The organism is Sodalis sp. dw_96 (assembly GCF_018449575.1).
GTDB lineage: Bacteria > Pseudomonadota > Gammaproteobacteria > Enterobacterales > Enterobacteriaceae > Acerihabitans.
On record NZ_JAAVUT010000001.1, the window covers coordinates 461,373 to 576,715 of the forward strand.

The window sequence follows — 115,343 nt, forward strand, 5'->3', positions numbered from 1 at the left end:
AAGAATTCACTGCTTGAATATTCGCCGGCAGAGCGCCGGGGCATGATAGAAGGGGCATTTCGCATTGAGGACACGGAGGGTTCGGGGTACGGTGTTAGCGGGCCTACCGTGCCATGAGGCGCTCGGTCGGGCGGAAAAACCACGCCCGATTCGACCTCATTGTCACGGTCTCCTTTTAACACGCGTTCACGTTGACATGCTCCGTCCCGGCCGGGCATTTTGTCAACAGGTGAAGGCCCATTCATTGAATGGGCCTTCACCTTGCTGAATAACCGGCTTATATCAAGATTGAACCTTACACCTCATTTTTTTGCTGTTCCTCATGCTCTTCCCATGAACGGGCGCGCGCCACCGCCTTTTGCCAGCCGCGGTAGCGGACATTGCGTTCCACGGTTTCGATGCTGGGATGGAACTCCCGTTCAATCACCGATTTGCTGCGCACTTCCTCCAGGTCGTTCCAGAAACCCACCGCCAGCCCGGCCAGGTAGGCCGCGCCCAGCGCGGTCACTTCCCGCACTTGCGGCCGTTCCACCTTGGTACCGAGGATATCCGACTGGAATTGCATCAGGAAGTTATTGGCCACCGCGCCGCCGTCCACCCGCAATGACTTCAGCCGGGCGCCGGAATCTCCCTGCATGGCATCCAGCAAATCACGGGTCTGGAAAGCGATGGATTCCAGGGTGGCGCGGATTATATGGTTGGCGTTAACCCCGCGGGTCAGGCCGAAAATGGCCCCGCGCGCATAGGGGTCCCAGTAGGGGGCGCCCAGGCCGGTAAAGGCCGGCACCACGTAGACGCCGTTGGTGTCTTTTACCTTGCCGGCGAAATATTCGCTGTCATCGGCGTCGCTGATTAGCTTCATTTCATCACGCAGCCACTGGATAGCCGCGCCGGCGACGAACACCGCCCCTTCCAGCGCATAGTTCACCTCGCCGCGCGGGCCGCAGGCGATGGTGGTCAGCAGGCCGTGTTTCGACCGTACCGCTTCGGTGCCGGTATTCATCAGCAGGAAGCAGCCGGTGCCGTAGGTATTTTTGGCCATGCCCTTCTCGACGCACAGCTGGCCGTACAGGGCGGCCTGCTGGTCGCCGGCGATGCCGGCGATGGGAATACGGGTCCCGCCTTTACCGCCGATATTGGTCTGGCCGTAGACTTCCGAAGAGGAGCGCACCGTCGGCAGCATGGAGCGCGGGATATCCAGCGCGTCCAGCATTTTTTCATCCCAGTCCAGGGCATGGATATTGAACAGCATGGTGCGGGAAGCGTTGGTATAGTCGGTTACATGCACCCGGCCCTGGGTCATGCGCCAGATAAGCCAGGTATCGATGGTGCCGAACAGCAGCTCGCCGCGTTTGGCCCGTTCCCTGGCGCCTTCCACGTTATCCAGGATCCATTTGACCTTGGTGCCGGAGAAATAGGGGTCGATGACCAGCCCGGTGGTTTCGCGCACATACTCTTCCAGCCCGTCTTTTTTCAATTTTTCGCAAATATCGGCGGTACGGCGGCATTGCCAGACAATGGCATTATACACGGGTTTACCGGTTTCCTTATCCCACACCACCGTGGTTTCGCGCTGGTTGGTGATGCCGATGCCGGCAATCTGGTCGGAGCTGATATCAGCCTTGGCCAGGACTTCCACCAGGGTTGAACTTTGCGACGCCCAGATTTCCATCGGGTCATGCTCCACCCAGCCGGGTTTGGGATAGATCTGGGCAAATTCACGCTGTGAAACGCTGACGATATTGGCCTCGTGGTCGAGGATAATGGCCCGGGAACTGGTGGTTCCCTGGTCGAGGGCAACAATGTATTTTTTTTCAGATGGCATGATGTTTTCCTGCAAAAGTTATCGTTCTTATAATGGATACCATTTTTCTAGAGGATACTAGGCTTTATGCTCGCTGCCGCTGGGGCGCGTCTCTTCCAGTCCGTCTTCGATCACCGCGGAAGGCAAATGAGGACCGATAAGCGCACGGTAGCCGAACGCTCCCAGGCACCCACCCACCACCGGCGCAATCAGCGGCACCAGGAAGTAGGGGATATCGCGTCCGCCGGTGAAGGCCACTTTGCCCCAGCCGGCCAGATAGGCGAATACCTTGGGTCCGAAATCACGGGCCGGGTTAAGGGCGAAGCCGGTCAGCGGTCCCATGGAGGCGCCAATCACCGCAATGAGCAGGCCGATGAGCAGCGGCGCCAGCGGTCCGCGGGGAATGCCGTTGCCGTCGTCGGTCAGCGCCAGGATCAGGCACAGCAGAATAGCGGCGATAACCGTTTCCACAAAGAACGCCTGCACCACGGTGATATGCGCATTGGGATAGGTGGAAAAAATGCTGGCGAGCTGCAGACTTTCCACGCTTCCCCGCACCATATGGTTCGCCTGTTCGAAATCAAAAAACAGGCTGTAGTAAAGGAAATAAACCACCGCCGCGCCGACAAAGGCGCCAAGCATTTGTGAGACGATATAGGGCAGCAATTTACGGCCTTCAAAATTGCCGAATAAACACAGGGCGATGGAAACCGCCGGACTGAGGTGGGCGCCGGACACCGCGGCGGTGAGATAAACCGCCATGGCGACGCCCATACCCCAGATAATGCTGATTTCCCATTGTCCGAAGCTGGCTCCCGCCAGTTTCAGTGCGGCGACGCAGCCGACTCCGAAGAATATTAACAGCGCTGTTCCAAGGAATTCCGCGATGCATTGGCCTTTTAGCGTAGGCGTTTTTTGTTGGGTCATAGACTTTTCCTGCTGGCATTTAGTGGGTCAAGGCAGAGTAGGTTCTGCATACCAATACAGTTTTACCTAAAAGCATAAGTAGGTATGTGGTGAGTTTATCGTTAATGAGCGAAAGCGAGAAATAGCGAAATTGAAATGTGTGGAATACATCATGAAATGATTGAAAACGATTATAATTAATGATTAATCGCTCACATAAGCAAATATCCCTTTCGGATAAGGTCTTTTGTTGCAACGCGCCTATTGGTTTAGGGTGATGAGGATCGCTGCATGACCGCCGCTTAAAGGGTTGACGATAGCCGATAGATTTAAGGGCGGTGGCGCGGCATTTGGATTATGTCAATCCGGATATCTCTCCTCTGATCAGAACACTACTCATCGCACCATTTATTACACCAGGCGCTAGACCAACGCCTGCGCCAGCAGGGATATGGGATGCTCGCAGCGCTTGCTGGTGGACATCTCTATCTGCCACTTGCAGGTTTCGCAGTCCGTTACCACGAGGTCGGCGCCGCTGTCTTCAATCTGGCGAAACAGCGGGGCGCCGATTGCCTGTGACGTGGCGTAATTTTCCGACTTGAAGCCGTATGTCCCTGCAATGCCGCAGCATTGAGAGTCCAGCACCGTAAGCTCCAGGCCGGGGATGCGGCGCAACAGTTCCAGCGTGTAGGCGCTCCAGCCCATTTTTTCCATATGGCAGGGGGTGTGGTACGCTACCCGTAAAGGGGTATGTTTCAGCGGCAGCGATTTACCCCCGTCAAGCAGGCGATACAAATAACGGGTAGCCAGTTCCACCCGTTCCCGTACCTCCGAGGTATCCACATCCAGCAGGTGGGGGTATTCGTCGCGCAGGGCATAAATGCAGCTCGATGAGGTGCCCACCACAGGAATGCCTCGGGTCAGCACCGACTCCCGCAGGGATTCGTTGTTCACCTTGGCCTGCTTTTGCGCCTGTTCGATAAAGCCGTTGGCTATCAGCGGCACACCGCAGCATTTTTCGCGCTTTAACAACTGCACGCCGGTGCCCACGGCATTAAAGACGCGAATCAGATCCTTGCCCAACTGCGGATGGTTATAATTAACGAAGCAGCCGTGAAAAAACGCCACCTGATCCTGATATTGCCGCTGGCTTTCGGCCTGCTGACGGTACCAGCGGCGGAAGGTGCCGAAGGAGTATTTCGGCAACGTACGGCGATGATCGATCTTTAGGGTACTGTCCAGCAGGCGGCGTACCGGTCCCAGGCCGGTGGCGATATTCACCAGGGGGGCAAACGGCGTCGACAGCCGGCCCATGGTATCGGTATGGCTGAGCAAAGTATCCCGCAGGGTCGGCTGGTGTTGTGAATAGAGGGCCTTCGCCCGTTGGATAATATCGCCGATGCGCACCTCGGACGGACAGGCCACCTCGCAACGTTTGCAGTTGGTGCAGTAAATGAGCGCCTCGTCGAACAACGCCGGATCCTTTAACCGCAGGCGTTCTCCGTCCGGCCCGGCCTGCTTGGGGCCGGGATACAGTGGATTGACCTTGGACACTGGGCAATAGGTGGTACAAACCGTACATTTGATACAGCTTTCAAAGCTTAAGTCTTTAGGCAGGTTCATGCTGTTTCCTTAAGCGACAGGGCGATACGCTGCGCGGCGTGCAGGGCGCTGATAAGGGAGACCCCCGCGCCGCAGCCTTGCTGCAGAGGGTCGTAGCCCCCCAGCACCGCCCCGACGGCATAAAGATTCTCCACCGGTTCGTTATCCAGCAGCACGCGCAGGTCATTGTCGGTTTTCACGCCGAACTGCAGATAGGGCTGCGGAGCGAAAAAGTCCGCCCGGCTCCACTCTCCGCGGTCGGCGTGGCTCCAGACGTCGGCGCCGAACACAGGTTCGTAGATTCGGTCGCGGTCGGCCACCAGTCCGTTGCTGAAAAAACTGCCGCCGGCCAGCACCACCTGCTGCGCCCGCAGCATGATATCCGCATGACTGCGGGTATAAACCCCGGCGATGCGCCGGCCGTCGAATTTAGCCTTCAGCACGCGGTCTCCCGGCATAAAAACGCCGCCGAGACGAGTGAGGCGCTGACGCAGCGCCTGGAATATACGCAGCCCCAGCAGCGAAGGCGGCAAGGTCGGCAATAAACGCACCGGCCGGCTCACCGCGGCGCGCAGCTGCTCAAGGGGGCGGGGACCGTCCAGACCGATACAGGCCGGCAGAATAATGCATTCGGCATCCCCCGCCAGACGGTTAAGCTCCTCCGCCAGCGCCCGGGTATTTTCCGGTATATCCAGCACCCTGGCGATATTCACCGCCCGGAACTCGCTGGGATTATTGCGCAACGGATCCAGCGCCGGCAGATGAACATAGGCCGTGGCGGCGTCTATCTCCTGTTCCGTCGCCAATGAACCGGCGATCAGGTGCGGTTCAAAATCCAGAAATCCTTCAATGCCCGCCACCAGCACCTTGCTCCAGGGCAATACCTGCCCCAGCTCGGTTACCGGGATATCCGCCGGGCTGAGCCAGGTTGCCCGCCGGGTACCCAGGGGCGTAACGCGCCAATGGTTCTGCGCGCTACGGCCGAACAGGGAGAGATCGCAGCGGGCGAGCAGCGTCTGGGCTTCTCGGGCCAGAGCGGTTACGGCCTGTGCGCCGAGGAGGCTGTAGGGATGGCGGGGCGCCTGTCGCGACAGTTCTCCCAGCGCCTCCAGGGGGGATGTCACCGGGCTCCCGTCCGGCAGGCGGGACAATAAATCCAGCGAACCGGAAGAAAAGAACAGCGCACCTTGACCGGCGCTCACCACTCCGCAGCGTTTACCCTGTTCCGCCAGACGGATAGCGCAGCTTAAGCCGGCCAGGCCGCCGCCAATCACCACCACATCAAATTCCATTATCCGCCTCCGGTTTTTCTCTCTGCTCACGGCCGTCAAGACCGCACAGCCCTTGGTAAACCCAACTGGTGAATTCGCTTTCACGCAGTGCGTCTCCCCAGGCAATGGGCCGCACGCCTTTCCACCGCTCGTTAAGAAACCGCGAGAGTTGCCGGATGGACTGCTGCGGCGTGGCGACATTAAAGCGCGTCAACAGCCCGGCGGCGCGACAGGCGCAGAGCTCCCCCTGGCAGGTGCCCATGCCCACCCGCGTCCGCCGCCTGAGATCGGTGAGATTATTGACCGTCAGGGAATCCACCGCATAGCGGACTTCGCCGGCGGTGACCGCCTCACATTCACATACCAGGCTGTTGTCCAGCCGATTGCCCCAGGGCACCTGGCTGACGCGGTCGCCGTGACGATAGCGTGCTGAACCGGCGATGCTGGCGGGCAGCGGCAGCATGTCGCCGGCGATCTCTTTCGCCGGCGCATGGGAACCGGGCAAAACTTCCCCGGCGGTGGTGCAGGGCTGGTTGACGCCCAGTTTTTCACAGACTTTGTCGGTGGCCCATTCAGCCATCAGGCGATAGGTCATCAGCTTGCCGCCGGTGATGGTAATGAAACCCTCCATACCGTCCCGGCTGGCGTGGTCAAGCAATACGATGCCGCGGCTGACGTTGCGTCCGGAAGGATCGTCGTCGCTGGCCACCAGGGGCCGCACGCCGGCGTAGGCGCGCAGCAGGCGGGTTGTGGCCAGGGACGGGGCCAGCAGCGCGCCTTCGCGAATCAGCAGATCCACTTCCTGCGCCGTGACCTGCATCCGGTCGATGTCGGCATAATCCACATGGGTGGAGGTGGTGCCGATAAGGGAGATGGTGTCTCCCGGCACAAGGATATCGGCATCCGCCGGGGCGCGGCAGCGGTTAATCACCATATTGTTGATACGATGGCCCAATATCAGCAGCGCGCCTTTGGCCGGAAACATACGAATACGCAGATCGGCATATTCGGCGATCTTCTGTCCCCAGATCCCCGCAGCGTTCACCACCACCTCGGCACGGATCTCGTGACGCAGCCCGGTTTGATGGTCGATTACGCGCACACCGCCGACGCGGTCGTTTTGGCGGATAAGTCCCGTCACTTCATGATAGGTCAGAAAGTCCGCGCCGTGCTCGCGGGCGTCGAGCATATTGGCGACGGTCAGCCGAAACGGGTCGACGGTGCCGTCCGGTACGCGGACGGCGCCGATAAGGGCAGGGTTTACCGCGCCTTCCAGGCGCAAGGCCTCGGCGGGATCGATGGCCTGCGCGTTTATGCCGGCATCAGTGCAGGACTGGATAAAACGCTGCTGATAGTCCAGCGAATCCTGCGGCAAGGTAATAAACAAACCGTCGGTGGGCTCGATGCAATGGCGGGCGATATGCTTGAGAATGCGATTTTCCGCAATACATTCCCGGGCGGACTCGCCGTCGGTCACCGCATAGCGCGCGCCGCTGTGCAGCAGGCCATGATTATGCCCGGTGGCGCCGCTGGCGATATCGAAACGTTCCAGCAGCAGGCAGCGCAGTCCTCGGCGGGCGCAATCCCTTGCAATTCCCGCACCGGTGGCGCCGCCGCCGATAATAATGACATCTGTATCCGCATAGGGAGAACGGTCTTTTATCGCTACAACCATAACCTGACCCTGCCCATTACCTGACTGTATCTGGCGAAACCATGGGATCATTAGGGCACAGATAAAGGCATAAAGGTTTGACTGAGAGCAATAACGAACATGAAACGAAACTAAAATGCGCGTTAAAATCCATTTATGTGATTGCCGTCATACCCGCGGTCAGAAATGACTGAACAGCCAATACAGCACCGCCGACAGCAAGATCGAGGCCGGCAGCGTCAGGACCCAGGCCATCAGCAGATTGCGCAGCGTGGACATTTGCAGACCGGATTTGTTGGCCGCCATGGTGCCGGCGACGCCGGAAGAGAGCACATGGGTGGTGGAAACCGGCAGGCCAAAAGAGTCCGCCGCGCCGATGGTAATCATCGCCACCACTTCGGCGCTGGCGCCCTGGGCGTAGGTAAGATGGGTTTTACCGATCTTCTCCCCCACGGTGACCACAATGCGCCGCCAGCCCACCATGGTGCCCAGGCCCAGGGCGATGGCCACCACCACCTTGACCCACAGCGGTATAAAGCGGGTCGCGCTGTCAAGGCCGCTTTTCAGCGCAGTCAGGTTCTTCAAGGTGCCGGCCGGCAGCGTAAGGGATTTCTCCGCCTTCAGGCGCTTGATGGTTTCAGAAGCCAGGTACATATCGTTGCGGGTATTGGAAACCGCGCGCGCCGGGATCTTGTCCATCGAACCGTAGCGGCTGAGCTCATTGCCGATGGTGCTGATGAGCTGCGCCAGGGCGGGTATCACCTCCGGCGTCAGCGTGCTTGCGCTGACATAACCCGTCAGCACCGTGCGGGCGGGCGCATTGCCGACGGCGGGGAACTGCTGCAATAAATCGTTTTTGACGGTGGTTGACAGGGCGGCCACCTGCGGGGCTTGCTCCGGCGGCAGGGCGCGGTTCAGGGCATAGGCGATGGGCATGGTGCCCACCAGGATCAGCATAATCAGCCCCATGCCTTTCTGCCCGTCATTAGAGCCATGGGCAAAAGACACGCCGGTGCAGGTCAGGACCAGCAGGCCGCGGATCCACATCGGCGGCGGGGTATCGCCTTTGGGCGCGTCATAGATCCGGCGGTTTTTGACGAACACCTTCATCACCAGCAACAGCAGCCCCGAGAACACAAAACCCACAATCGGCGAAAGCAGCAGTGAATAGCCGATGCTGATAGCCTGGTCCCAATCGACGCCGCTGGCGCCGGTGCGGCCGTGGATCAGCGCATTGGCGACGCCGACGCCGATAATGGAGCCAATCAGCGTATGGGATGAGGATGACGGCAAACCAAGCCACCATGTGCCCAGATTCCAGATGATGGCGGAAAACAGCAGGGCGTAGACCATGGCGAAGCCATTGCCGGTGCCCGCCTGCAGAATAAGCTCCACCGGCAACAGGGAGATGATGCCGAAAGCCACAATACCGCTGGAGAGCACCACCCCGAGGAAGTTAAAAAAGCCTGACCAGACCACCGCCACCATCGGCGACAAGGAGTGGGTATAGATAACGGTCGCCACCGCGTTGGCGGTGTCATGAAAACCGTTGACGAATTCGAAGCCAAGGGCAATCAGCAGGGCCAGTCCCAATAACAGGAAGGGGACGTAGCTGGTATATTCCTCACCGGCGTTGGTGACGTCACGAAATAAATTCACCCCGGCGAAAGCGATGCCGAGTACCAAGAGGAGGATAAAAAAAAGAACAGAGGTACGGCTGTTCTTTTTATATATTTTCGGCATCCCGGGGGCGGCTTGCGCACCCTGCCGAATGGCGCTGTTATCGCTCATAAGTGACCCTTATCCTGATATACCCGTCATACTTCACGTTGCCGCCTTGCCGCAACTCGAATTATTCAGGATATAGATGCCATAAAAAGATGCCTTGGAAAAATCGTCATTGACCTTTTCGCGTGCGTTTAAAGTATTGGCAATAAATGTGACTTTTATATGACAAAAAAGTTAATCGTTAGGTATATGGCGTGGAACCGAGAGCTTATTCACAAAGGGGAGGAACAATGCGGGCCACAGGCTCATCCCGTGGTGCGGCGGTAGAGCTGGACGAGCCGGGGAAAGGAAAGAAACCGGAGAAGGGAAGAGGTAAAATGTGATCTGTATTGTAGTACAATATAAATTTATGATGCTACAATAATCCTGAGTTTGCGGCCGACCTGCTTAAAATTGTGCGGCGGTTCAGCGTCATAAAGCCATAAAATGATAAAGTGACGTTATTTTTCACCTCTTGGAATTTTTATGGACCGTCAGACGTTAAGCAAAACCGATCGCATTATTCACGAAATGGGCCAGCAGATTGTCAGCGGCAAATATATCCCCGGCACCGGACTGCCGTCGGAAGCGGAGCTTTGCGAGGAGTTTGAAACCTCCCGCAACATTATCCGCGAAGTGCTGCGCGCGCTGATGGCCAAGAGTCTGATAGAAATCATCCGCTACCGCGGGGCTTTTGTCTGCATGCGCAACAAATGGAACTACCTGGATACCGATGTCCTGCAATGGGTTCTGGCGATGGATTACGACCCGCGCCTGATTGCCTCGCTAACGGAAGTCCGTCATCTGGTGGAACCCACCATCGCCCGATGGGCGGCCGAACGGGCAACGTCCAGCGAGCTGGCGGTTATCGAGACGGCGCTAAACGACATGATTGCCAACAGCCACGATCGTGACGCCTTTAACGAAGCGGATATCCGCTATCACCAGGCGGTACTGAGCGCGGTGCATAACCCGGTATTGCAACAGTTGGGCGTTGCCATCAGTTCCTTACAGCGCGCGGTGTTTGAACGCACCTACATGGCGGATGAAAGCAATATGCCGCGGACGCTGAAAGAGCATCAGAATCTCTACGACGCCATCCGACATCAAGACAGCGTGGCGGCGGAACAAGCGGCGGTCACCATGATCGCCAGCTCGACCCAGAGGTTGAAGGACATTACATGAGCAGTTGAAGGATATTACATGAGCAAGAGTTATATCGCTATTGATTGGGGATCGACGAATCTACGGGCCTGGCTCTATCTTGACGGCGTACTGGCGGATACCCGGCAGTCGGAAGCCGGCGTCACCCGGCTGAACGGCCGTACGCCGGAGCAGGTCTTTCACGAAGTGACAGGACCCTGGCGGCGTCACGGGGCGCCGGTGATCATGGCCGGCATGGTGGGCAGCAACGCCGGCTGGATATCGGTTCCCTATTTACCCTGTCCCACGAGCCTCTCTTCCCTGGCGGGCCGCCTTACCCGCGTTGAACAAGCAGCCCCGCTGGCGGCCTGGATTATTCCCGGCATCAGTATCATCAGCGATAACAACTGCAATGTGATGCGCGGGGAAGAGACCCAGTTGCTGGGAGCCTACCGCACCCAGCCCTCATCCCTATATCTGATGCCCGGCACGCACTCCAAGTGGGTACGCGTGGACGACGGCGTTATTAATGATTTCCGCACCGTGATGACCGGCGAATTGCACCATCTTCTCATCAAGCAGTCGCTGATCGGCGTCGGATTGACCGAACAGCGGCCGAATCCGGCGGTATTCCGCCAAGGGATGGAACAGGGTTTTGCCCAGAGCAATATTTTGCGCTGCCTATTTGAAATCCGCGCCGCCCATGTGTTGGGTCAGCTGGATAAAAGCGCGGTGAGCGAATGGCTCTCCGGACTGCTAATCGGTAATGAAGTGGCGCAAATGCGGCGCGACTGGAACATCGCCAAAGGCGAAACGGTGACGGTTATCGGCAATCCGCAGCTTGCCGCCCGCTATCAGCAGGCATTGGAATATGCCGATCTTCACCACAGGCTGCTGGATGGCGACGAGACCTTTCAGGCTGGAATAAGGAGCATAATAAATGAGCTGGAATAATAGACTACCCTTGATTGCCATTTTGCGCGGCATTACCCCCGGCGAGGTGTCGGAACAAATTGAGGTATTACTGGAGGCGGGTTTTGAAGCGGTGGAAATCCCGCTGAACTCGCCGGACTGGCAAGAGAGCATCGGTACGGCGGTAAAAACCTACGGCCATCGGGCGTTAATCGGCGCCGGCACGGTGCTCAAACCGGGACAGGTGGATATTCTGGCGGCCCTGGGCTGCAAGCTGCTGGTGACGCCGAATATCAATGCGGAAGTCATTCACCGCGCCGTAAGTTACGGCATGGAAGTCTGTCCCGGCTGCGCCACCGCCACGGAAGCCTTTACCGCATTAGACGCCGGCGCTCAGGCGTTGAAAATTTTTCCGTCGGTGTCTTTCGGGCCGGATTATATCAAGGCCCTCAAGGCAGTATTGCCGCCGGACGTTCCGGTGTTTGCCGTCGGCGGCGTTTCGCCGGAAAATCTTCACCAGTATATCAAAGCGGGCTGCATCGGCGCGGGATTGGGCAGCGATTTGTATCGCGCCGGGCAGCCGTTAAGCCGAACCAGGCAGCAGGCGGAAGCCTTTGTTCGCGCCTATAAAGAGGCGATGGCGCAACGCTGAGCGAGCGCCACATGGCGCGCTAGGCCCGCCATCACCCTACCTTGAACCGGGCATGTTAAAGCGAGCGCGTGTTAAAGAGAGCGCGTGTTAAAGGGAGAGCGCGTGTTAAAGGGAGAGCGTGCCAATGAGGTCGAATCGGGCGTGGTTTTTTCGCCCGACCGAGTGCCTCATGGCGCGCTAGGCCCGCCATCACCCTACCTTGAACCGGGCATGTTAAAGTGAGTGCGTGTTAAAGGGAGACCGTGTTTGCTGAGGCCGGGTCGAAGCGGGCGTGGTTTTCCCCCCCCGCCGGAGTAGCCGTCTTTCAAGTCAACAACTTTGACAAGCTTTCACCCGATATTTTTATCCTATGGCGGCCGTTTATGCAGCACTTCAAGCCCAAACGCTGCCCGGTCAGGACAGGATGCTAGATCGTAAACACGCCGTGAATACGTCCATGTAGGCTCGATCCGCGCCATCCCTGGCGCGGACGGTTTACTCTTCCAGCACCCTGTCCCTCCCCATTAACTTCATGCACATTGGCCAAATCGAACCCGTGCCCGCCATCACCGGACATACAACGAGCAGGTCCAGCCTTTTCCATAACGCTGATTTTTTAACTAGCTGCGCTGACCTCCCAGCGGATTTATCAAAGTGTGATCCGCATTGTAGTACAATATTAAATCATGGTGCTACAATCGAAGCCATAATAGAACCAACAGCTAACGCATGCCGTTATTGGCTTAGAAGGAAAAGAAAATGAAAGTAACAAAGCTGACCACCTACCGCCTGCCGCCGCGCTGGATGTTTCTCAAGGTGGAAACCGACGAAGGCATTACCGGGTGGGGCGAACCGGTGATTGAAGGACGTGCGCGCACGGTGGAAGCGGCGGTGCATGAACTTTCCGAATACGTTATCGGCAAGGATCCGGCACGCATCAACGACATCTGGTCAACGCTTTATCGCGGCGGTTTTTATCGCGGCGGCCCCATCCTGATGAGCGCCATCGCCGGTATCGACCAGGCGCTATGGGATATCAAAGGCAAGGCGCTGGGGGTGCCGGTGTATCAACTGCTGGGAGGGTTGGTGCGTGACAAGATCAAAGCCTACAGCTGGGTAGGGGGGGATCGTCCCTCCGACGTTATCGCCGGCATGAAAAAACTCACCGAAATCGGTTTTGATACCTTTAAGCTTAACGGCTGCGAGGAAATGGGCCTCATTGATAATTCGCGCAAAATCGACGCCGCGGTGGCGGTGGCGGCCCAGGTGCGTGAAGCCATGGGGAACAGCGTGGAATTTGGACTGGATTTTCACGGCCGCGTAAATGCGCCCATGGCGAAGCTTCTGATCAAAGAGCTGGAACAGTACCGGCCGCTGTTTATCGAAGAGCCGGTATTGGCGGAGCAGGCGGAATACTACCCGCGCCTGGCGGCGCAAACCGCCATTCCCATTGCCGCCGGCGAACGCATGTTCTCCCGTTATGAATTCAAACGCGTTCTGGCCAACGGCGGTCTGGCCATTGCCCAACCGGATCTTTCCCACGCCGGCGGCATTACCGAATGCCTGAAAATCGCCTCGATGGCCGAAGCCTATGACGTGGCGCTGGCGCCGCACTGCCCGCTGGGTCCCATTGCGCTGGCGTCCTGTTTGCACGTTGACTTTGTTTCCTATAACGCGGTATTGCAGGAGCAAAGTATGGGTATTCATTATAACCAGGGCGCTGAACTGCTGGATTACGTTATTAATAAAGACGACTTCAAAATGACGGACGGTTATTTTTATCCGTTAACCAAACCCGGACTGGGCGTGGAAATCAATGAACAGCTGGTTATTGAGCGCAGCAAAAACGCCGGCGACTGGCGTAACCCGGTATGGCGTTACCCTGACGGCGCGGTGGCGGAATGGTAACCAACGCCGGGCGGCATTAATGTATTGATACGGGATGGAATCCCACTACCTATGGGAAGCGGCCATACTGCTTATAGAGAATACCCACGGTTGGCCGCGGCATTAAAAAAATAGACCCTACTATAATTCGCCATGACCGATATAAGGCGTCCTATGCCTGCAATTCGGCCATAGCTAAAAGGTGATGATATGACTATCGATCTCGGCGCCTCGACTATCAGCAAGCTCAATTTAAAAATTATCCCATTTATTATTATCTGCTATTTTATTTCCAATCTCGACAAGACCAATATTTCGGTAGCCGCATTACAGATGAATGCCGATCTGGGTTTGACCACCAGTATGTATGGGTTAGGGGTAGGGATGTTTTATATTTCCTACATTCTATTTGAAGTGCCGAGCAATATCATCATGACCCGGGTCGGCGCCAAACTCTGGATCGCCCGCATCATGATCACCTGGGGCCTGGTGAGTACCGGTATGGGGTTTGTCCATACCCCGACCCAGCTCTATATCATGCGATTTCTACTGGGTATGGCGGAAGCGGGCTTTGCTCCCGGTATTATTTATTATATTTCCTGCTGGTTCCCGAAAAGCAACCGGGCCAGGGCCATGTCATTCTTCTATATGGGTTCGGTACTGGCTTCCATTATCGGCCTGCCCATTTCCGGCAGCATACTGGGAATGCACGGCCTGGCCGATATCGCAGGCTGGCGCTGGCTGTTCTTTATCGAGGGCACGCCGGCAGTGGTCATGGGCATTCTGGTGCTGTTCTACCTGTCGGATACTCCCGAAAAAGCCCAATGGCTGAGCGCTGAACAAAAAGGCTGGCTAAAGAACAAGCTGGAGCAAGATAACGCCGGCGCGGTGGTGGATAAAACCCATTCCTGGGGCAGCGCCTTCAAGAATAAAGTGGTGTGGCTGCTGAGCCTGGTGTGGTTCCTGCAGGCATTTTGCTCTATAGGGATCACGCTGTTTTTACCGCTGATACTCAAAAGCATGGCGGCGGACAAAAGCAACTTTGTTATTAGCCTGCTGGCGGCGGTGCCCTTTGTTTTTGCCTGCCTGTTTATGTACCTTAACGGCCGCCATTCCGATACCACTAAAGAGCGCGCCCTGCATCTGGGTGTCCCCCTGATTATCTCTGGCGTGTTATTGGCTGTTTCGATTTACTGCGCCAATGTATGGCTGGCCTATCTATTGCTGGTATTAACCGTCGGCTTTAATTTTGCCTTAACGCCGATATTCTGGGCGGTCACCACCGAAAAACTCACCGGTGTGGCGGCAGCGGCCTCCATTGCCTTTATCAACGCCATCGCCAACTTCGCCGGACTGGGCTTGCCCCCTCTGCTGGGAAAAATCAAAGACGTGACCAACAGCTACCATTACGGGCTGCTGATTATCGCCGTCGCGCTGATTATCGGCGGCATCGTCGGTATATTTGTCGCCAGAACCCGGGCGCCGTCGGCGGAATACCCGCTTATCCAGGCTGCCGACAAACGCGCCCGCAGTCAATAAGGCGGGGCGGGATGATAAAGGAATATACCGTGCCGGCACTTTGTCGACAAACTCATCATCAATTCTCTATAACATTTATTTTCAGGTAAATATTATGACCTATTCCGTAATGAAAGCCGCAATGCTGCCCGACGCGCTGACTCGCCGCCTGGGGGAAAATTTCCAGATGGCGGACTATGCGCTGCTGACCGGACAGGACCGGCAGGTTTTATCCCAACAGGCGCGCGTGCTGGTGGTCAACGGCGAATCGACGGTTACCGAGGACTTTATCGCCCGGTTTCCCGCCCTGGAGCTGATTGCGGTATTTGGCGTCGGTTATGACGGCGTGGATGTGGCGGCGGCCCAACGCCGCGGCATCCGGGTTTCCAATACCCCTGATGTGTTAACGGACGATGTGGCGGATATGGCGATGGGATTGATGCTGGCGGCTTCCCGGCAAATAGTCGGCGCCCAGCGGTTTATCGAGCAGGGCGGCTGGGACGATGGCGGTTATCCCTGGACCAAAAAGGTCTCAGGCGGGCGGCTCGGCATTGTCGGTATGGGACGTATCGGCCATGCCATCGCAAAACGCGCCGCCGCCTTTGATATGGTTATCGCCTATCACGATTACCGCCGGCAGCCGGACAGCCGGTGGCAATATTTTGACGCTATTGCTGAACTGGCCGCCGCAAGCGACTATTTGATGGTTTGCGTGAACGGCGGCGAGAAAACCCGCTCGCTTATTAACGCGCCCATCATGGCCGCGCTGGGGTCGGAGGGGATCCTGATCAATATCGCCCGGGGTACGGTGGTGGACGAAGCGGACCTGATTCAGGCGCTGGACAGCGGTGCTATCGGCGGGGCGGGGCTTGACGTGTTTTCCAATGAGCCCCATGTTCCGGCGGCGTTGTTCAATCGCCCCAATGTGGTGATAACGCCCCATATGTCCAGCGCGACCCATGCCACCCGCAAAGCAATGTCGGATTTGGTGTTTGATAATGTCGCCGCTTATTTAGCTGGCCGGCCGCTGCTATCGCCGGTGGCGCCTTATTAATCCGGGAGCCGCATAGCGAAAATGTGATCCGCATTGTAGTACAATAATAATAAATAGCGCTACAATAACGACAATATAATGTCTCTTTTCCCGGCTATAAGTATCGATAATGTCGGTACGGATTAGCAATAGAGACTTCAGGATAACGGTGAAATAACGATGCGTAAATAAACGCAGAGGATACTTTTGCTCTAAGAAAATTGGCGGTTTATTTTCCGCCGTTCCCTACCTATTTCCTTTGCATCAACAGGATGAACGAGATGGATATTTCTATTACCGCGGCACCGACCAAAAGGCGTTATTTGACGCTGCTGATGATCTTTATTACGGTGGTGATCTGTTACGTTGACCGCGCCAACCTGGCTGTGGCATCGGCGCATATTCAGCAGGAATTCGGCATTGATAAGGCCCGAATGGGATATATATTTTCGGCCTTTGCCTGGACCTATACGATTTGCCAGATACCCGGCGGCTGGTTTCTTGATCGCGTAGGATCGAAGATGACCTATTTTATCGCCATCTTCGGCTGGTCGTTAGCCACCCTAGGGCAGGGATTCACCCATGGTTTAACCGCCTTGCTCGGTCTGCGGGCCATTACCGGCATGTTTGAAGCCCCGGCTTTCCCCACCAATAACCGCATGGTTACCAGCTGGTTTCCGGAACAGGAGCGTGCTTCCGCCGTCGGCTTTTTTACCTCAGGCCAGTTTGTCGGCCTGGCTTTTCTGACCCCGTTGCTGATTTGGATCCAGGAAATGCTCAGCTGGCATTGGGTCTTTATCATCACCGGCGCCATCGGGCTTATCTGGTCGATTATCTGGCACTTTGTTTACCAGTCCCCCAGAAAGAGCAAAGGCATTAACGCCGCGGAGCTGAACTATATCGCCGCCGGCGGCGGCATGATTGACGGCGACGCGCCGAGCGAAAAGAAAATGCGCACCCCCATGTCCGCCGCCGATTGGAAGCTGGTTTTCAACCGTAAGCTGGTGGGGGTGTATCTCGGCCAATTTGCCGTGACGTCCACGTTGTGGTTCTTTTTAACCTGGTTCCCCAATTATTTGACGCAGGAAAAGCATATCGGCGCGCTCACCGCCGGTTTCATGACCACGGTACCTTTCCTGGCCGCTTTCTTTGGCGTGCTGCTGTCGGGTATTTTCGCCGATCGCATGGTAAAAAGCGGGAAATCCATCGGTTTTGCCCGTAAAACGCCGATTATCTGCGGCTTGCTGCTCTCCACCTGCATTATGGGCGCCAACTATACCAATGATCCGGTCTGGATTATGGTGCTGATGGCGCTGGCCTTCTTCGGCAACGGCTTCGCGTCCATTACCTGGTCGCTGGTCTCGTCGCTGGCGCCGCTGCGGCTTATCGGCCTCACCGGCGGCGTATTCAACTTTGTCGGCGGACTGGGCGGCATCACCGTACCACTGGTGGTGGGCTATCTGGCGCAGGATTATGGATTTTCGCCGGCGCTGATTTATATCGCCGTGGTAGCCCTGCTGGGGGCGCTGTCGTATATTTGCCTGGTGGGTGAGGTTAAACGCGTCGGCTGATGACTGTTTCGGAGTCTACGCCATGGACGGCGCGGATCGAGCCTCCCTGGACGGATTTACGGCGTGTTTACGATCTGGCATCCTGTCCAGACCGGGCACTTTGTCAGCAAATTCATACGCCATTGAATGGTGAATGCGGGCCAGCGATGCGATCGGGCGGTAAATCAGCCCGATCGTTTCAATTACTCCAGTGAGACGATTTCAAAATGATGTTTGCGATCGACGATATAGCCTTTCACTTCCTTGCGTATCGGTTCATAAACGGTGGAATGCGCAATAAGCAGCGCCGGGGCCTGATCGTGCATAATGACCTGGGCCTGTTGGTAGAGCGCGGCGCGTTTCTGTTGGTCTGACTCGACGCGCGCGCTCTGGATAACGTCTTCAAACGGCTTATAGCACCATTTGGAATAGTTGGAGCCGTTTTGCGCGGCATCACAGCCGAATAACGTGGCGAAGAAGTTATCCGGATCGCCGTTATCGCCGGTCCAGCCCGCCATCATGGTCTGATGTTCGCCGTTTTTGGCCCGCTTCAAATATTCACCCCATTCGTAGGTCACTATCTGGGCCTTAACGCCGATTTTTGCCCAGTCAGACTGGATCAGTTCCGCCATCCGGCGCGCGTTGGGATTATAAGGACGCTGTACCGGCATGGCCCAGAGGTCGATGGCGAACCCCTGCGGCAGACCCGCTTCTTTCAATAATTTCCGGGCTTTAGCCGGATCGTAAGGAAAATCCTGCACTCGGTCGTTATAACCCCACATGATTGGAGGGATCAAATTTTTCGCCGCCTGTCCGCCGCCCAGATACACGGCGTTAATAATGGCTTTCTTGTCCACCGCCAAAATCAACGCTTGCCTTACTTTCAGCTGATCCAGCGGTTTTTTCTGCACGTTAAATGATAAATAGCCGACGTTCAGGCCCGGTTGTTCTTTTACGACGATATTTTTATCCGCCCGCATTTTGGCGATATCCGCCGGATTGGGGAAGGACATCACCTGGCATTCATTCTTTTGCAGCTTGGCGTAGCGTATGGAGGCATCCGGCGTAATGGAAAATACCAGATGGTCAATTTTAGGCTTATCGCCCCAGTAACCATCAAACGCTTTGTACAGAATCTTAGAGTCTTTTTGGTATTGCACCAATTGGAAGGGGCCGGTACCGATGGGCTGCAAATCCACTTTCTCCGGCGTCCCCGCCCTAAGCATAGCATCGGCATAGTCGGCGGAGATAATGGAGGCAAAATCCATCGCCAGGTCAGCCAGAAATGGCGACTCTGGTCGGGTTAAAACAAAACGGACGGTATAATCATCGATTTTTTCTATTTTACTGATTAATTTGTCCAACCCCATGCCCTGAAAATAGGGGTAACTTCCCCCGGAAACCTTGTGGTAAGGGTTATCACTGTCTTTTTGGCGGTTGAAGGTAAACACAATATCATCGGCGTTAAAATCACGTTTAGGGGTAAAATCCGCGTTACTCTGCCATTTTACGCCATGGCGTAAATGAAAGGTGTAGGTTTTATTATCGTTGCTGATATCCCATTTTTCCGCCAATCCCGGCTGAATGTCGGTGGTGCCTACTTTGAATTGCACAATACGATTATAAATCGGTATGGAGCTGGCATCATAGGTCGTGCCCGAGGTAAATAATTGCGGATTAAATCCCTCGGGAGAGCCTTCCGAACAATAAACCAACGTTTTTGCGGCAAGACTTGATGAAAAAAGTATCAATCCCAATTTAATAGCGGTATTTATCAAGCTGAATTTCACTGAGCACCTCGGTGGTTTCGGATACGTTTTTGAACATGTCCAAGGCAGGGGGTAAAAAACTAACAATAACGCCAGAACGGGTCAAAGAACTATTCCTGCTGCGTTAATACATAAAGTGGGATAAGAATTTTCATCAAATAAAAATAGAACCGGGATCAAATCATGTTAAGTCAGTGTGTTAATATGCTGTTTATAAGTAAGGCGCGGTTTGTTAACCTCTTTAAGGTTGAATAAATTCTCACTAAATTTCAAATAGAAAATCAATAAAATTATCAGATTAGGATTCGCAATGGCAATATTGATGGGTTTGCTTTCAGCGCTTTGCTGGGGTGGGACGGATTTTTTGGCGGGTTCCGCCGCCCGAAAGATCGGTGTTTACAAATCGCTGTTTTTCAGCCAAATTTTCGGTCTTCTGCTGCTTTCCGTCATAGTGCTGTACTCTTATGACCCCGTAAAACCGAGCGTCGGGAGTTTGTCGATATGTATCGCGGCCTCTGCTTGTAATCTTCTTGCCATGGTCTTTTTATTGAAGGCTCTGGCTATTGGCAAAGCAGCCATTGTTGCTCCTATAGCCTCTCTTTACGGCGCCATAACGACGCTGCTTTCTCTCCTGTCCGGTAATCCGCTCACCCCATTGATCCTGTTCAGCTTGGTTTTATGCGTGCTGGGCGCCTGCCTGACAAGTATTCCCAAATCAAGGGATGGTAAACGAGAATCTCCGGCATCCATTATATATGCATTCCTTTCTTCAATCATGTTTGGCGTGGGATTTTGGCTACAGGGTGAGTTTGCGGTGCATGCTTTTGGCGTTATCAATGCCCTATGGATTTATTATTGTACCGCAGTGGTAATCCTATTCATTTTTTTATGCGTAAAAAGAGATTTCGCCACTCCGCCCGCGTCTTTATTATCATTAATTTTCTCAATCAGCTTTTTTAGCCTGGTGGGTTTTTTCTCATTGGCCTACGGGGCAAAGTTAGGGCATGTGGCCATAGTGACCGTTTTAAGTTCATTGGCCAGCGGGGTCACCGCGCTTTTGGGCTTTATCATACGAGGAGAGCGTCTCAGTAAATTGCAGGGGATAGGATTGATGGTAATCATTACCGGTGTCATGCTGCTCAAAGTGTAGACTCGCCAACCCTCTTTTAGCTTTTCCCCCCGCGCATCCGTTATTTATAACCGGCCGCCGATAGACTATCATGCTGCGAATTCCTGGCCCGGCTCATGTTGGCTGAGGGCGTTTGCGTCGACGTATTGGTTTGATCGGAAATAATGGTAAATAAAAGAATAATGATTGTTTTGACATGTTGCTGCGCTTTAACGCTTTCAGCCTGCGGAACGCTATCGCGAATGCCGGTGGATACATCAAGCGTCGCCAGCCGGGATTTCGCCGCCAGCGGGAACCTTCGGGCACAGGTAGATAGCCTGGCCTTGCCTTTATTGGCCGCCAGGCAAATGCCGGGACTGGTGGTGGGTGTTCTGCAAGGCGATGGCAAAAAAACCATTTTCAGTTACGGCGTCACAGATGAACGGCACGGTTATAAAATCAACGGCGACACGCTGTTTGCCGTCGGTTCGGTCAGTAAGGGGTTTATGGCCGAAGTGACGGTGATATTAGTGCATAAGGGGGTGTTCCGCTGGGACGAAACATTGGAAACGCTGCTGCCTTCCACCGTGGCGTTAAGCAAGGATGCGCGCAAGATTACGCTGCTGCAGCTGGTAACCCATACCTCCGGCTTGCCGAGGCAGATGCAGTCGGTGGAAATGCTAACTTCATTTATTAATTATTTATTTACCGGGGAAAATTTTTATCATTCATTGGATAACGACCACATGCTGAATTATTTGGCCGATTTCCACAAGCCGGATAAAGTCGAGCCCCGATATTCCAATCTGGGTTATGCCTTGCTGGATTATATCCTGCGCAAACGCACCGGTAAAAATGTCAATCAACTGCTGGCGGAAAATATTACCCGCCCGCTGGGTCTTACCCATACCGGTTACGATCCCCGGCTTCTGCCGGGCTATGCTCAACGCGCCATCGGCCATGCCGGAGACCAGCCCAAATTCATCCGTCGCGGTCAACCGGTGCCCGATTGGTATTTCTCCTCCTCTATGTTGGGTGCCGCCGGTCTGTATACCAACGCCGACGATCTGCTGACCTATGCCCAGGCCCATATGCGGCCCACCGGTTATCCGGCGCTGGATGCGGCGTTGCAGGATTCGCTGAACGTACGTTTTGACCGTACCAGGGAAGCGGCGGCCATTGCCTGGGTCGTCGATGACGTCGGAAAGCAGCGCATCACTTACCAGGTGGGGTTTATCGGCGGTTACTCCAGCTATATCGGCCTGGACACCCGGCACAAAACCGCGGTAGTGGTGCTGCAAAACAGTTTTAACTGGACCAATAATATTGGCCATCGTTTATTGCAGCGGATGGGGGAGGCCGCGGATGAAAAAGCGGACGCATCGGGCAAATGACAATAATTTATTGTTGATATAGTCCATTTGGCCGGGCCGGTAAGAACGCGCGCGTCCAATGCCGTCCAGGCAATATTACTGTACCAGCTTGTGGGTTATGGCGTATTTAACAATATCGGCGTTACTGGAAAATTTCATTTTTCCCATCATACGCGATTTATAGGTGCTCACCGTTTTATTGCTGATGGCCAGCGCTTCGGCGATGGCATTGATCGTCTCCCCATGGGCCAGCATGATCATGATTTGCCGTTCTCGCATGGTCAGGTTTTCATGGGGGGCGCCGTCCCCGTGATGGTGATCATAAAAAACAATCTGTTCGGCGAGATCGTGGTCGATATAGGGCGAACCGGCGGCCACCCGCCGTATGGCCGCCAGCAGGGTTTCGGGATTTTTGTCTTTGGTGATATAACCCAGTGCGCCGGTATTCAATACCCGGCGCACGATTTGCGGTTCGTTATACATGCTCAGCACCAGTATGGGCAGAGACTTATATTGAGAAATAATGCGGCGGATTAAATCTTCGCCGCTGATGCCGGGCATGGAAATATCCAGCAGCAGCAGGTCCACTTCGCCATAGCGCAGCCGTTCCAATACCTGCCCGCCGTCGGCGGCTTCAGCCACCACTTCGATAGATTTATCCAGCGAAAAAATCTGTTTAAGGCCTTCGCGCATAATGGCATGGTCATCGGCGATAATCAGGCGTATCGGTTTACACATGATCCGCTCCTCCCGCCGTGGGCTGATTTTTCTCGCGCAGCGCTGTTTTGGCGGTTTGCAGAGGGAAGGTCAACCGGACCAGCGTGCCTTCGCCTGGCTTGCTCTCAATTTCGGCTTCGCCCCCCAGCATCAACCCGCGTTCTTTGATGCCTAATAGCCCGAAGGCGTTTTTCCGGACGCGCCCGGTCTGAAAACCAACGCCGTTGTCTTTTACCTGGATGATGATCGTTTTCTGCAGCCGTTTCACAATAATATACACTTTGCTGGCCGACGCATGGCGGGTGATATTGGTCAATGACTCCTGTACGACACGGAAGGCCGCGGTAACGGAGGCGTCATCAAGCTGGAGATTTTTTTCTGCCGGCGCTATCAGCACGCAGTCGACGGCGTTCCTTTTGACAAACTCATCTCGTAGCCACTCCAACGCCGGGATCAGTCCCATATTCAGCATATTGGGCCGTAAACGGGTTGAGACATCCCGCACAACCTGAATAGTGCTGTTCATGAGATTCATCAGATCTTCCACCTGTAATTGCAGCGCCGCCGGTTTGGCCGGTGGCTGCATGCGGATAAGCGACAATCCCACCCGCAGCGAGCTTAAATGTTGCCCCAGTTCATCATGTATTTCCCGGGCCAGATGCTTGCGTTCCACTTCCCTGACGGTTTCCTGATTACGCGCCAGTAAACGCAATTGCTGATGTGCTTCCCGCAGTTCATTTTCAGCCTGGCGGATATTCGTAATATCGCGCCCTACCGCCAGGATGGAATCCATCTCACCGCGCAGGTTGTATTCCGGCACGCAGCGCACATGCAATATCATGACGTTGCCGTGCAGGTTCAGGGCCAGCTCGTCTTCGGCGCATTCCGCGCCCGCCAGCGTGCGCGCCATGAGCTGGAACAGTCGCATACCCGGCTCGTCCAGCGGCACGCTCTCGGTCGGTCGCCAGCCCCGTACCTGCGCCGCGCCGCAGCCAAGATAATGCAAAATGGAGGGGCTGGCGTAGCGGCACGCCATCTTTAAATCGAAGCGGGCTATCATATCGGGGGAATTTTCCACCAACGTGCGAAATTGCTTTTCACGGATATTATGCAATCGTTCCTGGCGTTTTAGTTCCCGCATATCCCTCACCACGCATATGATGTGCACCATCCCGTTATGACTGAAATGGCTGGAACTGACTTCCACCGGGATCAATTCTCCGCAGCGGTGCGTATGTTGCGAGGTAAAAATAATGCCTTCCGGCCTGGTGCTCATGTTCCACCACAAGTCGGCGACATCAGGATCTTTCAGTTCATGCTCAATTTCGGTGAATGCCAGGTTGAGAAGTTCCTGGCGAGAATAACCCAACATTGAACAGGCGCGATCGTTGATATATTTGAAATTAAAATCCAGGTCAATTATATAAATCGCATCGTAAATACGATTCAAGGCGATATCGGGCAGATTCTCCCAGTGGTTTTCATCTTTCCCATCGCGTGAATAGGGAGGAGGTGGTAATGACATGCTTTTTCCTCTTTTCTTCAGTAGTTATCAGATCTGAATCATGATTCTCCGCTAAAAAGATCAAAGAGGAGTCCATTAGTCTTTATCGACATGAAAAGAAAAATAGTGAAAAATCCGCAAGTCAGCGTGGCTCCTTATGTTATTGGTAACCGGTCTATTTAAGAATAAACCCGCGCTTTCAGCACTTCACGGGCGCGGGACAAACGAGAACGAACGGTGCCCACCGGGATATGCAAACTGACCGCCACATCCTGATAACTGCCATCCTGATCAATCAGGATGGCCAACATTTGCCTGATGTCGATGGGCAGTACCGCAATGGAATTCAAGGTGAGATTCAACAGTCTATAGCTCTCAACAATATCGCTCGGGTCGCTATAGGCCTGGGGTGCCGGCATAATGTCATCATCCAGCGCATCAAATAGATAACGCCCGCGCTGGTTTCTGTAATAGCTGCGGATTAAATTCACCGCAATACCGAATACCCAGGTTTCAGGACGGGATGCTCCGGTAAATTTGTGGCAGTTACGCAGAACTTCCAGGTAGGTCATTTGCGCGAGATCTTCCACATCTTCTTTATTTCCCACCCGATGACGAATGAAATTAAGTAATTTTTTACCGTGCTGGCGAAAAATATTTTCCCAGTCAATACCTAACGGAAGTGGTGGCGCCTGGAACTGTTTAGCCTGCATTGAATTGATCATACTCTACTCCAAAAGAAGTTGATGATGATAGTGGCAGGGCTATCGCAAGGTTTATGCCAGAACCAATGGCGAGGTTAACTGGTTGTTTTATTTATTATCCGTTTTGTTTCCCGGAATATTCTGAGAAAAAAGCCGGTAAAAAGGGAAATAACGCCATGCCAGTTATGACACTAATAACCTGGCAAAATAATCACGCTAAAAACGATATTTTTATTACGGCGGGGGGAACCCGCACCGTCTTTATCTCCACAGAAGGGGAGTGTTCAATCCGTGGGGGCAAGACGACAATGATAAAAATACCCGCTTCTTTAGCTCCGATGCAGCCTGCCTTGAGTTCTTTGCTCAAAGATAAGGATATCTCCCTGCCGAAGGAGGATGAGACGGAGGTGGGTCAGGGCGTGGCGGAAGCGGATTCGTTGAGTGATTCCCTGGAAGAAATTGGCGCGATGTTCAGTGAAAAAGTGGAGGGCCACGCCAAATCACTGGGCCGCAGCCAGTTGCAAAGAGGCTCGTGGCGCGGCAGGGGCGCGGTGGAAAAGATTGAACACCTCAGCGAGCTTTACCAACTGCTGGAAAGTCAACAACAGGCGCGTCTGGAGGCGCAGCTCAGCGCCATCCGGAGTGCGCTGCAACGCTCGTCCTCAGACCCGACGGATCCGATAACGGTGGAAAGGCTGATCGAGGCGGCCGATCACGACGCGGCGCGCTGCAATTTATTATTGCGCATGACCCTGCACAAGGCGGAAAACAGCGGCGATGAGCTGACCGCGGCGGCGGCAAGCCACGGGCTGGATGTGCTGCTGCATGAGCGCGGCGAGGAGGTGCGCGCCGGCATGAATACCGCCGGCGCCATCGCCGGATTTACCGGCGATCCGCAGGAAAAGCAGGCGCTGCGCAACCTGTACTATCAGACCATCCATGACTATCAGCCCCAGCCTCAGCCCCACACCTCCGCCTATGGGATATTCGATATGCTGCTGGCCTATATAAAAGATCGGGGCCAGCACTATTTCACTACCGTGTTGCGAACCTTTCAGCGTGCGCTGGCGGACGATATCGCCGCCCTGGCGCCATCCATTACCCTGGGGGCGCTGCGTCTGATTCAGGCAGGGTTGAACAAAGCCGGCCAGCTCAGCCATACGCTGGCCGCCAGTGCGCAGCTGCTTGAACGCCTGGACGGCAAGCTGCCTTTGCAGCCGGTCAGCGGCGTCGATCTGACGCGCCGTCTGATTCACATCAGCCACAACGGGGTGTATAGCCGCGACCTGTTCGATCTGGGCAAGGATACCGTCGGGGACAATCCCCGTCACCTTGCCCTGTTTTTCAGCGGATTGCATCCGGTGGTTTATCAAATGCCCGCCGCGCTCTGGCAGGATGCCAAAAACCGTACCACCGCGCTGACTTTACTGCGCGCCATGATAACCCATTTGGCGGCGCGGGAAAAACGAGGGTGAGCCGCAGGTCTTGTCAAGCGATGAAAGGTAAGAGGTACCTATCATGAATGGTCTGTTTTTAGTGCTGAACAGAATTGCCCTCAGCGCTATGCAACGTTCAGAAGTTGTTGGCGCCGCCTTTGCGATGGCGCTGGTATTCATGCTGATTATTCCGTTGCCGCTGGGATTAATCGATGTATTGATCGCGCTGAATATCTGTATCTCTTCCCTGCTGGTGGTATTGGCGATGTATTTGCCCAAGCCGCTGGCGTTTTCCACCTTTCCCGCCGTGCTACTGCTGACCACCATGTTCCGGCTGTCACTGTCCATTACCACCACGCGACAAATCCTGATTCAGCAGAATGCCGGCCATATCGTCGACGCGTTCGGCAACTTTGTGGTGGGCGGCAATCTGGCTGTGGGAATGGTGATGTTCCTGATTCTGACGGTGGTGAATTTTCTGGTGATAACCAAAGGGTCGGAGCGGGTGGCCGAGGTGGCGGCGCGCTTTACCCTGGATGCGATGCCCGGTAAGCAGATGTCCATCGACAGCGACCTGCGCGCGGGCATGATCGATGTGCAGCAGGCCAAGATGCGGCGCAGCAATCTGGCCAAGGAAAGCCAATTGTTCGGCGCGATGGACGGCGCGATGAAATTCGTCAAGGGCGATGCCATTGCCGGTTTGGTGATCTTATTTATCAACCTTATCGGCGGGCTCAGTATCGGAATGCTGCAGCTGGATATGAGCGCCGGCGACGCCATGCATACCTATTCGATACTGACCATCGGCGACGGGTTGATCGCGCAGATCCCCGCGCTGCTGATCTCCCTCACCGCAGGCATGATCATCACCCGCGTTTCCTCCGATGACGACAAGATGGCCGACAACAATTTGGGCCATGAAATCGCCGAGCAGATCACCAGCCAGCCGAAAGCCTGGATTTTATCCTCCATCGGCATGGCGGGTTTTGCGCTGCTGCCCGGCATGCCCACCGGCGTATTTTTGGTGTTGGCAAGCCTGACCCTCGGCAGCGGCGGCTTCCAGGTGTGGCGGGCGCGCTATGAAGCGCGTTTGGCGCAGCCGCAAATGGAGAACGAGATTATTCCGCCTGAGCTGAACGGCAAAGAAGACCTGCGCCAGTTCAACCCGACCCGTCCGTACCTGCTGCAATTTCCGGAAGCCAGCCGCGGTACCCCTGCAATGCTTGAGCTGGTTCAGGAGATTCGCAGGCTGCGCAATCGCATCGTGTACAACTTCGGTTTTACCCTGCCGGCATTTGATATCGAATTTATGGCACGGCAGGCGCCCGATGAGTTCCGCTTCTCGGTATATGAAATTCCCAAAGTGATCGGGACCTTCGCCATCGCCGGGGCGGCCGTGGAGGCCAAGTGGCTGGAGACCCGGGGGGAGCCGGCGGACGAAGGCGTCGTTATGGGCCTGGAAGCGCGCCACGAAAAGAACCTGGTTTGGCTGCCGGCGAATCATCCGTTGCTGCAAAACGAAGAGATTGAGCATTGGACGGTCGCTCAACTGCTGCTCAAGCGGATGGAAAACGCCATTCATGCCAGCAGCTCGCTTTTTATCGGCCTGCAGGAAACGCGGGCGTTAATCGGCTGGCTTGAAACCGAGCAGCCGGAGCTGGCCCAGGAGCTGCAGCGCGTGATGCCGATTTCGCGCTTCTCCAGCGTGCTGCAAAATCTGGTGTCGGAGCGCATTCCGCTGCGTTCGGTACGGGCGATTGCCGAGGCGCTTATCGAACACGGCCAGCAAGAGCGTGATGTCAATTTACTCACCGATCTGGTGCGCATCACCCTGAAAGCCCATCTTTGCCACCAATATTCCCAACCGGACGGTCTGCATGTGTGGCTGCTGACGCCGGAAACCGAAGAGCAGCTTCGCGATGCGCTGCGTCAGACGCAAAACGAAATTTTTTTCTCTCTGGTGCAGGATCAACTGGCTTCGCTGCTCGCCGAAATGCGCCAGGCCTTTTCCGCGTCGAATGACGACCGTGCGGTGATGCTGGTGGCGCAGGATTTGCGGATTCCGTTTCGCGCCCTGATTCAGGAGGAATTTCACAATGTGCCGGTGCTCTCTTTCGCCGAGCTGCAGTCCAACCTGTCGATAAATGTCCTGGGCCGTCTCGATCTCGACCTGACCACCCCATCTGTAGAAGCCTGGAGGGCTTAATCATGTATGAATTACGCGTTCTGTCCGGGCTTCATCGCGGCGCCGCCTTACCTCTCAGCGGCGGAGAATGGCTGATAGGCCGTAGCGACGAGGCCGATTTGCAGCTAACTGACGAGGGAATTGAGGAGTGCCATTGCCGGCTGTCTAAAGAGGGCGAGCGCTGGCATTTGCAGTCCGGGCAGGGTGGGGCTCGCGACAGCCGGGGGGCGGTGGTTGGCGGCATCGACGATATCCGGCCGGAGCAGCCTTTTGCCGTCGGCGACGTTTGGCTCGGCATCGCCGGCGCCGAAACCCCCTGGCGGGAGATGAACCCGCCGCCGCATGCCAGAGCGGCGGTGGCCGTTCCGGAAAAAAATAATCCCCCAGTGTCGTCCGGTTTGCCGCGCTGGATGCGGGTATTGATGGTGAGTCTGCTGCTGCTGTTCTCCTTTACCGTGGTGAGCTGGATTTTGCAGCCCGGCATGGCGCAAACCACCACCGCCGATACGGATATACAGCGCGGACGCCTGGCCACGGCCGATGCAGTGTGCGCGGCGCTGCTGTCTATGCTGCGCGAACGGGACCTGGTGGACAGCGTCAGGGTGGTCAATGCCGAGGGCGCGGTGATCTTGAGCGGTGAACTAAGCGCCACGCAGCTGGCGGTGCTAAAACGCATGATGACGCGTTTTTATGCGCTCTACGATGTGATTCCGCCGCTACGGGATCGCACCACGACGCTTAGCGTGAAATTACCGTTTCGCATCGTGCAAATCACCATGGGCGCTCACGCCAACGTGGTCACCGATCGTGGTCAGCGGCTATTCATCGGCGATGAGGTGGACGATCTCCGGCTGGTGGCCATCACCTCGACCCAGGTTGAGTTCAACGGCCGCGAACATATTATGGCGAACTGGTGATGAGCGGGACGGAAGCGGTATTAACCCATTGGTATCAGCAGCAGCAGAGGCGATTGTCGGGATTCTCGCCGGTGACCGTAACGGGCCGCATCACCGGTATTACCGGCATACTGCTGGAAAGCAGTATGCCCCATGCGCGCATCGGCGACCTGTGCCGTGTCGAACGCAACGACAGCAGCAGCGTGCTGGCCGAAATAGTGGGGTTCACCCCGAGTCATACCCTGCTGTCGGCCCTTGGGCAGTTGGACGGCATCCCTCGGGGCGCGCGGGTTACCCCGCTTTTCCTGCCGCACAGCATCAGGGTTTCGCCGCAATTGCTCGGCAGCGTGCTGGACGGATTCGGCCGGCCTATTGAAGCGGGCGGCGTGAGCGCTTTTGCCCTGCCGGACGAGCGGCAGGATGCCGTCAGCGTGCTGGGGGATGCGCCGCTGGCCACCGAACGCCCGCCTATCGATCGGCTGTTGCCCACCGGGCTGCGCGCCATCGACGGTTTGCTGACCCTCGGAGAGGGCCAGCGCGTGGGCGTATTTGCCGGCGCGGGCTGCGGCAAGACAACCCTGTTGGCCGAGCTGGCGCGCAATACGCCCTGCGATGTCATTGTCTTCGGCCTGATCGGCGAACGGGGACGCGAGTTGCGTGAATTCCTCGATCATGAGCTGGACGACGCCCTGCGCCGCCGCACGGTGCTGATTTGCGCCACGTCGGATCGCAGCAGCATGGAGCGCGCCCGCGCGGCCTTTACCGCCACCGCCATTGCCGAAGCCTTCCGCGGCCGGGGCGACAGCGTATTGCTGATCCTGGACTCGTTAACGCGCTTTGCCCGCGCCCAGCGCGAAATCGGCCTGGCGCTGGGGGAGCCACCCGGTCGCGGCGGCTTGCCCCCCTCGGTCTATACCCTATTGCCCACGCTGCTGGAACGGGCGGGGCGGACCGCCCTGGGGTCGATTACCGCCCTGTATTCCGTGCTGATAGAGCAGGATTCCATGAACGATCCGGTGGCGGACGAGGTGCGCTCCCTCATCGACGGACATATCGTATTGACGCGGCGCCTGGCGGAACGCGGCCATTATCCCGCCATCGATGTGCTGGCCAGCCTGAGCCGGACCATGGGTCACGTGGCGGACCCTGAACAGATCAATCAGGCCACGGCGGTCCGGCGGCTGATGGCCGCTTGGCAACAGGTGGAAATACTGATCCGGCTGGGGGAGTATCAGCCGGGCAATGACAGCCTGACCGATGCCGCGGTGGGCGCTCAGGATGCGATCAATGCCTATTTGCGCCAGGAGACCCGCCAGCCTTCAACGCTGGAAGATACCCTTAATCAGCTTGCGGAGGTAAGCCGCCATGCGCCGTTATAGCCTTGTTGAACCTGATCTCGTTGCGGACCCGGCCACGGCCGAACTGGAGCGGGCGGTTAATATACTGCTGCCCATCCGCCGTCTGCGCTTGAACCGAACCGAACGCCTGCAGAGGGAACAGGAGCGCGAGCTGCAAAGCGCCGACGCCCGCTCGGCCAAAGCGTCACGGGCGCTGCAGGCGCAACAGGCGCGCTATCAAGGACTCAAGGAGCGGTTTGACGCGGAAAATCAGGGACGACGCCAGTGTCAGGAATCACTGATGAAAACGCTGGCGAAGGAGCGGCATGAAAGTGACAATGTCACATATATTCGCACGCAGCTTGACCAACTGCAGCAGTATCGGCAGCAGCAGCAAACCCGCGTTGAGCAGGCGCAGCGGGAAGCCGGGCTGCGCCGGCACCAGGTGGAAAAACTCGACTATCTGTCAGGCGAAAGCAAGGTGTCGCAATGAACGAAATGCCGCCCACATCAAAATCGGCGTCCTCCCCGGCAGCCACGGGACGGGACGGCACGGACAGCCGGGGAGGCGAGGGGGATCAGCGTACCAGGGAAAAGGGTGCCCCGGATAGTCGTGCCAGTCATGCTGGTGCCCGGGATAATGCCGCCGCGCCGCATGGGTCGCCGGTGCAAAAAACCTCAGATTCTTCGCACCGGACGGCGGGGAAGGAAAAACCGCCGCGCCCGGGTGCCTGGTCGTTATCGTCACGCCCGATCAACCTACGCGCCGACAGCGGCGTTTCTTCGGCCGTTGACGCGATGCCGCACCGGGATAATGCCCGGTCCGCCGGTGAAGATGATGAGTTGTTCAGTCAATTATTGACGCTTGATCCTCCACGGGAGCCGGCTGCACCTTTTAACCCCGGCTTCTTCAATTCGCCGGCGGCCAGCGGCGCGCCGGATGACACCGGCGCAGGTCAGGGAATATCGCCGACGGCGTTGTGGCAGGCGCTGGAGCCTGAGCTGGCGGCAACGTTGGCGGGGCAGCCGGCGGGTTTGGTGTTAATAACGCTGTTGTTACCCAAGCTGGGTGAAGTGGATGCGCGGATGTCGCCGCTGCCGCCCGCCGGATGGGATATTGCCTTACGCCTTGAACCGTCGGCCTGGACGGCGCTGGAGCCCTATCACGAACATTGCCGCCGGTCGCTGAAACGGCGATTGGCCGGTCGCGTTAAACTGCGTTTCGAACAGCGGGAGCGGCGAAAATGAAAGCCATTTCATTGCAGCGGCGATCGCGCCTTGAGGCCAGGCTGCGCGCCCGTATCGGCTGCGGTTACCGGTTTGGCTATTCGTTAAGCGGCGGGCGGGGCATGCTGGACCTGACGCTGGCTGACGACGCGGCCGTAGTACCCATGATGGAAGTGCCGATGACGATGCCCATAAGCGGCTGGCGCTGCGATCTCGGTCCTCTGTGGCTATCCGCTCCTGAAGCGCTGAGCCTGCTGTCCGACTGCCCGCTGCCGGCACTGCCGGTGGCGGAAGACGGTGATGAAGCCTGGTACTGGCCTCTTTATAATCAGTATCTTAGCGCTGAATTACAGCGGCTTTTCGGCAGTCTCAACACGGACGGGTCATCGTCGCCTCCCGACGATGCATTGATGCTCGATCTGCTGATTACCCTGGGAGAAGAGCGTGCCCGCTGCCGCCTCTCCCTTGGCGCCGATACGTTGGAGCGGATGTTGGATAAGCCCGGCTGGTCACTTGTGCCGCCACCCCCGCTGGAACACCTGCCCCTGACGTTGCCGATAACCTGGGGAGAGCTGACGCTCTCCCTGGAACAGCTCCGCTCTCTGCGGCCTGACGATATTCTGCTGCCGTCCGCCGCCAACCTTTCCCCTGCGGGAAGCGGTGTTCTTCGCTATGCCCGGCTCGGCCTGCACGGCGAGTTGCTGAACGAGCCGGGGCGAGGGGCGCATTTTTACATTAATGATTTGGAGATCAATGACATGGTTTATGAGCCAGAGGATCATGAAACGGACGGCATGTCCCCGCCGCCGCCCGAAGAACAAGAACGGGACGCACCGGCAGCCGACGCTTCGGCGTTCGATCCGCTGCCGCTATTGCTCACGGTGCGCTGCGGACAATTAAAACTTACCCTGGGTGAGGTGCAAAGACTGAGCGTCGGCTCGCTGGTGGTGATCGATCATGTCCAGCCCGGCGAAGCCCTGTTGTGCCACGGCGATTTTCCCCTGGCGAAAGGGGAATTGGTGGATGTGGAAGGCACGCTGGGCCTGCAAATTACCCACCTATTGCCGGACAGCCGTAATCCCTCCGCCGGGAGCGCCTAGCCGCCTATGGAACCGCTGAACCCGCTGATGCTGGCGCTGTTTCTCGGCGCGCTGTCGCTGGTGCCGATCCTGATGATCGTCTGTACCAGCTTCCTGAAAATTTCCATGGTGCTCATGCTGACGCGTAATGCCATGGGCGTGCAGCAAGTGCCGCCGAACATGGCGCTTTACGGCATCGCCCTGGCGGCCACGCTGTTTGTGATGGCGCCGGTCTTCAGCGACATGAGCCAGCGCGTTAAACAGCAGCCACTGGATCTCACGTCCATGGACCGGTTGAGCTATACCCTGAATAACGGCGTCGAGCCGTTGAAAAAGTTTATGTCGCACAACACCGATCCCGACATTCTGGTCCATCTGGAGGAAAACGGCGCGCGTATGTGGCCGAAGGATATGGCCGCCAACCTGAACGCCGACAGCCCCCTGCTGATCATTCCGGCCTTTGTGCTCTCCGAGCTGCAGAGCGGTTTCGAAATGGGGTTCTTGATCTACATTCCTTTTATCGTGGTGGACCTGATCGTCTCCAACGTGCTGCTGGCGCTGGGGATGCAGATGGTCTCGCCAATGACGATATCGCTGCCGCTGAAGATCCTGCTGTTTGTGCTGGTGAGCGGTTGGACGCGCCTGCTGGACGGTCTTTTCTACAGTTATTTATGAGGACGACGATGGACATTTTGACGCTGTTCAGACAGGCGATGTTACTGGTGGTGATGCTGTCGGCGGCGCCGCTGATTGTCGCGGTCATCGTTGGGATAGCGATCTCGCTGTTGCAAGCGGTGATGCAGCTCCAGGATCAAACCTTGCCGTTCAGCCTTAAGCTGGTGGCGGTGGGCATTACGCTGGCATTGACCGGCCGTTGGATAGGCAACGAACTGATCCAGCTAACGCAAACCGCCTTCTCCATGATGGAAACGGTGAGACCGTAATGCTGTGGGGACCGGTGATGCATCAGGCCTATTTTTTTATCCTGGCCCTGTCCCTCGGCATGGCACGGCTGTTTCCCTGCCTGCTGCTGACGCCCATCTTCTCTTTTACGGCGGTGAAAGGCCTGCTGCGCACCGCCATCGTTATCGCATTGGCGCTGTTCCCGGCCCCGCTTATCCAGCGGGAGCTGGCGGCGCAGCCGCCGGACTTCATTCCGCTGGCCGGCCTGGCGCTGAAAGAGCTGTTGATCGGCACGTTGATCGGCCTGCTGCTGTCCATGCCGTTTTGGCTCTATGAGTCCGTCGGCGCCCTGTTTGATAACCAGCGCGGCGCGCTGATGGGCGGACAGCTTAATCCCCAGTTGGGTCTCGACGTGACCCCCCTCGGCCACCTGCTGCAGCAGACCATCATCTTGCTGCTGGTGCTGGGTCCCGGTCTCTCCACCGTTACCCAGGTTATATGGGACAGCTATGAGCTATGGCCGGTGACGGCCTGGTGGCCGTTTCCCAGCGAGGCGGGATTCAAGGTCTATCAGCATCTGCTGGCGGAACTGTTTTTTAACATGGTGCTGTATGCCGGTCCGTTGGTGGTCCTGCTGCTGTTGATGGATTTTGCCGTAGGGATCTTGAGTCTTTACAGTCCGCAGCTCCAGGCCACTACTCTGGCGGTTCCCATCAAGTGTCTGCTGGGTCTGCTGTTCTTCGTGGTCTATCTGCCGATCCTCGGTTATCTGGCCAATCAGCGCCTGTACGATTTACGCGATTTGATTCATATCCTGCCGACCCTGGTGGGCAAACCCGGATAAGCCGATGAGTGAAAAAACCGAAGACGCCACGCCGCAAAAGCTGAAAGAGTCACGTAAAAAAGGGCAGGTCAGCCAAAGCCAGGACATTCCCCGCCTGCTGATCTGCATCGGCATCTTCGAGTCCATTTTTGCCATGGTGGACACCGGCATGCAGCGGCTTGAATCGATGATCATCCTGCCCCTCGATCGACTGCACGATCCCTTCGCCCATGCGATGGATGAGGTGGTCACGGATTCGCTGCTGGTCATGCTGATGTTTTGCGGCAGCGTGTGCGGCATTGCATTACTGCTGCGCATCGTCGGCGGCTGGGTACAGTTCGGTCCGCTGTTCGCCCCCGAAGCCCTGGCGCCCAAATTTGATATGTTTAATCCGGCGCATCAGTTCAAAAATATGTTTTCCACCAAGCAATTTGTCCAACTGCTCGCCAGTCTGCTGAAAGCGGCGGCCATCAGCACCGTCTTCTATTTGGCGATCAAACCCGAACTGGGCAACCTGGCGCAGCTGGCGTACGGCGATCTGAACGGTTTTTGGCAATCGGTGATGCGTCTATTCGTCAAGATTACCCGTCAGACGCTGATGGTGCTGCTGGTGATAAGCCTGCTGGATTTCGCCATCCAAAAATTCTTCTTCCGTAAGCAGCAGCGCATGAGCCATGAAGATATCCGTAACGAATTCAAGCAAAGCGAGGGGGATCCCCATATGAAAGGCCACCGGCGGCAGGTGGCGAAGGAGATTCTCAACAAAGCCGCCCCCGCGCCGCGCAAAATTGTGATTAAAGATGTCGATATGCTGCTGGTCAATCCGACGCACTATGCCGTCGGGCTGTTCTACCGGCCGGATGTCACTCCGTTGCCGCGCCTGATGTTCAAAGCCGCCGACCGCGAAGCGTCCGAATTGATCGAGCGGGCCCAGCAGGCGCGGGTGCCGGTCATCCGCTTTGTCTGGCTTACCCGGACCCTGTACCGCACCACAAGGGAGGGCGCCTATATTCCGAGGGAAACGCTGACGGCGGTGGCGCAGGTATATCGTTTATTGCGCGAGCTGGAAGACCAGCAGCTTGATGAAGTAATTGAAATAAATGAATAAGACCGGGGGGATTAAACGCTGGATTTGTGATCAATGTCGCTCATCATAGCGAACCTGACCCAGCTTTCCACCCACTCATTGGGAGTGGACTGAGTAATAACCAGCTGTTTCATCGCGCTAATCCGTCGATTTTTCCAGCCCGCACAGAAGATCCTTTTATCAGCCTATATGAATGAGGTAATACCATGCCATCACCCATCAATACCCCTAATCCGGTGAGTTTGTCAGGCGATATCGCGTCCACGTCGGCTCAAGGGGCTCAGCAAACCGATCAGGCACAGCTTGGCGGCGGCGTAAGCGGCGTCAATTCCGCTTACGCCGGCAGGGGATATAGCCCCGCGCAGTTGGCCAATCATTCTGATATCAGAGAGATGCTAAAGGGGGATTATGACACCTATCGCAACGGCGCCAATGCCGGCGCCATCGATAACGTCGTGACGACCCGCGCCGAAAGTTTGGCTTTTGAGTTCGGCCATTCCCGCGCGGATGTGGAAAATAATTTGGCCAAAGCGCAGAAGCTGGATTGGATCTCCGCCACCGCCGCGGGTACGCTCACGGCCACGCCTTTTGTTGTTTCAGGTTTTTTGGCGAAAGTGCTCAACGATAAGATGTTGTCGGGGCTGCCTGCGGGAGGCTATTCGCAAGAGGCGTTAGCGGCGCTTATCGGCAACGCGACCGCCATGGAATTGAAGGCTATCGGCGATAAAATATTCGAGCCGGCCACCACCGATGCACTCTGGCTGGCCCCGGATGAGTCGAAGATGGACCCGGCGTTGAAAAATGCCTTTAATACCAAACAATCCATTCACCAGGAAGCATGGAAAAGCGCCCTGGGCGGGCTGGGTTACACCCTGCGCAACGCTATCGTCGGTTTGCTCGCCGCGGCGAAAAACCCGCAGCTTAGCCAGGCGGCTAATCTTATTTTAACCGCGACGGCGGGCAGTTTGGGCGGGGCGATAACCCATTCCTACGACGTCAAGCATCAGCCCCAGGGATTGCAATGCCTGCTGGCCCGGGATGATTGGAAAGAGAGGTACCGGCAATTGAACGACACGCCGGTGTATAATCAATTGATTGGTGGGACGGTTCGCCGAAGCGGCGAGGTGGTCAGCGGTTTGCTGACCATGGGTCTGGAAGGCGGAAGAAATGCCTTAACGGCTAAGGCGTTGGCCGATGCTTCCATCCTGGGGGCCGGCGGCAGCATTTCGACGGTGATCGTCAAAGCGTTGATGAGCATTAAAGACGCCAGCGTCGATTCACGCGGTATGGCGGTTGTCGCCGGTTTGCTCAGCGCGCTGTTTAATGCGCCGGTCTATGCGATCCAAGGGGCCGGGGGCGTTTATCTCGGGCATCTTGCCGATAAAAGCACATCCGCAGTCAGGAAAGCCATTACCTCGGGCTCATCATCCCTGGGTGATGGAGCGGTGGCTACGGCGGACAGAGCGGGCCGGCTGCCCCATGCGACGGGCGCGGCGGTGGGGAATATGACTGCTCGCGCCGGCGAAATTTATCACACCGGGCATGAAGCGGTCAGCAATTTCAGCCATCATCTGCCTACTGTGGGTCAGCTAATCCAAATAGGGACGGGAGACGACAATGTTATTATCGATAATCCCGATGTGGCCAACGCATTCACCTCCGCCTATCGCAGTATGGCCAGCCATTTACCGGCGGAACTGCGGTCGAGAGTTATTCCGATGCGTGATGTGCCACACGACGAGATGATTCCCCTGACGGCGATATCCCGATCCAATACCGATGATACGGCACATGACGCCGGAGACATGGTATAAACGCTTGATGAGGGGGCGACGTCAATGTCGCCCCGGTTCATCGGGCCCTGTCTGTCGGGTGGCGCCTCGGCGGCTTTCGCCGCTAGTGCCCTTCCGGTACGCTTTTTCGATGTTCAGCCGTTTAGGCCCGGTTCATCGGGCTCACCCGAGCAAGGCTTCGGGAATCGGTGGGTGTTGTTTTCTCCGCGACCTGTTCCATGACGAAATGGCGAACTTCCTTGACCTGCTGAATGAATCCTGTCAGCAGATGCGTAAAGCCGGTTTCATCCAAGGCGGCAAGTTTTTGTTGGGTGCAGAGCCGCACGCCGTTTTCCTGGTCCAGCGCGATCCAGCCGCCGCGCATGGCGTTCATTTCAAAATTGAGCGCCAACAGGCCGCGGCAAATACCGTCCGACTGAGGGGGGGCAAGCCTGAACAACAGGCAATGCATAATGAAACTGTCGCTTTGCGGCGGCAGTTCGATGACCGCCGCCTCCTGGCCCCGCTGGTCATAGAGCCCGCAAACGCCGTGTTCCAGTTTCAGGGCCGTATGGAGGCTGCGGCCAAAGTGAGCCAGCAGCCGATCAAGGTATGCGGTTTCCACCGTCATAACATTCTCCTGTCAGTTATTGGGTCTCGCGGACCTAAGGATGTAATACCGTTCCGCCTTCCTGGGCGCGGGCCAGCGTCTCGGCGTCCTGGGATGACGCCTTGGCGATATCCCCGGAAAGTACGCATGCCATTGGGGTGTCTTGATCTTCCCCATAGCCGAAGGTAAAGGTTCCCAGATTCTTGTTCATGGAAACCGACGCGCCGTTTGAGGCGCCGATGATAAACGTCGGCGAGGCGATACCGTCGCGTTTGATTTCGTTACGGGTAAACGCGATAGACTTTACCCGCATGTTGGCGCGGGTTTTCAAGCGTGTGATCACCTCCCGCGTATCGATTTCATTGTTCAGCCACTGTTGAGCAATTTGCTCTTTCATTGAGTCCTTGAGTTCCAGCGTCACCACCGCCTGGGTATCCTGGGCATGTTGGAACCCGCGAATATCCTCCTTCAATCGCGGATTGTCCGCCATCAACCCGCCGATCAATTCAGCGTTGCTTGCCGGTAAGTCTTGGCTTCCCAGCTTATGCAGCAGGTGCATCAGGTTATTGCTGTCGATTTTCGATAAATTGTTGTACGTGGTCTTGTATTCAATATTGTCCAATAACTGCATATGTTGATTGATGGCCGTCTGCTGGTTTAGGTTTCGCTTGAGATCGCGAAGGGCGGCATATTGGGGGATATCGAGCCCGCCTGCTTCCCCCATCGGGAGGAAGCGGGTTGCCAGGCGCTGGAGTTTTTGCTCCGGCGTCAGCGCGTCATCCGCCTGTTCCGGTGCGCCAACCGAAGCACCCGCGTTGCGTGCCGGCTGTTTACCTTGGGCGACCGGGGAAAGCGCCGGCGGGTTTTTGCCGTTAAGGGACGCCAGGAATTGCTGGGAATCTTGATCCTTGAACGCCTCGCCCAGAGACTGGGTCAATTTATCCAGCTGTACGTCCTCCGCCGGCGTCGGGGTGGTGAAATCCATGCTGACGTTTTGCCGGGTCCGGTTGTCCACGCTGGCTTGAATACCGATGTTAAAAGCGGCAACCACCGGGATACGCAGATTTTCGGCGGGTTGCGTTACCGACCCGAACGCGCCCGCCGCATTGGCTTTCAAACTGACGATATTCATCATTCGGGCACGGTTTACGGTGCGGCTGATTTGCAACGTAGAGTCGCCTTGGGTGCTGTCTTGCGCACGGGTGGCGGAAAACAGATTGGCGCTTGCGGTGAGAGCGACCAAGGCGCGTATGGTGGGCGCATCTTTATGTTGCGGCCCGGTAACCGCGAAACCGCCTATCAAGCTGAAGTTGGCGTCCACGTCAAAAGACATCGTGGTACCGTTTTTGACCCGGTGGTCGATGCCTTTGTCCAACAGTTCCAACGGGTTCAGGGAACCGGAGGCTAACGCGTCAATAAAGCCGGGCAGTTCGGCTTCGGAGAGATTGAACGTCACGTTGTTTTGCATCTGGTTTTGCAGCGTCAGGGAGAGTATGCCGTTGGCGCGAAAGGTGGGGGACAACTGCCAGCCGCTGTCGAAATCATGCCCGTCGTCGGACAGATCCAGCGGATTGAACCCGGCGACGCCAAACAGTGTGCCGCTAACCCCGCCGTTGCGATCGAAGCTGACGTTGATGCCGTAATCGGCACGAGAAAAGCTCAGGCCATACTCCCGGTCGATATTGGCCCGTCCGCCCACCATGCCCAATGCCGCCTGCCCGGGGATAAACAGCGAATTACTCGAGGCGCCGTAAGTGCGGCGAAAGCTGATATTTTCATTACTGTCCAGCGATAACGCCGTATCTTTGAGTTTCACCACCAAATCTTCCTGGCTGTTGGCCTTCATCACGCTGCGGGCGGTGACATTAACGCCGTGATCCTCTTTCTTGAACGCATGGGTCATACTCTTGATGGCATCGTAGCTTTTCTCCAGGGCGTTATCGTTGATGAAACCCTGGCTGGAGGCTTTTTTCACCGGATTGAGCCCGTATGTCTGGTCACGCAGCGCGCGGAAAGCCTGTTCCAGGGGGATAAGCGTTTGCGGGGTTTGGGCTTTATCCGTCCATTCTTCCCTGTCGATCACCTCATGCAGCTCCGACAGCATCAGATTTTGATAGAGGGTGTCCGGGCAAAACGCCTTGATCGCCGCCAGCGACTGTTGCATTTTCAACCGCGCCCGATCGGTGCTCAACAGGTGCGCCAATGCGGATAAATCATCGGGGGGCAGGCTTTGAGCCACAATCTGCGGAAGGTTATGCTGAATATCCTGCTCGCCGGCCTGTCGCCCGGCGCCGGGTTTTTTCTCCTGGCTTGCCAGATTGGCCGCCAGTAGTCCCATATCCGCCAAGGTCAGGCATTCTTTCGCCATGTCCGGTAAGCCCCGTTCAAGATCGGACAGCAGCCGGTGGGCCCGTTGACGACCTTCTTCGGTGGACAGTTGACTCATCAGCGGTGTCATCTCGCCTACCGCCAGTTTTTGCACGTCGGCGCTCGGGTAGCCGCTTTTTATGGCCGCGCACATATTCGCGGTGCGATAAGGTTCCGTATGGCCCTGCAGCCGATCCACAAATTCATGCAGCGCCTTCAGCAGTAATCCGTCGAGAATGGCGCGGGATTTCGCTAAATTCATATCATCGGAGGGATCGCGGTTACGCCCCATCGGGATATGCTCCTTCTGGTGACTCATCGCCGTTTCGCGCTTTGTCATGCTGTCCAGTACCTGCTTGGCATGATTGGTCTCATTGGCCGGGAAATGCGTGAAAATATTCTTCAAGCCGGCGGTGAGATCGACGCCGGAACTGCTGGGGTTAAATCTGCCGCTGTGTTTATTTTTCGGCGTGAAATGCCCGTCGTCAATCTCTTGGCGATGGCTATCAATGACGCCGTGATGCTGTCCCAGCAGGGCGATATGATGAAACGCACTCTCGTCGATTTCGTCGCTGAACCCTTTGATCTTTGCCAGGAACGGCGGCCAGCTCTTATCTTCAATCGCCAGGGCGCCAAGCCGGCCGGCAAGATCTTGACGGGGCGGCTGTCGGGCAATGTCCGTGTTTAATTGCTTTAATTCGCTAAACAGTCTGCCTTGCTCCTGATAGATAGCGTCGAGTCCATGACGGCCCACCGCCTGATGCTGAATAGCGCCGCCGGCGGCTTTAAACGGTCTCGGCACTTCCAGGGTGGGCTTGAATAAAAACGCACGAATTCTGGTCTTAAAAGGGGTGATGGCTTTGGTGCCCGGCTGGCCGGTACTGCCCAGAATATCCCTTTCAAGTTTAAGGGTTATCCCGGTGCCTTTCATCACATGGCCCCCGCTTTCAAGCAGACGTCCGAAACGCCGTTCTTTGCCTTCCATATCGAATACCGCGCGATCGGCATGGGGGTCGGTAATCGCCGCCCAGTTCCCCTGGCGCAACCGTGCCATTTTCCCGTCTTTGTCGGTGACCATGACATGGTTGCTTTTATCTATTCGCACCGTGACCAAATCCGCGAGTTCAATCTCTGTATTCAGCGGCACATGCTGCCAATCTCCCTCGGGGGATTGCGCTCCGCGCGTATACAGCTCGCCGCGCCCGTTTAACAAATAGCTATTTTGCTCATCATCCTGCGTCAGATAGGCGGTATTTTGCTCTTCGTCGGAGATCTTCAATTGATGGTTTTCATCGGCAAGCAGTGCTGAACTCTTGCCAAGTCCCGCTGCCGCCGGCAGTGATACCGGATGCCATGCGCTTGCCGGATTAGGGTTCTGCCACTCATCCGCCGCCATGGTGAACAGCTCGCCCTGTTCATTAAGGGCGAAGAGATTTTTCTGGTGATTGATTTCCAGGTCGGCCAGCCGGCTGTGCCCGTTCGCGGCGGGCAACATGTTTAATCCCTGGTTGGGAAGCATATGCATAAGTTTGGCTTCATTACGCGCGCCGGGATTGACGTGATGCACCTGGAGTTCGCCTTTTTCCGTCTGCGCCACATAGCAGGTGTTATCCATGACCGCCAGCGTCGTGGCGTTATCCTCTTTGCGCAAGCCGGGGCTGGCCAGAGCGGCGGAAACGGTATTTCTTGCCTGCCTGATGTTGAAAACATTGCTTGCATGGCTGATATCGCCGCTGGTGTCGTTCAGGTTAAGCTTTTTGATTTGGCCGTCCTTCAGGATCCAGGGATTGCTATCGAGCCCGCTTTTTAACCGATCCGCCTTTTCGTCGCTGGCTTCCCAGCGCTGGGTTATTTTATCGAAAAAATGGACCTTGCCGTCGTGCAGGGTCAATCTGCCCAGACGCCCCAGTTCAACAATTTCCGCGTCCTTCGGATCCCATTGTCTCAGACCGGACTGCCGGTCGATCACCAGGCTGTCGCTCAGGTTCCAGCCGGGTTTAAACGTTTGGCTGTGATCAAGTCGGCAGGCATGTTCCTGATTTCTGGTGTCTTTAACCAGGGCGTGCAGGGTGCCGTCGCCATTGGTGATAAATCCTGACACCCGGTGCTGCTCGCCGAGAGGTTCGCTCAATGCCCGGGTCAGCGCCGGAAGAGGACTGAGCAAGAGTTCCGGCTCTCCCGGTCGGGGCCTATCGGCACCGTAGACTTTACCGTCACTGTTGCAGGCGTAAAGCGTATCGCCGTGAAGGGCGACCGCAAGGGCATGAAAAGGCGAGCTTCCGTTGCCGTCCCCGGCTTTAAGCGTCAGGTTAGTCCGCTCTTGCGTGGTGGAATCCAGTGCGGCGATTAATTTTACCGATTGCGCCTTGGTTTTTTCATTGGTTAACAATATCAGCGTCTGACCGTCGGCATGGGTAGTGAAGCCGGTAACGTTATCCTTGAACACGGCGGAGTTTTTACCGCTGGTCAGATCGGCTAGCCGGTGCTTATCGCTCACCGCGTAAAGATGGCCGTCTCCCTGCCGGGACAACAGTGAGAGGGCTTCATCATGCTCCGGATCCGATTGCCAACTTTTATCGGCCGTGTCGTAGCGGTAAAGTTTGTCATTGTGCAGCCGTAACTGCTCAGGTTCCCCCTCTGCGTTGGTGTGGGAGAAAATGCCGGTCAGCTTCTCTCGGATAGCGCTGTCGGGCAGCGCCACCTGTGTTGTTTGCCGCGGTGCGGCGCCGGGCCTGACCGGGCCGGCCTGTCCGACACTTACCTGGCCGGCCCGGTCATCCAGTGCGAGCTGGTATTGAGGATTGCCGCTGCTAAGCATTTTTTTTGTCTTCCCGCTCAAACTCAAGTCGATGCGATGCCGCCAGGCATCGTTGGCCTTGCTGCTCCCCACGCCGATCAGGGCCAGTTCCGAACTTTGCAGGCTGAACAGCCGGCCTTTGGCATCGAGTAAGACATCGGTGGTCTGATCCTTGTTCGCGGCCAGGCTCTGATAGAGATATTGGGACCTGCCCAACGTCGCTTTTATCATATTGGCATAAGGGTGGTGGGTAGAATCCGCACTGACATCGAGCCGACCCTTATCCTTGAGCTGCAATCCCAAGGGTTGCGACAGCGCGTTATTAGCCGGATGTTCACCGGAATGGCCCTGTGGGGCCCGGGGCTGTTGCGATAACGGCGAGGAAGCGTCCGGCGGCGGCAGCTGTGCGCCGTCCTGTTGCATCGAGCCGGCGCCGCTCTGGGTCGGCCGTGACTTCATCTGGCGTAATGGGATGTCTCCTGCAGGGGGTGATCCCGCGGGAGTCAGGTTTTCATTGGCGGAGGCATTGTGGACCTCCGGGGAAGGTATATTCAGGTTCATGTTTTCTATCCTTACCGATGGAAGGGGAAAGACACTGCGATAGCCGGAGCCTATGAGCTGAGTGCCCATTGCCGCCGGCGGGTTCCCATCGGCAGGGAAATTTCCGACGATTTATCCGCTGACGGGCGCGGAGGTTAACCCCGTCAATCATTTATCTGGACCTGGGTGTAATCGTAGGGACCGTTGCGCAGGTCCTGCTGCCACCAGATGGTTAACCGATGCGGATCGGAGCCGGGGCGGCAACTGACCGCTTCGCACCCGGCGGTTTTCGGCTGGGCGCAGGCGCTCAGCAGGGGGCTGAGGACGATGACTATCAGCAGCTTGCGTGTAATCACGGTTTCTCTCCTTATCGCGTCACAATGAGCGGGGGTGTGCGAAATGAAGGATTTGGCGCCGCGCCGCCCGCTGAGGACAGCAGCGAAACGCGCGAGGGCCGGCCCGGACCGTTCGGTTCAAATGCCACAAAGACTTCAGCGGACTGGCCGGGCTGGAGCACTGATTGCGGCCAACTGGCCACCGCCAGCGTGCGATCGCTGCGACAGGATGCCTCGTCGAAGCGCTGCGGGGTGGAGAGGCTGTTGGTTATCACGCCGACGGAGATTTGCACGGATTCCGAGCTGTACCACTGATGGCGCTGTCCGTTGCTGTTAAACGTCAAGGGGATATTACATAACGAGTTAAGCGTCAACCCGGAGCCGCCGACGGTAAAACCACTGGGCACCCGGTTTTCCGCCAGATCGCGCATGGCATTTTCTATCAGACCCTGGAGATCGGTAAATTTATGGCGCCGGCTGACGTCATTCATGGCATCATCAAGCTGCGCGCGATTCTCCTGCGCAATGTAGCGCGACGGATCGACCTGATCCCCCACCAGATGCGGTGTAATGATAAACAGCCGTTCGCGCTGCGACGTTTCATGGGCGGTGGAGCTGAATAACCTGCCGATAAGCGGGATACTGCCGAGGATGGGAATCCGGTGCTCATGATCGCCGCTTTGCCGGGTGTGGAAGCCGCCCATCACCAGCGAACGTTTCGCTTCCACCAGCGCCTGGGTACTGATAATGCCGTCGCTGGTGCCCTCGGCATTGCCGTCATCGTCTTTGTTCAGTTTGCCGTCTTCCACATCGATAAGCAGCTGGATGGCCGAATTTTTGCTGCCGCTGATGGCGCGCGGCGTCACCCGCAGGCTGGTGCCCGCCGTCACCGTTTTGATATCCGCCACCCGTTCTCCCACCGCCTTGATAAACGCGGTGTCGCTGAAATCAATGATCGCCGGCTGGTTTTCCAGCGTCAGTATCGAGGGATTGGCGATAATGGAGGCGGTACCTTCGCCTTCCAACGCCTGGATATCGGCAAAGAAGCGCCGGAAATCGGTGACAAACAGCGTGCTGTTGCCGGCGAGCATCGATGTGCCGCCGGTGACGCCGCCGAATTGCCCGGCCCAACTGCTGGACAGCCGCGCCAGCTGTTCGCGATCGATATCGACGATCACCGCATCGATCTCGATCAGCTTTTGCGGAACATCCAGCTGATTGATCAATGACTGATACTCGGCGCGGTGCTTGGGATCATCCCGCACCAGCAGAATATTGTCGCGGACATCCGCCGATACCCGGCCGTCCACCGGAGCGGCTTTGTTGTCATTGTCCCGGTCGCGCCCCGACCGGGTGCCGCGACTCACCAATTCGTTCAGAATGCTTTGCGACTGTTGCTGCATTTCATCCGTACCGTTGCCGCCGTCCTGATTGCTGGTTATGCCGCCGGCGCTGACGGGGTTACTTTGCGCCAGCAGTTCGTTTAGCATTGTCGCCACCCCCGGCACCATCAAGGTCTGATCGCGATATTTAATCGTGCGATCGGCCACGGCGGCGTATTTAAGCGGAAACGCCATCATCTGTTTGTCTTCTTCCGGTTTTGGTGCGGTTTTTTTGGTGAAATTTTCAATCAATGCAACGTATTCCGGCGGCCCGGTGACCAGCACCACGCCGTCATCGGGCAGTTCTCCCCAGCCGAAGCGCGGCTCCAGCAGACCGATACCCTGGAGCGCCTGTTTGATATCGGGGGCCGCATCCGGTGAAATTTCCAGTCGCCTGGAGGTTTGCGCCTCCTGCGGGCTGATATACAGCGTATTGTTGTAAACGAACCACTGGAAGCGGTACTGCAGCGCCATGCGATCCAGGAAGCCCTCCGGACTATCGGCGCGCAGATTGCCGCTGACCGCGCTGTCCCCCAGCGTGCCCAGATTGATATCGACGCCGTGGCTGGTGGCGAAATCTTTCAGGACGATATTGAGGGGGGTGTTATCCGCCGAGTAGGCATAAGCGCCGCTTTTCCATTCGTCCGGCGTCGTGGCTGACGCGCCGCCCGCGACGCTGACACCGAAAATCAGCGCGATCAAAAAACGCCGAAAACATGCATACGGCTCAAACATGCCTTTCTCCCGGTAGCTCAGTTGATTGCATCGATAATGGCCTTGCGGATACCGAACTTAAATTGGGTATATTGCGAGTTGGCCCAATTGGCGTTGGACATATCCAGCATCTGGTTTTGAAAGGCATACATATCGCCGAGGCTGAATGGCTCCCCGGACATCTGTTTGGCGAACTCATAGGTATCGTCATGGGTCCGGCTGGCTTGGGTGCTTAATCGACGTTGCAACAAATCGTTTGAGTACATGATGCGGCTCCTCACAGGGTTGACCTGCTTTAAGTGGCGGGAGAAGGGCGCCGGTTCCGTCGGGTGAGACTTTTTATGGTTTTTCTTCGGTGTGTTGCGGGGTTTGCGGGGCGGGCGATAGACGTTGAACCAGGGTATGCCAATTGATGTTCAGTTCGCCGTGTTCGGTGGTTAATGTCAGGCTCTCGGCTTCTTGCCTGTCGTCGGTTTTCAACTGCCAGACAAGATGCGGATGGTGCGCCAGCCAGACTTCGATTTCCCCTCGCAGGGTCTCAGGGCAATACAGTGTCGCCTGTTCGTCCCGGCTTTGTTCGCGCAATAACTGCTGGAGCAGCGCGCTCAGTCGCTGTTCGGGCGTAAATCCGGCCAGGACCAGGTTCAAGGCCTGTGATAAGAGCCGCTCCGCCAGCGTGACTAACTGCGCTTCGTCCCGCTGCTGCTGCTGTAGCCAATCGTCAAACAGTGTGTCGGCCTGTTGCCAGAATGTGTGTTCACAGCTCCGCGTCTGTTCGGATATCTGTCGTTGCGCCTGTTCGCGGGCCTCCGCCAGTATCGTTTCTGCTTGCCGTCGCGCCTGTGCCAACGTCCCCTCCCCACGCCGTTCGGCGCGCTGTGCCAGCGTCAATGCCTGCTGCTGCCGCGCCACCGTCTCGGCGCGCAGCAGCGCCCCGGCGGCGGCGGGGTCGAACAGCGCTATCTTTTTAACCTGCCACATCGGTGTCGGACTCCTGGCGCTGGCACTGCCACAGCACCGCATCCCAGAGCGGCCGCAGCCTGCTGGGGGAAAAGGGCACCGGTGGATCTCTCTGCTCGCATTCGGTGACGGTGTCACTATTGAACTGCAGTTTCAGACGCGGCCACACGGCGGGCAGCAGCGTTTTCAGCAACAGCAGGCTGTCGGCGCGGGGACTGTCGATGAATAACGGCGCAGGCAGCCAGTGGCCGGGGCGCAGTCCTTTGGCTAACCGGCGGCACCAGATTTTCAACACCGGCGGCAGGGGACTTGCCCGCTCCCCGGCGGCGCAAATGTCCGCCACCAGGTCCAGCATCAATCGGCGTGCGTCGAAGGAGAGTGCGCTAATGGAGAGAACCAGGGCCTCGGGAGCCGTAAGCGGCGCCGGGGAAATACCCAGGCTCATACCGAGCTCCGCCGGATAACGGCGGGCGAAACGCCGTTGCAATGCCGGAGAGAGGGAAAAGAACCGGCTTTGCCGCCAACTGGTATCCGCGGATTGCCAGAAGCCTTGCGTCCACCAGCATAGCCAGTCCAACTCTTTATTTTCCATAAGATTGACCTCCGCGGCCTGGGTTATTTACCGCCATGGGGCGCCGGTGCGGGCTTCCCCGGTTTTCTGCCGATTCTTATCATCAGGATCGCCGCTATCAACAGCAGCGTGATACCGGCAACGGTTAACGCGCCCTTGATCAGGGAAAACTGCTCCGGCGAAAGCTGGAACGGGCCCAGTTTGACGACCTCCACATGATCCTGATAGCTTTTGGCCGGCACAAACACAATGGCTAAATCGTTGTTATCCCGCCCGGCCAGGCCCGGAATACTGGTGGAAACCAGGCGGCGAATCCGCGGTTCGATGCTGTCGGGGTCAAGTTTTTCCTGGTATTTGATAAACACCGACGCCGATGCGGGCTGGATAGGCTCGCCGGGGGCGATGCGTTCCGGCAGCACCACATGAACCCGCGCCACCACCACGCCGTCGATTTGCGCCAGGGTTGATTCCACCTCCTGGGAAAGGGCGTAGATATAGCGCGCGCGCTCCTCCAGAGGACTGGAAATAACGCCGTTTTTCTGGAAAACCTCGCCCAGATTGGTACGGGCTTTGCGGGGAAGTCCCGCCGCGTCCAGGATGTTAACCGAACGTTCGATATCGTCCTTGTCCACCAATACCGCAATACCCGACTTATCAATACGTTTTACCGCGTCAATATGGTACTGGCTCAGTTCGGCCACGATATCGTTGGCATCGTTTTCCGCCAGGCCGCTGTTCAGTACGGTCTGATCGTCGCATGCCGACAGACCGAGGGTCAGCAACAGAATCAGTAGATATTTCAGCACGGAAATTCCCATAGTCGGATTACTGTAAGTTGGTTAATTTATCCAGACTTTGAATACCCTTGGAGACGATTTTGGCATTCATCAGATTTTCAATATAGAAATTGGATAGCGTTGCGCTGGCCTGGTTGAAATCCAGCTCGTTGGAGGATCTCGAGGCGGTCTCCAGATCTTTGAATGCCCGCTTTTGCGCACTCTGCGTGTCGCTGACGGTATTGACGATGCCGGAAAGAAAATCCGACGATGCCGATGCCGATGCCGATGCCGATGAAGCGGCTGCGGGGGCGTTCAATTGCGCGGAGAAGTAGTGGACATCATCCGTTTCAGGGGACTGGCCTGCGGTGGCGGCGAGGTTGGCGGTCGATAGCGCCAAATCGGGTTGGTGCGCGGTGATTTTCATATTGACTTGCCCGGGGTGAGAGAGTGGGAAATAGGCGGGAAGGAGGCGAAAACCGGTCCCTTCCCGCCGCCAACAGGCCGGGATGTCAGTACTGAATCTTGACCTGCGACGCCGCGGAACCCGCCTGGGCGGCGCTGTCGGCAATACCGTTGATCCGTTGGTTTTCCGCATCCCGTTTGGCTTTATCAACCTGGTTTTGCTGCATTTGCGCCTGAATGGCATCCATTTGACCCATATAGCTGGAGCTGCTCAACGCGCTGCTGATGTCGTCCACCGAACTTGCCGCACCTGTAATGGCGCCGGCTCCGGTCACTGAAGCTGCAGAATCTGCCATGATAATTTCCTCATTAATGGTTTGGATGAAACATCGAATTGTTCGACCCTTAAGTGGCATGGAGACGCGGTTGGGTTCCAAAAGAGAAATGATTTATTTATCCAGCGGGTCTTCGGGACGGGGAACGGGAATGCCGATAATAACCCGCCGTGGGGAACGCGGCGGGCTGCTAAGGTGCAATGATGTTTTTAGGCATGGATATTTAACGCTTTAAGACGGTGATAGAGGGTGCGGCGGGGGATGCCCAGCTCATGGACCACCTCGTCAATTTTATGCCCGTGCCGGTGAAGACAGTCTGTTATCAGGCAACATTCTATCAGGCGCAGGCGATCTTTAAGCAGTGTAGCCCCTGCTTCGTGTCTGATTTTAACCTCCAGAGGAGGCAGGCCCAAAACAAAGCGGTCGGCTGCGGCTTTCAGTTCGCGGATATTTCCCGGCCAGCTATGCAGAAGCAGCGCCTCATCCAGTTCCAGGGAACGTACGGGCATCGTTTGCTGCAAGCGCAGGGCCGCCTCCTGGGTAAACCGGCGGAACAACGGGATGATCAGTTCCGGGCGCGAACGCAGCGTGGGTGTCTGGATCTTGATGGTCTCCAGGCGAAAATAGAGATCACGGCGAAAGCGCCCGAGTTCAACCAACTGGTCCAACGGGGTTTGCGAGGCGGCGATGATCCGCAGATCGAGATCGATATGCTTGGTGCTGCCGAGACGGGCGACGGAGCGCGATTCCAGCACACGCAGCAGCTTGGCCTGCAGGCTCAGCGGCATACTGTCGATCTCATCGAGAAACAGTACGCCGTTGTTGGCCACTTCGATATAACCCGCCCGTGACATATTGGCGCCGGTATAAGCGCCGGAAATCACGCCGAACAGCTCGCTTTCCGCCAACGTTTCGGGTATGGCGGCACAATTGACCGGGACCATCGGTCCCCGGCAGCCCGAAAATTGATAGATGCGCCGGGCCAGGGTATCTTTGCCGGTCCCGGTTTCACCTTGCAAGAGCAAATCGATTTTCAGGGGCGCGACCACCATGACGAGATCATTGATATTGGCGTGGATATCGACCTGTTTGATTAGTTTCCTCTCTGATAACGGTACACTCCTTTCGTGATGCCCAGCGGCGGGGGGGACGACCTTGACTTCTTCGCCGCCGCTAAACCTTTTTCGAGATATCAAATCACCATGTGGGATCATACCTTCTCCTGTCGCGTGCCATGAGTTCACCGGACGCAGGTGTCGTACACCGGTTTGCTTTATGGCAGTAGCGCATAAGCTTACGTTTGGATGCGATTTTTAAACTTTCTTGTTGTTATAAAATCTTACAAATAGCGACGTTTTCTTTACTCTCTACCATGTTAATCAAATTCCGCTATCAGTCAGTGCTGAATGTTTTGTAGGGATTAGCGTTGCCGAAGTAGGGAAATCCCTACATTTGCCGCCTGTCCCCCTCCCTGGACTGGAGCCGCCGCGGCCTGCCGCCAAAGCGGCTCCAGGCTAGGAATGGGATGAATTTTCCGTGACGACCGCCATCACCGGCGGCATGCCGGCAAGAAAGGGAACTTTCACCTCGCTGTAACCACATAAGACGAAACGTAACCAAGGCCCGCTCGGCTATTGTCAGGATTTTGTAAAGACGAGCGACGCCGGCACGTTAAATTGATGGACATTCCTAACGTATTATCGGAGGTTATGATGAGTTTACGAATCGGTGGATCAGCGTTGTCTGATGTGAGCGGTTTAGCTTCATCGGAATCGGATTTGAACAAAACGACGGCTTTAGGAGGGCGTAATGAAACCTATGGCACGGTAAGCCATGGCGGGAGCAACGGCGGCAGTAGCAATAGCCTCCTTGGCCTGGGTGACAGCGGAGGCGATCTCTCCTCCGCCTCTTCGGCATTAACCAGTGGGCAGAGTAGCAAGTCCATACTCAAGCAGTTCTTTGAGATGTTGAAAGAGTTAACCAGCGGGAAGCAGAGTAACAGCACCAACGGACAGCAGGACAACTCCAGTCAATCCCCTTCCGGCGACAACGGCACGCAAAACGCACAGCAGTCCGACAGCAGCGGTCTGATATCGCAATTGATGGAGGTTTTGAAGAAAATGCTTTCTCAATTGACCGGCGGCCTGGGAGGAACATCAAATAATTCAGACGATAGTAATTCCTCAGGCAATAACAACGGCAGCAGCGATACCTCCGGCGGTACCGGTAATGCCAATGGCAATCAGCAAAGCAGCGGCGGCATAGTGTCGAATCTCCTCGACAGTATTATGCAGCTCACGAAACTGAATGCCTTGATGTCCCTCCTGCAAGGTAGTTCGCAGAGCAGCGGAGGCACCAATAATGGCAATTAGACTCGGCGCTGCCTTTTCGCTGCCGAAGTCATTTAAAACCGATCTGCCCACCGCGGGTAACGCCGTTAAAGGCAGAATGAGCACCGGGCCGCAAGGCCCGGATTATGGCGGCGAGAAAAGAAAGGGGGGCGGTTTGTCTACCGCCTGTTCCGTGCTTGATTTCGGCTTCGGCGCGCCACGTTTCGCCGGCAATAACGGCATATCGGCAGCGGACGAAAATGCCGAAACCAAATGCGGGTCAGAAAATGGCAGCGACGACGATGCGTCATCTTTATGCGGTACATCCTCGGGCGGCGGCGAAAGCGAGGCCGGAACGCTAGGCTTATTGGCCACGCTGAAAGGGATGATGCAAAAACTCCTGGCGCTGATCGGTTTGCAGAGCGTACTGCAAGGGATGGCCGGCAATAGCGGTAATACGGCTAACGCCGGGACGACGACGCAATGCACCGACGGCGGGGCGGGGTGTACCGGCTCCGCGCCGGCGCTAGCCGGTGAAAAGGATACCAGCGTCAGGCCCACCGAGCAGAACCTGACCGGCCGTCCCCCCGGGGATAACCGGAGCGCCGAGCAAATCATCAACGACAACCCGGTGTTAAAGAATCTGGGTAATCAGAAGGATATCAAACAGGCTGAGCTGAAAGCGCGTTTTGGCGACTGGACCGCCGCTAACAAGGATCCCCAAAGCCGCGCCGACGCCGCCTATAATATGGCGAGGATACTCAACAGCGTTAAGGCATTAAAAAACCGCGAAGGCGGAGATCGCACCGAGATCTCACAAAACGGCAAGATTGAGGGCATCACCAAAAGCGGCGACGCGCGTCACGGCACGGAAGCGGGCGTACTGAAGGATATTGCCGAGCAAGGACTTTCGGCACTGCCGACCAATGGCCGCCTGCCGGAGACCAAGGATACTCATGTGCGGCTTGACGGCACCAATAAAGACAACTTCCAGTGGGCGATGGGCAGAATCGGTAATTTCCTGTCCAAGATACCGATCCTGCGATCCATCGCCGCGCCTTTCTTCAACCGTATCGGCGAAGCGAGAACGCTGGGACAGGTTTTCACCGGCGGATTGACCGGGCTTGCCGAAGGCGCCATGAGCGTATCGCGCGGACCGGTGGGCTGGGCGGTGACCGCCGCGACGGACACTGTCGGCATCGCCGTGGACAGCGCCAAAAAATCAAAGGATGGCTAAACCTGCCGATGCCGATGCCGATGCCGGCGCCGTGGCCCGGGTGCTCCGGGCCACGTCACGCCGGCCTATTGCGCCGCGGTTTTTTGCAGCGCGGTCTGGCTTTGGCTCGCGTTGTCCGTCTCTCCGGCAAGGGTCAATAACTCGCTGCGAATGGCGGTGACCGCCAAGGCGCGGTTATCCGCCCGGTAACGGTCTTTGGCCGACGGCGCCGAGCTTTGGATGGCGATTAATTGCCAGCCGGCCAGGGTGTTAAGCATCAGCGGCGAACCGCTGTCGCCAGGCAGGGTATTGCAGCGATGGGATAACACCGCCGTTTGCGCCCAGCCGGTTATCTGGCAATCCTGATGAACATAGAGTGTATCCAGATGGTCTTCCGGATACCCGGCCTGTGTCACCAGCCGATCGGCCTGCTTCAACTGTTGGGTGAGCTGCTGGCGATCCCCTTGCCATAACGGCAGCGGAATGATTTTTCTGAACGGCTTGCTTAACCGGATTAGGGCAAAATCATAGGGAGCGGCGCCCGGCGGGACCACCCAGCCGTCGCCGGAGGGTTTAAGCCGCTTGGCCAGGTCCTTGTCCACCAGGGTTTCAATGGCGTTGCTATGATAACGCCAGGCCTGATGCACGGCGACAAAACGAATCATGATGGCTTTATCGATATTTCCCGGCGGCGCCAAAACACAGTGTCCGGCGGTTAACGCCAGGTGGGGGGAAATCAGGGTGGCTGTGCAGAGATTGCCGCTGGCGGTCTCGATCTGACCGATTGCCTGCCAGGGCCTGGCGTCAGGCTTGGTTATGGGTTGCCGGCTGTCATGGCCGAAAAACAACACTTTTTGCTCTTTGGTCAGGCTGGCGGAAGCGGCGTTATGAATACTCACGGATAACAGACACAGCAGCAACAGCGGGAAGGTGCGCATAAACAAGCTCGCCTTATGATAAGTTGGAATATCATCCATGAAATAATAATTATCTTACTATAGTGGAAAACCAGGAAAATTGAGAGAATAACGTTGTCTTTCAGCGTGCTAAAGCCGTAATCAGCACAAAAAAACGCAACGAACCTGCAGGGGAAACGTAGGAATTAAATATAAAAGAATGCACTGATGACCGCACAAAGAATCAGGCAACCTAAAATGATTTCATATAAGTAGCGGCGCAGCATAGGTTGGACCCTAAAGAAACCGACACCCGGTTAACCGGGTGTCGAATAGCTAATGAAAATCCGCTAAAATTTCAACTTGTACAGCTTTTACCGCCGCACTTCCAGGGTTAAACCTGCACGCGGTCCGGTAAGCCGATTAAGGCTAAACCGTTATTTTGCTGCAGGAGCAGTGGCTGCCGGAGCGGCTTTCTTATGGGCTTTTTTCACGTGTTTTTTAGCAGCCTGGGCAGTTTGAGCCGGAGCAGCTTTCTTAGCTTTCTTCACATGTTTTTTAGCTGCTTGGGCAGTCTGAGCCGGTGCTGCTTTCTTGGCTTTCTTAACATGTTTCTTATGGGTTACGGTCTTAGCCGGAGCTTTAGTCGTAGTGGTGCTGGTGGTGGTGGTTGCCGGAGCAGTAGTAGAGGTAGTGGTATCAGCGGCAAAAGCAGCGCTGGACAATCCCATGGCGGCAGCAATAACCAGTGCAAGTACTTTTTTCATTGTCAAATCCTCAGAATTGCGGTTTCTATTTACAACCCCGAATCGGGGCCGGTGCACAAACAATAGGGGAATTAAACCACCCTGTCCGTGAGTGATTGGTATCGGCGTGTAACCGAATGTACATAAAGGGAATCGAGGTTTTTAGTTACAACATACGATAAGCGTGATTCATACAGGGAATCGACATCGGGGCGAGGGGATATCCGCCCGGCCCGACAGGTTAAAAAGGACTTTTTATAACCGGGATAGCCAGGGGATGGCTGTTAACCGGCCAACGGTAAAGAAAACGTGCTCCCCCCAGCGGGCTGGTATCGGCGATAACCTGACCGTCATGGGCCTGGGCAATGGAACGGACAATGGCCAGCCCGAGTCCGCAGCCGCCGGTGCTGCGATCCCGGCTGGGATCCAGCCGGACAAAAGGCTCAAACACCCGCTGGCGTTCGTCTTCCGGGATGCCGGGACCGTCGTCATCCACCTGCAGGTAACCATATTGGTCTTCAACTCCCAATTTCACGCTGATCATTTGTTGACTGTAGCGCAGAGCGTTGTTCACCAGATTATCCAGCACACGTTCCATGAGCCGGGCATCCACCTGACCGAAATCCCTCTGGGCGGGAATGTCCTCATGAATCACCCGTTCGCCATGCACCAACCGTATATCCGCCAGCTTCTCCGTCAACCAGCCCGGCAGATCCACCGACGTGAGGTTCAGGGTAACCTGGGGACGGTCGAGACGGGCAAAGGTCAGCAGTTCGTCGATCAATCCTTCCAACTGGCTGACATCGTGGTTCAACCGCTCCTGTTCTTCGGCACAAAGCCCTTCGCTCATGGCCAGTCGATAGCGCAAACGCACCAGGGGCGTACGCAATTCATGGGCGATATTATCAATAAGCTGTTTTTTGCTGGCAATCAGGGTGTTGACGTTGTCCGCCATTTGGTTAAAGGCCACCCCGAGCCGGTAGAGGCTTGAGGCGCTGTCAAAATGGGTCCGTTCATCCAGGAAGCCGGCGCCGAGCCGCTGTGCCGCCGTTTCCAGCCGGAGCATATCCTGCCAATGAGGCCGCATCCAGATAAAAACCGGCAGAGCCAGCGACAGGCCGATAAACACCAGCAGCGCCAAATCAAGCAAACGCATTTCATGAATAAAAAACAGATAAGGGATCGGACCCACCGCCAGCACATAATTGCTGCGGGGTATCCGTTGGATAAAGGTGTATTCGTCGTCCAGCGCGACAATCTCGCCGCGGCGCAGCCGCAAATCGTCACCGGGATTAAGTTGATATTTTCTTAGCGGTTCGATATGCAAACTGAAGGAGAGGTTGATATCCAGCTTGTTGATGGTCTTATTCCAATCACGGGGCGGGATGGATCGCAGCTCATTACGCATCAGGTAGAGCGAGCTTTTCATCAGGTCATCCATGGATTTCCTGCCGGCGCGCTCGGCGGTGACCTTATAGACCAATCCCACCAATAGCGTCATCACCAGGAAACAGACGAACAGCAGCAAGTAAAACTGGATAAACAACTTCCTCATGACCGGGCGCTCTCCCAGGCGTTCGGTGCGAACAGATAGCCTTTATTACGCACGGTTTTGATGCGAAAGGGCTCCAAGGCATTGTCATAAAGTTTTTTTCGCAAGCGGGAAATAGCCACGTCGATGCTGCGGTCAAGACCGTCATAGCTGACGCCGCGTAGATTTTTCAGCAGTGCTTCCCGATCCATGATTTGGCCGGCATGGGTCGCCAGTTCCCACAGCAATTCAAAGTCGGAAGTGGAAAGCAAGACGGTTTCAGTGCCCAAAACCACTTCCCGGTTAATCAGATCGATACTCAACTGTCCGAAATGCAGTACGCTGCCGGTACTGCCACTGCCCGACGGATGGGATGCTTCGCGCGGAGCGGAGGCGTTCTGTCGCAAATGCAAACGCAGCCGCGCCAGCAAGACCGCCGGCGGGGTGGTTTTCAGGATATAATCATTGGCGCCCATTTCCAGCGCCAAAATATGATTCATATCGCTGTCCAGCGAGGTTAACAATACAATCGGGCCGCTATAGACCGGTCGCAGATCCCGGCATATTGTCATACCGTCCTTGCCCGGCAACAGGATATCCAGCAACACCAGATCGGGGTTTTCGCGCATAATGACCTCTTGGGCGCGATCTCCTCGCGGTTCGAGCGTGACCTCGAAATCGTGTTTACCGAGCCATGCGGCAATGAGATTGCCGACTTCGGTGTCATCTTCAACAAAAACAATCTTATTCATTGTGCCGATAATCTGCGTGCATTAGGTGAAACAAATGGTACTGAGCATAACGCCTGCGGCGTTGTTGCGCCATCGGATAAGCGATAAGAAATGTCCTGAAGGGTATAAATAAAATATTACTATTCTGTTGCCCCTGGACGGTTCCTGCATTCACCTATTATTCATTGCCCTATGCTATAGTTATCGGCACATTGTGAGTCGGGGAATACACCGGGACAGCGAAGGGGAACGGGGCGAAATGGCAAAACATCAGCTCGATACTGGCGTTCAAAGCGAAAATTTATGCTTTGATTATACGCATTTTTTATCGGCCAGCTGCAAAAAACGCTGGAGTTTCATCGATGCCATTTATGGCGTCATGCCGATTTTCGGCATCGTGACCAAAACCCCGCCCGTAGACCCTGCCCAAACCCACCATGAACAGCTCAAGACCCTGGCGCTGCAAGTCCTTTCCACGCAGGTTAATGATGAAACCAATATCATCCGCCTGATAGCCCTGGCGGAGCAGCAGGGTATCCACCAATTTGACATCCGCTTACCCTATGCGCTGGAAAGAGCCCAGCTCAGCGCCATTCAACATGAATTCGGCGATCATCTCTTTTTGCATCAGCAGGACGAGCGCCTCTCCATCCGGCTGGCGCCCATCACGGAAAAACCGGCCGCCTGAGCGCGTGGCGCACAAAAAAAGGGCAAGTTATCCTCGCCCTGTTTTTTTACCCACCAGCAATGACTATTTAAACAAATCCGCGGAAACGGTCAGATTGCCGCCGCTTGCGTTCTGTTCCCATTGACGGGTGATATGGTAATACTTCGCGCCTTTTTTGGCCGCGAGCCGCGCAACCTGTTCGGAAACGTCGGTGCTGCTGTTGTAGTGCCCGGTAAAGGTGACCGAATCGAAAGGCACCATTTCCGCGGCGGTAACATTATTGACTTCCTGGATAACGGTGCCGTCCGGCAACGTGATGCTGTAACGTTTACCGGTGGTTGACTGCGTTTCAAAGAAACGGCCCACGGCGGAGCTGGGCGTACCGGATGAGGCAACTCCCGGTATCTCAACTTTGGCTGCGGCGGCGCCGCCGGCGGCCAGGGCGGCCCGTCCCGCTTCAGAGTCCGCCGGTATGGCGTCGGGGCTTTGCAGCACGCGTTTCGGCGCATCGGCTTTGTACACGAAGGCCGTTATATATTGATTACCGCCTTCGTTGGCATCGATTTGCCGCACAATATAGAAAGAGGCGGCGCCTTTTTCCTTGGCGGCTTTGGTGATGGCGTCGTTAACATCCGGCTGGCTGTGAAACAAGCCTTTAATGGTCACCGTATCAAAAGGCTCAAGAAGGTTGGCCTCGTCTTTGGGCAGTTCCTTTACGCCGTTGAAATACCGATATTGCGTGGCGGTGGAGGCCGCCGGCGCGTCTTTATGGTAGATATCGGCGGCCACCCGCCAGTTGCCGCTGCTGCTGCTGGTATCGCCGTAGCCTTGAATATAAAAGTAGTAAGCCCCTTCCTCATCGGCACGCCTGGAAACAGCGTCGGCGGCATCGCCGATAGAATTGAAATGACCGGTAACATAGACCCGGTCAAAAGGTTTCAGGCTGGCTGCCTTTTCAGGTGTCAGCTCTTGGGCGGCCTGCGTCGACAACGTGGTAAACGTCAATAACGCAGATGCCAGTAATGCTTTCTTCAGCTTCATAAAAAGTCCTTTCGACGTACGCTTTCACGCTAAACATGCTGAACTGTTGATGTATAACAGATTAGCTGCCGATTATGGCATGTAATAATAGTGAGTGTCTCAGCATTTTATGTCAGTGTGTATAACAATTGCGAAAGACCGGTAAAGGATGACGGTTTTTTTACTGAAAAAAGGCCTAACCGGTACAATGTGTAGACCGCCGTTTTTATTTTAAGTAGGTTATTGTATGACTCACGTAGGGTGATCCCAGGGTCTGCCGTATGACACATTTGACACTTGGGTCAGGATGACGGTTATTTTCAAAAAAGAACAGTTAAAAGGGAAAGCTATGCGTATTGGTGTACCGAAAGAACGCTTGGCCAATGAGGCCCGCGTTGCCGCAACGCCCAAGACCGTTGAACAATTGCTAAAACTGGGATTTACAGTTGCGATTGAAAGCGGCGCGGGCAAACTTGCCAGTTTTGAAGATGCCGCTTTTATAGCGGCCGGCGCTTCAGTCACAGACTCCTCCGATGTCTGGCAATCCGATATCATCCTGAAGGTCAACGCGCCGACGGATGACGAAATACCCTTAATCAAAAACGGCAGTACCCTGGTCAGCTTTATCTGGCCGGCTCAGAACCCGGCCTTGCTAGAGAAACTCTCCGCCAATAACATTACCGTCATGGCGATGGACGCCGTGCCGCGTATCTCCCGCGCACAGTCCATGGATGCTCTCAGCTCCATGGCGAATATCGCCGGCTACCGCGCCATAGTAGAGGCGGCCCATGAATTCGGTCGTTTCTTTACCGGGCAAATTACGGCGGCGGGCAAAGTGCCCCCGGCCAAGGTCATGATCATCGGAGCCGGAGTGGCCGGGCTTGCCGCCATCGGCGCCGCCGGCAGTATGGGCGCCATTGTCCGCGCTTTCGATACCCGTCCTGAAGTGAAAGAGCAAGTCAACAGTATGGGCGCGGAGTTCCTGGAGCTGAACTTTGAAGAAGAAGCCGGCAGTGGGGACGGGTATGCCAAAGTGATGTCAGAGGCTTTTATCAAAGCCGAAATGGCCCTGTTTGCCGCCCAGGCGCAGGACGTCGATATTATTGTTACCACCGCGCTTATTCCCGGCAGACCGGCCCCCAAACTCATCACCAAAGAGATGGTCGCCTCAATGAAGCCGGGCAGCGTCATCGTCGACCTGGCGGCACAGACCGGCGGCAACTGCGAATTAACCGTAGCCGATGCGGTCACCATGACCGAAAACGGCGTGCGGATCATCGGCTATACCGATTTACCCAGTCGGTTACCGACCCAATCCTCGCAGCTCTACGGCACCAATCTTCTGAACCTTTTGAAGCTGTTGTGTAAAGAGAAAAACGGCGAAATCGTGGTGGATTTCGACGATACCGTGATCCGCGGCGTTACCGTGGTAAAAAATGGCGAACTCACCTGGCCGGCGCCGCCGATTCAGGTTTCCGCTCAGCCGCAGCAGCCGAAAGCCGCGGCGCCCCTGGTAAAACCGGTGGAGAAACCTAGCTCGCCGCTGAAAAAATATATCCTGATTGCCATTGCGATTATTTTATTCGGCTGGTTGGCAAGCGTTGCCCCCCGCGACTTCCTGTCGCATTTCACCGTATTTGCCCTGGCCTGCATAGTAGGATACTACGTGGTCTGGAATGTCAGTCATGCGTTGCATACCCCGCTGATGTCGGTGACCAATGCGATATCCGGGATAATTGTCGTCGGTGCCTTATTGCAAATCGGCCACGGTGGATGGGTCTCTTTCCTGTCCTTTATTGCCGTGCTGATTGCCAGCATCAATATTTTCGGTGGTTTCACCGTGACTCAGCGCATGCTGAAAATGTTCCGTAAAAATTAAGGGGTTATCCCATGTCTGAAGGATTGGTGACGGCGGCCTATATCGTTGCCGCTATTTTATTTATTTTCAGCCTGGCGGGATTGTCCAGACACGAAACCTCGAAACAGGGTAATTTGTTTGGCGTTTGCGGCATGGCGATTGCGCTGTTGGCAACCATTATCGGGCCCCATGCCGGCAATATCGGCTGGATTATCGTCGCCATGGTCATCGGCGGCAGCATCGGCGTTTATCTGGCGCGTAAGGTCGAAATGACCGAAATGCCGGAGTTGGTGGCGATACTGCATAGCTTTGTCGGTCTGGCGGCGGTTCTGGTAGGCTACAACAGCTACCTCGATCAGGGTGAGATCCTGGACGCGGTGATGATCAATATCCATCTCACCGAAGTCTTTTTAGGCATCTTCATCGGTGCGGTCACTTTTACCGGTTCCATCGTGGCTTTTGGCAAACTGCGCGGTAAAATTTCCTCCCGTCCGCTCATGTTGCCCTTCCGCCATCATATGAACCTGGCGGCGCTGATTATTTCCTTCCTGTTGCTGGTGCTGTTTATCAGAACCGACAGCGTGGCCTTGCAGTCCATCGCCTTGCTGCTGATGACGCTGATTGCCCTGATATTCGGCGTACATCTGGTGGCGTCCATCGGCGGCGCCGATATGCCGGTGGTGGTCTCCATGCTCAACTCCTATTCGGGGTGGGCGGCGGCGGCGGCCGGCTTTATGCTCAGCAATGACTTGCTGATCGTAACCGGCGCGCTGGTGGGGTCCTCGGGTGCGATACTGTCCTACATTATGTGTCGGGCCATGAACCGCTCCTTTATCAGCGTTATCGCCGGCGGGTTCGGTACCGACAGTTCCGGTGGCGGAGAAGCCGCTGAAATGGGCGAATATCGGGAAACTACGGCGGAAGAGGTGGCGGAGCTGCTGAAAAATTCCAGCTCGGTTATCATCACGCCGGGATACGGCATGGCGGTGGCCCAGGCGCAATATCCGGTGCACGATATCACCGATAAGCTGATTGCGCGCGGCATTAAGGTACGGTTCGGTATCCATCCGGTTGCCGGGCGCTTACCCGGCCATATGAACGTGCTGTTGGCGGAAGCAAAAGTACCCTACGATGTGGTGCTGGAGATGGACGAGATCAACGATGACTTCAATGATACCGATACCGTGCTGGTAATCGGCGCCAACGATACCGTTAATCCGGCGGCGCAGGAAGATCCCCACAGTCCCATCGCGGGCATGCCGGTGCTTGAGGTCTGGAAGGCGCAGAACGTTATCGTCTTCAAGCGCTCCATGAACACCGGCTACGCCGGGGTGCAGAACCCGCTGTTCTTCAAGGAAAATACCCAGATGCTGTTTGGCGACGCCAAAGCCAGCGTCGAGGATATTTTGCGGGCGCTGTAAGCAGAGTATCGACAGGCAGGGCCCGGTGCGCGCTGTTGGCCAGGCGCGCTCCCGTCGACGGGCTCGTTGCACGATCGGTGATCGCGGGCCTACCGAGCCATGTGGCACTCGGTCGGGCGAAAAAACCACGCCCGATTCGACCACATTGGCACGGTCTCCCTTTAACAAGCTCGTTGCACGATCGGTGATCGCGGGCCTACCGAGCCATGTGGCACTCGGTCGGGCGGAAAAACCACGCCCGATTCGACCACATTGGCACGGTCTCCCTTTAACAAGCTCGTTGCACGATCGGTGATCGCGGGCCTACCGAGCCATGTGGCACTCGGTCGGGCGAAAAAACCACGCCCGATTCGACCACATTGGCACGGTCTCCCTTTAACAGGCTCGTTGCACGATCGGTGATCGCGGGTCTGGTGTGCCATGCGGCGCTCCGCGGGCGAAAAAAACACGCCCGCTTCGACCACATCGGCACGGTCTCCCTTTAACAGGCTCGTTGCACGTTCGGTGATCGCGGGCCTACCGAGCCAGGTGGCACTCGGTCGGGCGGAAAAACCACGCCCGATTCGACCACATTGGCACGGTCTCCCTTTAACAGGCTCGTTGCATGATCGGTGATCGCGGGTCTGGTGTGCCATGCGGCGCTCCGCGGGCGAAAAAAACACGCCCGCTTCGACTACATCGGCACGGTCTCCCTTTAACAGGCTCGTTGCACGATCGGTGATCGCGGGCCTACCGAGCCATGTGGCACTCGGTCGGGCGAAAAAACCACGCCCGATTCGACCACATCGGCACGGTCTCCCTTTAGCAGGCTCGTTGCACGATCGGTGATCGCGGGTCTGGTGTGCCATGCGGCGCTCCGCGGGCGAAAAAAACACGCCCGCTTCGACAACATCGGCGCGCTCTTCCTTTAACAGGCCCGATTTAAGCTTCGGTTAACGTTGTCGACTCGCAAGACGGCTACTTATTCGCACTGATTATTCGCACTGATTATTCGTACTGATCCCCCGCTTCCAGCGTGACCGGCGAGACATAGTCGTCCGGCTTGATGGCCAGCAGGTCGCATTTCAGATGGTCGATCACCAATTCGGTGGTATTGCCGATAAAGGCGGCGGAAAAGCCGGTACGGCCGATACTGCCCAATACCACTACCCCGGCGTCAAGATGTTCGGCCAAATCCGGGATAACTTCTTCCGGCAAGCCTTTTTCAACATGGGTAAATTTCTCATCCAGCTGGAATTTTTGCCGTAGGCTTTTCATGGCGATCAAATGCTGCCCACGTATGGCATCGTTATAAACGCTGGGATCAAAATCCGGCAATTCGATGGCGATATTGATAGGGGTCACCGGATAGGCGCCCACCAAATGCACCTCGGTTTGGTTGACCTGCTCCGCCAGCGCCAGGGTTTCGGTCACCAGCTTGATATTGAGCGGATCGTGATAGGGCTCTTCGCCCGACAGATTAACCGCCACCAGGGCTTTGCCGCCTTCGGGCCAGGGCTGGTCCTTGACCATCCATACCGGGCAGGGACATTTGCGCAGCAGGTGCCAGTCGGTGGGGGTAAATATCACCGATTCGAAGCGATCGTGCTGATGGGCCATTTTCAGCACCAGGTCGTGTTTGAAGGCGATGACTTCCTGAATAATGGCTTCGAACGGCCGGTTATGCCAAATGACTTTTATATCAATGGGCACGCCGCTGTGAATATAATGCTGGCACTGTTCTTCAATCCAGGCGGTCCGCTGGCTGATGACCCCTTTACGCATCGCGGTGCGCTCGTCCGGGGAGAGCAGGGTGGTCATTTCGTAGGAAAAATCATAGATGGGCAGGAAGGCTTTTATGGTGCCACCCAATTTATGTACTAAATAGACTGCCCGGCGAAGCGCCGGTTGATCATCCTGATTAGGGTCGATTGCTACTAATAGATTGTTATACTTGGCCATGAGAGTCTCCTCACTTCTGCAACTCGACAGAATGTTAAATAAGAGTAACTCATTGCAGCAAACACGGACAGAAGAGAAACGCAGCCGGATCAATAAAATAAGAAAATTACGTATCCGGCCCGGCGTCAGGCGACTTTTTGCGGCGTACCGGCCAATTCAGACAGTGCGTCACCGTCTTCAATAGTAATATATTTGCCTTTCACCGCCAGAATGCCGCTTTTTTGGAACCGGCCCAGCAGGCGGCTGATGGTTTCCACCGTCAGGCCCAGATAATTGCCGATATCGCCCCGGGTCATGGTCAGCCGGAATTCACGCGGGGAGAATCCTCGCTGGGCAAAACGGCGTGAAAGATTGTAGACAAACGCCGCCAGGCGCTCTTCGGCATTCTTCTTGGAAAGCAGCAGGATCATGTCCTGATCGCCTTTGATCTCGCCGCTCATCAGCCGCATCATCTGTTGACGCAGGTTGGGCATTTTGCCGGATAAATCATCCAGGGTTTCGAACGGTATTTCGCACACCATCGAGGTTTCCAGCGCCTGGGCAAAACTGGGATGCTGACCGGCGCCGATGGCGTCAAAACCCACCAAATCCCCCGCCAGGTGAAAACCGGTGATCTGCTCGTCGCCCTGTTCGGTTATGGTGTAGCTTTTGATGGTGCCGGAACGGATGGCATAGAGAGATTTGAGTTCATCGCCGGCCTTGAACAACGCCTGGCCTTTTTGAATCGGCTTTTTGCGCTCAATGATATTATCGAGCTGGTCCAGCTCGTGCTCATTCAGCGTGAAAGGAATACATAATTGGCTGATACTGCAATCCTGACAATGGATGGCACAACCGCCAGACTGGATTCGTCTGATAATACGCTTTTCCTGGATGATCATATGTCGCCGCTCATGCAATACTTGATTTGGGTCAATTTTAACATCATTTAGTGTCGTTGATAAAGTGTCCAACGCCACGGGTGCACATTTAGTCAAAACGGTGATGTCCGAACAGGGGTTTTTCGGGTGGGTTTTGTCCGGCAATAGGAGTAATGTTAAAAGACAACCAGCCATTAACCCCTTAAAAATCAGGAGAAAGGATATGCATCGGATCGTGGGAATCATCGGCGCGGGCCACGTTGGCGCCGATACGGCTTTTTCATTGGTCACTCAGGGTTTATGCGATCAGATTATATTAATTGATGAAAATGAAGCCAAAGCGCATAGCCAGGGCCTGGAACTGCGGGATATGGCCTCGCTGGTCTCCTCCCGCGTGCATATTGCGGTAAATGATTATGCCGCATTGCAACGGGCGCAGGTGGTAGTGATGGCGGTGGGACCCACGTCCCCGCTGCGGGAAGATCGCATGGAGGAGTTGCTGGAAACCAGCGCCGCGGTCAAGCAGGCGGTACCCCGGATCATGGAAGGGGGCTTTAGCGGTGTCTTCATTAATATTACCAATCCTTGCGATGTGATCACCCGTCTGATCCAGCATATCAGCGGACTGCCGGTTTCACAGGTGTTCGGTACCGGCACCTCGCTGGATACCGCGCGTATGAAAAGGGTGGTGGGGGAGTTTTTTGCCGTCGATCCGAAAAGCGTGGACGGCTATGTCATGGGTGAACACGGAGAATCCCAATTTGTCGCCTGGAGTACGGTACGAATCGGCGGGGTGCCCATCGGCCAGCTGGAGACCGACCGGCCCCTGGACCTGCCGGCAATGAAGGATCGGGTGCGGGTCGGCGGCTGGCAGATTCTGCAGGGCAAGGGCTGGACCAGCTTTGGTATCGCCACCGCCGCCGCCCGCCTGGTGGACGCGGTACTGTCGGACGGTCACAGCGTTTTTCCGGTCTCGGTTTGGGATAAACGGCAGGAAGTGTACATCGGTCAACCGGCGATTGTCGGCGCCGCCGGTATTGTGCAATCCGTCGCGGTGCAATTGACCGAGGAAGAGCGGCACGCCTTTGAGGCCTCCGCCAAGATTATAGACCGCGCGTTCGCCACTATCGCTTTATAGTTCCCGCTCTACCCGTCATCTTTCACGTTGCAGCTGTGCAGGCTGCAAGTTGATATCTATTGGGCATTAAGGGTTCCGTTTCCCACGTTTAACGGCAAATTCCTGTGCCGGTGTTTTCGTAAACATCGGCAAATCAGATGAAATCCCGCCATGGCCGGTTTATAGTAAAACGGTATCAACGTATCGGGGGCGGCCCGCCGCATCGCCGCTCCCGCCAAGCGCGAGTGACAAATGATGACCTGTGATGATAAAGATTTGTTCAAAGAGGCCATGGAAGATGTCAAACCGCTAAAGGACTGGTCCAATGTGGTTTTTTTGCAGCATAAACCCCCCTGCAACGGCCGGCGGCCGGAAGTGGACGAGGTGGAGGACAATTTTCTCGTCACCGGTTACGTGGATGCAATTCCCATTGATATTCCATTGAGTTACAAACAGGACGGTATTCAGCAGGGCGTATTGGATAAGCTGAGCGAGGGCCGCTATTCTATTGAGGCCAGCCTGAATCTTACCCGTATGCCGGTGGAAACCTGCCGTCAGAATCTATTTGCCTTTATCCGCCGCATGCAGTTTGAACAACGGCGAACCCTGCTCATTATCCACGGCAAAGGGCGCCATGATAACAGCCACGCCAATATCGTCCGCAGTTTGGTCGCCCGCTGGCTGGCGCAGTTCGAACAGGTGCAGGCCTATTGCACCGCCCGTCCCGCTCACGGCGGCATCGGCGCATGTTATGTGGTGCTGAAAAAATCCGCCGCCGCCAGCAGTGAAAACCGTGAACGCTTTGCCCGGCGCAAATGTTGAAGCCGGAACCTGTCAGTAAGCGTTTTCCTGTAAGGGGATGGGACACATTCCCTAAGCCGTTCTCTTTGACGAGGTCGTTACATGCAAGATTGGAATCCGCAGCTTTACCGTCAGTTTGAAGCAGAAAGGACCCGCCCGGCGCTGGAACTTATCGCCCGCATCGAGTCAACCGATCCCCGGCAGGTCACGGATCTCGGTTGCGGTCCCGGAAACTCCACCGAAGGATTGTTCGAGCGATTCCCCCAGGCGGTGGTAACCGGCATCGACAGCTCGGAGTCGATGCTGGACAATGCCCGGCGGCGGCTGCCGTCGTGCCGTTTCAGCCGTGAAGATATCTCAGGTTGGCAGCCGGCGGTGGCGCAGGATATTGTCTATGCCAATGCGTCGCTGCAGTGGGTGCCCGATCACCAGACCCTGTTTCCGCGCCTTTTTTCCATGGTGGCGGCCGGCGGCAGCCTGGCGGTACAGATGCCGGATAACCGCCAGGAACCCAGCCATCGGGAAATGCGCCGGGTGGCTGATGAAGGGCCTTGGCGCGATCAAATCGGCGAAGCGGCCCGGGTCCGGGTCAAAACCCTGAGTGCGGTTGAGTATTATGATCTGCTCACGCCCCATGCCGAGCGGGTGGATATCTGGCGGACCACCTACTTTCACGTGATGCCCTCGGCCCAGGCCATTGTCGAATGGGTCCGCGCCACAGGACTGCGGCCTTTCCTGGAACCTTTGACCGATGAACAAAGACCGGAATTCCTGAAAAAATACCTGCACGGGATTGAGGGTGCCTATCCTCCCCGCGTCGATGGCAGCGTGCTGCTGGCGTTTCCCCGGCTGTTTATCGTTGCCCGCAAGAGCCGGTAAAACAGGTTTCGGCGGTTGAGGATAACGTGCCCGAGCGAGACAAGGATCCTCATTGAACCGATGCCAAAACCTGTCGGTCCGTCGAGGTGGCTCTTAGGGATGAGTGCCATCTTGCTGCCCGCGGCATCTGCCCTGCAATATGCTAAAAGAACATTAGTGAATCCCTTCATTAATGTTATATCTCACTCCCAGTGCTATAAATATCCGTTCCGGTCGCTCCCGCTATAAACAACACACATCAAAAAAATAATACTTACCTAAGCTAAATAATCGCTTAACCAGCAACAGTAAAATTCACATGTTACTGCGGCGCGCCATGAAGATTGAACCGGGGATGAATAACATTGCGATGCAATCCCATTATAGCTGAAATATTTAAATTTCTATTATGTACATATTGTATAGTCAATATAGTGTTTCCTTGCTTAACAAATATAGTGCGTCGATAATTATAATGCAACTAAGGGAGGAGTATGAAAGTAACTGAAGATATTTATCCTAACTACAGGGATAAAGAATATGGTAGACGAGTGACACTGAGTAATGGAGGTCGTTGTAGGGGGAATACCAATGCCGGGATATATCGCACAATGCAGAGGGTGTATAACAGCAATAATTCCTTCCTGCAAAGATACCTCTCAATGCCGGACTCCCTCAATGCCAGCAATTTGTATGATGTGTCTATTCCCGGTTCAACCGAGCGCCCGCTGCAGCGCTCGAAGAAAATGGCGAACATACATTGCGTCTGCGTCAAAGTTAAGCTGGCATATGAACGCATAAATGAGAGCAGAAGGCTGAATGCCATCAACTATGTCTATCTTGGATCCATTCATGGCGGACCGCCGTTACATCAAGGACTTACCTTGGATGAACAGGGTAATTTATTGTTAATAAAAGGGAAAAGTAAAGATTTGTTTAAAAGTGGCTGGTTGAGCGCTGCCCGGGACTCAAAGTTTTATATTGCCAAAATTGATCTGTGGGAAGAGTATAAAATACAATTTTCTCGGTTAAGTATCAACCATGAAGGTCAACTTATTGCTTGGGCAAAGCGCGAAAACGTGCAGTATGAAATTGAATTCAACATGGAAGATATAACAAAAGAAATCTATTTAGATAGACCTGTTGATACCACTTCGCATATTGTTGTACAGGTCACAAAATTATCTATACCGGTCCATAATTATTCTTCATTGCAATTTAATTTGGATGAAAAAAATTCGATTAAATTTTTTTTTACAAATGGAGCGATCTATTTGAAGGAAATTTGGAATGATAAATATCGATACAGCTATGATCTTATGAAACATAAGCTTAATTTACCACTGCCCTCCAGGGCAAAAATTTTATCGGCAACAAAGGTGGCTAATCAAGTTAAATTATGCATTGTTCAGGATGGAGCAACGCGTATTAAGTATTTCTCACCCCATCATGTCAATATGCAGACCTGCAATGTCAAGCATTTAAGCCATAAGCCAGTACAGAATTTTTATTCGGGTACCGGCGCGGATCCTTATGAAAAGGTTCGCTCCGGTCTGCCATTTGACAGACAGAGGCTGGGTAATTTCAGTAGCAAGAATATCCCTCTTCTTTCTTCTTTGATTGAAAATTTCCGCGGAAATTTTAAAAAAGCTAAAAATGCCCATTTCGCCGGAGATAACTACCGAACCGGACGCTTTCTGGTAAAAGCCATCGACCCCGGCGTGCAATGCGTGGTTGAAACGGTGAGGGAGGCAGTCTCGCCAAAAACGCCTTCATCCGGTTTGGCCCAGCGTCAGGGCATCGTCCAGGAGATCTCACAACTCAGCGGTTTTGTGCAGGATACGAGGCTCGACAAGGTTTTTTCTTCCGCCAGCGATTATTTCAATAAGACGACCCCGTTGGCGCAAAACCTGAAGCTTTCGTTAAGTCTGTTAGAGGAAAATGATTCCGTTTCATTAAAAATCAGCAAAAATGCCGCGCTTTTTTTTGGCATCGCGGCAGCCGGCATCCCTTTCGTGGGATGGTTTGCCGGGGTATTGGCGCGCCGGGGTAATGAGGTGAGTCTGACCCTTACGAAAAGCGAGAGCGGTAATATCTATTTTAGTTTTATCAAAAACAACGCCAACTCGCTGGTGGTATTGGCCGGTACCGGCCAGGGTTTGGAAGATAAAGGTAAACTTCTCTCGGCAAGCGGTATTGATTTCATCACCTTTCTCCCCGTGGAGGCCAATCTCATATTGGCGGGCAATTCTGAGAATGAGCATAGTTTTAATTTTGAAATAAAATGGTGCGATATAGACTTTTTTTTGGAAAAACTTTTGAATCCGGGCGATATGATTGAGCAGGTGGAGGAATGGGTGACGGGCGCAACGCTGAAAAAAACCAGGGACAAAAACATCACCTTGTCATTGGAGGCTAAAAGTGAACTTCGGGGTCAGGTCGGTTTTATGGCAAACGCCAATACCTTTCTTGTGCTGCCACGCACCGCAATGGGCGCCGCCGCCACCGTGAATTTTTGCGATTATGCTAAAAGTGAAAGTGTCACCATAAGCGACTTCGGTGATAAAAATAATCTTTTAAAAGAAAAATCTTCCAAAACCATTTTCCTGAGCTCGTCGTTGAATGCGTACGATGAAATAAAGATCATGCCCATCGCCTTGACCGGTTTGAATGCGCCGGGAAATCAAATTATGTGTTACCCACTGCCGCTGGTTGAGGAATCGAATCAACAATTACCCTTTAACCATAATAAAGTTTCCCGCTTTTTTCATTTAGATGACAAATCGCTGCATCAGAAATTTCCCCCCCTGGGTGTAGTGGAAGGAAATATAACGGATACGACCGTTGAAAGCGACAGTCTCACCGGGGCGCAAATCAACGGCCCGGAGCGCTCGGAGTTGCCTCTTAACCTCAACGGCCCCTACGGCGGGGTGCAGGAGTTGATTGAAAGTCTCAAACTGGCGTTGAAACGGGCGAGTACCGATGAACATGGTTATCAATCTATAAAACCGGGTGAAAGCCTCGGCAGCTTTATCATCTCCTCGGGAGATTTCAAAGAAAATCTGCTGTTGGCGGCAAAAAACCTTCGGCCGCAGGTGTCGCCCTTTACCCCTGACGCTAAACCAACCTTTCGGACGCGGATCAACCGGGCCCTGAAACCTTGGACCAAAAATACCACCCTGCGAGAATATTTAACGCAACAGGCCGGAAAGAATGTTTCCAATGATGGTCCCGCCGCCGACTCCGCGCGCACGGCGTTTGATTTTGTCAAAGCGATAGAGAAATATGCGGCGCGAAGCAATCGGAAAAGTAATGGAAAACGATCCGCTGTCATGGCGGTAGCCACGTACCGCTTACAGAAACATACCCGTGATGTGTTTGGTAAAGAGTTTGATCGGATTTGCGATTCCGTGAATCAAAAAAGCGAGGCGGGGAGGATTATAGACAGCGAGCTGCGCTGGTTAATGGATCTCAAGCAATTGCTTTTGGTTGATAAATCAGGAAAAAATCCATTTTATCAACTGGATAATATCGCAATGGTCAGGCAAAACGCCATCACTCTTGAAGTCAGTACGCTGCCTTTTACCCTCTTTCATATTGCTCGTAAAACCACGTTGGTTTATTCCAAATCACTTTCCACTATCAATTTTGAATACCGCGATGGTGAATTATTCCCCTATAAATTTATCTCGTCCGCCAAAATCATGCCGGATCTGTTCTTATAGGTAAAGCCGGCAACCCTTCCGTATTTGTCTTTATGTAGACATTAACTTTTGAATAGTCTATTCTAAGACTAAAGCCGAAGGGGATATGTCATGGCGATACCGCAGAAATTAGACCGCTATCAAGATAAAAAAAGAGCCGCCGCAGTCGGTTTAAAGGCGGCTATGTCCATTTTGGATAAATGGGGCAGCACGCCGGAACAGATACAGTCCATACTTCAAATGTCTAAAGCGTCCTTTTATAAATTCAGGAAGGACCCGGGGGCGGCGCAATTGAGCCACGATCAATTCGAACGTCTGAGTTATCTGCTGAACATTCATGCCGCGCTGCGTACGCTGTTTGAAAATCCGGAAAACATTTACGGTTTTATGGCGATGAAAAATCACAACTCTTATTTTAACGGGCAGGCGCCGCTGGAGCTGATTGGCACCGGCCATTTCGGCACTCTGTATGAAGTGTATAAGCATATAGATGCGTTGCGTGGCGGCCTATGGTGATAAAAGAGCCGGTGGAGCTTCCCTCGCTTAATATTCAACGGCAGCGGGGTTATCGCCTGATTAATTCAAAGTATCCGCCCATCGCGTTGTTTGACGACGTCGCCGATGAGGAGGAGTTTGAAACCCTTTATGAGTTACAGGCGCTAACGAATCCACGTTTGCAAAACAGCGCCGGATTACCGGGTTTTTTGCCGGCCGGCGAGATTCCTTTCGGCATAACCGGCTGTTCCTATGCCGTGGCGCCCTTTACCCATGTCAATCCCTTGGGCAGCCGCTTTTCCGACGGCTCGTACGGCATGTTGTATATTGCCGATGATATGACCACCGCCTTGACGGAGGTGACCTATCATCAGGAACATTACTGGCAACAAGTCGAAGGTTTGAAATATGATCGCATGGTGATGCGCAGCCTGGTTTTTATCTTCGACCCGGAGCCGGCGACCGATGCGCTGGTGCTACCGTTTTCCCATCCGATTTACGATGCCCATAGCTATAATGCCGCAAGAGCGTTGGGGCTGTCCCTGAAAAACCAAGGCTGCAGGTCGTTGCGCTATCGTTCAGTCAGGCGGGCGGACTCGGTGTGCTGGGGTTTGTTCACCCCGAAGGGCGTGAAAAGCGTACTGCAAAGCGCACATTATGAATTTATCTGGGATGGGAAAAAGATCGACAAGATCGATCGCATTGTCTCCGCGCATACACTCAAGTAATCCGCGCATTTCCAAATACGTTATTCCTTTCTGATGTGGCGATTTACAACAGGACTAACGCACGCCGCCCGGCACCATATGGGTCATATGCTGGCGGGAATAATGTCGCAAAACGCCGGTTTGCGTCAAATCGGCTATTATCCGGCCCGGGTCATGCCGCCGCGGATCCAACAGCAGTCCCACCACCGTACCGCTGTGGGCAACGTTCAGACCGAACAGGTCATGACGCTCCACCACGCGCAGCAGGGCGTTAAAGGCCGGTTTGGGCAGGTACAAATCGCTGGCGGCGGCGCTCAGGGTAGTGGCTTCGCCTAATCTTCGGCGGGATTCGCTGCGGCAGGCGGTTTGGAACATTTGCCAGGCGCTGTCCAATCGTTCGCCCTGTTGCCGTACGGAATCCTTGTTAATGCGACGATGAAAGGCGGCGGTGGTAAGGGTATCCGCACTTTCCAAAATCAATATGTCCAGCGCGGGCAGCCATGGGTAGGCAATGTGGCAGGTGCCGTAATGATGATCGAACAGCGTCAGCGCCCGGAATACCGTACTGTCGGTGGGTTCCAGGCGCAGGCAGAGATCCGCCAGCTGGCGTTCATCCAGCGCGCGGTGTAAATAGCGGGCGGTGGCAACGGCGGTGGCGGCAATATCCGCCGTACTGCTGGCCAGCCCTTTTGCCAGGGGGATGGTGGAACGGCAATCGATACGCAGCGGAGGAATCTCGCCTTGTTGATGGCCGAAATAGTCGATGACCTGTTGCAGCATCCGTCGGCTCAGGGGCCGTTCGTCCGCCGCCGGCTCGCCTTCGCTGACCTCCACCTCGCTGTACCAATCAATGGGGCAGGAAATCAGCTTCTCGCCGCCGGCGATCCAACCCTGGATAAGTTCCCCGCAGGAGGCCGGACAACGGGCGTCAGCCATGGAATAGGACCTTCATGGCGTCCAGCAGGCGGCGGTTGTCCTCATGGCCGCGGACGGCAAGCCGATAATAGTCGGCGGTGAGCCCGGGATAATTGCCGCAGCTGCGTATCAACAGGCGAGAGTTCAGCAGGGCGGTTTGCAAATCAAACCCCTGACGCAGGCAGCGCAGGAAGATATAATTGGCCGCCGGCCGCCAGGTTTTTATCTCGGGCAGCGACCCCAGACCCCCCAGCAGGTAGGACTGCTCTTCCCGCAGCCATTGCCGGGTGCGCTGCTGGTATTCCCGGTCGTCCAGCACCCTTTCACCCGCCAGGGCGGCAAAAGCATTAATGGTCCAGGGCGGGCGGCGGCTGCGTAGCTGCTGCAGCGCCGGTGTATTACTGCTTACCAGATAACCGAGCCGCAGGCCGGGAATGGCGTAAAACTTGGTCAGGGAGCGCAACACGAAGATATGGGGCCAACGCCCTAGTTCCGGGATCATTCCGGGGTCGTCGGGAATGAAATCCATAAACGCTTCATCAATCACCAGCAGAATATCCAATTCATGACAGCGCTTAGCGATAGCCTGCAACAGAGCGGGTTCGATTAATTGACCGGTGGGATTATTGGGTGTGCACAGGAACAGGCAGTGAATACCCGGGCGCAGGGCCGTCAGCAAACGATGGTCGGGGCGAAAATCGTCTTGTTCTCCCAGCGGGTAGTCTTCGATGAGGCATTCCATCCACTGGAGGGCACGGCGATATTCGGCAAAACCCGGCGTCAGCAGCAGCACGGTTTTATGCCGCAGCAAACAGGCGAGATCAAAGATAAGCTCAGTGGCGCCGTTGCCCGCCAGGATCCAGGATTCCGGACAATCGTGATGCCGGGCGAGCCGCTGGTGCAAGCGGCGGTATAAAGGATCTGGGTAGCGCTCCGCCAGGGCCAGCTGTTCCACCAACGCCTCACGCAGGCGCGCCGGCATACCAAGTGGGTTAATATTGGCGCTGAAATCGGTAAGCGTGCTTTCATCAATGCCCAATTTCAGCGCCATTTCAAGCACGTTGCCGCCGTGCTGATTGGGTTCCGCCATACTCGCGCGCTCCTTTATGCAAAATCTTGTCGCTGTTTTAATGACTTTCACACGGCCTATCCTATGCGGCGGCCGTTCATGGCAACTACCATGGCGGGGGGGCAATCCTCACTACATCATTTGCAGCAGCGACAGCGAGGCCACCTCGCCGATAACGATCAAAGACGGCGCCCCCAGCCCGGCGAGGCGGGATTGCTCGGGTAGCGTCGCCAGGGTGGCCAGCACCATGCGCTGTTCGGGATGGCTGGCGTTCATGACCACCGCCGCCGGGGTGTCGGCGGCCCGGCCATTGTCCATCAACTGGCGGCAAATATCCGCCAGTCGCGACATGCCCATCAGGATAACCAGCGTGCCCTCCAACTGCGCCAGTAACTGCCAGTTATGGGGGTCTTTTCCGTCGCGCAGATGGCCGGTTATCACATGAAATGACGAGGCAAAATCACGATGGGTAACCGGGATGCCGGCCCGGGCCAGGCCGCCGATGGCCGAGGTAATGCCCGGCACCACTTCGCAAGGGATACCGGCGCGCGCCAAGGCTTCGGCTTCTTCGCCGCCGCGCCCGAAGACAAAGGGGTCGCCGCCTTTCAGGCGCACCACCTTGCGTCCCAGACCGGCCTGTTCCACCAGGATGGCATTAATCTGTTCCTGCGGAATCGGGTGATGATCGGCGCGTTTACCCACATCTATCAAAACGCAGTGGGGGGCGGCCTCCTTGAGCAACACCGGATTCACCAGTCGATCGTATACCACCGCGTCCGCCTGGCGCAGACACTGCATACCCATAACCGTCATCAGTCCCGGATCCCCCGGACCGGCGCCTACCAGCCAAACCTTACCCGACATGCTGTGCCTCTTTTCGTTGCCCCATTTATTACTGGCTAAAGCCGACCCGCATGACGTCGCGGGCGATCATCAACTCTTCATGGGTGGGGATGACCGCTACGGTCACCGGCGCCCCGTCCTGCTGAATAAACGTCTCATTGCGCTGATTTCTATCCTCGTCCAAGCGGATGCCGAGGAACCCGAGATCACGGCATACCCGCCGGCGAATCCCGGCGGAATTTTCACCTATCCCGGCGGTAAAAATAACCACGTCAAGTCCGCCCATTTGAGCGGCATAACCGCCGATACCGTTGCGGATACGGTCGGTAAACATGGTCAGCGCCAGTTCGGCGCGGCGGTGACCGGCCGTAACGGCGTTTACAATATCACGACAGTCATTTGAAATTCCCGATATCCCGAGCAATCCTGACTGGTTATTCATGATCTCAAGCAATTGTTGTGCAGATTTATTTTCCCGCTCGGCGATAAACGGCAAAATCGACGGATCGATATCGCCGCAGCGAGTGCCCATCATCAGTCCGGCCAGGGGGGTAAATCCCATGGTGGTGGCCACGGAAAGTCCGTTATGGATAGCGCACAGACTGGAGCCATTGCCCAGGTGACAGGAAATCATCCGCAACCGCCGACTGTCCCGGCCCATCAGGCGGGCGCAGGTTTCGCCGACATATTTATGGCTGGTGCCGTGAAAGCCGTAGCGGCGGATGCCGTAATCCGCATAATAATGATAGGGCAACGGGTAGAGATAATCGGCTTCGGCCAGGGTCTGGTGAAACGAGGTGTCGAACACGCCCACCGTTACCGCCTGCGGCAGCCGCCGGGAAAAGGCCCGGATGCCGCGGGCATTGATGGGATTATGGCTGGGGGCCAGTGCGCTGAGCTTTTCAATTTCCGCCAGCGACGGCGGGTCGATCAACGCCGAATCCTTGAAATATTCGCCGCCGTGGGCGACGCGGTGGCCTACGCCGTTGATGGTTGCCAGGGAGGTGACGATGCCGCGCTCCACCAGAGCATCAAGGAGATAATCCGCCGCCTGCCGGTGATCGCTTATGGGCAGGGTGAGCTGATGTTTATTGCCGCCGGTTTGCAGGGTAAATGACGCGCTGCCGGTACCCAGCCGTTCAAACAGGCCTTTCGCCAGGGTGATTTCTTCCGGCATGGAAAATAATTCAAATTTTAGCGAGGAACTGCCGGAATTAACCGCCATAATAAGGTGTGTCATCTGTTACTCCGAGAGATTATTCCAGATACATCAGCAGCGGCGTTAAACCTTCCCGCCCCATGGCCGATACGCTGAAAAGCGGATCCGCGCCGGCCTGCTTTAATTGATAAATAATAAATTCCCGCTGTTTATCCGTTACCAAAATATCCGACTTGGTGATAATGCCGATAACCGGTTTATTAAACAGCGTGGCGAACATCGGTGAAAAATAGCAATTTTCACTGTCGATATTTTGCACCAACCCCACCACGTCGGCTTCATAGGCGCTGGAGAGCAGCGCATTATAAAAGTGGCGGTTCTCGATATACTCTCCCGGGCTGTCAATGGCGTCGTCCAGATAAACCATCGACTGGGTTTTACGGTAAACCAGCGGCTCGCCGCGTAAACACTGTAGTAAGGTGGTTTTTCCCGACCGGCTCGGTCCCAGCAGCAGCAAACGTTTCATCCCTCAGGTCCGGGTCAGCGCGCAGGGGGTGAATTTCATCACGTCCCCCAGGGTATATATCACCTGCTTTAGGGCATACTCCACCGAAGAGACGTCGCCACAAATAATCACCGCACCGGTAAAACGATCGATAAAGCCGATTTTCACCGCCCCGGATTTCGTGGCGATATCGCTGGCGATAATCGACGCTTCGCTGGGGGTGATGGTGAGGATGCCGATGGCATTGTCATCCTCGTTCAGGCCGAGCTTTTTATAAATATCTTTATTGGGATTGGCAATTAAATGCGCCAGCGTGATTTGTTTGCCGGGTACATATTCCTGAATCACGCGTTCAGTCTTTATATCGGTATTCATGGTGGCCTGCTTTTACGCTAAACAACGGCGTCTATTATTGTCTCGATATCCTTGTCCGTTACCGGACGCGGATTGGTGACAAGCGTAGCGTCATGTAATGCGGCGCTTACCATAGCCGGCCTGGCGAGGCGTATTTTTTCGCTCCCCAGGGATAAGGCGCTTAACGACGGGGGAATGCCGATTTCGCGTTTGAGCTGGGAAATGTGATTGAGTAACTGTTGCAAGGCGGCCCCATCGTCGCTTTGCCAGGGCGCCAGGGCGCATAACCTGGAAAGGCGCGCATATTTTTTCGCCGCCCGGGCATCCCGGCTATTGAAGCGGATCACCTCGGTTAACAGCAATGCATTGGCCAGACCGTGCGCCACGTGCAGCTGACCGCCGAACTGGTGGGCGATGGCATGGGTCATGCCCAGTCCGGCCTGGCTGAACGCCATGCCGCCCAGGGTGGACGCGTTGTGCATTCTTTCCCGGGATTGCAGGCAATCGCCTTTGCGGCAGGCGGCGGGTAAAAAATGGAACACCAACTGAGCGGCCTTTTCCGCCAGCGCGTCGCTGAAATCGCTGGCGCCGGTTGAGACATAGGCTTCTATGGCGTGGGTCAGAACGTCCATGCCGGTATTCGCGGTCACCGACCGGGGCACCGATACCACCAGCCGGGGATCCAGCAGGGCGATATCGGGATAGATAGCCTGGTCGAACAGCGGATACTTCACGCCCAGCGCCGGATCGCTTATCACGCTGGCGCTGCTGACTTCCGAACCGGTGCCGCTGGTGGTGGGAATGGCGATGAAGGTTTCAATGGTGATGCCCAGCTTGCGGCCGAAAAACACCATGGCTTTGGCGGCATCGATGGCGGAGCCGCCGCCGAAGCCAATCACCACCTGCGGTTTGATGGCCTGCAATTGAGCGATCCCGGCCACCACCGTGGTGATGGGAGGATCGGGCATGATATCGCTGAACAGGCTGACCCGGTCGGCGTCCAGATGTGACTTCAGGTACGTTATGGCATCGCCCCGGGCCAGGAAAGCGTCGCAAACCACCCAGACATCCTTGTGGCGATACTGCTCCAGCTTGTCCAGGCTGTCGGTGCCGCTATAGACCCGCGTCGGGAGAATAAAACGTTTCATGGCTTTTCCCTTATGCTCAACGGATTGAAAACGCGTTGGTCAGGACACAGCGGCGATGGCGGGCGAAATTACGCGCCGAAGTGGTGCCTTCGCCGGTGGGCGTGGCAATGGTAAAGGTGGTGAAACCTTCGGCGCCGACGCCGATACCGGCATAGGAAGGACCGTTTTTGACAAATATCGAGGTTTGCAGCAGCCGTGCCGCCTTATTCAGGCGCGAGACATTTTGCGAATGCATGGTGGCGGTATGGTGCAGGCCGCCTTCCACCTTAAGCGCCAACTGCAGCCCGGTGTCGAAATCCCTCACCCGCACCACCGGCAGGATCGGCATAAGCTGTTCCACCATCACCAGCGGGTCGTCGGCGGAGACTTCCACCAGCAGCAGGCGCGGCGCTTTGTCGGGTACCGGCAGCCCGGCCGCTTTCAGCAATGCGGCGGGGCTTTTCCCCACGACCGCTTTATTGGCGTGGCCGTCGATGATGGCCAGCCGGCGCAGCTTATCGATGTTTTCGCCGTCGGTTATCAGCAAGGCGCCGCATGTTTGCATCTCCGCCAGCAGCGCATCCGCCACGCTCTCCACCACAATCAGGCTTTTTTCGGCGGTGCAGGGCAGGTTGTAATCAAACGACGCGCCGCTGACGATGTCCTGGGCGGCTTTATCAATCACCGCGGTTTCATCTACCAGGCTCGGCGGATTGCCGGCACCGGCGCCGATGGTTTTTTTGCCGCTGTGCAGGGCCATGTTGACGATGCCGGGGCCACCGGTAATAGCCAGCAGGGCGATGTCAGGGTGCTTCATCATTTGCTGCGTCGATTCGAAACTTGGCTCGCGCAGGCAGGTCACCAGGTTGTGAATACCGCAGGCGGTAAAAATAATGGCTTCGATCTGTTCAATCAGCCATAACGACACGTTTTTGGCGCCGGGATGCGGGCTGAAAAAGACGGTATTACCGGCGGCCAGCATGCTGATGCAGTTATTGATGATGGTTTCGGTGGGATTGGTGCTGGGGGCCACCGAACCGATGACGCCGAACGGCGAGTACTCGAACAGCACCATGCCTTCGTCACCGGTAAAAGCGTCGGTCACCAGATCTTCCACCCCAGGGGTGTTTTCCAGCGCGGCTCGGTTTTTCAGGAATTTATCCTCCACCTTGCCCATGCCGGTTTCCTCGGCGCCGCGTTCCGCCAGCACTTGCAAATGGGGCGCCAGTTCGCGGCGCAGGGCGGCGATAACCCCGCTGCGGGTTTTCAGCGGACATTGCTGGTAGGTGAGAAAAGCGGTATGGGCGGCGCCCACCGCCTGATCCACATCATCGAACAGCGCCGAGGTGGTATTATCCCGCCGGGCGGGCTCGAGCTTTTCGCTCAGGATGGTCCGGATCAGCGTTTCCAGTTCATTGCTATTCATTACTCATTCCCCACATGACATTGCGTGATGGCCCGTTGGGCGATTTGCCGGTCCTGGTCGACGGTTCCGCCGCTGATGCCCAGCCCGCCTACCAGTCGGCCGGCGCGATAGAGCGGATATCCGCCGCCGAAGGTGACAATCTTGCCGCCCATCGAGGCTTCCAGTTGATAAAGTGCGGCCCCCGGCTGTACCGCCGGACCGAGATTGTGCGTGGCGGTTTTCAGCGCCACCGCGCTAAAGGCCTTTTTCGGCGCGAGTTCGAGGGAGACCAGCAGCGCATCGGGCATACGGTAAGTCATGACCGGGTTGCCGTGGGGATCCACGATGGACATGACCACCGGTACCGCCAACTCCCGCGCCGCGTCCAGGGCCGCCCGCATCAGACCGTGCACCAGGGCGAAATCCGGACCGTCCGATGTGCTCAGCGGAACAGTCGGCGGAAGAGGGCTGCTTTTCTCCTTGAGAGAACGGTTTTTCATATCGGGTTCCGACCTGTCGAGAGGCCGGGAATTCTGCCCATCGATAACGTCGCTTTGTTGACCGGGTCCCGGTTTAACGTGACGCTGCAAATTCCTCTCGTCGGCGGCGTTTTTTTCACCGCCGGCCGCTGCCAGATAGCGGCGCATCACCTCGCCGATGACGGCCTCGTTTTTCCCCCGCTGGTCTTCGCCGCGCGCCAGGGCATAGAGGCAATCCGACAGCCGGTTCAGGTAGCGCAGCACCTCAGGTCTAACCGTCACCTCATCCGCCAATTGCACCACCAGCCGCTCCGCCCGTCGCGCCACGGTGCGGGCCAGATGCAGCTGACTGCCCGCCGGCGTATCGCCGGGCAAGACAAAACCGGTCACCGGCGGCAGCGCCGCCATGCAGCGATCGATGCCTTGTTCCAACCGGGCGATCTGCTCGGCGCCGATGCGCCGCACCCGGGCGTCCCGTTGCGCCGGTTGCGCGTCCGCCAGCTCGGCCCCCAGCCAGAACAACTGATGTTGGATCTCCAGCACCAACTGCCGGTTGAGCGGATCCTCCACCTGCCGGGCGGCCACGCTCAGGCAGGCGTTTAGCTCGTCCACCGTGCCGTAGGCCTCTACCCGCGGATGATATTTTTTCAGACGCTGCCCGCCGATAAGCGACGTGGTGCCGTTATCGCCGGTTTTGGTATAAATGCTCATGCCAGCTCCTTATAAATCGTTAAGGAACAAAACTGTCTATAATGCCGACAATAGCCAGATCGATGGCCTGGTTAGGTTCGGCGAAAACCCACCGCGCCGAGGCGCCGCGCGCCACCAGCACGATTTCACCCTCGCCGGCGCCGACGGAATCCACCGCCACTTCCTGTTGGAAAATGCCGGCGGGGCTGGAACCGTCGGCGTTGACCGGTTCGATCACCATCAATTTTTTGCCCAGCAGCGAAGGTGATTTCTGGGTCGAGACCACCGAGCCGATAACGCGCGCCAATTGCATGTTTTAGTCCTGCCTGTAAAGTTGAAGACCACGTTTGGCAACCTCATCCCTGGCCAGCGCGGTAAGCAGTACGGTGCGGGCCAGTACCAGGTAACCCGGCGACAAAGTGACGATATCGCCATAACCGGCCACCCGGCGGGCCAGTAAATGAACCGCCAGACCGTTGCCGGTGCAAAAACGCAGCGGCAAACGCGCCAATCCGCTCACCGGCAGCCGGCCGAAATCGGCGGGATCGAGCTCCAGGGTCACGGTCATGCCGTAGCGCCAGGCTTGCCGCAGGGCGTCCATGGCTGCGTCCTCTTCCACACCGGCGGTCAGCCGGTGCAAAAAAAACGGCGTGGTATGAGTGACGCGCAGACGGGCATGGCGCAAAGGGACGCCATGTGACCACTCCCTCGCCAGCGACGACAGGCTGAGCACCAATTCGGCGTGCCGGCGCTGCTGCAGGCGGGTTATCACCCGCGCTACGCACTCCGCTATCCATTGCTCCTGCGTCGGCCCGGCGGCCATGCCCGGCGTAGCGCAATGCTCCCGCGTCGGTTCGGCGGCCATGCTCAGCGTTGCACAGTGCTCCCGCGTAGGTCCGGCGGCCATGTTCAGCGCTCCACCAGCACCGCCGATGCGCTTTCGTCACCGGCGTCCGCCGCATTCGCCTCGTCGGTGTCGATATGCATTTCCAGCCGCATATGCTCGCCCACCCGGATCACCACATCGTCAAATATCAGTCGTCGGCCGGTTCCCCGCAGCGCCACCCGCACCTGATCCCCTTGTTTGACGCCGAACAGCAGTGCGTCCAGGGGCGACATATGGATATGCCGTTGCGCCACGATGACGCCATGGGGTAATTCCATTTCGCCGCTGGCGCTCACCAGCCGGATGCCGGGGGTGTTCTGTAAATTGCCGGACAGTCGCAGCGGGGCATCAACCCCCAGCAAACGAGCGTCGGTGCGGGAAATTTCCACCTGCGACCGGCCGCGCAGCGGGCCGAGGATACGCACATTTTTCAGCTGGCCTTTCGGCCCTATCAGGTTTACCACCTGTTCGGAGGCGAACTGGCCGGGCTGATACAGATCCTTTTTAAAAATCAGGGGTCGGCCCGGGAATAAATGCTCGTAATCCTCAAGGGATAAATGCAAATGCCGGTTCGATACGCCCAGCGGTATGGGCCGCCGTTGCATATCGAGCAGTACGTTTTCCACCAGGGACCTCAGTTCCAGGGTTTCCATCAGACGTTGCCTCTTTGTGCATAATGAATACATGCCCCGCGGGGCTCGCCTTTACGGCGCGTGCACGCCGGGTCGCGGCATAAATTGCAGCCGGCCGTCGCCGGCGCGGGGATTTCCGCCGGCTCGCCCAGGGATGGTGCCGGCGATGGTCCTGGCGGCGACGGTTGGACGGCCTCCGTTTCATCCGTGAGATGCGCCGCCGCCCCAGTCATCGCGTTCACCGCCGACACGAAAACCGGTTCGGTACTCTCCGCACCATGGGCGGAAAGTGCCGGTTCGGCGTCACTTCCGCCATCGGCGAGGGCGGGCGGCGCTGCTATTTCTGGACCGGATGACGCCGGTGCTCTATCGGCGGCGTCAGGTGCCGATATCAACCTGACATCCGTCTGTGCGCCGATGCCCGCCGGTTCGGTATCGCCCGTCGCCTGTTCCGGCATCGGGGCCGCGCCGTGGGGCGCTGTCCAGCTATCCAACGCGGCGGAGGGGCGGGCAATGACCCGGTCCGCCACCCAGCCGCGCTCCAGGCGGGCCAGCGCCGCGCCGTCCGCGATGGCGGCATTGACCGAGGCCACGTCGCCGGTCACGCTCACCAGCATCCAGCCGGAGCCGTTGGTTCTCTCGATACCGGTAATTTCGACGCCGGCCGCTTTGACCATGCTATCCGCCGCCTTGACCGCCAGCGCCAGGCCGGCGACTTCAAGTAAACCCAGTGAGGTTTTCATAGGGCCGCCCCGGGGTTATTCACCCAGTACCGGGGTGGATTTAGGTAAGAAACCCTCCACATCCGAATGGGGCCGCGGGATAACGTGGGTGGAAATGACATTGCCGACCCCCTCGGCCGCCGCGGCGCCCGCATCCACCGCGGCCTTGACCGCGCCGACATCCCCCCGCACCATGACCGTTACCAGGCCCGATCCGATCTTTTCATAGCCCACCAGTTGAACATTGGCCGATTTGACCATAGCATCCGCCGCCACAATGGCGCCCACCAAACCTTTGGTTTCGATTAGTCCCAACGCGTTATTCATCACTTCTCTCCTGTTTAGGGCGACGTAAAAAAGTGTGTTGCCCGGTATTATTTGAACGGTAGCCCTTTAACCAGCCGCGCCGCGTTGCAGCCCAGCCGACGTATCTCTTCCGCCGTCCGGCTTGGATAATGCGTCAGCACAAACAGCGGCCGGGAAACGGGCAAATGGGGGTCATGCACCACGATGTCTTCCATGCCCACCGCAATACCCACCGCCAGCGGCGAAACCGAGGAGGCCAGATGGGCCCGATCCGCCAGCGGCATATCCTGGTGGTCCCTGTCGTTAATGACAAACGGAATACCCTCTTCCTCCATGCCCAGCAGCAGTTGCCGCCAGGTCTGCGTTTTTGCCGGCCTGTCGGCAAGCACCAATATGGCCGGATGGGTCATCTCGGTCAGGTTCATACCGCGCCTTCCCGGGTCCAGGACAGCACCAGACCGGTGGCGACGGCGTTACGCGGTCCTTCTGTGCCGCGGACATTGCCGCGGCCCGCCACCAGGGCGTAACGGGCCAGGGCGTCGGTAATCAACTGCGGAATTTCAAAATCCAGCGAGGAGCCTCCCACCAGCACCACAAAGGGAATATCACGGATATTGCCGGTAGGGCTGACCTGGGCCAGCGCCCGCAGGGCATTGGTGACGAAAACCCGCTCCTTGGCGGCGCGCCGCACCACCCGAACCTTTTCCAGCGCCATATCGCCGGGCAAGGGCACCAAACCGTCCTCCTTAACCACCACCACACGGGCGAAGACCGCCGGGGGCAGGGGTTTATCGAAGAACTGCACGCTGCCGTCCTCGTGACGGATATGGAACAGGCTCTCTACCTTGGCCAGGGGGTATTTTTTGATATCCTCCGCCAGTTGGCGCTGATCCAGTCCCAGCTCCGAATCGATAAGCAGCGTCACCATGTCTCCGGCTCCCGCCAGATGGGTGGCGACGATACGGCGGTTGCCGTCGATAATCGACGCATCGGTGGAGCCGGCGCCTAAATCAAGGATCGCCAGGGGAGGCTGGGTGCCCGGAGTGGTCAGCGCGCCGAGGATGGCCGCTTCCGCTTCCGCGCCGCCGATGGTGACGCGCACGCCGGTCTGCTGCTGCAGCGCATCGGCGATTTCGGCCATTTGCAGGCGATCCGATTTCACCATCGCGGCAATGCCCACCGCCTGTTCCATGAAAAACTCCCCCGCCAGTCCGCCCTTGACGTTCACCGGCACAAAGGTGTCCACCGCCAGCAGGTCCTGGATAGCCACCGCCGACGGGTCTTTATTGGTCAGCCCCGCCATGGTTTGACGTACCTGCTCCAGCATGCCGCCGATATGGGTGCCGGATTCACCGCTGGCGTTGTCAAGCCTGCCGAGGGCGGACACCGCGTTCATGATTTTTTCCGCCCCCTGGTGAACGTCGATACGGGTCATGCGGTTGCCGGCATACAGCTCCAGGTGCCCGGCGGGGATGGTGCGCGCCTTGACATCGCCCTTGGGGGTTTTCACCACCACCGCCGATCGGGTGCCGATCAACGAGCGTGCCACCGGCACGATGGCGCGGGTTTCGTCGGCAGTGAGATTAAAGACAGTAGCGATGCCGTAGGGGTTGGAGAGTTGGGTAATCACCTTGCCCTGGGCCGCCACTTCCACCGCCGCCGGCATGCCCAGCGGGATCCTGTCGATATACTGCACTTCGTCCACGATGGGCAGGGGCTTGTCCAGCCGATTGCTCACCAGTACGCCGTCGTCCCGTTGCAGTATCGCCGCGGTAATCCGGAAGCCGGCCTTGACCGCCGCGTTGATCATGGCGGCGATATCGGCGAAATCCAGCTCGGACGGGGCGATAACGATATAGGGCTGGTCCGGGGTCCGTGACAGCAACTCGCCGAAGCCGATGGTGATGCCGGCGCCGAGTCCGAGCCCGCCGGGCGTCTTCGGGTTATGGCCGATCATGGTGGATTCGGTTATCACGGTTTCGGTGATGGTTTCCATCGCCACATCGCCGATAACCGGCGTCGCCTCGTTCAGCCTGATGATGCTCACATCCCCCAGGGCGATGCCGGCCTGGTCCGCCACGCTGTTCAGGGCTTGCATAATGCCCGACAGGTTGCGTTTGGTGCCTTTGATCCCGGTGGTCTGGGTCAGCGAACTGGCGATAAAGCGCGGCTCGCCTCCTGGGGTGACTTCAGCCAGCGCCGCCTCGGTGGACGAGTTACCGATATCCACGCCTACGATATAAACCATGAGTCGCTCCGTCCGCCCGTCATCCTGTATTTAAAGTCTATAGTTAATAATCTAACGTTAATAATCTATTGTTAATCGTCGCCTTTAAGCTTTTTGCGCTGGACGTAGAGCTCGGCGGCTTCACGCACGAAACCGGCGCAAATGGTGGCTTTAAATCGACTTTCCAGCTCCTCGGCGATAGCCAGCAGCTCTTCCTTGCTGGAACGAAACGGACGCAGCGCGTTGTAGATTTCCAGCACGCGCTCATCCGGCACCGCGGTGAGTTCAGCGGCGCGTTCAAAGTTCATCGCCAGTAAACCGCGACCGGCGGCGCGGGCGATATCCGCCTGGATACGGAGTATTTCCGGCGTGATGCGCACGTCCTGGGCCGTGACCTTCCCGCTCAGCACCCCTTCCAGGGTCAAATCGTCCAGGGTCTTGCCGCTGGCGGTTTTCACCCACTCCGGATGTTTATTCGCCAGCGGATAGTCCGCCACGCCGGCGCGGACGCGGCCCGCCGCCGCCGGGGCGGCCGCCTTGGGCGCCGCGTCCTGATTGTTCATGTGCGCCAGTACGTCACGCACCATGGTTTCAATTGCTTCAGCATTCATTGTCGCTACCTTAATTCGCTCCCGCCTGGAGCGGTTCCCGTTGAGACAGGTTGACATCGCCGCGCTCAAAGCGCGACGCGCAGTTCCTGCGGCTGTTTACCGGTGACCACATATTTCGTTTCCTTGATATGCAGCACCGCCGACTTGGCCTGATATTTTGGCCGGGCCATCTGATCGTTGAGGGTCGGCACCGGATCCGGCGATTCGCCTTTGGCATAACGGGCGGCGTTTTTGCCGATCAGCCGATAGGTTTCCAGGGTCAGCAGCGGCGCCTGGGGAAACAGCTCCAGGTTCGACAGCGGCGGCAGGCCGCGCTGGTGAATCACCGTGGTGCCTTTGGACTGAATGCCCACCGAGATGCCCGAGCCGCTGAGCCGGTTGCCCTCCACCGCCACAAAGGCCACGTCAGAGGATTTAAAGCAGCGGATGACCCGGGCGCGGATGCCTTCCTCCTCTATGCCCGCTATCAGCTCCCGCAGGATCTGTTGGTGCGGGACGCCGGTGATATTGGTGGTTTGCGACAGGCCGAACGCCGGTCCGACGGCGATGACCACTTCATCCTTGTGGGTACCGGGTTTGGCGTCGCCGGTCACGGTTAAAAAGTCGCTGGACTGTGTGTTGCCGGCAATCCCGTTTCCTGCGGCGCCGGTAGATATGCCGGTAACGGGGCCTTTCCCGGCGGCGGGCGAGGGCGCAAAGGAGATCGGGTTATCCCCGGTCTGCATCTGGCTCAATACGTCGCCGATGATCTGCCGTAACAGCGTTTCATTAATTTCCATCATGGCCGCCTTTTAGCCCAATTCGTTGGGATCGAGCGCATTTGGGATGTTTTTAATCTCTTCCCAACGCGCGCCTTGCAAGCGGTATCCGGTGGCCGGACCCGCATAGTCGTTAATATCGTTCACCGCCGACAGGACCTGACCTTTGCCGATGATGATGGCCGACGTGTGCAGATAGTCGCCGGCGATCTTGGCCTTTTGCATATCCAGCACGCTTTGCGCCACATCGGGGAAGCCGTTTTCCGCCAGGGCTTTCACCACTTCCAGGCTGGTGCGATTCTTTTCGATGATTTCCTGGGCGAACTTGATGTCCTCGACTTTATTGCGCGCAGGCATGTCCTTGGAGCCGTGGGCATAGGTGGCGGCGGTGACCTCGTCATCGGTAATGGGCGGCAGGCCCATGCCGGCAAACACCGCCTGCAGCGCGCGCGCCGCTTTATTGCGGATGGCCACCGTCTCGTCTTCCCGCACCGGCCGCAGGCCGCCGTCCACCTTTAAATCCCGCTGGAGGATGTTGTAATCGTCGAAATCTTCCGCGTCTTCATTGGATCCGGCGAACATATTGTCGTAGTTCGGCACCGCGGAATAACCGGAGGAAATAAAGTCGGTTCCCGGCAGGAACTGCATCAGCAGACGGGCGGTACGACGCATATCGGAGTGGGTAAAGGTCTGGTCGTTACTGGACGCGCATTCCAAATCAAGAGAGGAGCAAATAAGGTTTTCCGCCAACACCGCCCGGATGCCGGAAGGCACCGCGGACGGAATGCCTATACAGCTTACCGAACCGTTTTGCAGCCCCTGCACGCCGGCGGCGCGGGTGATAAAAACACAACGCGCCTCCAGATACAGCATGGATTTGCCTTCGGCGTAGCCCATCTGCACTTCCGAGCCGGAGCCGGAGGTAAAGCGCATTTTCAGACCGCGCGAGGCGTAAGAAGAGGCCAGAAAGCCTTTTGACCAGGGCGTATCGTCGCCATCGGTGAACACCGGTTCGGTCCCGTAGACGGAAATGGTCTCCGCATAACAGGTATGGCCCAGCATACCCAGCTTCAGTTCGGTGGCTTCCTCCAGCGAGCATTGCGTCAAGACGCCGGGACGGCCCACCTGTGAACCCACCAGCAGAGCAATAGCGTTAAACGGCGCGTAGCGCGCCACCGCCACGGTGGTTTCCTGTTCATCGAAACCGCGGAACGCGCCTTCAGCGGCATCGGCGGCGATTTGTACCGGGTTATCCTGGATATTGGTGACGTGCGCCTGCTGGGACGGGGTGCGGCGTGCGCGCATTTTCTGCATCGACATCATCATTTCCACCACGTTCATCTGCGACATGACTTCGACGATTTTTGCCGGCGTCATGGCGGTGGTGAGCGGAATGATATCCGCGCGCGATATATTCGGGTCGCACAGCATCTTGGCCAGTTTTACCGAGTCCATCGCCATGACTTCTTCGGCGCGGGGCAGGTTGATGCCGTAATTGGCGATAAAATGGTCAATCAGGTCAAACTGGGCGCGCGGCTTGCCGTCCAGCTCGGTGACCTTGCCGTCCGCTATCTTGATGGACGGTTTGGGATCGTTGGGGCTTTCCATGGCTATAAAGCCTTCTTCCACCCACTCTTTGACGAATCCGTCCTGGTTAACCGGCCGTTTCGCCAATGCTTCAAATCGCTTGGATTTCATGCCATCCCCCTAAGGAATCATATATATGACGGACGATCGTTATGCGGCGCCGCCCCCAGCGTACCCAGCAGCGTTTTGCCGATTTCACGGGCGGAGATCACCGCCTGGCGTACCGCGCCGGAATCGCCGGACACCACCAGAATCACTTCGTTGCTGAAACTGGTGCCTTTGGCGGGGGAACTGTAGGCCACCACATCCACATTGGCGGATTTCACCGCGGTATCGGCCATCACCACGCCGATGGCTGCGGGTGCGCCGACTATTATCCCGCAGGCTTTGCCCAGGGGGGCGCCGAACGCTTTTTCCAGCGCATAGCTGGCGCGGGCGCTGTATTGCAGCTCGATATGGCCGGCGTCATTGGCGTAAACGTCGCCAAACGTACGATCCAGCTCTTTGAGCGCCACCTCCACCGCCCGTTTGACATCGGAGACGTCTTCGCCGCCAAAGATAATCAAGGAGCCGTGGCCGGCGCCGCCTTTGGTATCGCGCGCCAGTTCAATACTGACCACTTCGGTGTTGGTGGCCTTCACCGCTTCGTCCGCCGCCATAATGTGCGGACCGGCGCCGGTACGTGCGCCAAGAATGCCGATGGAGCGGTAACGCTTTTCCTGTTTCATCGCCGACAGCACCTCGCTGTCGACATTGGCAATCACCAGACCGATGGTGTCGCCGATGGCCGTACCCACAAATTCAGTCAGGTTACAGGTTTTTTCCGACATATCCGGACCTCTATCCAAGGGGGTGTGAGAAGGGGACGCCGTAGCGCCATCACCGATTTTTTCCATCACCTGAGCCAAAATCTCCTCAATGGCTTTATCGGTGTTCATTCGCGGATTCCTTTAGGCAGAAATTTCTCCACATCCGCATGGGGACGCGGAATAACATGGGTCGCCACCACTTCGCCGACGTTGGCCGCGGCCATGGCGCCGGCGTCGGTGGCGGCTTTCACCGCTCCCACGTCGCCGCGTACAATCACCGTGACCAAACCGGAACCGATTTTTTCGTAACCGACCAACACGACATTGGCCGACTTCACCATCGTATCGGCCGCTTCGATGGCAGCGGTGAGACCTTTAGTTTCAACCATGCCCAGGGCTTCTTGTTGCATTTTTGTTACCTCGACCAATCATTGATATGCTTTGGGTGTCCGGCTTGAAATATACCCAAACGCTGTAAAAATTAATGGCTAGCTTGCAATGTAAATAGCGGAAATGATTGGTAAGGCGATAGCAAAAATTAGTTTTTCTAATTTCGTAAAGCTAACCGTGACAGGCTATGAGCAAAGTTATATCCATAGCAAATATCCATTATTGGTGTTTCAGTTATCATTCATCCGGCTTGCAAAAGAAGAAAAATCATGCTTCAGGCCGGTGATGATAGAGTCTATAAAAAATAGAAAATAACGAAAATGTGTTATGCGGTTTAAAATGCGAAACTCAGTAAAGACGCGGCTTGTAGCCCGGTTACTGCTTAAAATTAATTGCGGCGTCCTTATTTATTGCTCACGGTCAAAATGAAATAGTGTGTTTTATTTTTGTAATAAATAAAGATAATTGCAAGCGAGATCTCATTTGAAATAGAAATGCCTTTCCAGAGGCGTTATATGATCTATAGCTTATTCTCCGCCATACCGATTAGGGGCTGTACATTATCCATAACCCGGTGTGGACAATTAACACTTCCTCTCATTTATTATAGGGAAACACCATGAATGAAACCCTTAAATCACTCAAAGGGCCATGCATTGCCGAGTTTTTAGGCACCGGACTCTTTATTTTTTTCGGCACCAGTGTCCTGAGCGCGTTGAAAGTGGCCGGTGCCGGTTTCGGATTATGGGAAATCTGCGTGGTATGGGGGCTGGGCATTGCCCTGGCGGTCTACCTGACGGCGGGTATCTCCGGCGGCCACCTTAACCCGGCGGTTACCATCGCGTTATGGCTGTTTGCCGCTTTCGACGGAAAAAAAGTGCTGCCCTACATCGTGGCCCAGGTGGCCGGCGCGTTTTGCGGCGCGGTATTGACCTACGTTATTTACCACAATATGTTCGACCTGTATGAGCAGACTCATCAAATGATCCGCGGCAGCCAAGGGAGCCTGTTTTTATCCAGTATCTTTTCCACCTACCCGGCGGCGTCCATCAGCGTGGGCCTGGCGGCGTTCGTGGAACTGGTGATTACCTCCATCTTGATGGGATTGATTATGGCCCTGACCGATGACGGCAACGGCGTGCCCAAAGGCCCGTTGGCCCCGTTGCTGATTGGTCTCCTGGTGGCGGTCATCGGCGCCGCAACCGCGCCGCTTACCGGGTTCGCCATGAACCCGGCGCGGGATTTCGGCCCTAAATTGTTCACCTTTTTTGCCGGCTGGGGCAGTATGGCGATGACCGGCGGCCGAACGGTACCCTATTTTATCGTACCCATCGTGGCGCCCATCGCAGGCGCTCTCCTCGGCGCGGCGGTTTACCGTTTTTGCATCGGCAGCCATCTTCCCTATGCCGCTTCACGTCATCCGGCGGAGTTAAAAGCATCGAAGCCGGATTCGGCAAAATGACCAGCAGCCGCCGCGGAAGCAACAAACATATTTCCTTGGATCGGCGCGGTGGCGGCGGGGTTTAGCCTTACGTGCTATCGAACCCCCTGATGTTATAATTGTGTGCCGGAGCACATTATTAAATGGGTGAAAAATGATTGAATCTAAGGTAGCTTTAAAAAATATTCACGCAGATGAACGCGCATAATTTCGTGCCTGTATGGCATTAAGCCAATTCATCATCTTCCAGCGAGCGGTAGCGAACGGATGAAATATATCTTTTTTGTTACCACATTATTAATGGCAAGTAAAGCGCGAAAGGGGGGTAATATGAATTCCGGCAGTTTCATGGATTCAGATTTGATAAATAAAATCGCGCAGGATTTTGCAAATGCCACCAATCTGGCGGTGGTGGTCGTCAATATTCACGGTGAGGAAGTCTCGGATTTATATCATTTCACCCCTTTTTGCCAATTAATGCGCCAGGATCCGGAAATGGGACGGCGCTGCCGCATGAGCGACAGATGCGGGGGACTGGAAGCGTCAAAATCCAATCAGCCCTGCATTTATCGTTGCCATGCCGGCCTGACCGATTTTTCCATTCCGCTGCTTATCAGCGGCCATTTGGTGGGATTTGTCTTGTGCGGCCAGGTTCGGGTGCATGACACTGTTACCCTGCCGTCGGTGCAGGATTGTACCAGCATAGCCTGGCAAACAGATTATCAATTCACTGAAAACTATGAAAAAATCCCGGTAGTTGATTTCGAACGGCTCATCTCATCCGCCGATTTATTAAAAATGATAGTGGATAACTACCTGAAACAGCAGCTGGAAGTGGTGGTGTTCAAGGAGCACGGCGACGCGCCGGTGGAACGCCGGGCGGTGGTTCCCAGCCTGCACGACAGCAAGATGAAAAAAGCGCTGCGCTACATCGACGGCCATTACTCCGAGGATCTTCGGCTGGAAGACGTGGCGGCGATGGTCTATCTCAGTCCCTACTATTTCAGCAAACTGTTTAAAAAATACCAGTGTATCGGTTTTAACGCCTATGTTAATCAATTACGTATGCAAAGCGCCCGGCAAATGCTTGAACAAAGCGATTGGCCCATTGCCACCATCGCCCGTAACCTTGGTTTTTCCCAGGCGAGCTACTTTTGCAAGGTATTTCGCCAAACCTACCGTATTACTCCCCAGGCTTATCGTGAACAGCGCTTGTCGCCGCCGGAAAATAAAGATACCGTTGCTGTGTTTAATTAGTTTTATCCAGTTAACCTTTATTTAGTGTCGAGAGGATTATATTCGGCCGATCCGGATCTCATTTTTATAAATTTCCGAAAGCGAATTATTGTTATTATTATAACAGGCTGAAAAGGGTGCCGGCGGTGTCTTTTCACCTGCATGGTGAATTTGCAACAGCGAAAAAGTGTTATCGCCGGCCGATAAATTTCAAATAAATCCGCCGCCGCGAACATTTTTTTTGATCCGAAAGGGGGTATATTCCCCCGTAGATACTTTACATTAGTAACTCACGGCCGATTGCACCGGTCTATACCCTAAATCATTCGAGTTGCGGGAAAGCCAACGCACTTGCAATGTGAAGTCTGACGGGTGTAAAGGCGCCGCCGGTGGTGAAAAAATATATTTGCATTCAGGTTAAACGTGCCGCAAGGCCGTTAGGGAAGGAGGTGAAAATCCTCCGCAGCCCCCGCTGCTGTGATGCCGACGACTCCGGAATAACCACTGATCGTAGCCGATTGGGAAGGTCCGGAGAAGGGTGACGCCAAGCCAGAAAACCTGCCTGATTGCCGACAGCCTTTACCGGCTCGGTAACAACTCCTTCGGCGGGAAGCGGGTTGTCCCAGCAATGCCGTCGGGACGGAGGGTCTCCCGTAGCCATTGTTTGCGACAATCTCCCGCGGCGCCGCCGGGGATTAATGGGATGAAGATGAAAGCGATACTCATCGGCGGCGCGCAGAGCGGGACGGGCAAGACATTGCTCACCTTGGGATTGCTGCGCGCCCTGGCGCAGCGAGGTTTGCGGGTGCAGCCCTTCAAATGCGGTCCGGATTATATCGATACCGGCTGGCATCAGGCGGTAAGCGGTATTCCCTCCCACAATCTCGATGCCTATATGCTTGAATCGCAAACGTTGAATGGTCTGTTCAACCGTCACATGTCCGATGCCGATATCGGTGTTATCGAAGGCGTCATGGGTCTTTACGATGGGCTGGGCAGCGACGGCGACCAATGCAGCAGCGCATCCCTGTCCAAGCAGTTACAGGTGCCGGTGATACTGGTCATCGACGGCAAGGCGGTGTCCACCTCGGCGGCCGCGGTCGTCTTGGGTTTCACGCTGTTTGACCCGGCGGTAAAGATTGCCGGCGTCATTATCAATCGCATCTCCTCGGAAAATCATTTCAACCTCATCAAAACCGCCGTTACCCGCCACTGCCATGTGCCGGTATTGGGCTATTTGCCGCTATTGCCGGACTGGAATTTACCCTCACGCCATCTAGGGCTGATTCCGGCACGGGAGTATGAGCGCGGGCAAACGCAATGGGAGCAGTTGGCGGTAAGCGTTGAACAACATATCGATTTGGATAGGTTGCTGGCATTGGCCGAGTGCCATCCCGAACCGGGTCGACTGCCCGCGCCACCGAGCCATGAGCGTTATTCGCAGTTGACGCTGGCGCTGGCGGACGATGAAGCCTTTAATTTCTACTATCCCGATAACCTGCAATTGTTGCGGGACATCGGCGTGCGTATCGTTCGCTTCAGTCCGCTGCACGATCGGGTATTACCACCCTGTCAAATGATCTATCTCGGCGGCGGTTTCCCGGAAATGTTCGCCACCCAGCTGGCGGATAATCGACCCATGCGCCAGGCGCTGCTGCGCGCCGGAGAGAACGGCGCCGCCATCTATGCCGAATGCGGCGGCCTGATGTATCTGGGCACCGCATTGATTGTTCATGACGGCACCCGCTATCCCATGGTTGGACTGCTGCGGGGTTTCAGCCGCATGACCCAGGGTCTGAAACGCTTCGGCTACTGTGAAGGCCGGTCTCTAAACGACAATCTGCTGACGGGTCGGGGTGAAACCCTGCGCGGGCACGAATTCCACCACTCCGAATACATCACCGATGAAACGCCGTTGTTTCGCATGAGCAAGACCACCGCCAATGGGGATGACCTTCAGTGGGCGGGAGGATATGGCGGCGGCAACATTCTCGCCAGCTATCTGCATGTGCACTTTTACCAGCGGCCCGCCATGGTAAAACGCTGGCTTGATCTGGGATGCGCGCAATTATGACGGTTGCCGCGGTATTGCCTGTTCAACAGGCCGTCATATCCTTAGACGCGGTAATCACCACGGCCGATGCCGGCATGCGGCCTTTGGTACGGGGAGGCGCGGCATGTTGACTCTCAGCGCCTATATTGCCGGTTATTTTCTCGATTTGTGGCTGGGGGACCCGCCGCATTGGCCGCACCCGGTACGCTGGATGGGCAACGCCATCAGCGGTATGCAACGGCTCATTCGCCGCTGTTGCCGCCGGGAGTCCTTGCTCTATCTGGGCGGCGGCGTGCTGTGGCTGACGGTAGTGGGGGGAACCTGGCTGATATCGGACCTGCTGCTGCGGTTGCTGGCCTTTTCTCCCTGGCTGCAATGGCTGGCGGAGGTCTGGTTAACCTATACCCTGCTGGCCACCCGCTGTCTGCGCGACGCCGCCATGGCGGTGTATCAGGCCCTGCGGGCGGACACCCTGGAAGAGAGCCGCCGGCAGCTCTCCTATATCGTCGGACGCGATACGCAGCATTTATCCCGGCCGCAAATCATGCGGGCGGTGGTGGAAACCGTGGCGGAAAACAGCGTCGATGGCGTTATCGCTCCGCTGTTTTGGCTGTTCATCGGCGGCGTGCCGCTGGCCATGGCCTACAAGGCGGTAAATACATTGGATTCCATGGTGGGTTACCGGACGCCGAAATACCGGGCCATCGGGTATGTCTCGGCAAAACTGGATGATGCGGCCAACTGGCTGCCGGCGCGGCTGGGCTGGATGGTGCTGGCGCTGTCGGCGGGAGCGCTGCGCCTGGACGGGCGCGGGGCCTGGCGTATTGGCTGGCGCGACCGCCATCAGCATAAAAGCCCCAACTGCGCCTGGTCGGAAGCTACGGTGGCCGGTGCGCTGGGGGTACGTCTGGGGGGGCCCAACCGCTATTTCAATGAATGGGTGGAAAAACCCTGGATAGGAGAGGAAACCCGGGAAATCCATCTGGATGATATCACTTGCGCCATTCGCCTGATGTACCTGGCTTCCGCCATGACTCTGGTATTGCTGTGCCTGCTGCGTATTGTCGCGGCACATTATCTGCAACTACATCCGTAACAACGCCCGGAGCGATGAAAAGAATGCCTTATATCAAGCAACCGCAGCAAATCGAACAGACCAGTTTCGATATTATCCGGGACATTATTGCCCGCGAGCGGCCTGAATTTCATTTCTCCGATCCCTGGCAGGAGAAGATTATCCTGCGCGCCATTCATACCAGCGCGGATTTCGACTGGCTGGATATCCTGCATTTTTCCGCCGGGGCCCCGGGTTGCATAGCCCAGGCTCTGGAGGCCGGCTGCACGCTGTATACCGATACCACCATGGCGCTGTCGGGCATCAATAAGCATGAACTGACCCGTCTGGGCTGCCAAATACGCTGTTTTATCGGCGATGAGCAAGTGGCGTTACAGGCGTGCCGGCAGGGTATTACCCGGTCCATGGCGGCGGTGGACCGTGCGGTCAACGAACCGGGCAAAAGCCTGTTTGTGTTCGGCAATGCGCCCACGGCGCTGTTTCGTTTACTGGAACATCAGGCCGCGGGCACCGGCATCCGACCGGAAGCGGTTATCGGCGTGCCGGTGGGGTTCGTCGGCGCCGCCGAGTCCAAACAGGCGCTGGCGGAAAGCAGCCTGACCTGTATTGCCGCACTGGGGCGCAAAGGGGGCAGCAATATCGCCGCCGCCATCGTCAACGCCATTCTTTATCAACTGCGGGAGGCGTGATGGACGAGGTGATCTGGCACAACGGCAAGGCCTATCGCAAAGGCTATACCACCGGTTCCTGCGCCACCGCCGCGGCGAAAGTGGCCGCGCTGATGCTGCTGCGCCAGCAAATCATCGACAACGTCTCCATCGTCACCCCGTCAGGCGCCACGCTGCACCTGAACGTGGAACTGCCGCTGATAAGCCCGGCGCAAGCCACCGCCGCCATCCGTAAAGACGGCGGCGACGACGTGGACGCCACCGACGGCATGCTGATTTTCGCCCGGGTGCGCCTGCGCGGCGACCCGAGCATTATCATCGACGGCGGCGTCGGCGTCGGCCGGGTCACCCGCAAGGGTATCGGGCTGGATATCGGTCAGGCCGCCATCAATAAAACCCCCCGGCAAACCATAGAGGCGGCGGTACGCGAGGTGATAGGCCCCGGGCGCGGCGCCGATGTGGAAATTTTCGCCCCCGAAGGAGAAGAGCGGGCGCGGAAAACCTACAACGGCCGGCTGGGCATTCTGGGCGGCATTTCCATTATCGGCACCACCGGCATCGTTACGCCGATGTCCGAGGAGAGCTGGAAAAGTTCGCTGTCGCTGGAGCTGGGCATGAAACGGGCCGAAGGGCGCGAGCGGGTGATTCTGGTGCCGGGCAATCACGGCGAGCGTTTTGTGCGCGAGCAGCTGGGGCTGGATCCAGGTGACGTTGTCACCATGAGCAACTTTGTCGGTTATATGCTCAAGGAGACCGAACGGCTGGCCTTCCGGCAGGTGCTGGTGGTGGGGCATTTCGGCAAACTGGTTAAGGTGGCGGCGGGCATTTTCCATACCCACAGCCATATCGCCGACGGGCGAATGGAAACCCTCATCGCCTGGTTGGCCCTGTGCGACGCGCCCCATGAGCTGATGCACCGGGTGGCGGCCTGCCTCACCACCGAGGAAGCCATGACGCTGATAAACGACGCCGGTTGGCAACGGGTCTATCCGGCCATTGCCCGGCGGGTGGCGGAGCGTATGACCGAGCTGTTGCGTTTCTCTCCCCGGCCGCCCCGCTGCGATGCGCTGCTGTTCTCTTTCGATCAGCAGGTGTTGGGCAGCAGCCGGCCGGTGGCGGAATTGACGGAGGCGTTCCGATGAAAGGGGAAACGGCGCCGGCCGGGGATATGTCCTTGGACGACAAGGCATACAGCACCGCCGCAAGCGGTGAACCCCATGCGGACGTGAATGAGGGCCGGCGAGGCGTCTCTGACTCAGATAGCGCCGCCGCAAGCGGTGAATCCCCTCCGGCCCTGGCCGAATACTGGTCCGGGGTTAGTCATTCCGAAAGTTCCCGCCTGAGCGTGGTGGGACTGGGACCGGGGGATGTGAATTATCTGACGCCCCGGGCCAGGGAGCTGATAAACCGCTGTGAAGTGCTTATCGGCAGCCCGCGCCAGCTGGCCTGTTTCCCGGACTTTCACCAGGAGAAACGGCCGTTGGACGCCAACCTCCCGGCCCTGGCCGCCTGGCTGGCAGCCCACCGGGAGCAATGGGTGGTGGTGCTGGCGTCCGGCGATCCCATGCTGTACGGCATCGGCGATTACCTGAGCCGCCATGTCGACGGTTCGCCGCAGGTGGTGCCCGGCATCAGCGCGGTGCAATACCTGTTCTCGCGCCTGGGGCTGTCCATGAACGACATTTATCTCACCAGCAGTCATGGCCGCGAGCCGGATTTCGATTTTGTATTGCAACACGCCAAAGTGGCCATGATGACCGACCGGCATATCGGCCCCTATGAAATCGCCGGCCAGATCCTGGCGCGCGGCCTGCGCCGTACCCTGGTGGTGGGGGAAAATCTTTCCTATCCCGACGAGCGTATTCATATTCTCTCCCCTGACCGGGTGGCGCGGGAGTACGCCATGAACGTGGTGGTGATCCTTGATGAACAATAAAAAGACAGCGGATGCCGTCCCTCCGCAGAGAAAACCCGATGAAAGATGAAGATTTTATCCGCGGCGCGGTGCCGATGACCAAACGCGAGGTGCGCCTGGTAGCGCTGGAGCGGCTGGAATTGGCGCAAGCGCGGCTGATGGTGGACGTGGGTGCCGGCACCGGCAGCGTGGCTATTGAAGCCGCCTGTCGTTACCCAGAGCTGAACGTGGTGGCGGTGGAGCGTAACGCCGAAGCGCTGGACCTGATCCACCGCAATTGCGACAAATTCAATCTCCGGCGGGTACGGATCGTAGACGGCGTGGCGCCATTGCCGCCGACGCTGTCGGCATCACTATCGTTACAACGTAACGTCGATGCAGTATTTATCGGCGGCAGCGGCGGTGACCTCGAACAGATTATCCACTGGGCCGCCGATCTGCTGGCGCCGGGCGGACGGCTGGTGATTAACCTCATTCTGCTGGAAAACCTCAACGAGGCGCTGAGATATTTAACCACGGGGGGATTTAGCCAGCCCGACTGTATACAAATTCAGGTGTCGTCCCTGACCCGCCTGGGTAACGGACACTATTTCAAGCCGAACAATCCCGCTTTTATTCTTTCCTGTCACAAGGAGAACGTATGACAGAGTCCTTTGATCGACGGTTGGTGTGGTTTGTCGGCGCCGGACCGGGTGACCGGGAGCTTATCACCCTCAAAGGGTACCGGCTGCTGTGCCGGGCCGATGTGGTGATATATGCCGGTTCGCTGATTAATCCCGCGCTGCTGGAGTATTGCAAACCGGAGGCGGCGTGTTATGACAGCGCCGGCATGACCCTGGAACAGATTATCCGGCGGATGCAGCAAGGCATAGCCGCCGGGGAGCTGGTGGTGCGGCTGCAAACCGGCGATTTGTCTTTGTACGGTTCGATCCGCGAGCAGATTGAGGAATTGGGTAAGCTGGAGATTGGTTTTAGCACCGTACCCGGCGTCAGCGCGTTTCTCGGCGCGGCGGCGCAAATGGGGGTGGAATATACCGTGCCCGAAGTGTCCCAAAGCCTGATTATCACGCGCATGGAGGGCCGTACGCCGACGCCGGCCCTGGAGTCCCTGGAGTCTTTCGCCGCTCATCGCACATCCATGGCGATTTTCCTGTCGGTACAGGCCATTGAACGGGTGGTGGAGCGTCTGATGGCGGGGGGATATCCCGCCGACACGCCGGCGGCGGTGATTTTCAAGGCCACCTGGCCGGAAGAGAAAACCGTACGCGGGACGTTAAGTGATATCGCCGGCCTGGCCCGGGCGGCGGACATCGGCAAAACCGCGTTGATTTTGGTCGGTGCCTTTATGGGCGACGAATATCATTATTCCAAACTTTATCACGCCGGATTCTCTCATGAATATCGTCAAGCCTGAGTCGGTCGCCCTGTTTTGCCTGACGCCGGGAGGCATTCGGCTGGCCAAAAAATTGTCCGCCCGGATACCCATGACCTGTTTTACCAGCCAAAGCCTGCTGGAGCCGGGTTTCGAGCCGTTCCGCGGCACCTTGTCGCAAACCGTCGCCGAAATTTTTCACCACTATTCGGCATTGATATTTATCTGTGCCACTGGACTGACGGTGCGGGTGATAGCGCCGGTTATCAAGGACAAATTCAGCGATCCGGCGGTGGTGGTGCTTGACGACCAGGGACATCATGCCATCAGCCTGCTGTCCGGCCATATGGGGGGGGCCAATGCGCTGACCCGCTATATCGCCGGCCTGGTGGGCGCCGCGCCGGTGATTACCACCGCCACCGATGTCAATCAGCTGGCGGCGGTGGATATGCTGGCGCAGCAGCTGAACGCCACCATGACCGACTTTCGCGAGAACAGCAAAAAGCTTAATCAATTGCTGGTAAGCGGCGGCAAGGTCGGGCTGTTTTGGGACCGGACCTCTCTGGCCGCCGTCAAGATGCACTGGCCGGAGGAGTATTGCGATACCCGCGGACTGATTCTGGTGACCGATCTGGACGACATGCCGGAGCTGGACGCACTGCTCTATGTCAGCCTGCGGGATACGGTGCCGGAGCTGTCGGTGCCCGTATACAAACTGGTCCCCCGCTGCGTGGTGGCCGGTATCGGCTGTCGGCGCGATACCCCGCCGTCCACGGTGTCGCGGCTGCTGAACCAGCAGTTGGCCAGCCAGCATATCGACCCCATGGCGCTGAGCGCCATCGGCAGCGTGTCCATCAAACAGGATGAGCCGGCGCTGCGCCATCTCGCCAATCAGTGCTGCGTTCCGTTTGAAACCTACTCCATCGAGGTGCTTAAACCGGTGGCGGCGCGTTTCCCGGTATCCGAATTCGTTCGCCGTATCATCGGCATCGGCAGCGTTTCCCAACCCGTCGCCTGGTTGATGAGCAATGGTCGCCTGGTGGGCGACACGCTGCGCACCCAGGGCGTCACCATCACTTTAGGAGTATCTTGCTGATGCTTTATGTCGTAGGTATCGGTCCGGGCAACCAGGGCGCCATGACCCTGGAGGCTCTTGACGCCATCCAGGATGCCGACATCATTGTCGGTTATAAAACCTATACCCACCTGGTAAAACACCTCACCGGCGATAAACAGGTGATCAAAACCGGCATGTGCAAAGAGATAGAACGCTGCCAGGCGGCCCTGGATCTGGCGGCCACCGGCAACAAAGTGGCGCTGATAAGCAGCGGTGACGCCGGGATTTACGGCATGGCCGGGCTGATTCTCGAACTCGTCACCCAGCAGCGGCTGGACGTCCAGATAAAGCTTATCCCCGGCGTCACCAGCAGCACCGCCGCAGCGTCGCTGCTGGGGGCGCCGCTGATGCATGATTATTGCCATATCAGTCTCAGCGACCTGATGACGCCGTGGCCGGTGATCGAAAAACGCATCCTCTGCGCCGCGCAGGCGGATTTCGTCATCTGCTTTTACAACCCCCGCAGCCACGGCCGAAAGGATCACCTGGCCAATGCCTTTGCGGCGCTTCGGCGCTACAAACCCGCCGAGACCCCGGTGGGCGTGGTACGCGCCGCCGGGCGCAAAAAACAGGAAAAATGGCTCACCACCCTCGGCGACATGGATTTTGAACCGGTGGACATGACCTGCCTGGTGATTGTCGGTAATCAGGCCACCTATTGCCGGGACGGCCTGATGATCACTCCCCGCGGTTATCAATTTGAGACGGCGGAATAAACGGGTTTACGTGATCGAGTCATCGGCAAAATATCACGGAGTCATTGAGGAGGGGCAGGATGCTGGAAGAGTAAACCGTCCGCGCCATGGACGGCGCGGATCGAGCCTCCATGGATGGATTCACAGCGTGTTTACGGATCCAGCATTTTGCTCCGACCGGTCACCTATCAATGTTTCACCTAAGAGGAATAAATATCAATATCCATATTCTCGGCGGCACCTCGGACGCGCTGGCCTTATGCCGGATATTAACGCGCCGGGGAGTGCCCTACAGCCTGTCGGTGGCCACCGCCACCGGTGAGTCGCTGGCGGCGGCGGTGGGCGGCGCACGTCAGGTCGGACGGCTGGATATCGCCGGTATGATGGAGTGGCTGCGCTGCGCCGACCGGGTTATCGATGCCTCCCATCCCTATGCGGAGCAGGTCTCCCGCACCCTGGCCGATGCCTGCCGGCAGCGGGGCGTGCCGTTGACCCGCTATGAGCGGCCAAGCGACATCGACGCCATCGCCCATCCCGGCCTGTTCCCGGTGGACAGCATTGAACAGGCCTGTGAACGGGCCGGTCAGTTCGGGCCGCGGGTGCTGCTGACCACCGGCAGCAAGCAGTTGGCGGATTACGTACGGTTGCTGCCGGGCAAAACACTGATAGCCCGCGTACTGCCTTTGGCCGACATCCTTGGCCAATGCGAAGCCCTGGGACTGGGGGTAAACCAGATAGTCGCCATGACCGGCCCGTTCAGTCCTGAGCTGAACCTGGCCTTATACCGCCACTACCGGCCGGATGTCATGATTACCAAAGAGTCGGGCCGGGAAGGGGGATATGCCGATAAGGTACGGCCCTGCCTGGAAGAGAATATTCCCTGTGTGGTCATCCGCCGCCCGGTCATGCACTGGCAGGATGTGATTTCCACGTCGGACGATTTTGAACGGCGCCTGGATCGGTGGCTTACCGCCGAGGGCGACAGCCTGAAGGAATAATGTATGAAAAAAGCGCTATTGACCGTGAGTTTCGGCACCACCTACAGCGACGCGCGGATCCGGAATATCGAGGCCTGCGAGCGCCGGCTCGCCGGGGCCTTTCCCGACCGGACTCCCTTTCGCGCCTTTACCTCCGGGATGGTACTGCGCAAACTCGCCCAGCGTGACGGGCTGGTCATCGACTCGCCGACCCAAGCGCTGGAAAAGCTCTGGCAGCAGGGCTTTGAGGATGTGGCTATTCAATCCCTGCACATCATCAACGGCGATGAATACGAAAAGATTGTCCAGCATGCCGCAAGCTGGCGCAGTCGCTTCGCCGCCCTCTACATCGGCGCGCCGCTGCTCAATCACCAGCGGGATTATGGCCGGCTGATAGGGGCGCTGCGGGCCCAGATGCCGCCTCTGGCAGATGACGAACGGGTAGTGTTCATGGGACATGGCACCGGACATCCGGCTTTCTCCGCGTATGCCTGCCTGGATCATATGCTGGACGCCGAGGGGATCCCGGCGCTGGTGGGGGCGGTGGAAAGTTACCCCGATCTGGATTTGGTTATTGCCCGGCTGAAAAGACAGCGGGTACGCAACGTTCATCTGATGCCCCTGATGCTGGTGGCCGGCGATCACGCGGTCAACGACATGGCTTCAGATGAGCCGGGTTCGTGGAAAAGCCGTCTGGAACAGGCCGGTTATCACTGCCGCTGCCATGTACAGGGGCTGGGGGAAAATCCTCTGATTCAACAGATGTTCGTCGATCATCTGCTGGATCGTTTACCCGAGGAGGCGATGCTATGAGCGGCACCCTTTACGCCATCGGCACCGGCCCGGGCGCCCCGGATTTAATCACCGTGCGCGGCGCGCGCACCCTGGGCATTTTGAATATCCTCTACGCCCCGGCGGGGCGCAAGGGCGGCGACAGTCTGTCTCTCAGTATCGTGAACGAGTATCTTTCCGATCGGGTGGAAATTAAAGCCCGCCATTTTCCCATGAGCCTGGATACGGCGGAAAAAGACGCGGTATGGGATGCGGTGGCCGAAGAGATGGCCGCCGACGCGGAAAAAGGCAAACGGGTGGGTTTTATCACCCTCGGGGACGCCATGCTTTACAGCACCTGGGTCTTTCTGCTGGCGCGCCTGCGGCACCGCGTCACCATAGAGATTATTCCCGGCGTTACCTCTTTCGCCTGCATCGCCGCCCGCGCCCAGGTGCCGCTGGCGATGGAAAGCCAGTCACTGGCGGTCATGGCCTGCACCGACGATGAAGACGCGCTGGAACAGGCGCTGATTACCCATGATTGCGTGGTGCTGATGAAGGTCTACGGCCGTTTTGCCCGCATCCAGGCGTTGCTGCGGCGGTTGAATTTGCTGGACCACGCCCTGCTGATGGCGGATGCCTCGCTGCCGCAGGAGCAGTGTTTCTTCGCCCTCGGCGATATGGCGGCGGATCGGGTTTTACCCTATTTCTCCACCGTGCTGGTGAACAAGCGCTGGCCGGTGAAAAGCGCATGATACATTTTGCCAAGGAGTGCAGCCGCCGGACGGTTTGGCATTTTTCCAAGGATTCTTTATGACACTCTCGATCATGTTGCAAGGCACCGCGTCCGATGTGGGTAAAAGCGTGCTGGCGGCGGGGCTGTGCCGGATTTTCGCCCAGGACGGCTATCGTACCGCGCCGTTCAAGGCGCAGAATATGGCCCTCAATTCCTGGATCACCCGCGACGGAGCCGAAATGGGCCGGGCGCAGGTGTTCCAGGCCGAAGCGGCGGGTATTGAACCGGACGTGCGGATGAACCCGGTGCTGCTTAAACCCACCAGCGATCAGAAATCCCAGGTGATTGTCATGGGCGAGGCGCTCTGCCATATGAACGCCGTGGATTACCACCAGTACAAACCTCAGCTGCGCCAACGGGTGGGGGAAGTTTACCGCAGCCTGGCGGCGGATCACGATGTCATCGTATTGGAAGGGGCGGGCAGCCCGGCGGAAATCAACCTGCGGGATCGCGACATCGTTAATATGGGCATGGCGGAACAGGCCGGCGCACCGGTGCTGCTGGTGGCGGATATCGATAAAGGCGGCGTGTTCGCCGCGATTTACGGCACGCTGGCGTTGCTGCGTCCGGAAGAAAAAGCGCGGGTAAAGGGCGTGATCATCAACAAGTTCCGCGGCGATCCGGCCCTGCTGCAACCGGGCATCCAACAGATAGAAGCCCTTACAGGCGTGCCGGTGCTGGGGGTTATGCCCTGGTTTGACGAACCGCTGGAAGATGAAGACGGCGTCGCCCTACAGGGGGATAAATACCGCCGGGACCTGGGGCGTGATCTGGATATCGCGGTGCTGCAATTACCCCATATCGCCAACTTTTCCGATTACAACGCCCTGGCGGTTCAACCCGACGTGCGGCTGCGTTATGTTAAACGCGGCACCCCGTTGGGCGTGCCGGACCTGCTGATTATTCCCGGCAGTAAAAATACCCTCGGGGATTTGCATTATTTGCGGGGCAACGGCATTGACGAAGAAATCCACCGCGCCCACCGCCAGTGCGTGCCGATCATGGGCATCTGCGGCGGTTTTCAGATGCTGGGGCGGCGGGTCAGCGACGGTATGGAATCCGGGCTGGAAGAGGCGGAGGGGCTCGGCTTGCTGGATTGTGAGACCCATTTTGAACCCCGCAAGGTGACCACCCAAGTGGAAGCCGACGTGCTGGCATTACCCAACGGGGTGTTCGCCGCCGGCGGCGGACTTAGCCTCAAAGGCTATGAAATCCACATGGGCCGGACTACCCTGGGGACAGGCGTCCGTCCTTTCGCCTGCCTGACCCGACAAAACGGCCGGGCGTTGCGCCAGGACGACGGAGCCATTAACGATCGCGGCGACGTGGCCGGCAGCTACATCCACGGCCTGTTCGACACGCCGCTGTATACCCGGGCACTGCTGGATGCCCTGCGGGAGCGGCGTGGGCTCAGCCCGTTGAATATGCCGGTGATGGGCTGGCAGGAGCGCAAGCAGCACTCTTTCGACGCCCTGGCGGCGCAGATGCGCGCCCACATCGACATTACCGCGATTTATCGCATTATGGCGGCGCAGGCCGACGCGGAGACCGCTAAGTGATCAGCAAAAACAGCATAATACCCGGCTGCGCACCGAAAGACTGTATGCAAAAGCCAGGCTTTTGTTGCGCTGAAGGGGCCAACGAATCCCAACATCCCGGGGCGGTAATATGATTCTTATCACCGGCGGCGCGCGCAGCGGCAAGAGCAGCCTGGGGGAAACTCTGGCGCGGCGGCAGAACGGGGCGGTGCTGTATATCGCCACCTCCCGGATCACGGATGGGGAAATGGCGGCGCGGGTGGAGCAGCACCGCCGCCATCGCCCCGCCCACTGGCTGACCTGGGAAGGACACCGGGATCTCCATCAGGTGATCCGCGCTCATGACGAACAGGTGAAGGTAGTGCTGCTGGAGTGCGTCACCACCCTAATCACCAATCTGTTATTTGATGAAGCGGGAGAAACGCCGCCGGAAGCCATGGATTTTGACGCCATCGAACGTCATATTATCCGGCAGACCGACCTGCTGCTGGCGGCCTGTGCCGAGGTGAAAAGCCAGGTTATTCTGGTCACCAACGAGCTGGGCATGGGTATTGTGCCGGAAAATCTGCTGGCCCGCCGTTTCCGGGACATCGCCGGGCGGGTCAACCAGCGGCTGGCCGCCGCCGCCGAAGATGTTTGGCTGGTGATTTCCGGCATCCCGGTACATATCAAGGGTGCCGGCGTACAGGGGGCGGTGGCATGAAACAGCTCTTTGCCGCCATGCAGTTTTTGACGCGCCTGCCGGTGCCGGCGCGCTGGACGGCGGATTTGCCGCTCAGTTCCTACGCCCGCGGCGTCATGTGGCTACCGGTGGTGGGGCTAATGGTGGGCGCCCTGTGCGCGCTGACCTTTACCCTGGCCCAGCGCCTGTTCGGCACGCCGGTGGCGGCGTTCCTGACGGTAATGGCCAACGGCATGGTCACCGGCGCCTTTCATCTCGACGGACTGGCGGACACCTGCGACGGCATCTTCTCGGCGCGCAAGCGCGAACAGATGCTGGAGATTATGCGCGACAGCCGCATCGGCACCAACGGCGCGCTGGCGCTGATTTTCTCCGTCGGGCTGCGCACCGTGGCGCTTACCGCCCTGGACGGACATCCCCTCGGCGCGCTGCCTTTTATTATAACCGCTCCCATTATCAGCCGGGCCCTGATCACCATACTGATGTATCACCAGCGTTATGCCCGTGAAAACGGCCTCGGCAACGTCTATATCGGTAAAATCAGCGGTGAATCCTTCGCCCTGACCCTGCTTATCGGCATCCTGCTGACCCTGCTTATCGCCGGTCTTACCGGCGGTTTGGCGGCGCTTGTGGTGGCCGTGCTGTCCTTTGCGTATCGCGGCAAAATCAATCGCACCCTCGGAGGCCAAACCGGCGATACCCTCGGCTGCGGCGTTGAACTGTTCGAATGGCTGTTTTTGCTGGCCGCGCTGGGGGTGATGGCATGAGACGGGAGAGAGCAGCATGAATCTGTATCTGGTGCGGCACGGCGAGACCCAGGCGAATTACGACGGGGTCTATTGCGGTTTGAGCGATATCTCCCTGACGCAAAACGGGCGCTGGCAGTCACAGCACGTAGCCTGGCAGCTCTCTGAGGTGCCGTTCGACCGTATCCTCGTCAGCGCCCTGCGCCGTACGCGGGAAACGGCGACGATCCTGCGCCCGGACCAGCAGCCGGAATCCTCGCCGGAGTGGAATGAAATGGCTTTTGGCGAATGGGAGTTGCGTCATCACCACGATTTACGCCGGGACGACCCGGAGCGCTATCGCGCCTGGTGCGATGATTGGCAGCACGCCGTTCCCCCCGGTGGCGACAGCTTCCAGGATTTCTCCCGCCGGGTAATGGATGCGACCAAACGCCTCATCGACGACCCGCAGACCGGCAATATCCTGCTGGTGGCCCACCAGGGCGTATTGAGCATCCTGCTGGCTACCTTGCTGGGACTGCCTCCCGACGCCATGTGGCATTTTCGCTTCCGACAGAATGCCTTTAGCCAGGTCACCCTGACGGATGGATTTTGCGTAGTGACATGTTTAAACGACAGCGGCCGGAAAACCGCCTCTTAACCGCTTTTTCAGGAGATTTCATGAACACACTGCAACAGGTTATTGACGCCATCCGGCCGCTGGATCCCGTCGCCATGACGGCGGCGCAGCACCGGCTGGACGGTTTGCTCAAGCCCCCCGGCAGCCTTGGCCGCCTGGAACAGCTGGCCGTCCAGCTGGCGGGTATCATGGGCGGGCGGCCGCTTAGGTTTGAGCGCAAACAGATCATGGTGATGATTGCCGACCACGGCGTCTATGAAGAAGGCGTAGCGGTTTCGCCGCGCATCGTTACCGCCATCCAGGCGGAGAATATGGCAAAAGGCATTACCGGAGTATGCGTGCTGGCGGCCAATGCCGGCGCGCGGGTCACGGCGGTGGATTTGGGTATCGACAGCGACCTGCCGCTCCCCGGTCTGGTGGATCGGCGCATGGGCCGGGGCTGCGGCAATATCGCCGTCGGTCCGGCCATGAGCCGCGCCGAGGCGGAAAAGGTCCTGGAAATCGGGGCGGCGCTGGTGTCGGAACAGGCGGCCCGGGGCGTAACCCTGTTCGGCGTCGGCGAGCTGGGCATGGCCAACACCACTCCCGCCGCGGCGCTGGTGAGTGTCCTGGCCGGCGTCCCGGCGGGGGATGTGGTGGGACGGGGCGCCAATCTGCCGGTGGAACTTCTGCAACACAAGACCGAGGTGGTGGAACGGGCCATCTCCGTCAATCGTCCCGACCCGCGGGACGGCGTGGATACGCTGGCCAAGGTGGGCGGGTATGATCTCGGCGGCATGGCCGGCGTTATGCTGGGGGCGGCCGCCGAAGGACTGCCCGTGATCCTGGACGGGTTCTTGTCCTACGCCGCCGCCCTGGTGGCCTGCCGTATCGCACCTCAGGTTCGCCCCTACCTGATTCCTTCTCATCTTTCCGCCGAAAAGGGGGCCAAAATCGCCCTGGCGCAGCTGGATCTCCGTCCTTATCTTGATTTAGAGATGCGACTGGGTGAAGGCAGCGGCGCGGCGCTGGCCATGAATCTGGTGGAGGCCGCCTGCGCCATGTATAACGATATGGGCACCCTGGCGGCCAGCGAGATCGTACTGCCGACCAAATAACGCCCGCGGCGGGCCAGGCCCGCCGCCACCCAGGGTAAAACCGAGCGTGTTAAAGGGAGACCGTGCTGATGGGGTCGAATCGGGCATGGTTTTTCCGCTCGACCGAGTGCCACATGGCTCGGTAGGCCCGCCATCACCGATCGTGCAGCGAGCGTGTTAATGAGAGCGTCTCATGGCATTCTAGGCCCGCTTACGCTGAATCTCTAAGCGAACATATGTCAAAAGCCCGCTACACGCCGGGCTATCCGCTATTGTTACGCACTTTAAACATCACCTCACAGACGCTGATTCTCTCCCTCCCATCCCCGGCAAATTTTTCATCGATAGAAATATCACTTGCATCTTGATAGTAACTTCGTCTACATTACTATCAACTTGATAGTGACTAACCACCGGAGCCGGTTATCATGAACAAAACAGATTTCAGCGATATACCTTGTCCCGTCGCCAAAAGCCTGGCCAGAGTCGGGGAGTGGTGGAGCATTTTAATCCTGCGGGACGCCTTTTACGGGCTCACGCGTTTTTCCGAATTCGAAACCAGCCTGAAAATCGCCCCCAACATGCTGACCCGCCGTCTCAATGACCTGGTGGAAAACGGCCTTATGGAGCGCAGACCCTGCAGCGAAACACCAACCCGTTTCGAGTATCACCTGACGCAAGCCGGCAACGATTTCCGGCCGGTCATCTGGGCGCTGGTAGCCTGGGGCAACGCCCATTTTTCGCCGGAGGGACCGGCATCGATACTGGTTAACCGGCATACCGGCGTACCGGCGCGGCCGGTGCTTATCGATGCGGTTACCGGGGAAAAAATCACCACCGAACACTATCGGGTGGGACCGGGGCCGGCAGCCAGCGAACAAATGCGCTACCGCATGGATTTTCAGCGCTTAAAGCAGGAAGCCGGCAATGAAAACCTGCGTTTCAACCCTCCCAGCAAAGCCGATGCTTAAGGAAAACCCATGAACACTCCCCAAAACGGACCGGAAGGACAAAAACCTCGCCCCAAAAAACGCCATACGCTGACCCTCGGGTTGGCGGTGGCCGGCGCGGCGATCCTGATGGGTTACGGCTATTATTGGTGGACCCAGAGCCGCTTCGTGGAAAGCACCGATGACGCTTATGTGGGCGGCGATATCACCACCATCAGCGCTAAAGTGGCGGGGTATGTGGCGAATATCGCGATCACCGACAATCAGGCGGTGCGGGCCGGCGAGCTCCTATTGCAGCTTGATGATCGGGATTACCGGGCGGAGCTGGCCAAAGCGGAAGGGGAGATAGCCGCCCAGCAGGCGGCGCTGGTGAACCTTTCCTCCAACCGTAGCCTGAAGGAAGCCCTGGTTGAACAGGCCCGAGCCACCATCGCAGGCAACGACGCGCAGACTCTACGTACCCGCGACGACCTTGCGCGGTACAAAACACTGCAAAAAGGGGATGCCGTCTCGGTACAAAGCCTGCAACAAGCCGAGGCCGATTATCGGCAAGCTGTAGCCAACGGGCAGCAGGCACAGGCGGCCTTGCTGGCGGCCCAACGCCAGCTGGCGGTGATCGACAGCCAGAAAGGGCAGATACTGGCCGCCCTGGATCAAGCCACGGCCGGTCGCGATCTGGCCAAACTGAATCTTGAATATACCCGGATCCGTTCCCCCATCAACGGGGTGGTGGGCAATCGCCGGGCCAGGCTGGGAGCCTGGGCCGGGGCCGGCAGTCAATTGCTGGAAATCATCCCGGCGCGGGGACTGTGGGTGGACGCCAATTTTAAAGAAGATCAGCTCGGTGAAATGCGGCCGGGTCAGCGGGCCACCGTTCGGGCCGATATCCGTCCGGGACGGCTGTTCCATGGCACGGTGGCCAGCCTGGCGCCGGCCACCGGCGCGCAGTTCAGCGTCCTGCCGACGGAAAACGCCACCGGCAATTTCACCAAAATCGTCCAGCGTGTGCCGGTACGCATCAATCTTGATAAAGATGACGGCACCCTGGGGCTGCTGCGTCCCGGCCTGTCGGTGACCGCCGCCATCGACAGCCGCGACGGGGAACGTCCATGAGCGGCACAACTGCTTCCGTGTCGTCCGCCGTCGCGGCCCTGCCGGACGGTATGACGGTGATGGGCAAAGTATTCGCCTTTTCCACCATGTGCGTCGGCATGTTTATCGCCCTGCTGGATATCCAAATCGTTTCCGCCTCCCTAAAGGATATCGGCGGCGGATTATCCGCCGGCACCGATGAAACCGTCTGGGTACAGACCGCCTACCTGATTGCCGAGATTATCGTGATCCCCCTTTCAGGCTGGCTGGCGCACGTCATGTCCACCCGCTGGCTGTTCAGCGTTTCCGCCATTGGTTTTACCCTCTCCAGCCTGCTGTGCGGCTGGGCCTGGAATATCCAGAGCATGATCCTGTTTCGCGCCATGCAGGGCTTTCTCGGCGGTTCGATGATTCCGCTGGTCTTCACCACCGCCTTTATCTTTTTCACCGGCAAGCAGAGGGTCTTCGCCGCCGCCACCGTCGGCGGCATCGCGTCGCTGGCCCCGACCCTGGGGCCTACGGTGGGGGGATGGATTACCGACAACTACTCCTGGCACTGGCTGTTTTTTATCAATCTGCTGCCGGGAACCTTTGTCGCCGTGGCGGTTCCCCTGATGGTCAAAATCGACCGGCCTAATCTCTCCCTGCTGCGGGGCGCCGATTATCTGGGCATGGTGCTGATGGCCTTAAGCCTGGGCTGCCTCGAATATACCCTGGAGGAGGGGCCGCGCTGGGATTGGTTCAGCGACAGCACCATCACCGCCACCGCCTGGATTTCCGCCGTGGCGGGAATACTGTTTATCTGGCGCTCCCTGGCCTTTGCCCGGCCGATTGTGGATTTGCGGGCGCTGAAAGATCGAAACTTCGCCCTCGGCTGCTTTTTCTCGTTTATCGCCGGTCTCGGCATTTTCGCCACCATCTATCTGACGCCGCTGTTTCTCGGCCAGGTCAGGGGATACAGCGCCTTGCAAATCGGTGTGGCGATTTTTTCCACCGGGGTTTTCCAGATTTTATCCATCCCCCTCTATTCCTTTTTCGCCAACCGCGTCGATCTGCGCTGGCTGCTGATGTTCGGCCTGGCCTGCTTTGCCTTTTCCATGTGGAATTTTATGCCCATCACCCACGACTGGGGCGCAAGGGAACTATTGATACCCCAGGCGTTTCGCGGCATGGCGCAACAGTTTTCCGTCGCGCCGGTGGTGACCTTGACCCTCGGCGGCCTGGCGCCGGAACGCCTGAAAATGGCCTCGGGATTATTCAACCTAATGCGCAACCTGGGAGGGGCTATCGGTATCGCCTGGTGTGCGACGTTATTAAACGATCGCACCAACCTGCATTTTTTCCGGCTGGCGGAGTCCCTTGCCAAGCCCAACGAGGCCATGAATTCCATGCTAGATACCCTGTCGGCACGGTTTATCCAGCTCGGTTATGACAGCTCTTCCGCCGCCACCGCCGCGCTGCAGCAGCTCTGGACGCTGACCTACCGCGAAGCGCGCACCCTGACCTTCGGCGATACCTTTATGGCCATCATGATCTGCTTTATGATTGCCACCGCCATGGTGCCGCTGATGCATAAAATAGGCAAACCCGCCGCGCCTTCCTCGGCGGCCCATTGATACCAGCCCATGTCGGCGGTGGATATCCGCCAATTACACAATGGGTGATATGCGCGATGGGGCGAGGGAAAGTGAGTATAGTCACGGATAATACGCCGCGCCGGAACCGCCGTTGCCAAACGACGCGGCCAAATGTGACCGAACGGGCTGTCCGGGTGGCCCGATGTGGCAGAACGGGCTGCCTGGCCTTGCTTAATATGACCGGTCGTACTTATAATCGGGCCGTATTTGTTTTCAAGAGACGTTAACCCATGGCAAAACCAAGCGTTCGCGACAGGATTGTCGACGCCGCACTGGATCGGTTCCACACCCTCGGATTCAGCGCATGCAGCGTGCAGGATATCGTGGATACCGCCGGGGTACCGAAAGGCTCATTTTATAATTACTTTAAAGCCAAGGAATTGCTGGCCCTTGAGGTATTGAGCATCTACGGCAAGGATTGCAATCGACAAATACTGTCCGACACCGGTTTGCCTCCCATCGATCGCTTACGCGGCCATTTTGAATTCATGGCTGCCTATTACGCCGAATTCGGCTATGAAAAAGGCTGCTTAATCGCCAATCTCGCGGCCGAAATGTCCGATAACACCCCTTTGTTGCGCCAGGCCATCGGACAGTCATTGGAAAAATGGACCGCGGACGTGGCCGCCACCCTCCATGAAGGGCAGTTGGACGGCAGTATCGTTCCTACCCTGGATGCGGAAAAAATGGCCCGGTTCCTGATCAACAGTTGGGAAGGGGCGGTGGTGCGCATGAAAATTGTCCGCTGCCGGCAGCCGCTGGAGGATTTTTTCGCCGTGGCGTTCCCGCTGCTGCTGACCCGTCCCACCGCGCCATAAGATTTTTTCAAGAGAACATTTTCAGCCCTCGCTTCGACCGGCCTTGGCAAACACGGTCTTCCTTTAACATGCTCGTTGCACGCTCAGAATAAGCGGGCCCGCCGCACCATGGGGCGTCTGTCATTGAAGAACAGGGCGAGGTTTATGCGATCATGAAAAATAATACGGTCGGTCATATTTTTATTGACGATAATAATACGCACATCCATACTGATTTCCCTGATTCACATTTTTTTAACCCGGGAACCTTGCATGACGGGGATAACGATGATACTTGGACAACGGGCCAGTTTTTGGGTCGCCGCGGCAGTGGTTGCGCATACCATATGGACCAGCGCGGCGCCGGCGATGACCTATCCGCTGTATGCAGTGGAATGGGGGCTGAATACGACCCAGACCGCCACTATTTTCGCCATTTATCCCATTGTTGTGGTGGGCATGCTGATTTGTTTCGGTGATATTTCCGATTACATCGGACGCCGCACTACCATGCTGCTCGGGCTGGCGGCGTCATTCCTGGGGGTATTGCTGTTTGCCGTCGCCCCGGATTTGTGGTGGATTTATATCGGCCGGGCGTTTATGGGGGTCGGCGTCGGTCTCTCCGCCGGACCGGCCACCGCGGCCATGGTTGAATTCAGCGCCGCCGGCCAGGCCGGAAAGGCCAGCGCCATCGCCACGGTGGCCCAATCCGCCGGCTTGGCCCTGGCCACCCTTATCGGCGGCGCGCTTATCGAATATGCCCCGCTGCCCACCCGGCTTAATTTCTGGCTGTTACTGGTAATAATCGCCCTGATTTTCAGCGCTGCCTGGTTTTTACCCGGGCACACCAGCGCCGAGGCGAAAGGCCGCTGGCGGCCGAAAACCCCCTCAATCCCCCGTGAATTAATACCGGTGTTTATCTCATCGGCGGCGGCGGTGGTCAGCGCCTATGCCATCGGCGCCCTGGGCTTGTCCCTGGGCGCGCAAATCGCCCGCGACCTGATAGGGTCCGGGAATGTCATGCTCAACGGCGCCACCCTCGCGGTGTTCGCCGTTGCCTCGGGGGCCACCGGGCTGGTAGCCAAAGGCCTGACATCCCGCTCGGCCATTGCTCTCGGGGTGGCGGCTTCCGCCTGCGGCATGGGCCTGCTGGCCTGGTCGGTGGCGGAGCACTCCCTGGTGATTTTCCTGGCTTTCCTGCTGATGGCGGGCATGGCCTATTGTCTTATGTTTATGGGCGGGCTGGGTTTGATCAATATGTTCGCCCCCAGCCACCATCGCGGCGGAACGCTGTCGGCGCTTTATCTGGTGGCGTATCTGATACAGGGCGGCTTTGCGCTGACCCTCGGCTCGGTGGCCACTCATTGGAATCTGGCCACCGCCATTGACGCGGGCGCCGTCGTTATTCTGCTGGTAAGCCTGTTCACCGGCGTTTTTTCCACGCTTCTCGGCACTAGGGCGCGGGCCATGGCTTGACAGAACGGCTGAGCGTTGGCATTTATTCGCTAACCATTTCTTCGCTAATCAAGAGGTGATGTTATGGACTCATCCCGCCAATTGCATCTGGGCGCCTTTATGCGACCGGTGAGTATTCATACCGGCGCATGGCGTTATCCCGGCGCGTATCCGGATGCCAATTTCAATTTCCGCCATCTGCGGGAGTTCGCGCGCTGCCTGGAAGCGGCCAAGTTCGACGCTTTTTTTATGGCCGATCATCTCGCGGTGCTGAACATGCCGCTGGATGCCTTGAAACGCAGCCATACCGTCACCTCGTTTGAACCCTTCACCCTGCTGTCCGCCCTGGCGGGAGCCACGGAGAAAATCGGTCTGGTGGCCACGGCCTCCACCACCTTTGACGAGCCTTATCATATCGCGCGCCGTTTTGCTTCCCTTGATCATCTCAGCGGCGGTCGGGCGGGCTGGAATATCGTCACCACCGCCAATCCCGACGCCGCGCTGAACTTCGGTTATGAAAACCAAATGGATCACGATGCGCGTTATATCCGCGCCCGGGAGTTTTATGATGTGGTCACCGGGCTGTGGGACAGTTTCGCCGATGACGCCTTCTTATGGGATGTGGAACAGGGCATTGTTTTTGATCCCAGCCGCATGCACGTATTAAATCATAAAGGCGCGGCTTTTTCAGTGCGCGGCCCGCTCAATATCGCCCGACCGGTGCAGGGCTGGCCGGTTATCGTTCAGGCCGGGGCTTCCGAAGCCGGGCGCCAGTTGGCGGCGGAAACCGCCGAGGTTATTTTCGGCGCCGAAGCGTCATTAGCCGCCGGTAAGGCGTTCTATGCCGATATCCATCGCCGGATGGCGGCGCT

At 57.0% G+C, this 115,343-nt stretch carries 106 protein-coding genes, 1 pseudogene and 1 riboswitch (2 of these 108 cut by a window edge); of the genes and pseudogenes, 58 read left to right on the top strand and 49 right to left on the bottom strand.

Annotated elements, in window-relative coordinates; translation table 11 throughout:
* Positions 1–117: the final stretch of an iron-containing alcohol dehydrogenase gene (locus HB631_RS02005; RefSeq protein WP_213989477.1), read on the top strand. The gene continues 1,056 nt to the left of window position 1, outside the view; only the last 117 of its 1,173 coding nucleotides appear in the window; the start codon falls outside the window, past its left edge; its stop codon occupies positions 115–117.
* 178 nt (positions 118–295) lie between these two features.
* On the opposite strand, the gene glpK is transcribed toward HB631_RS02005, so the two are convergent.
* The 6 genes from glpK to HB631_RS02035 form a co-directional block, all read right to left on the bottom strand.
* The gene (gene glpK / locus HB631_RS02010; RefSeq protein WP_213989478.1) at positions 296–1,825 is read right to left on the bottom strand and encodes a glycerol kinase GlpK; all 1,530 of its coding nucleotides are present in this window, start codon (positions 1,823–1,825) and stop codon (positions 296–298) included.
* A 57-nt stretch (positions 1,826–1,882) separates the two neighbouring features.
* On the bottom strand, positions 1,883–2,731 hold the full coding sequence (locus tag HB631_RS02015) for an MIP/aquaporin family protein (RefSeq protein ID WP_213989479.1): 849 nt from the start codon (positions 2,729–2,731) through the stop codon (positions 1,883–1,885).
* Between the two features lie 402 nt (positions 2,732–3,133).
* On the bottom strand, positions 3,134–4,333 hold the full coding sequence (gene glpC / locus HB631_RS02020) for an anaerobic glycerol-3-phosphate dehydrogenase subunit GlpC (RefSeq protein ID WP_213989480.1): 1,200 nt from the start codon (positions 4,331–4,333) through the stop codon (positions 3,134–3,136).
* Positions 4,330–5,604, bottom strand: coding sequence for a glycerol-3-phosphate dehydrogenase subunit GlpB (gene glpB, locus HB631_RS02025; RefSeq protein ID WP_213989481.1), 1,275 nt, complete (start codon positions 5,602–5,604; stop codon positions 4,330–4,332). Before glpB ends, glpC begins: the two co-directional genes overlap by 4 nt.
* The gene (gene glpA, locus HB631_RS02030; protein ID WP_213989700.1) at positions 5,594–7,246 is read right to left on the bottom strand and encodes an anaerobic glycerol-3-phosphate dehydrogenase subunit A; all 1,653 of its coding nucleotides are present in this window, start codon (positions 7,244–7,246) and stop codon (positions 5,594–5,596) included. Before glpA ends, glpB begins: the two co-directional genes overlap by 11 nt.
* 171 nt (positions 7,247–7,417) lie before the next feature.
* On the bottom strand, positions 7,418–9,028 hold the full coding sequence (locus HB631_RS02035) for an inorganic phosphate transporter (RefSeq protein ID WP_213989482.1): 1,611 nt from the start codon (positions 9,026–9,028) through the stop codon (positions 7,418–7,420).
* Positions 9,029–9,490: 462 nt separating this feature from the next.
* On the opposite strand from HB631_RS02035, the gene HB631_RS02040 reads away from it, so the two are divergent.
* The 7 genes from HB631_RS02040 to HB631_RS02070 all read left to right on the top strand — a co-directional run bounded on the left by HB631_RS02040 (position 9,491) and on the right by HB631_RS02070 (position 17,699).
* On the top strand, positions 9,491–10,189 hold the full coding sequence (locus HB631_RS02040) for a FadR/GntR family transcriptional regulator (protein WP_213989483.1): 699 nt from the start codon (positions 9,491–9,493) through the stop codon (positions 10,187–10,189).
* An 18-nt stretch (positions 10,190–10,207) separates the two neighbouring features.
* A complete protein-coding gene (locus HB631_RS02045) occupies positions 10,208–11,101 on the top strand; it encodes a 2-dehydro-3-deoxygalactonokinase (protein ID WP_213989484.1) in 894 nt (297 codons plus the stop codon).
* Positions 11,088–11,711 (top strand): 2-dehydro-3-deoxy-6-phosphogalactonate aldolase, encoded by a 624-nt coding sequence (locus HB631_RS02050; protein WP_213989485.1) that lies wholly within the window; start codon positions 11,088–11,090, stop codon positions 11,709–11,711. Before HB631_RS02045 ends, HB631_RS02050 begins: the two co-directional genes overlap by 14 nt.
* 738 nt (positions 11,712–12,449) lie before the next feature.
* The gene (gene dgoD, locus HB631_RS02055; RefSeq protein ID WP_213989486.1) at positions 12,450–13,598 is read left to right on the top strand and encodes a galactonate dehydratase; all 1,149 of its coding nucleotides are present in this window, start codon (positions 12,450–12,452) and stop codon (positions 13,596–13,598) included.
* Between the two features lie 189 nt (positions 13,599–13,787).
* Entirely contained in the window at positions 13,788–15,116 is a 1,329-nt protein-coding gene (locus HB631_RS02060) for an MFS transporter (RefSeq protein WP_213989487.1), read from the top strand.
* A 94-nt stretch (positions 15,117–15,210) separates the two neighbouring features.
* Positions 15,211–16,149 (top strand): 2-hydroxyacid dehydrogenase, encoded by a 939-nt coding sequence (locus tag HB631_RS02065; RefSeq protein ID WP_213989488.1) that lies wholly within the window; start codon positions 15,211–15,213, stop codon positions 16,147–16,149.
* Between the two features lie 260 nt (positions 16,150–16,409).
* Positions 16,410–17,699 carry an MFS transporter gene (locus HB631_RS02070; RefSeq protein ID WP_213989489.1) on the top strand — a complete coding sequence of 430 codons (1,290 nt, stop codon included), beginning with the start codon at positions 16,410–16,412 and terminating at the stop codon, positions 17,697–17,699.
* Positions 17,700–17,881: 182 nt separating this feature from the next.
* Here the strand turns inward: HB631_RS02070 and dppA are convergent, their stop codons facing one another.
* On the bottom strand, positions 17,882–19,468 hold the full coding sequence (dppA, locus tag HB631_RS02075; RefSeq protein WP_213989490.1) for a dipeptide ABC transporter periplasmic-binding protein DppA: 1,587 nt from the start codon (positions 19,466–19,468) through the stop codon (positions 17,882–17,884).
* A 289-nt stretch (positions 19,469–19,757) separates the two neighbouring features.
* On the opposite strand from dppA, the gene HB631_RS02080 reads away from it, so the two are divergent.
* Both HB631_RS02080 and HB631_RS02085 read left to right on the top strand, forming a co-directional pair.
* Positions 19,758–20,597: a DMT family transporter gene (locus HB631_RS02080; RefSeq protein ID WP_213989491.1), complete on the top strand. Its 840-nt coding sequence runs from the start codon at positions 19,758–19,760 to the stop codon at positions 20,595–20,597.
* Between the two features lie 221 nt (positions 20,598–20,818).
* On the top strand, positions 20,819–21,949 hold the full coding sequence (locus HB631_RS02085; RefSeq protein ID WP_255556751.1) for a serine hydrolase domain-containing protein: 1,131 nt from the start codon (positions 20,819–20,821) through the stop codon (positions 21,947–21,949).
* A 75-nt stretch (positions 21,950–22,024) separates the two neighbouring features.
* On the opposite strand, the gene HB631_RS02090 is transcribed toward HB631_RS02085, so the two are convergent.
* The 3 genes from HB631_RS02090 to HB631_RS02100 all read right to left on the bottom strand — a co-directional run bounded on the left by HB631_RS02090 (position 22,025) and on the right by HB631_RS02100 (position 24,874).
* Positions 22,025–22,666: a response regulator transcription factor gene (locus HB631_RS02090; RefSeq protein ID WP_213989493.1), complete on the bottom strand. Its 642-nt coding sequence runs from the start codon at positions 22,664–22,666 to the stop codon at positions 22,025–22,027.
* Positions 22,659–24,170: a PAS domain S-box protein gene (locus HB631_RS02095; protein WP_213989494.1), complete on the bottom strand. Its 1,512-nt coding sequence runs from the start codon at positions 24,168–24,170 to the stop codon at positions 22,659–22,661. The genes HB631_RS02090 and HB631_RS02095 overlap by 8 nt, the downstream gene beginning before the upstream one ends.
* A gap of 158 nt (positions 24,171–24,328) precedes the next feature.
* Positions 24,329–24,874, bottom strand: a complete 546-nt coding sequence (locus HB631_RS02100) for an RNA polymerase sigma factor (RefSeq protein ID WP_213989495.1) — start codon at positions 24,872–24,874, stop codon at positions 24,329–24,331.
* A gap of 155 nt (positions 24,875–25,029) precedes the next feature.
* Between HB631_RS02100 and HB631_RS02105 the strand changes: the two genes are divergently transcribed.
* The 12 genes from HB631_RS02105 to HB631_RS02160 all read left to right on the top strand — a co-directional run bounded on the left by HB631_RS02105 (position 25,030) and on the right by HB631_RS02160 (position 37,640).
* Positions 25,030–26,328 carry a TyeA family type III secretion system gatekeeper subunit gene (locus HB631_RS02105; protein ID WP_213989496.1) on the top strand — a complete coding sequence of 433 codons (1,299 nt, stop codon included), beginning with the start codon at positions 25,030–25,032 and terminating at the stop codon, positions 26,326–26,328.
* A 43-nt stretch (positions 26,329–26,371) separates the two neighbouring features.
* Positions 26,372–28,495 carry a type III secretion system export apparatus subunit SctV gene (gene sctV, locus HB631_RS02110; protein ID WP_213989497.1) on the top strand — a complete coding sequence of 708 codons (2,124 nt, stop codon included), beginning with the start codon at positions 26,372–26,374 and terminating at the stop codon, positions 28,493–28,495.
* Between the two features lie 2 nt (positions 28,496–28,497).
* On the top strand, positions 28,498–29,391 hold the full coding sequence (locus HB631_RS02115) for an FHA domain-containing protein (protein ID WP_213989498.1): 894 nt from the start codon (positions 28,498–28,500) through the stop codon (positions 29,389–29,391).
* On the top strand, positions 29,391–30,749 hold the full coding sequence (locus HB631_RS02120) for a FliI/YscN family ATPase (protein WP_213989499.1): 1,359 nt from the start codon (positions 29,391–29,393) through the stop codon (positions 30,747–30,749). The genes HB631_RS02115 and HB631_RS02120 overlap by 1 nt, the downstream gene beginning before the upstream one ends.
* Entirely contained in the window at positions 30,736–31,200 is a 465-nt protein-coding gene (locus HB631_RS02125; protein ID WP_213989500.1) for a hypothetical protein, read from the top strand. The genes HB631_RS02120 and HB631_RS02125 overlap by 14 nt, the downstream gene beginning before the upstream one ends.
* Positions 31,197–31,955, top strand: a complete 759-nt coding sequence (locus HB631_RS02130) for a type III secretion system HrpP C-terminal domain-containing protein (protein ID WP_213989501.1) — start codon at positions 31,197–31,199, stop codon at positions 31,953–31,955. Before HB631_RS02125 ends, HB631_RS02130 begins: the two co-directional genes overlap by 4 nt.
* The gene (locus tag HB631_RS02135; protein ID WP_213989502.1) at positions 31,952–33,034 is read left to right on the top strand and encodes a FliM/FliN family flagellar motor switch protein; all 1,083 of its coding nucleotides are present in this window, start codon (positions 31,952–31,954) and stop codon (positions 33,032–33,034) included. The genes HB631_RS02130 and HB631_RS02135 overlap by 4 nt, the downstream gene beginning before the upstream one ends.
* A gap of 6 nt (positions 33,035–33,040) precedes the next feature.
* Positions 33,041–33,688, top strand: coding sequence for a type III secretion system export apparatus subunit SctR (gene sctR, locus HB631_RS02140; protein ID WP_213989503.1), 648 nt, complete (start codon positions 33,041–33,043; stop codon positions 33,686–33,688).
* Positions 33,689–33,696: 8 nt separating this feature from the next.
* Positions 33,697–33,957, top strand: a complete 261-nt coding sequence (sctS, locus tag HB631_RS02145; protein ID WP_213989504.1) for a type III secretion system export apparatus subunit SctS — start codon at positions 33,697–33,699, stop codon at positions 33,955–33,957.
* Positions 33,957–34,760: a type III secretion system export apparatus subunit SctT gene (gene sctT / locus HB631_RS02150; RefSeq protein WP_213989505.1), complete on the top strand. Its 804-nt coding sequence runs from the start codon at positions 33,957–33,959 to the stop codon at positions 34,758–34,760. Before sctS ends, sctT begins: the two co-directional genes overlap by 1 nt.
* Before the next feature lie 4 nt (positions 34,761–34,764).
* Positions 34,765–35,847, top strand: a complete 1,083-nt coding sequence (sctU, locus tag HB631_RS02155) for a type III secretion system export apparatus subunit SctU (protein WP_213989506.1) — start codon at positions 34,765–34,767, stop codon at positions 35,845–35,847.
* 185 nt (positions 35,848–36,032) lie between these two features.
* Positions 36,033–37,640 carry a hypothetical protein gene (locus HB631_RS02160; RefSeq protein ID WP_213989507.1) on the top strand — a complete coding sequence of 536 codons (1,608 nt, stop codon included), beginning with the start codon at positions 36,033–36,035 and terminating at the stop codon, positions 37,638–37,640.
* A 121-nt stretch (positions 37,641–37,761) separates the two neighbouring features.
* Here HB631_RS02160 and HB631_RS02165 read toward each other — a convergent pair whose 3' ends face one another.
* The 11 genes from HB631_RS02165 to HB631_RS02215 all read right to left on the bottom strand — a co-directional run bounded on the left by HB631_RS02165 (position 37,762) and on the right by HB631_RS02215 (position 50,604).
* Positions 37,762–38,229: a type III secretion system chaperone gene (locus HB631_RS02165; protein WP_213989508.1), complete on the bottom strand. Its 468-nt coding sequence runs from the start codon at positions 38,227–38,229 to the stop codon at positions 37,762–37,764.
* A 34-nt stretch (positions 38,230–38,263) separates the two neighbouring features.
* The gene (locus tag HB631_RS02170; protein ID WP_213989509.1) at positions 38,264–43,933 is read right to left on the bottom strand and encodes an AvrE-family type 3 secretion system effector; all 5,670 of its coding nucleotides are present in this window, start codon (positions 43,931–43,933) and stop codon (positions 38,264–38,266) included.
* Between the two features lie 143 nt (positions 43,934–44,076).
* The gene (hrpT, locus tag HB631_RS02175) at positions 44,077–44,268 is read right to left on the bottom strand and encodes an HrpT family type III secretion system protein (protein ID WP_345945679.1); all 192 of its coding nucleotides are present in this window, start codon (positions 44,266–44,268) and stop codon (positions 44,077–44,079) included.
* Between the two features lie 11 nt (positions 44,269–44,279).
* Positions 44,280–46,364, bottom strand: coding sequence for a type III secretion system outer membrane ring subunit SctC (gene sctC / locus HB631_RS02180; RefSeq protein WP_213989510.1), 2,085 nt, complete (start codon positions 46,362–46,364; stop codon positions 44,280–44,282).
* Positions 46,365–46,381: 17 nt separating this feature from the next.
* Positions 46,382–46,609 carry a type III secretion protein HrpF gene (locus HB631_RS02185; protein WP_213989511.1) on the bottom strand — a complete coding sequence of 76 codons (228 nt, stop codon included), beginning with the start codon at positions 46,607–46,609 and terminating at the stop codon, positions 46,382–46,384.
* Positions 46,610–46,682: 73 nt separating this feature from the next.
* The gene (gene sctL, locus HB631_RS02190) at positions 46,683–47,324 is read right to left on the bottom strand and encodes a type III secretion system stator protein SctL (protein ID WP_213989512.1); all 642 of its coding nucleotides are present in this window, start codon (positions 47,322–47,324) and stop codon (positions 46,683–46,685) included.
* Entirely contained in the window at positions 47,311–47,895 is a 585-nt protein-coding gene (locus tag HB631_RS02195) for a serine kinase (RefSeq protein ID WP_213989513.1), read from the bottom strand. Before HB631_RS02195 ends, sctL begins: the two co-directional genes overlap by 14 nt.
* A gap of 23 nt (positions 47,896–47,918) precedes the next feature.
* Complete coding sequence (gene sctJ / locus HB631_RS02200) at positions 47,919–48,692, bottom strand: type III secretion inner membrane ring lipoprotein SctJ (protein WP_213989514.1); 774 nt, start codon at positions 48,690–48,692, stop codon at positions 47,919–47,921.
* 7 nt (positions 48,693–48,699) lie between these two features.
* Positions 48,700–49,077, bottom strand: a complete 378-nt coding sequence (locus HB631_RS02205; protein ID WP_213989515.1) for an EscI/YscI/HrpB family type III secretion system inner rod protein — start codon at positions 49,075–49,077, stop codon at positions 48,700–48,702.
* Positions 49,078–49,162: 85 nt separating this feature from the next.
* Positions 49,163–49,411 carry a hypothetical protein gene (locus HB631_RS02210; RefSeq protein WP_213989516.1) on the bottom strand — a complete coding sequence of 83 codons (249 nt, stop codon included), beginning with the start codon at positions 49,409–49,411 and terminating at the stop codon, positions 49,163–49,165.
* Positions 49,412–49,599: 188 nt separating this feature from the next.
* On the bottom strand, positions 49,600–50,604 hold the full coding sequence (locus HB631_RS02215) for a sigma 54-interacting transcriptional regulator (RefSeq protein WP_213989517.1): 1,005 nt from the start codon (positions 50,602–50,604) through the stop codon (positions 49,600–49,602).
* Between the two features lie 564 nt (positions 50,605–51,168).
* Between HB631_RS02215 and HB631_RS02220 the strand changes: the two genes are divergently transcribed.
* Both HB631_RS02220 and HB631_RS26870 read left to right on the top strand, forming a co-directional pair.
* A complete protein-coding gene (locus tag HB631_RS02220) occupies positions 51,169–51,762 on the top strand; it encodes a hypothetical protein (protein WP_213989518.1) in 594 nt (197 codons plus the stop codon).
* Positions 51,752–52,957 carry a hypothetical protein gene (locus HB631_RS26870; RefSeq protein ID WP_255556752.1) on the top strand — a complete coding sequence of 402 codons (1,206 nt, stop codon included), beginning with the start codon at positions 51,752–51,754 and terminating at the stop codon, positions 52,955–52,957. Before HB631_RS02220 ends, HB631_RS26870 begins: the two co-directional genes overlap by 11 nt.
* A gap of 65 nt (positions 52,958–53,022) precedes the next feature.
* Here HB631_RS26870 and HB631_RS02230 read toward each other — a convergent pair whose 3' ends face one another.
* The 4 genes from HB631_RS02230 to rstA all read right to left on the bottom strand — a co-directional run bounded on the left by HB631_RS02230 (position 53,023) and on the right by rstA (position 56,861).
* Positions 53,023–53,874 carry a serine protease gene (locus HB631_RS02230; protein ID WP_213989519.1) on the bottom strand — a complete coding sequence of 284 codons (852 nt, stop codon included), beginning with the start codon at positions 53,872–53,874 and terminating at the stop codon, positions 53,023–53,025.
* 395 nt (positions 53,875–54,269) lie between these two features.
* Positions 54,270–54,599 (bottom strand): acid resistance repetitive basic protein Asr, encoded by a 330-nt coding sequence (asr, locus tag HB631_RS02235; protein WP_213989520.1) that lies wholly within the window; start codon positions 54,597–54,599, stop codon positions 54,270–54,272.
* A 220-nt stretch (positions 54,600–54,819) separates the two neighbouring features.
* Positions 54,820–56,133 carry a two-component system sensor histidine kinase RstB gene (rstB, locus tag HB631_RS02240; protein ID WP_213989521.1) on the bottom strand — a complete coding sequence of 438 codons (1,314 nt, stop codon included), beginning with the start codon at positions 56,131–56,133 and terminating at the stop codon, positions 54,820–54,822.
* A complete protein-coding gene (rstA, locus tag HB631_RS02245) occupies positions 56,130–56,861 on the bottom strand; it encodes a two-component system response regulator RstA (RefSeq protein WP_213989522.1) in 732 nt (243 codons plus the stop codon). Before rstA ends, rstB begins: the two co-directional genes overlap by 4 nt.
* A 238-nt stretch (positions 56,862–57,099) precedes the next feature.
* Here rstA and HB631_RS02250 point away from each other — a divergent pair, with 238 nt between their 5' ends.
* Positions 57,100–57,528: a hypothetical protein gene (locus tag HB631_RS02250; protein ID WP_213989523.1), complete on the top strand. Its 429-nt coding sequence runs from the start codon at positions 57,100–57,102 to the stop codon at positions 57,526–57,528.
* 63 nt (positions 57,529–57,591) lie between these two features.
* On the opposite strand, the gene ydgH is transcribed toward HB631_RS02250, so the two are convergent.
* Positions 57,592–58,548, bottom strand: a complete 957-nt coding sequence (ydgH, locus tag HB631_RS02255; protein ID WP_213989524.1) for a DUF1471 family protein YdgH — start codon at positions 58,546–58,548, stop codon at positions 57,592–57,594.
* Positions 58,549–58,876: 328 nt separating this feature from the next.
* Between ydgH and pntA the strand changes: the two genes are divergently transcribed.
* Positions 58,877–60,406 (top strand): Re/Si-specific NAD(P)(+) transhydrogenase subunit alpha, encoded by a 1,530-nt coding sequence (gene pntA, locus HB631_RS02260; protein WP_213989525.1) that lies wholly within the window; start codon positions 58,877–58,879, stop codon positions 60,404–60,406.
* Between the two features lie 11 nt (positions 60,407–60,417).
* Positions 60,418–61,806 carry a Re/Si-specific NAD(P)(+) transhydrogenase subunit beta gene (pntB, locus tag HB631_RS02265; protein WP_213989526.1) on the top strand — a complete coding sequence of 463 codons (1,389 nt, stop codon included), beginning with the start codon at positions 60,418–60,420 and terminating at the stop codon, positions 61,804–61,806.
* 987 nt (positions 61,807–62,793) lie between these two features.
* Here the strand turns inward: pntB and uspE are convergent.
* Together uspE and fnr are read right to left on the bottom strand one after the other, a co-directional pair.
* Positions 62,794–63,747, bottom strand: coding sequence for a universal stress protein UspE (gene uspE / locus HB631_RS02270; RefSeq protein WP_213989527.1), 954 nt, complete (start codon positions 63,745–63,747; stop codon positions 62,794–62,796).
* A gap of 125 nt (positions 63,748–63,872) precedes the next feature.
* The gene (gene fnr / locus HB631_RS02275) at positions 63,873–64,625 is read right to left on the bottom strand and encodes a fumarate/nitrate reduction transcriptional regulator Fnr (protein ID WP_132927736.1); all 753 of its coding nucleotides are present in this window, start codon (positions 64,623–64,625) and stop codon (positions 63,873–63,875) included.
* Positions 64,626–64,830: 205 nt separating this feature from the next.
* Between fnr and HB631_RS02280 the strand changes: the two genes are divergently transcribed.
* The 6 genes from HB631_RS02280 to HB631_RS02305 all read left to right on the top strand — a co-directional run bounded on the left by HB631_RS02280 (position 64,831) and on the right by HB631_RS02305 (position 72,310).
* A complete protein-coding gene (locus tag HB631_RS02280) occupies positions 64,831–65,745 on the top strand; it encodes an L-lactate dehydrogenase (RefSeq protein WP_213989528.1) in 915 nt (304 codons plus the stop codon).
* A 234-nt stretch (positions 65,746–65,979) separates the two neighbouring features.
* Positions 65,980–66,546 carry a DNA endonuclease SmrA gene (gene smrA / locus HB631_RS02285; RefSeq protein WP_213989702.1) on the top strand — a complete coding sequence of 189 codons (567 nt, stop codon included), beginning with the start codon at positions 65,980–65,982 and terminating at the stop codon, positions 66,544–66,546.
* Between the two features lie 81 nt (positions 66,547–66,627).
* Positions 66,628–67,404 carry a trans-aconitate 2-methyltransferase gene (gene tam / locus HB631_RS02290; protein WP_213989529.1) on the top strand — a complete coding sequence of 259 codons (777 nt, stop codon included), beginning with the start codon at positions 66,628–66,630 and terminating at the stop codon, positions 67,402–67,404.
* Between the two features lie 473 nt (positions 67,405–67,877).
* Complete coding sequence (locus tag HB631_RS02295) at positions 67,878–71,108, top strand: AvrE-family type 3 secretion system effector (protein ID WP_213989530.1); 3,231 nt, start codon at positions 67,878–67,880, stop codon at positions 71,106–71,108.
* 90 nt (positions 71,109–71,198) lie between these two features.
* Positions 71,199–71,603, top strand: a complete 405-nt coding sequence (locus HB631_RS02300) for an MbcA/ParS/Xre antitoxin family protein (RefSeq protein ID WP_345945680.1) — start codon at positions 71,199–71,201, stop codon at positions 71,601–71,603.
* The gene (locus tag HB631_RS02305) at positions 71,597–72,310 is read left to right on the top strand and encodes an RES family NAD+ phosphorylase (protein WP_213989532.1); all 714 of its coding nucleotides are present in this window, start codon (positions 71,597–71,599) and stop codon (positions 72,308–72,310) included. The genes HB631_RS02300 and HB631_RS02305 overlap by 7 nt, the downstream gene beginning before the upstream one ends.
* A 54-nt stretch (positions 72,311–72,364) precedes the next feature.
* Here HB631_RS02305 and HB631_RS02310 read toward each other — a convergent pair whose 3' ends face one another.
* From HB631_RS02310 to pduA (HB631_RS02420), 21 genes and pseudogenes are all read right to left on the bottom strand, one after another.
* A complete protein-coding gene (locus HB631_RS02310) occupies positions 72,365–73,225 on the bottom strand; it encodes a GHMP kinase (protein WP_213989533.1) in 861 nt (286 codons plus the stop codon).
* Positions 73,218–74,294 carry a threonine-phosphate decarboxylase CobD gene (cobD, locus tag HB631_RS02315; RefSeq protein WP_213989534.1) on the bottom strand — a complete coding sequence of 359 codons (1,077 nt, stop codon included), beginning with the start codon at positions 74,292–74,294 and terminating at the stop codon, positions 73,218–73,220. The genes HB631_RS02310 and cobD overlap by 8 nt, the downstream gene beginning before the upstream one ends.
* Positions 74,295–74,405: 111 nt before the next feature.
* Complete coding sequence (cobA, locus tag HB631_RS02320; protein ID WP_213989535.1) at positions 74,406–75,137, bottom strand: uroporphyrinogen-III C-methyltransferase; 732 nt, start codon at positions 75,135–75,137, stop codon at positions 74,406–74,408.
* 28 nt (positions 75,138–75,165) lie between these two features.
* A complete protein-coding gene (locus tag HB631_RS02325; protein WP_213989536.1) occupies positions 75,166–76,356 on the bottom strand; it encodes an acetate/propionate family kinase in 1,191 nt (396 codons plus the stop codon).
* A gap of 16 nt (positions 76,357–76,372) precedes the next feature.
* Positions 76,373–76,801, bottom strand: a complete 429-nt coding sequence (eutP, locus tag HB631_RS02330; RefSeq protein WP_213989537.1) for a EutP/PduV family microcompartment system protein — start codon at positions 76,799–76,801, stop codon at positions 76,373–76,375.
* Positions 76,802–76,804: 3 nt separating this feature from the next.
* Entirely contained in the window at positions 76,805–77,155 is a 351-nt protein-coding gene (locus HB631_RS02335; RefSeq protein WP_213989538.1) for a BMC domain-containing protein, read from the bottom strand.
* Between the two features lie 17 nt (positions 77,156–77,172).
* The gene (locus HB631_RS02340) at positions 77,173–78,282 is read right to left on the bottom strand and encodes a 1-propanol dehydrogenase PduQ (RefSeq protein ID WP_213989539.1); all 1,110 of its coding nucleotides are present in this window, start codon (positions 78,280–78,282) and stop codon (positions 77,173–77,175) included.
* Positions 78,283–78,298: 16 nt separating this feature from the next.
* Positions 78,299–79,687, bottom strand: a complete 1,389-nt coding sequence (locus HB631_RS02345; RefSeq protein WP_213989540.1) for an aldehyde dehydrogenase family protein — start codon at positions 79,685–79,687, stop codon at positions 78,299–78,301.
* The gene (locus HB631_RS27260; RefSeq protein ID WP_345945681.1) at positions 79,687–80,856 is read right to left on the bottom strand and encodes a cob(I)yrinic acid a,c-diamide adenosyltransferase; all 1,170 of its coding nucleotides are present in this window, start codon (positions 80,854–80,856) and stop codon (positions 79,687–79,689) included. Before HB631_RS27260 ends, HB631_RS02345 begins: the two co-directional genes overlap by 1 nt.
* 19 nt (positions 80,857–80,875) lie before the next feature.
* The gene (locus HB631_RS02360; RefSeq protein ID WP_213989541.1) at positions 80,876–81,148 is read right to left on the bottom strand and encodes a EutN/CcmL family microcompartment protein; all 273 of its coding nucleotides are present in this window, start codon (positions 81,146–81,148) and stop codon (positions 80,876–80,878) included.
* Positions 81,149–81,151: 3 nt separating this feature from the next.
* Positions 81,152–81,742 (bottom strand): PduM family microcompartment protein, encoded by a 591-nt coding sequence (gene pduM / locus HB631_RS02365; protein ID WP_213989542.1) that lies wholly within the window; start codon positions 81,740–81,742, stop codon positions 81,152–81,154.
* 2 nt (positions 81,743–81,744) lie between these two features.
* The gene (locus tag HB631_RS02370; RefSeq protein ID WP_213989543.1) at positions 81,745–82,374 is read right to left on the bottom strand and encodes a phosphate propanoyltransferase; all 630 of its coding nucleotides are present in this window, start codon (positions 82,372–82,374) and stop codon (positions 81,745–81,747) included.
* A 482-nt stretch (positions 82,375–82,856) separates the two neighbouring features.
* Positions 82,857–83,096, bottom strand: a pseudogene (locus tag HB631_RS02380) (BMC domain-containing protein); the annotation flags it as partial.
* A gap of 15 nt (positions 83,097–83,111) precedes the next feature.
* Entirely contained in the window at positions 83,112–83,402 is a 291-nt protein-coding gene (gene pduA / locus HB631_RS02385; protein WP_213989544.1) for a BMC domain-containing protein, read from the bottom strand.
* Positions 83,403–83,449: 47 nt separating this feature from the next.
* Entirely contained in the window at positions 83,450–83,806 is a 357-nt protein-coding gene (locus HB631_RS02390) for a glycerol dehydratase reactivase beta/small subunit family protein (protein ID WP_255556759.1), read from the bottom strand.
* The gene (locus HB631_RS02395) at positions 83,803–85,629 is read right to left on the bottom strand and encodes a diol dehydratase reactivase subunit alpha (protein WP_213989545.1); all 1,827 of its coding nucleotides are present in this window, start codon (positions 85,627–85,629) and stop codon (positions 83,803–83,805) included. The genes HB631_RS02390 and HB631_RS02395 overlap by 4 nt, the downstream gene beginning before the upstream one ends.
* 71 nt (positions 85,630–85,700) lie before the next feature.
* Positions 85,701–86,219 (bottom strand): propanediol dehydratase small subunit PduE, encoded by a 519-nt coding sequence (pduE, locus tag HB631_RS02400; RefSeq protein WP_213989546.1) that lies wholly within the window; start codon positions 86,217–86,219, stop codon positions 85,701–85,703.
* A 65-nt stretch (positions 86,220–86,284) separates the two neighbouring features.
* Positions 86,285–86,998, bottom strand: a complete 714-nt coding sequence (locus HB631_RS02405) for a propanediol/glycerol family dehydratase medium subunit (RefSeq protein WP_213989705.1) — start codon at positions 86,996–86,998, stop codon at positions 86,285–86,287.
* A gap of 12 nt (positions 86,999–87,010) precedes the next feature.
* On the bottom strand, positions 87,011–88,675 hold the full coding sequence (pduC, locus tag HB631_RS02410; RefSeq protein WP_213989547.1) for a propanediol/glycerol family dehydratase large subunit: 1,665 nt from the start codon (positions 88,673–88,675) through the stop codon (positions 87,011–87,013).
* A 17-nt stretch (positions 88,676–88,692) separates the two neighbouring features.
* Positions 88,693–89,502 carry a propanediol utilization microcompartment protein PduB gene (gene pduB, locus HB631_RS02415; protein WP_213989548.1) on the bottom strand — a complete coding sequence of 270 codons (810 nt, stop codon included), beginning with the start codon at positions 89,500–89,502 and terminating at the stop codon, positions 88,693–88,695.
* On the bottom strand, positions 89,499–89,783 hold the full coding sequence (gene pduA, locus HB631_RS02420; protein WP_213989549.1) for a BMC domain-containing protein: 285 nt from the start codon (positions 89,781–89,783) through the stop codon (positions 89,499–89,501). Before pduA (HB631_RS02420) ends, pduB begins: the two co-directional genes overlap by 4 nt.
* Positions 89,784–90,382: 599 nt before the next feature.
* Between pduA (HB631_RS02420) and HB631_RS02425 the strand changes: the two genes are divergently transcribed.
* From HB631_RS02425 to HB631_RS02545, 25 genes are all read left to right on the top strand, one after another.
* Complete coding sequence (locus HB631_RS02425) at positions 90,383–91,225, top strand: MIP/aquaporin family protein (RefSeq protein ID WP_213989550.1); 843 nt, start codon at positions 90,383–90,385, stop codon at positions 91,223–91,225.
* Between the two features lie 309 nt (positions 91,226–91,534).
* On the top strand, positions 91,535–92,461 hold the full coding sequence (locus HB631_RS02430) for a PocR ligand-binding domain-containing protein (protein WP_213989551.1): 927 nt from the start codon (positions 91,535–91,537) through the stop codon (positions 92,459–92,461).
* Between the two features lie 376 nt (positions 92,462–92,837).
* Positions 92,838–93,021: riboswitch (cobalamin riboswitch) on the top strand.
* A 128-nt stretch (positions 93,022–93,149) separates the two neighbouring features.
* Positions 93,150–94,514, top strand: a complete 1,365-nt coding sequence (locus HB631_RS02435) for a cobyrinate a,c-diamide synthase (RefSeq protein WP_213989706.1) — start codon at positions 93,150–93,152, stop codon at positions 94,512–94,514.
* Positions 94,515–94,620: 106 nt separating this feature from the next.
* Entirely contained in the window at positions 94,621–95,589 is a 969-nt protein-coding gene (cbiB, locus tag HB631_RS02440; RefSeq protein ID WP_213989707.1) for an adenosylcobinamide-phosphate synthase CbiB, read from the top strand.
* A 23-nt stretch (positions 95,590–95,612) separates the two neighbouring features.
* Positions 95,613–96,257 (top strand): cobalt-precorrin-8 methylmutase, encoded by a 645-nt coding sequence (locus HB631_RS02445; protein ID WP_213989552.1) that lies wholly within the window; start codon positions 95,613–95,615, stop codon positions 96,255–96,257.
* Positions 96,257–97,378, top strand: a complete 1,122-nt coding sequence (gene cbiD, locus HB631_RS02450) for a cobalt-precorrin-5B (C(1))-methyltransferase CbiD (RefSeq protein ID WP_213989553.1) — start codon at positions 96,257–96,259, stop codon at positions 97,376–97,378. Before HB631_RS02445 ends, cbiD begins: the two co-directional genes overlap by 1 nt.
* Positions 97,379–97,581: 203 nt before the next feature.
* The gene (locus tag HB631_RS02455) at positions 97,582–98,172 is read left to right on the top strand and encodes a cobalt-precorrin-7 (C(5))-methyltransferase (protein ID WP_345945685.1); all 591 of its coding nucleotides are present in this window, start codon (positions 97,582–97,584) and stop codon (positions 98,170–98,172) included.
* A gap of 38 nt (positions 98,173–98,210) precedes the next feature.
* Positions 98,211–98,795, top strand: coding sequence for a decarboxylating cobalt-precorrin-6B (C(15))-methyltransferase (locus tag HB631_RS02460; protein WP_213989554.1), 585 nt, complete (start codon positions 98,211–98,213; stop codon positions 98,793–98,795).
* Positions 98,792–99,565 (top strand): cobalt-precorrin-4 methyltransferase, encoded by a 774-nt coding sequence (locus HB631_RS02465; RefSeq protein WP_213989555.1) that lies wholly within the window; start codon positions 98,792–98,794, stop codon positions 99,563–99,565. Before HB631_RS02460 ends, HB631_RS02465 begins: the two co-directional genes overlap by 4 nt.
* Positions 99,546–100,619, top strand: a complete 1,074-nt coding sequence (gene cbiG, locus HB631_RS02470) for a cobalt-precorrin 5A hydrolase (RefSeq protein ID WP_213989556.1) — start codon at positions 99,546–99,548, stop codon at positions 100,617–100,619. The genes HB631_RS02465 and cbiG overlap by 20 nt, the downstream gene beginning before the upstream one ends.
* Positions 100,619–101,356, top strand: a complete 738-nt coding sequence (locus HB631_RS02475; protein ID WP_213989557.1) for a precorrin-3B C(17)-methyltransferase — start codon at positions 100,619–100,621, stop codon at positions 101,354–101,356. The genes cbiG and HB631_RS02475 overlap by 1 nt, the downstream gene beginning before the upstream one ends.
* A gap of 170 nt (positions 101,357–101,526) precedes the next feature.
* Positions 101,527–102,333 (top strand): precorrin-6A reductase, encoded by an 807-nt coding sequence (gene cobK / locus HB631_RS02480; protein ID WP_213989558.1) that lies wholly within the window; start codon positions 101,527–101,529, stop codon positions 102,331–102,333.
* Positions 102,334–102,336: 3 nt separating this feature from the next.
* On the top strand, positions 102,337–103,125 hold the full coding sequence (locus tag HB631_RS02485) for a sirohydrochlorin cobaltochelatase (protein WP_213989559.1): 789 nt from the start codon (positions 102,337–102,339) through the stop codon (positions 103,123–103,125).
* Entirely contained in the window at positions 103,122–103,838 is a 717-nt protein-coding gene (locus HB631_RS02490) for a cobalt-factor II C(20)-methyltransferase (protein ID WP_213989560.1), read from the top strand. The genes HB631_RS02485 and HB631_RS02490 overlap by 4 nt, the downstream gene beginning before the upstream one ends.
* A gap of 58 nt (positions 103,839–103,896) precedes the next feature.
* Positions 103,897–105,438: a cobyric acid synthase gene (locus HB631_RS02495; protein ID WP_213989561.1), complete on the top strand. Its 1,542-nt coding sequence runs from the start codon at positions 103,897–103,899 to the stop codon at positions 105,436–105,438.
* A 109-nt stretch (positions 105,439–105,547) separates the two neighbouring features.
* A complete protein-coding gene (gene cobU, locus HB631_RS02500; protein ID WP_213989562.1) occupies positions 105,548–106,120 on the top strand; it encodes a bifunctional adenosylcobinamide kinase/adenosylcobinamide-phosphate guanylyltransferase in 573 nt (190 codons plus the stop codon).
* Positions 106,117–106,866 carry an adenosylcobinamide-GDP ribazoletransferase gene (cobS, locus tag HB631_RS02505; protein ID WP_213989563.1) on the top strand — a complete coding sequence of 250 codons (750 nt, stop codon included), beginning with the start codon at positions 106,117–106,119 and terminating at the stop codon, positions 106,864–106,866. The genes cobU and cobS overlap by 4 nt, the downstream gene beginning before the upstream one ends.
* A 16-nt stretch (positions 106,867–106,882) precedes the next feature.
* Positions 106,883–107,485: an adenosylcobalamin/alpha-ribazole phosphatase gene (locus HB631_RS02510; RefSeq protein ID WP_213989564.1), complete on the top strand. Its 603-nt coding sequence runs from the start codon at positions 106,883–106,885 to the stop codon at positions 107,483–107,485.
* 20 nt (positions 107,486–107,505) lie between these two features.
* The gene (cobT, locus tag HB631_RS02515; protein ID WP_213989565.1) at positions 107,506–108,561 is read left to right on the top strand and encodes a nicotinate-nucleotide--dimethylbenzimidazole phosphoribosyltransferase; all 1,056 of its coding nucleotides are present in this window, start codon (positions 107,506–107,508) and stop codon (positions 108,559–108,561) included.
* Positions 108,562–108,968: 407 nt separating this feature from the next.
* Complete coding sequence (locus tag HB631_RS02520) at positions 108,969–109,511, top strand: helix-turn-helix domain-containing protein (RefSeq protein WP_213989566.1); 543 nt, start codon at positions 108,969–108,971, stop codon at positions 109,509–109,511.
* Positions 109,512–109,520: 9 nt separating this feature from the next.
* Positions 109,521–110,603: an HlyD family secretion protein gene (locus HB631_RS02525; RefSeq protein WP_213989567.1), complete on the top strand. Its 1,083-nt coding sequence runs from the start codon at positions 109,521–109,523 to the stop codon at positions 110,601–110,603.
* 50 nt (positions 110,604–110,653) lie between these two features.
* Positions 110,654–112,198 (top strand): DHA2 family efflux MFS transporter permease subunit, encoded by a 1,545-nt coding sequence (locus tag HB631_RS02530; protein WP_213989709.1) that lies wholly within the window; start codon positions 110,654–110,656, stop codon positions 112,196–112,198.
* 251 nt (positions 112,199–112,449) lie between these two features.
* Positions 112,450–113,037 (top strand): TetR/AcrR family transcriptional regulator, encoded by a 588-nt coding sequence (locus tag HB631_RS02535; RefSeq protein ID WP_213989568.1) that lies wholly within the window; start codon positions 112,450–112,452, stop codon positions 113,035–113,037.
* A 252-nt stretch (positions 113,038–113,289) separates the two neighbouring features.
* Complete coding sequence (locus tag HB631_RS02540; protein WP_213989569.1) at positions 113,290–114,492, top strand: MFS transporter; 1,203 nt, start codon at positions 113,290–113,292, stop codon at positions 114,490–114,492.
* Positions 114,493–114,555: 63 nt separating this feature from the next.
* A protein-coding gene (locus HB631_RS02545) for an LLM class flavin-dependent oxidoreductase (protein WP_213989570.1) crosses the window boundary here: on the top strand, positions 114,556–115,343 show its 5' portion. The gene runs 544 nt beyond the window's last position; only the first 788 of its 1,332 coding nucleotides appear in the window; the start codon lies at positions 114,556–114,558; its stop codon lies off the right edge, out of view.

What these genes read in the sequence shown, in the direction of transcription:
- tam (WP_213989529.1), top strand. Translation starts at nt 66,628, where the DNA reads ATGCAAGATTGGAATCCGCAGCTTTACCGTCAGTTTGAAGCAGAAAGG.
- HB631_RS02335 (WP_213989538.1), bottom strand. Translation starts at nt 77,155, where the DNA reads ATGAATACCGATATAAAGACTGAACGCGTGATTCAGGAATATGTACCC.
- sctT (WP_213989505.1), top strand. Translation starts at nt 33,957, where the DNA reads ATGCTGTGGGGACCGGTGATGCATCAGGCCTATTTTTTTATCCTGGCC.
- HB631_RS02050 (WP_213989485.1), top strand. Translation starts at nt 11,088, where the DNA reads ATGAGCTGGAATAATAGACTACCCTTGATTGCCATTTTGCGCGGCATT.
- HB631_RS02370 (WP_213989543.1), bottom strand. Translation starts at nt 82,374, where the DNA reads ATGGAAACCCTGGAACTGAGGTCCCTGGTGGAAAACGTACTGCTCGAT.
- HB631_RS02185 (WP_213989511.1), bottom strand. Translation starts at nt 46,609, where the DNA reads ATGTACTCAAACGATTTGTTGCAACGTCGATTAAGCACCCAAGCCAGC.
- HB631_RS02040 (WP_213989483.1), top strand. Translation starts at nt 9,491, where the DNA reads ATGGACCGTCAGACGTTAAGCAAAACCGATCGCATTATTCACGAAATG.
- HB631_RS02530 (WP_213989709.1), top strand. Translation starts at nt 110,654, where the DNA reads ATGACGGTGATGGGCAAAGTATTCGCCTTTTCCACCATGTGCGTCGGC.
- pduE (WP_213989546.1), bottom strand. Translation starts at nt 86,219, where the DNA reads ATGAATGCTGAAGCAATTGAAACCATGGTGCGTGACGTACTGGCGCAC.
- HB631_RS02115 (WP_213989498.1), top strand. Translation starts at nt 28,498, where the DNA reads ATGTATGAATTACGCGTTCTGTCCGGGCTTCATCGCGGCGCCGCCTTA.
- HB631_RS02100 (WP_213989495.1), bottom strand. Translation starts at nt 24,874, where the DNA reads ATGATCAATTCAATGCAGGCTAAACAGTTCCAGGCGCCACCACTTCCG.
- cbiG (WP_213989556.1), top strand. Translation starts at nt 99,546, where the DNA reads ATGAATATCGTCAAGCCTGAGTCGGTCGCCCTGTTTTGCCTGACGCCG.
- dgoD (WP_213989486.1), top strand. Translation starts at nt 12,450, where the DNA reads ATGAAAGTAACAAAGCTGACCACCTACCGCCTGCCGCCGCGCTGGATG.
- pduA (WP_213989544.1), bottom strand. Translation starts at nt 83,402, where the DNA reads ATGAATAACGCGTTGGGACTAATCGAAACCAAAGGTTTGGTGGGCGCC.
- HB631_RS02395 (WP_213989545.1), bottom strand. Translation starts at nt 85,629, where the DNA reads ATGGTTTATATCGTAGGCGTGGATATCGGTAACTCGTCCACCGAGGCG.
- HB631_RS02345 (WP_213989540.1), bottom strand. Translation starts at nt 79,687, where the DNA reads ATGAATAGCAATGAACTGGAAACGCTGATCCGGACCATCCTGAGCGAA.
- pduB (WP_213989548.1), bottom strand. Translation starts at nt 89,502, where the DNA reads ATGAACACCGATAAAGCCATTGAGGAGATTTTGGCTCAGGTGATGGAA.
- pduA (WP_213989549.1), bottom strand. Translation starts at nt 89,783, where the DNA reads ATGCAACAAGAAGCCCTGGGCATGGTTGAAACTAAAGGTCTCACCGCT.
- HB631_RS02170 (WP_213989509.1), bottom strand. Translation starts at nt 43,933, where the DNA reads ATGAACCTGAATATACCTTCCCCGGAGGTCCACAATGCCTCCGCCAAT.
- HB631_RS02310 (WP_213989533.1), bottom strand. Translation starts at nt 73,225, where the DNA reads ATGGCTGACGCCCGTTGTCCGGCCTCCTGCGGGGAACTTATCCAGGGT.
- sctL (WP_213989512.1), bottom strand. Translation starts at nt 47,324, where the DNA reads ATGTGGCAGGTTAAAAAGATAGCGCTGTTCGACCCCGCCGCCGCCGGG.
- HB631_RS02135 (WP_213989502.1), top strand. Translation starts at nt 31,952, where the DNA reads ATGAAAGCCATTTCATTGCAGCGGCGATCGCGCCTTGAGGCCAGGCTG.
- cobA (WP_213989535.1), bottom strand. Translation starts at nt 75,137, where the DNA reads ATGTCGGGTAAGGTTTGGCTGGTAGGCGCCGGTCCGGGGGATCCGGGA.
- HB631_RS02230 (WP_213989519.1), bottom strand. Translation starts at nt 53,874, where the DNA reads ATGCGCACCTTCCCGCTGTTGCTGCTGTGTCTGTTATCCGTGAGTATT.
- glpK (WP_213989478.1), bottom strand. Translation starts at nt 1,825, where the DNA reads ATGCCATCTGAAAAAAAATACATTGTTGCCCTCGACCAGGGAACCACC.
- HB631_RS02295 (WP_213989530.1), top strand. Translation starts at nt 67,878, where the DNA reads ATGAAAGTAACTGAAGATATTTATCCTAACTACAGGGATAAAGAATAT.
- HB631_RS02215 (WP_213989517.1), bottom strand. Translation starts at nt 50,604, where the DNA reads ATGATCCCACATGGTGATTTGATATCTCGAAAAAGGTTTAGCGGCGGC.
- HB631_RS02085 (WP_255556751.1), top strand. Translation starts at nt 20,819, where the DNA reads ATGCCGGTGGATACATCAAGCGTCGCCAGCCGGGATTTCGCCGCCAGC.
- HB631_RS02080 (WP_213989491.1), top strand. Translation starts at nt 19,758, where the DNA reads ATGGCAATATTGATGGGTTTGCTTTCAGCGCTTTGCTGGGGTGGGACG.
- HB631_RS02425 (WP_213989550.1), top strand. Translation starts at nt 90,383, where the DNA reads ATGAATGAAACCCTTAAATCACTCAAAGGGCCATGCATTGCCGAGTTT.
- HB631_RS02465 (WP_213989555.1), top strand. Translation starts at nt 98,792, where the DNA reads ATGACAGAGTCCTTTGATCGACGGTTGGTGTGGTTTGTCGGCGCCGGA.
- HB631_RS02210 (WP_213989516.1), bottom strand. Translation starts at nt 49,411, where the DNA reads ATGGCAGATTCTGCAGCTTCAGTGACCGGAGCCGGCGCCATTACAGGT.
- sctR (WP_213989503.1), top strand. Translation starts at nt 33,041, where the DNA reads ATGGAACCGCTGAACCCGCTGATGCTGGCGCTGTTTCTCGGCGCGCTG.
- HB631_RS27260 (WP_345945681.1), bottom strand. Translation starts at nt 80,856, where the DNA reads ATGAGCATTTATACCAAAACCGGCGATAACGGCACCACGTCGCTTATC.
- HB631_RS02045 (WP_213989484.1), top strand. Translation starts at nt 10,208, where the DNA reads ATGAGCAAGAGTTATATCGCTATTGATTGGGGATCGACGAATCTACGG.
- cbiD (WP_213989553.1), top strand. Translation starts at nt 96,257, where the DNA reads ATGGACGAGGTGATCTGGCACAACGGCAAGGCCTATCGCAAAGGCTAT.
- HB631_RS02475 (WP_213989557.1), top strand. Translation starts at nt 100,619, where the DNA reads ATGCTTTATGTCGTAGGTATCGGTCCGGGCAACCAGGGCGCCATGACC.
- HB631_RS02035 (WP_213989482.1), bottom strand. Translation starts at nt 9,028, where the DNA reads ATGAGCGATAACAGCGCCATTCGGCAGGGTGCGCAAGCCGCCCCCGGG.
- cobK (WP_213989558.1), top strand. Translation starts at nt 101,527, where the DNA reads ATGTTTCACCTAAGAGGAATAAATATCAATATCCATATTCTCGGCGGC.
- HB631_RS02360 (WP_213989541.1), bottom strand. Translation starts at nt 81,148, where the DNA reads ATGCAATTGGCGCGCGTTATCGGCTCGGTGGTCTCGACCCAGAAATCA.
- HB631_RS02495 (WP_213989561.1), top strand. Translation starts at nt 103,897, where the DNA reads ATGACACTCTCGATCATGTTGCAAGGCACCGCGTCCGATGTGGGTAAA.
- HB631_RS02090 (WP_213989493.1), bottom strand. Translation starts at nt 22,666, where the DNA reads ATGTGTAAACCGATACGCCTGATTATCGCCGATGACCATGCCATTATG.
- cobT (WP_213989565.1), top strand. Translation starts at nt 107,506, where the DNA reads ATGAACACACTGCAACAGGTTATTGACGCCATCCGGCCGCTGGATCCC.
- cobU (WP_213989562.1), top strand. Translation starts at nt 105,548, where the DNA reads ATGATTCTTATCACCGGCGGCGCGCGCAGCGGCAAGAGCAGCCTGGGG.
- pntA (WP_213989525.1), top strand. Translation starts at nt 58,877, where the DNA reads ATGCGTATTGGTGTACCGAAAGAACGCTTGGCCAATGAGGCCCGCGTT.
- cobD (WP_213989534.1), bottom strand. Translation starts at nt 74,294, where the DNA reads ATGGCGGAACCCAATCAGCACGGCGGCAACGTGCTTGAAATGGCGCTG.
- HB631_RS02305 (WP_213989532.1), top strand. Translation starts at nt 71,597, where the DNA reads ATGGTGATAAAAGAGCCGGTGGAGCTTCCCTCGCTTAATATTCAACGG.
- sctU (WP_213989506.1), top strand. Translation starts at nt 34,765, where the DNA reads ATGAGTGAAAAAACCGAAGACGCCACGCCGCAAAAGCTGAAAGAGTCA.
- asr (WP_213989520.1), bottom strand. Translation starts at nt 54,599, where the DNA reads ATGAAAAAAGTACTTGCACTGGTTATTGCTGCCGCCATGGGATTGTCC.
- sctS (WP_213989504.1), top strand. Translation starts at nt 33,697, where the DNA reads ATGGACATTTTGACGCTGTTCAGACAGGCGATGTTACTGGTGGTGATG.
- eutP (WP_213989537.1), bottom strand. Translation starts at nt 76,801, where the DNA reads ATGAAACGTTTGCTGCTGCTGGGACCGAGCCGGTCGGGAAAAACCACC.
- uspE (WP_213989527.1), bottom strand. Translation starts at nt 63,747, where the DNA reads ATGGCCAAGTATAACAATCTATTAGTAGCAATCGACCCTAATCAGGAT.
- smrA (WP_213989702.1), top strand. Translation starts at nt 65,980, where the DNA reads ATGACCTGTGATGATAAAGATTTGTTCAAAGAGGCCATGGAAGATGTC.
- glpC (WP_213989480.1), bottom strand. Translation starts at nt 4,333, where the DNA reads ATGAACCTGCCTAAAGACTTAAGCTTTGAAAGCTGTATCAAATGTACG.
- HB631_RS02520 (WP_213989566.1), top strand. Translation starts at nt 108,969, where the DNA reads ATGAACAAAACAGATTTCAGCGATATACCTTGTCCCGTCGCCAAAAGC.
- pduC (WP_213989547.1), bottom strand. Translation starts at nt 88,675, where the DNA reads ATGAAATCCAAGCGATTTGAAGCATTGGCGAAACGGCCGGTTAACCAG.
- HB631_RS02340 (WP_213989539.1), bottom strand. Translation starts at nt 78,282, where the DNA reads ATGAAACGTTTTATTCTCCCGACGCGGGTCTATAGCGGCACCGACAGC.
- glpB (WP_213989481.1), bottom strand. Translation starts at nt 5,604, where the DNA reads ATGGAATTTGATGTGGTGGTGATTGGCGGCGGCCTGGCCGGCTTAAGC.
- HB631_RS02250 (WP_213989523.1), top strand. Translation starts at nt 57,100, where the DNA reads ATGGCAAAACATCAGCTCGATACTGGCGTTCAAAGCGAAAATTTATGC.
- HB631_RS02525 (WP_213989567.1), top strand. Translation starts at nt 109,521, where the DNA reads ATGAACACTCCCCAAAACGGACCGGAAGGACAAAAACCTCGCCCCAAA.
- sctC (WP_213989510.1), bottom strand. Translation starts at nt 46,364, where the DNA reads ATGTTTGAGCCGTATGCATGTTTTCGGCGTTTTTTGATCGCGCTGATT.
- pntB (WP_213989526.1), top strand. Translation starts at nt 60,418, where the DNA reads ATGTCTGAAGGATTGGTGACGGCGGCCTATATCGTTGCCGCTATTTTA.
- HB631_RS02120 (WP_213989499.1), top strand. Translation starts at nt 29,391, where the DNA reads ATGAGCGGGACGGAAGCGGTATTAACCCATTGGTATCAGCAGCAGCAG.
- cobS (WP_213989563.1), top strand. Translation starts at nt 106,117, where the DNA reads ATGAAACAGCTCTTTGCCGCCATGCAGTTTTTGACGCGCCTGCCGGTG.
- HB631_RS02535 (WP_213989568.1), top strand. Translation starts at nt 112,450, where the DNA reads ATGGCAAAACCAAGCGTTCGCGACAGGATTGTCGACGCCGCACTGGAT.
- HB631_RS02125 (WP_213989500.1), top strand. Translation starts at nt 30,736, where the DNA reads ATGCGCCGTTATAGCCTTGTTGAACCTGATCTCGTTGCGGACCCGGCC.
- HB631_RS02105 (WP_213989496.1), top strand. Translation starts at nt 25,030, where the DNA reads ATGCCAGTTATGACACTAATAACCTGGCAAAATAATCACGCTAAAAAC.
- HB631_RS02015 (WP_213989479.1), bottom strand. Translation starts at nt 2,731, where the DNA reads ATGACCCAACAAAAAACGCCTACGCTAAAAGGCCAATGCATCGCGGAA.
- HB631_RS02065 (WP_213989488.1), top strand. Translation starts at nt 15,211, where the DNA reads ATGACCTATTCCGTAATGAAAGCCGCAATGCTGCCCGACGCGCTGACT.
- sctJ (WP_213989514.1), bottom strand. Translation starts at nt 48,692, where the DNA reads ATGGGAATTTCCGTGCTGAAATATCTACTGATTCTGTTGCTGACCCTC.
- HB631_RS02485 (WP_213989559.1), top strand. Translation starts at nt 102,337, where the DNA reads ATGAAAAAAGCGCTATTGACCGTGAGTTTCGGCACCACCTACAGCGAC.
- HB631_RS02280 (WP_213989528.1), top strand. Translation starts at nt 64,831, where the DNA reads ATGCATCGGATCGTGGGAATCATCGGCGCGGGCCACGTTGGCGCCGAT.
- ydgH (WP_213989524.1), bottom strand. Translation starts at nt 58,548, where the DNA reads ATGAAGCTGAAGAAAGCATTACTGGCATCTGCGTTATTGACGTTTACC.
- rstB (WP_213989521.1), bottom strand. Translation starts at nt 56,133, where the DNA reads ATGAGGAAGTTGTTTATCCAGTTTTACTTGCTGCTGTTCGTCTGTTTC.
- HB631_RS02390 (WP_255556759.1), bottom strand. Translation starts at nt 83,806, where the DNA reads ATGAACCTGACCGAGATGACCCATCCGGCCATATTGGTGCTTGCCGAC.
- HB631_RS02095 (WP_213989494.1), bottom strand. Translation starts at nt 24,170, where the DNA reads ATGTCATTACCACCTCCTCCCTATTCACGCGATGGGAAAGATGAAAAC.
- HB631_RS02205 (WP_213989515.1), bottom strand. Translation starts at nt 49,077, where the DNA reads ATGAAAATCACCGCGCACCAACCCGATTTGGCGCTATCGACCGCCAAC.
- HB631_RS02165 (WP_213989508.1), bottom strand. Translation starts at nt 38,229, where the DNA reads ATGACGGTGGAAACCGCATACCTTGATCGGCTGCTGGCTCACTTTGGC.
- HB631_RS02460 (WP_213989554.1), top strand. Translation starts at nt 98,211, where the DNA reads ATGAAAGATGAAGATTTTATCCGCGGCGCGGTGCCGATGACCAAACGC.
- HB631_RS02160 (WP_213989507.1), top strand. Translation starts at nt 36,033, where the DNA reads ATGCCATCACCCATCAATACCCCTAATCCGGTGAGTTTGTCAGGCGAT.
- HB631_RS02430 (WP_213989551.1), top strand. Translation starts at nt 91,535, where the DNA reads ATGAATTCCGGCAGTTTCATGGATTCAGATTTGATAAATAAAATCGCG.
- HB631_RS02540 (WP_213989569.1), top strand. Translation starts at nt 113,290, where the DNA reads ATGACGGGGATAACGATGATACTTGGACAACGGGCCAGTTTTTGGGTC.
- HB631_RS02300 (WP_345945680.1), top strand. Translation starts at nt 71,199, where the DNA reads ATGGCGATACCGCAGAAATTAGACCGCTATCAAGATAAAAAAAGAGCC.
- pduM (WP_213989542.1), bottom strand. Translation starts at nt 81,742, where the DNA reads ATGGCCGCCGGACCTACGCGGGAGCACTGTGCAACGCTGAGCATGGCC.
- HB631_RS02325 (WP_213989536.1), bottom strand. Translation starts at nt 76,356, where the DNA reads ATGACACACCTTATTATGGCGGTTAATTCCGGCAGTTCCTCGCTAAAA.
- rstA (WP_213989522.1), bottom strand. Translation starts at nt 56,861, where the DNA reads ATGAATAAGATTGTTTTTGTTGAAGATGACACCGAAGTCGGCAATCTC.
- HB631_RS02070 (WP_213989489.1), top strand. Translation starts at nt 16,410, where the DNA reads ATGGATATTTCTATTACCGCGGCACCGACCAAAAGGCGTTATTTGACG.
- HB631_RS02195 (WP_213989513.1), bottom strand. Translation starts at nt 47,895, where the DNA reads ATGGAAAATAAAGAGTTGGACTGGCTATGCTGGTGGACGCAAGGCTTC.
- HB631_RS02060 (WP_213989487.1), top strand. Translation starts at nt 13,788, where the DNA reads ATGACTATCGATCTCGGCGCCTCGACTATCAGCAAGCTCAATTTAAAA.
- HB631_RS02490 (WP_213989560.1), top strand. Translation starts at nt 103,122, where the DNA reads ATGAGCGGCACCCTTTACGCCATCGGCACCGGCCCGGGCGCCCCGGAT.
- HB631_RS02130 (WP_213989501.1), top strand. Translation starts at nt 31,197, where the DNA reads ATGAACGAAATGCCGCCCACATCAAAATCGGCGTCCTCCCCGGCAGCC.
- HB631_RS02445 (WP_213989552.1), top strand. Translation starts at nt 95,613, where the DNA reads ATGCCTTATATCAAGCAACCGCAGCAAATCGAACAGACCAGTTTCGAT.
- HB631_RS02435 (WP_213989706.1), top strand. Translation starts at nt 93,150, where the DNA reads ATGAAAGCGATACTCATCGGCGGCGCGCAGAGCGGGACGGGCAAGACA.
- sctV (WP_213989497.1), top strand. Translation starts at nt 26,372, where the DNA reads ATGAATGGTCTGTTTTTAGTGCTGAACAGAATTGCCCTCAGCGCTATG.
- HB631_RS02510 (WP_213989564.1), top strand. Translation starts at nt 106,883, where the DNA reads ATGAATCTGTATCTGGTGCGGCACGGCGAGACCCAGGCGAATTACGAC.
- HB631_RS26870 (WP_255556752.1), top strand. Translation starts at nt 51,752, where the DNA reads ATGGCAATTAGACTCGGCGCTGCCTTTTCGCTGCCGAAGTCATTTAAA.
- HB631_RS02405 (WP_213989705.1), bottom strand. Translation starts at nt 86,998, where the DNA reads ATGGAAATTAATGAAACGCTGTTACGGCAGATCATCGGCGACGTATTG.